The organism is Paenibacillus sp. FSL H8-0537, from assembly GCF_038051995.1.
Taxonomy (GTDB): domain Bacteria; phylum Bacillota; class Bacilli; order Paenibacillales; family Paenibacillaceae; genus Pristimantibacillus.
Genome location: NZ_CP150290.1, coordinates 297,501 through 412,843, shown reverse-complemented (window position 1 = coordinate 412,843; position 115,343 = coordinate 297,501). Strand labels below are relative to the sequence as shown.

Here is a 115,343-nt window from a genome sequence, read left to right as displayed (position 1 = left end):
CTAAAACCGAAGCTCCGCTTAAATGAGTGGTAAGCATGTCATGGGAATAAAACAGCAGTTGATCCCAGCGATCTCTGAGCAAGGCAACGAAGAGCAGCGGAACCACGGCGGCTCGAATACCATACGGAGCTTCCCCCATCATGGAAACCAAATATGACAGCCTTCCAATAGGTTGACTCTCAAGTCTTTGCCTCAATTCATCTCTGATTACCTCAAGCTTGCCTGTACAGCTCACACCAGTTTCCACATCAAATGCATAACCATTATTTTTCAGCACGCTCGCATAAATGAGATAGTTCGGCCCGTATCCTGTTATGCCTAGACTGGGCTCACTCGGCTGGCGGATAACACGATCAATGACATCAATTAGTGCCCGTCTCTGTATGCCAGAAATGCGATTTCGATTGAAGGCTTCATTTCGAATAACTGGCGTATCCTGATACGTATTCCTTAACCGTTCTGTTACCAGACCTTCAAGTCCTCGCAGATCTTTAATCATTCTTCGCTGCGCTCCCCAGCGCCAATCCAGCTCCTCAAATACAAAATAGCGCTCCACGAAAGCCTTAATTCTCACACTAGTCTCATGAAGCATGTAAATGAGCTCGTTTTTCACTCTCGAATCTTCTGCCAGAAATAAAGGATCTTGCAAAAGCTGCTCAATGATTTTATAGTGCAGCAGACTTGGACGAATACTTTCCGCAGTGAATTTCGGGAACGCTATACAATAAGGCGCAGCCAGTTCATTCATAACGGAATCGGGATTATCCATTTCTTCGGCATCCATATACAGGACCAGCCAAATTCGATCATCTGCTGTAAAGATGACGTTATTACCAGATTTAAGCTCTGTTATGTTTGTAAAGCGTACATCCGCATAACGAAGCATGTCCATGTCATCATTGTATTCATAGGGCATGACATACGATATAGGTAGGTGTCGCTCCAATAAGGAGAGACTTTCTCTTACATTTAGTGAAGTTGAGGCTATTCTACCTGCCACTACTGCATTCACATCAATTGAACTGCCATCATACAGCTCCCAGAGATCACGGATAGAATTATAACGAACAACCTTAGCCTTGAGCAGCTGATCGAGAGTGTACTGAGCCACTTCCAAAGTTACACCTAATGCAAAAGAAAGGAACGGCAATGTTGCGGGTTGCTTCTGATTAAGCCGGGTAACCGCCCAAAGTGTCAGCAGTTCAACCATTCGATGCTGCATAGGATGCTTATCATCGAGATAGGGTGCAATAGTATGATAGAGCTGAAGGCTAGGCTGGTCTCCATCCTCTGCCGTGGCAATATTGAAGAAATGAAACAGCTGATCCGCATAATAGTAGTCACTCTGCTGATGAACATGATCGAGCAGACTATAACGCTCGTTATCGGTTAAGAAGGAATACAGAGTTCGTTCATTTTGTCCAAAAATGTTCGACAGCTGTGGTAGCAGCAGCACCGCAACAGGGTGAAGGGGATACAAGGTTTGAATGATGCCGTGCTCCAGCTGATAGGACGTATATTCACCAAAAAGCGGATAACGCTGAAGCATCTCTAGCGGCTCCAATTCAACCGTTAGCCCCAAACACTGCGTATTGATTGGAGAAATGGCCTCCTGCGCTAATCGTAAAAAGGTAGATGCGTCCGTTTCCAAACTATAAAATCTGAATCGCTTCTCCACCTTTTCGAATTCTCCACGAACACTTTCCCTTGAATTTACTGCGTATTGTCGAATATGCTTATGCCCAACAACGAGCAAATGCATATTTTCAGCACGATCAACAAACTCGGCGAAATCCTGAAGATCCTGCATATTCAGAGTGGTGTCCGCTCCTCCAAGCGATTGTAGAAACCGACCAAATTCATCATACACAATAAACAAGCCTATTCTTTTCTTCGCAAGCTCCACATAAAGCCATTCAAGATTATCAACAAAATAGCTCTCATGTTCGACCGTCCAAGCCGTACCTGAAGTCACGGTAGGATAAAACGCGATAAAGTCCTTCGTCACATCCTCATGGCAGTTCATAATGGCAGAATGCCATTCCGTTTCCGTCCATTTATTCTCTGTCAAATGCCTCATGAAGACACGATAAGTATCAAGGTACTGGCTTTTCCAGCGTTCGACTGTACTCAAAATAGAGCTTGCCTCATTCGGCGTTGCAATTGCAACGCCTGCTAGATGAAGGGCGCGATATATCGCCTGATTTACGATTTTTCGTAAACTTCCAGTTCTTCCGTTAATGATAACCGGAATATAAATGTAATCCGAGCTGCCGAACTCACGCAACCGGGCGGCTAACTGGGTATCGATTCGTTCCGCTTGTGCAAGCAGCTGTGTCTGCCATTCCGGAGAGAACTGCTTCGACAGAAATTGGCATATAATTGTCGCAAGAAGTGATTTACCGGTGCCGTATGGCCCAATTAATAAGTGGGCATGCGCCGCGCTCTGTGTAACGCCCTCCAGAATACCTCGGAACACTTCACTATGGGAGGATGTCAGTACGTATCGTTGAAGCAGTTCCTGATTTAGCAAATCGAGCTGCAAGTTAATGCTTGAGCGGAATCCTTGCATTTAATAAGCCGCCTTCCATGCGTATGCTTTTCGCAAGAAAACATACGCGTCTTCTACCTCTATATTTAAACTATAAATCTGATTGGTCCGAACGAATTTTACGGGATAGGTGGAATCAGCATGGAGAAGCTCAAGAGCCTCCAAAATTTGGTTGGAGGATAGATGGAACAGCTTGCCCCACAACATCGGTTTTACTAATATTTCTTCCAAGGTCACGCTATTCACATCATATTTGCCACAATAATATAGCAGGTTAAAATAAAGAGCATGCAGATCGATGTGCTGTGAATCTGGGCTTCGTTTCACAAACTGTTCTTTCGTATCATAAAGAAGATTTAATCCAGAGAAAGGACTTGCTACGACCTCCTCTGGATCATCCTCGCTCTTTGCCTGCACCGTATACATTTGCTTTAGGCAATCCAAATCACGCTTCAGCGTATTGGCCGACACCTCTCGTTTATGATGCTGCTTGACCCATTCCTGCAACGCTGCAAGTAAATCATCATTGGCACTCGAACGATGACCATACTCATTAAAATACCAATACCAGGTAGTAGCTTGCTCTTTATTGGAAACCATTAGACAATGCAGGACGGCAGCTGTCAGAGGCAATCGAATGAAACGATCGTTGTCAAAAAGCAGTTGTCCAAACTGGGTCAATTGATGAATCGATTTGCCATCCTCATTTTTATCCTCAGCCATTACGGAAGTTGCTACCGCCCAGTATCTTAGCGACTTGACCATATTTTTGCCAAGCCCAATCTTCTCAAAACCAAATTCATCGTAAAAAAACTGCGGGTCTTCGTTCCGCCTTTTCATCGCTTTGGATAGCCAGTTCACCCGAAGGTAGAAGCTTTGATGATGACCGAATTTCATTGTGTAACTCCACCCTTTCCAGCGGGACTATTGCTGACTATTCCTTCCGAAGTATCTCAGCAATGCTCTCTTGACGCTTGGCGTCAAATAAGGGCTTTTCGCCCTGACAATCTCCGGCATATCCATCTTCATTAAAAAATCGCCTTTGCCGCCAAGCTTTTCCGCTCCTTCTTCGCTAATAATAATTTTTGAAGCATGATGGTCCGCCGTCTTTAGTGCTAGTCTTGCAGGTAAATTATTTCGAATATTGGTTGGAACGATATCTGCTTTAGGATTTTGGGTACAAATGAGCAGATGGATACCGGCCGCCCGCGCTTTAGCACCAAGCCGCATAATGGCGCTCTCTACTCGTCCGCTCAAGCTTTTCTCTCGCTCCATAAAATCGGCAAATTCATCGAAAACAACAACCAGCCTTGGCATCGGTATCCCCGTGAAATCGACATACTGATCGATACTTGATACGCTCTCACCCGCGAAGAGCCGATAACGCTGCTCCATCTCTTCAACCAGTTGTTCCAGCGCTGCTATCGCCTCTTCAATCTCTGTAATAACCAGCCTTGTATGGGTACGATTTTCATAAGTGAGGAACTCTACCTTTTTCGGATCAACAAATATGAACTGTACCTCTTCAGGATTGTACATACACATCATGGCCAATATAATGGCGTTAATTGTAACGCTTTTTCCACTGCCCGTTGTACCGCCAACCAATAAATGCGGCGTATTGGGGCTGGAGAAATCCATAACAATGAGTTCCCTTAGTTGACCGACACCGACAGGCGCAATCAGTTTTCCCTTAAGACGCTCAGGAGGGAATAGCTCCCTCGTCTGAGCCATGAAATTTTCAAAGTAGACAGTTTCGGGTGTTTCACGATTAATGTCAATATTGATTCTCCCGTTACGAAGATCAATAAGCGGTATTGAGGATAGCTGAAGCCACAAATAGATATCCTTCGTACGGCTCTCTACGCTGCTGTAGGACTTGTCTCCAGGTATTTCAAGGACAATGCGAATGACACTTACGCCTACAAAAGAGTCCACAATTTTGACATGAATGCCATTTTGATTAAAATTGTAGCGCAGCTTCTTCTGGTAGCTCTCTACCAAAGAGGCGATATCCTCTGATTGCTCTACCTCTACAGGCGGCACATCGAATAACGCAGCTTGCTCTGGATAGATAACAGCAGCCTCTACTGTTTCTACTGCCTCTTCCCTTCCAGCTGCAACGAACGACATGCTCGCACTTTGAAATTCCTCTAGCTGCTGCGCTGTCACGGCCTGATTGTCTTCTGTTTCTAGGCCTATCGCCATCCAAACCCCTTCTCCAGAAGTCTCTGACCCCGCCGCTGCTTCTACCTGTGCTTTTGCCTCTACCTCTGCTTTTGTTTCCACTTCTACCGCTGCTTCTACTTTCACTTCTACTTCCGCTAAGGTTCTCGCAGGCTCCTGATCATCTAATTCCTCATTCTGCTCAATACCAATCTTATCTGCGACGAACGCGGTCACTTCTTGCAGCGCTTCAAAGGATGGTATTGTCTCCTCCTGCATCGCACCCAAAGCTTTCAAAATATAAGTGCGATTATAAATATGGTTCATATATTCGTTTTGAAGCATCTCCGTCTGGTATCCATTCACATGATCTTCCATCATGCTAAGCTCAAGTAAATTAGAGGTATAGACGAATGTATCAATCGATCCTGCCAGCGAGACATCAATATCTTCGATGGGAATATCTTGCAAGTGCTTCAACAGTGAAGCATCTTGCCGATCATAGGTGTTATATTCCAGTAAATAGTAAATCAATTCTTTGCGCCATAGTTCAGCGCTAGCCGGGTGCTCATTAAATTGGAAGCGACTCTTGTACAAATGCAGACCCGCCTTAACCTGCTTTATCGCATCGTATCTTTCCGTTTCAAAAATAGTGTGCGAAATAAATTTCAGTTCCACCAGTTCAAAATGCAGATCAATTTTCTCCCTATTGCGGCGAATAGAAGTTCGTACAAGATCCGGTCTGCGAACAGAACCACTGAACCAAGGCAGCTCGTCACACAGCGAATAGATAACAAGCTCGCCCTCTTCGGCGGCCCTCGCTTCTGTTGACAAATAGATGGCCATTAGTTCATGGGCAAAGTGTCCCGGGCCAATGGCTCGAAGTACAATACCTCCTGATATTTCCTTGACTCGCTCAATTGCCTTCACGATCGTTTGTCGGTCGAGATTGTCATTCTTGAGCAGTAACGTGAATTTACGGTATAATCGGTCATAATACTCATGATCTGACAATTCGTTAGCCAGCTTCCGAATATATTTAGAGGAGGATACCAAGGTGCGAAACCCTTTATCTTTGCCTGCATTTGATTTGTACTTTATTATTTGCGCTTTGGAAGATACCTGCCGCAGCAGCGACTTATCCAAATAACGATCAATAATGAGTGACCAGTTAAATTGTTCATGCATATAGTTGATGAGTTCAGCATCTGACTGCCTGGTTAGTGAAATGACATTTCGCAGTAAATAATGTTCATCTTGCTCGAGAGCTTCACTGTTGTGTATCATATATTGCATCTGATAAAAATACTGCATCAGCTTAGGCAGCTTCTCACTAACTAGGCTTACCCGTTTAATGGCATCATCCTTTTTAAGCGGCTCCCGATAAATCGTATCAAACCAATTGTCGGAATCCTTTACCGACACTTTTTCCAAACGATATTGCACACTAGTCGACTGACCGAAGTAGTTAACCAATACACCAATATCTGCATCATGCAAAGACTCCGTTACAGCTTTCATCATGGCATTGATCGACTGCTCAGCAATGACCTGAACCTCGACCTTTGGAAAGCTATAATGCCTCTCAGCATATTGCTCTTCCTGGTTAATCCAGCTATTTAAATCCTCATAGATTGCTGCGCCTCTTGTCTCGCTATGAATGACAGCTCTCACCTTGCGGACATTTGTATGCTTGAAAATTTGATCGATTAAGCGTTTTACATAATCTGCATGTGAGCAGTATAGAAACACAATGTCCAAACAATCTCGTGCATATGGATAAACCTCAAGATAGGTTTTGACCGTAGAGAGAAACTCCTCGGCAAAGGTACCAACAAGCTGCTCCTCCCCACTACTTTTGCCGTTTAAAGCGAACGTTCCTTCTCCCATTCTTTCTTGCCGTTCAATTAGGTATTGATCCGGTCCTCCATTAACGGCAAAATAATGAGGGGAAAGGCGTGAAGTACGTTCCTGCAACTGTTGAAAATAGGCATCCATATCGCCCACTACGTTCAATGAGATCTGCTCGGAGGAAAGCCAATAGGATAATTCAGTTTTAATCAGTGAAATACGTTTGGAATAGCCCAGCAACCTAAGCGGATTCAGCAGGGTAAGAACACGTTCCTGAGCAAACCCGACTCTGTCGGTCACCTTACATTCGTAGCTGTCGTATGCACCCAGACAGCTTATATATTGATAAATATGAATAGAAATAAGAGGGAATTGATGTGCTTTTAACAGAAGAAGCGCTAACCGCTCTTCTATTTCATCAAGAGCTATGCTGCATAACCCATTTTTTAACGCCTGCATCAACTCAGCTTTATAAAATTCCACAAAACCACAGAAGGCATCTGCAGCCTGCATAATTTCTGTCTGCCCAAGCACGACATCTCCGCTTACTTTCTCTTTAACCGTATCGAGGATGTTTACTAGTCTGACATCATCACCATAATACTGCTGTACATATGGCACATAGCCATCATCCTGCATACGCTCAATCATGTCATTTAGCCTGCCACAAAACGCTTGTATGAGCTTAAACTTGCTTTTATCTACCTCTTTCCCATCCATATAGAAAACAAGTTGAAAAGCCACATCATTGCTGGACTTCTCGCTCGATACATTTAAGGAATGGACATCAAAAGAAATATAGCCTGTTAAACACTCAAGCTGAAGCAAATGGAACCTCAGTGCCTTCCCGTCCTGCTCACTGACAGCAGCATCGGTCACGCTAAGTACAAAATTCACATCCGGAAGTAAATCTTCGGAATGCTTTTCGAGGAGCAAAATGCTTTCTCTGAGCAGGGCATCACTTAGCTCTGTATATTCCGCTAGCTGCCTCTGGCGAATAATAGTACGCTCCAAGTCCTTGCGCAGCTTTGGCTGCTCCTGTAATTCACCAGCGAATTCATCCATGAACTCCTGAACTTTGTCGGGATCGGGATTGTCGTCAATAGCTTCCAGCGTTTCGGATAGCAAATCATTGCGTTCCTCTGACCATTCCCCTTTTGCCTCAATAAGCTCTTTAAAATCATTTACTCGCTCATTCAACTTTTTCTTGCCTGTTTTGAAATGCAGTGCAGCGGCCACCTCTTCATATTCATACTGAAACAAATCGAGGGATTGGTTTTGAATAAATGCCAGCGCCTGCTGTCTAAATACTTCCGGCTGCACTTTATGCCAAAGCTCATGTTCACCCTGCTCACCGGTCGTTTTTTCTATAAATTCATCAAGATTTTCAATGAATTCATCCTTCTGAGACGACCTTCCTTCCTTTTCCAGCCTGGATAATTGATAGTTGCGCTTGAGCCTAACAAATCCATCACTCTGCTTAATCTGGAGCTTGCCATCCCGGAACAATAGCAGTTGATTCAGATTACTCTGAACTTTGTCTACCATAGATACTTGCGTATCCTCTATAATGGCTGAAAGAAATGCCAACACGTTGCGCAGCTGCGGCTCAGATATTCGGCTGTACATAACCATAAAGGTCTTAAGGGTTTCCAGCTCTTCTCCATAATACCTATACGACTCTGCAAGCAGCCTATACAGCACCTCCAGTCCTTCCGTGCTAAGGAGACGAGCCTCGTCGATTGTAAAAATATTTTCCAGACTTTGCGCTTCTGCTGACCTTTCATTCATAAAAATCAGCAGTGCGTCGCCAGATGCGTTATTATTGCGCAGCCACGTACTCGTCTCATGCTCCTTGCACTGATAGCGGTCAAACCCTTCTACGCTCGTCAGTGTTCTTAAAATAGGCCGGTAGTATGTACCAAGCTTGTCCTCCGCCTCTTGAAATGCACCCAGTACATCGTGCCAGGCTGCATCGTCTATACCGGAAATTCTAGTAAACAGCTTATCGCTATTCGCCTTTTTCTGTTCGTTAAAATAGCTGAGAACTAATGCCACGACCCACCTGCCTAGCAGCTGTCTCGCGGAACTATGCATAATAAAACTCCTTTTCGCACGAATTATATGGGTTTTGAATCATTGCGGTAGCATCAGAAAACTCAATCAGCAGCCCATTGTGCCGTAGCTTCTCGCGAAGCGCTTTCTCGTTGTCCTGGAAATAACGAATATTTAATCGGGACTTCTCATATTGCCCAGAAGACTTCGCTTGGTTTTCCCCGATAACAATTCCATAATCGCCGTACAAGGTTTCAAGGAAATCATGATATTCCATTTTCTCGCCCGGCTTCACCTTTGTAAAAACGAGCATTTGTAGAAAGGAATCCGATATCGTATATCGGTAATTCATAGCCGAGCCGCGGCGATAGGTAGCAAGCCCACCGTCCCTTGACAGGACGCGGGTAATTTGAAGCTGCTTAAGTTGAGCGGCCACTACTTCGCGGACACTGCTTTTCAGCTTTCCGAGTACATCATCCGCATTGCTGCATTTGAGCAGAACTCTTCTAATAGCTTCCTTGCGACTACGCATTTTACTAAGCCCCATTAGCTCAAAAAACTTCTCCGGCTCCTCTTTCCAAAGCGGCAGCTGCTCCTCAATATTTTCAGGAGAACCGAATACCTCCTGAGCCTTCCGTCCAAATTCATCTTCAAACTTCGCTTTAAGGAAGCTCTCATGCTGCTCAAAGCTGATAGCAGCAAGCTGAGAAATTTGTTTATTTTTCCCATCCAAACAATCAAAGAAGTAGGTCATCGAAGTAGGCGCAAGAATCGACCGTTCATGCATATAGCGCGCCAATTGAAAGCAGGTAAGCGACGTAAGCAGATAGAACATTTCATGAATATCAAGATCAAGCAGCAGAAGACTCTCAAGCTCATTTCCAAAATGCTCGAATAATTGCTCATTTTCCAGCTGAGCTGCTATTGGCAATATAGGCACATTTTCGTCTTGTGAGTTAGAACGCAGCTTACAGCTATAATCCTGATAAGATTCCGACTCTTCAAAAACGGTCGTGATTTTATCAACCACTTTAGCAATAATCTTATTTTTGGTCAGTAGTTGTCGAAAGCGATTTTCTATGAATTGCCGTCTGTCTTTGTGCTTATCTGTACCATGGGCAAGCATAAGAAAATAAAGCTCGCCGCCGCGGGCAAAAAAATTACGTTCGAAAGCAAGATTTGCCCCTTTTTTACGCAGCTCCACATATAAGAGGGATTCATGAAGTGGATAAAGCGATCTTGCAAACCAGGATCGGTCTGCCTCTTTGCCTTCTGTGTCATATAGAACCACTTCTAAATTACGCAAAAACTGCTTCAGAACGACAACATCGTTTTCCTGAACCGCTTGCACCAGCTTCTCTTTTTTATTCTCTGCCAGAACCAATATAGTAGAACCCTTGCCCTCTTTGACGCCTTCAAAAATAAACTCTCTGAGACTTACCGACTTCCTGCGATAATAAATATCGTCATTAAAGGAATAATTCGCACCAAATAACACATTCAGAAACTCCAGCACATACTCAGGACCCCGCTGCCCGTCCTTGAAACGATGTCCCCAAATATCCGATGATAGCTGTGAAGTAAAATCTTCCCGCTTAGTTGTTGCTTCAACTGTAGCCATATCGCAGTGCCTCCACGTCAAATATTAATTTCGTAACGCTTGTATACGCCCTTGCCTATATCCATTGCAAACACCTGCAAAAGGAAATCATCCAACGCACTGCGATTGATTAAGTCATTCCTGAATGTGCTGAGCAATATGTCCACTTCCTGCTTGAGCGTGACGTAAAGTCCACCATCCGCAAGCCGAAGCAGATATTCAAACACCGGCAGCTTCACTTCCAAACTTGGACCATGATTCACGGTTATATATAGCTTTGAAGGCTTATAGTCGATATCTGAGCGTAATTCATCGACTTTCAATACAACCTGGCTCGTTGAGAAGGCCTCATGAATCAGCAAATTTTCATTTACGGCGAACAATTGGGTTTCCGATCGATCAATCAGCTTTTTAGAAAAGGCATGGTTTAATCCATGAATGAATGCCTTGCGTATCGAAGAACGCTTTGAAAGATCATTAAGGCTGTCTATAAAAGTGAAAAAATGCATATAAGGAACCAGTTTTTGACGCGTACCCCGTTCACCCTCATCAGATTCAAAGAAATATTTGCGTCTGAAGCCCGGCATTAGCTCTACGATTTTACTAGAATCCCTATTCCTATCTTGACTACGATACATTTCAATCTGCTTGCGATAATAGCCGAACAATAGATCAATCTCTTCACCAAATAAATCGGCATGCTTATCTACAATCTGTTTCTCGCCACTTATATCTCCATTCAGCAGATAGTCGTCAATCGAGGAAACAGACAGCTGCCCAGGGTCCAATTTACGAAAATATTGCACGGCACCCTGCTCAATAGAGCTACCATCTGGCATTTCCGTTCCATAGAAATTATTGTAGTAGGCTCGCTTAGCATGCTCTTCGATTGCTTTATAGTCCGCATGCACCACTTGCTCACAGGTCAGACCGCCGGTCAGTGTGTAGCTAATATGAATCAATATTTCGCGCATCGTCACATGAATGCCGAGACAGTCCAATAATCGATACTGCTCGACAAGTTTTTCTCTTATGCTCTCTTGAGACATTCTGCGATGATTTAAATAAATGACACAGTTAGCGGTTTTTCCGCATGTTCCGCAGTCTACCCAGTTTTCCTCTTGATTCCATTCCTCCATAATAAGACCTGCATATATAGAGGAAGTAACATCCTGCAGATTTACGAGATGAAGCTGCCCATCATTCTTTTTGTGATCCATGAATCGATCATTCACCAGCACCGATAAGGACTTTAGGGACCCACTCTGGGAAAGAAATTTCGTTAATTTCCCCTCATTAGCAGCAATCAAATAATACATATTTCCTGCATGATGGTCTTCAACCTGTTTCTGAAGATGTATCAGCCTATCGTAAATAACCGTCTCCGTAAGCTCGGACAAGTCCTTCACAATAATTAGTGTCCCTTGACTAAAAGGAACTTCTACAATTCCACTTTCTGGCCACTGATTCAGCGGCTTTCCAGTTAATGACTCATATACACTTCTGCATAGTCTTGTCTTTCCATCACCCGCATTACCCGTCATAATGACGCTGCGCGGAGACCCATTAAATATCGATAGCAAAAATTGCTCAATCTTGGTTTGAATGGATAGCCGATACGGATCGGTACTATTTGTATATTCGTCGTATATTTTGGCATGATTTGGCGACAACACGTTAAATTGGTCCAAGTACTGAACAAATGAATTCATCATATCCTCCCGATCAGTTACTCAAGTCCTAAATCTATGAATCAATAGTCATCGTTTCCATATTTTCTATCATACAAAATTTAACCTATAAGTTCAATTGAACCATAAGGGTAATTTTTCATTTTCGACAATAAAATTGGACTTTTTGGTTGTAGTTATACTGAATTTAACTAATTCTTTCATTCCAAGTAAAAAAGAACAGCCCGCAAGGGAAACCCCTGCAGGCTGTTCTTTTCATTTTCTAATCCTATACATCTTATTACTCTACCCTAAACCTGTTTAAACTCAATCCACTCCATCTGCAAGCCTGGCTTAATAAATTCCAGCTTCAGTTCATAGAAGCCTGCTTCGAGTTCGACTTTCACAAGCTTCTGTCTGATCCATTTCCCTTCGGTTCCATTCGTTTGAATGGTCGTCATCAGTTGATCGTTCAGCGTTACATTACATGCACTTTGCGCTAATTCCGTCTCTGGAGACATAATGCTGACAATGATCCGGTATTGCCCAGCTTGATCCACCTGCATAAAGGATGAACCCGCTACAGCAGGCTTCACCTGTGCATTTTGGGAAAGCACTTGTATTTGCTCTGAGGAAGCAGCCGCTGCAAGCGAAGCATTCGCCTTAAACGCTTCAACCGTCTCTACGATTTCATGTTTTCTCGAAAATACAGGCGCGTTCATAATGAACGTGCAAATATTCATAGCAGAGCGCTGCAATTCGCCGCGGGTCAACGTGCCATTTTCAAGCGATTCAATCGTATTGTCATCCCAGCCATTGATTTCCGCACCGTAGTTCGGTACCACCATGTAAAGGTCGTTTTGCGCACGAACCATCCAGTTCGTCAGTTTGCGATCTGCAGGACCGCCACCCACGGCATCGTTCATGATCGCCCACCAGTCCGTCATCACAATGCCTGTAAAGCCCCATTCGCCGCGAAGAAGCGTCGTATTCAGGTCATAGTTGGAAGCGGCCCAATGTCCGTTGATCGGATTGTAGGAGGTCATAATCGAATTCGCACCGCCCTGCTTCACGGCGATTTCAAAGCCTTTCAAATAAATTTCCCGAAGAGCGCGTTCGGAGACGACCGCATCGACCTTGCTGCGGTGCTTTTCCTGATTGTTGCAGGCAAAATGCTTCAGCGTAGCGTTAGAGCCGCCCTTCATAATCCCTTTCGTACATGCTGACGCAAATACACCCGAAATGAATGGATCTTCTGAAAAATATTCAAAGTTCCGTCCATTAAGCGGACTGCGGCGAATATTTAGGCCAGGTCCAAGAAGCGTATCAATGTTGTTTCTTAGCAGCTCCTGACCTTCCATTACATACAGCTCTTCCACTAGCTCCGTATTCCACGTTGCCGCAAGCAAGGTGCCGATTGCAACCTGAGTCGCCTTCTGACCACTGTCCATCCGAATGCCCGACGGGCCGTCTGCTGTACAAGCAACAGGGATGCCATAATTGAACAGCTGGTCGCTGACTCCGCCGAAAGCCGATGCTGTCCCCGATGTAACGAGCGGGCTGCTCATGCCCTCGCCTCTGACGATTGCCGCCAAATCCTGATCGTTAAGCTGCGCGATGAAGCTTTCCATACCGATTTCACCCTCAAAAACATCTCTTAACGTATGTCCCTGATTGCCCGTCTGCACTAGCGTTGCAGGAAGATTGTTCTCGATCCGTTCCGCCATAGAAACCTTCCGCTGCGGCACCTCTACAGAGATTAGCTCATACGAGCCATCTGTCTTCCGGGCACCCGGCTTCATTCTCGTAAAGCTTTCTGTTGGCGCCATCGCTTCTTGCAGTTGCTCCACAACTTGAAGAGTGTCCACAACATAGCCATTCTGACCTTCGACAGCCACTTCCGCTACCTTTTTCACACTCGTTCCCACATAAAAACGATAAGTGCCCGCCTCCAGCACATAAGCGGAAGGATGCCCCGTCACACCAGCGTCATCATAGGAAGCCATAGCAGAAACAGGGAAGCTAACCGTAAGGCGCTGCGATTCGCCTGGCTGAAGCAATTTTGTTTTGCCGAATGCGGCCAGCGCTTTAGCCGGTTGACCCAGCTTGCCTTGCGGCGCTTCGTAGTACACCTGCACCACTTCTTTACCAGCGAAGGCGGTTCCCGTATTCGTTACGTTGACGTCGATTTCAATGTAATGATCTCCCGCTTTGGTTGTCAGCTCGGCATCCTCCGACTTGATGTCGAACGAGGTATAAGAGATGCCATAGCCAAACTCAAACTGAACTTTATCCGGGCAAAACGTCTCAAAATAACGATATCCCACATAGATATCTTCCTCATAAACATTTTTAAATTCATTCCCGTAATTGCGAGTCGACGGATAATCGTTAATAGAATAAGCGATCGTATCCGTCAATTTGCCGCTTGGCGTCACGTCTCCAGCCAGCACATCGGCAATTGCATTGCCGCCTTCCATGCCACCCTGCCAGGAGTAGATGACACTTGCAATGGGATGCACGTAGCTTTCATCGTTCAGCCAGCTCATGTCTATAATGTTCGATACATTAAGCACGACAACGGTTTGTTCAAAATAAGCCGTCACCAGCTTCAGCATCGCTTTTTCTTCCACTGTCAATTGGTAGCTTCCGGACTCATCAGCATTGTCCTGATCTTCTCCCGCTGTACGTCCAATCACCACGACAGCCTTGTTCGACTTACTTCTTGCCTCCGAAACCAGCTCATCCGCTAAAGGCATTTCCTTCTGATGCCATGGCTCAGCCGCCCAGCCACCTCCGCCGTTATCGAATGGATTTTCTTCAATCCATTTCTCATAAACAGCCGCCAGCGCTTCATTGACGGCAGCATTCTTGCTGCCACGAAGCCCATCCAGCAGATTTGTTGTATAAGCAACATGAACGCTGCCGCCCGAACCGGTACCGCTGCGATAATAGTTCACCTGGGTTCTGCCAAAAATAGCAACGTTGTCGCCATCCTTAAACGGAAGCACCTGTCCTTCATTTTTCAATAATACGGCACCCTCTGCGGCTACCGTCCGGCTGAATTCTGCAAAACCCTCTAATGGAACTCCAATGCTTTGTGTACTCAATTGATTCCCTCCTGTTTCTCGTATCCCTACCATTTGCTTGTTGCTGGCTCTATAGAAAAACACCTTTTCTATTATGAAGTTTCCCGTTTTTCACGAACCTTTGTATGATTTCTATTAAGCCTTTTAAAAGAATAAAAGCTACCCTACTACTATACAAGTACCGCTTCTATAAATGCAAAATATACCAGTCTATACCATGCAGGACATACTACAAAAAGACGTTCCTCCCTCATATAAAGGAAGAAACGTCTTTCTCTACTGCTAGCGCTTCACTTCATGCCCTTGATCATCAATGAACCATCGGTGCTCCTGTGCCGCTTCTTCGACTTCCATGAAGGCCCAGTGTCTTGTGCCAACATCCTCAAAGGTCGGAGTATTCACACCATAAAGCGGTCCCCGTTCAAACAGGCGGTTAAGCACCTTGACGGCTTCAGCCCGTGTCAGCTTCTGATTCGGCTTAAACGTATGATCATCATAACCGCTCATTATGCCACTGGAACGGATGAAGGCAATTGCCTCATAAGCCCAATGCTCGGAGGATAGGTCCTTATAGGTTTGTCCTATTGTTGAAACTTCGGCTTCAACGCCCTTGCTCGTCAGCCAGCGGTATGCGATGGCCGCCATTTCAGCGCGAGTGATACCATCCTCAGGGCCAAAGCGTCCGTCTGGATAACCTTCCATCAACCCAGCTTCGGACGCGACTCCCATTTCCTCATATGCCCAATGCTTCACAGAAACGTCTTTGTAAGAGAATACTACTCCCCCGTTCGGGAGGCTCTCCAAATTTCTGACCAGCATAGCCGCCATCTGCGCACGGGTAACCGGCTTGTCTGGGCCAAATGTTCCGTCAGGGAAGCCTTTAATATATGGCTTGTGGAGGTTCGCCCCTTCACCGTCCTGCTGCTGGGCAGCAAAATATTCCTTCCAGCCTTCCATGTAAACCATCGTAAATGTACTGAATTTATTGACGTCGAATTGCACGCCCTGCTCCCCGCCCTTATAGGCAGCAATCTCGCCACGAATCAGCTCTTTGGTTCCATCGCTGTGCTCTACGAAAATAACCAGGTTGTCCAGAATGTTTTGACGGGCCGCGGCATCTTCAGGCAAAGCGCCTTTAAGCGGCATCATCAACGTTACAGACCGGCTCTGCATATTGGTTTCAATGGTCATCGGACTGCCCAATACCTTAATCGTCTGGTCTCCTGCAATTTGGCGCACAAGCTCTTCTTTTTTCGCTTGGTCCTCTACGACTTTACGTTCATTTTCAGTCCGAAGCGGAATGAAGCGGAAATAAAGATCCTCGTCGAATCCAACCAATGATGCGTGCGGAATCAACACACGAACACCGTCAAGCTGGAATTCCAATGCAATGCCGCCGTCTGCAAGCGGTTTGACTGCATTTTTCGGAACTCTGATGTCCGTCTGGGCCACTTTCCCCTCTTCGTCTGGTATAATGATTCGCGCTATTGGATTCGACTTGCCCTTGAGCTGCTCTACCGTTGCCAGAACTCTATCCTGTGCCAAGACAACATTATCCCTGACCTTGCCGTCCGAACTGGTCGTACGCTCAATCGGCGTTCTAGTAAGTAATTCGCCTTCGCCCGCCGAAACCTCAGCGAATACCTCTTCTTTGACAGTGCCAGAGTTGGTACCCGTCCCCGACGAGGAATGTGAGGTCGGCGTCGGGGTTGCACCCGTATCCGGTGTCGGCGTCGGGGTTGCGCCTATATCCGGTGTCGACGTCGGCGTTGCGCCCGTATCCGGTGTCGGCGTCGGGGTTGCGCCTGTATCCGGTGTCGGCGTCGCCGATTGCACTTGCTTGATATCACTTGCCGTCAATTCAATTAGGCTAAAGCGTATTACCTTATTGCCAGCATCTATCTCATAAAGTCCAATATATTTATTAGTTACAGCATCTACACCCGGGATGTCACCCATCTGATAGGGATCGATTACTCCCGCTCCCATCGGAACGGAATCGCCATAATTAGGCGTTGCAATCGGGCTTGACGAAACCGAGACCACCAAACGATTATCTGGCTGTGAAAAAGCATATGGAAGGCTTGTCGTCCCTACCTGAAAGCCTTCCGTGGCTGCTGGGATAGGACTAAACGGCGATACAGGCACCGGAATCACTGGCGGAGTTGTATAACTCCACTGGAAATGCGGATAACGCTCGTTAAACGCTGGGGAGATCGCCCATATTTGATCAAAATCCCATTCCTCAAACTTCGATTTATCCTTCATGTCAGGTGTAGACCGATATTCGCTTATATCGAGCAAGGTTTTAAGATCCGTTTGGCCCGTCACTCTATCGGAGTATACCGATTCGACAACCGACGCATTGCTGCCGTTATTGCCGCCAAAGCTGTATGCGTCGGTATACATATAATCTTTGTCCAATATTGCACCCGTCGAATAGGCGAAACGAAACGTATTGGAGCCTAGATCGCTCCCGATGAATCCACCTACGTACTGAACACCTTCAACTCTTGCACGCGAGTAAACATTCTCATATAGGGAGTTGTCGGATTGACCGACAAAGCCGCCAATATATAAGCCGGAGCCGATGACTTGCTGGATCGGAGATGCATAAGTCTGCTTAACGGCCGCTCCCACAAGGTAGCCCGCCAATCCACCAAGAATCGTTCTCCCTTCCACTTCTCCTGAAGCATAGGATTTCTCAATATCGATTCTATTGCCCTCACCAATCAAGCCGCCAAGCTTGCTGCCATAGTAGCTTTCGGCTGAGGAAACTCTGCCCGTAGCGTACGATCGAACAATGGCTACCCGCTCATTCTCACCGCTGGTCACGTTGCCCGCTCTCCCGATCAAGCCGCCTCCTGCGCTTCCGCTAAAATCAATGATTGTCACTTCGGCGCTGGAATAAGAGTCGGAGACTAACGATTGGCCTTCAATGGCGCCTATTAGGCCGCCCAAGGCACTTTTACCAGTCACACTGCCGGATGAAGACGCATGAATGACTTGCGTTTGCTTGGCCATCCCAACCAAAGCCCCTGCCATCTCAGGCGGATTTAATTCATCCATTGCCGTAATAACGGCATTGGCCAGGTGCACGTTCTGGAGCGTCGCTCCTTCTGTATATGCGAACAAGCCAACACCCTTGCCGGCATAAGCCTGTATGTTCAGGCCGCTAATCGTTTTGCCGTTGCCATCGAATACTCCAGTAAACGGCTCAGTAGGCACATCGTAAGTCATATATGATCCGATTGGTGTCCAACTTGTCCCTGCTCCACCATCCGTAAGATCAATATCGTCCGTAAGAACAAAGTGACCATCCAACACGTAACGAATAGCATTTAATTCATCCGAGCCCGAAATTTGGTATGGATCGGCAACTGTTCCAGATCCGCCTGCGAACAGCTGGACATCATCTTTTTCAAGCTTAATGAGGCTGAACTTTACGATATTGCCGGCAGCATCAACCTCGTACAATGCGAGGTGGCTAACTGCTGCAGAGCTATCGATAGTAATATCGCTGCCAACTGTATAAGGATCTATCACGCTTGCCCCGTTGCCGACTGGAGCAGGGGCCCCCGCATCTGGAGTCGGCACACTGCCAGTCAGCATCTGTACCACAAGACGGTTGGCGATGCCAGCAGAAGCTCCACTAATACGTGTTGTTCCTTTTACTGTACCCGGTTCGACGGTAACAGCTCCTTCAATTTCCGGTGCCAGCTTGTCACCAAAGTAGGGGAATCCACCATTAACAGCAGAGTCAATCAGCCATATGCCTTTAAAGTTCCAGTCTCCCGGGTAGGTATCGGCATTTTGAATTTTGTTGGTGCATAGCGGCGTACCCAGCTCATCTCCCGGTTTGACAACCGAACATTGCGCACCTGAATGGTAAAACACATTGGAAACCGTTGCATTTGCATAGCTCGGCGCAAACTCTTTCACAATACTTTCATCGACTAGCAAGGTTCCGGCAAAATAGGCATTCTTAAAGGCTACCGTTCCTTCCATTTTATAAACAAAGCCCGCCATCTCATAGCCGGTGACCGTTGCACGGGAGAACACATCGGTAAAGGTCGAGTCTTGCGCTTTGCCAACAAAGCCCCCTATCGCCGTCCCGCCCTTCACGACGGATGAGCCCGGGATTCCCTGGATAACGGATGGTCCAGCATAAGACTCAGACACCGTGGCATTTTTCAGGACACCTGCCAGTCCGCCAGCATTTTCGGTCAGCGTTATGTTCATGTGGCCCGAGCTCACAGTGTAACCCTTAACCGAACTGGTCGAATAGGATGTTTCAACGATGATATTCTCACCATAGCCAATTAATCCGCCTGTCTGCAAGGTGCCTTCAACATCCCCCGTTGCCCAGCTGCCAATGAATTCGACTTGATCGCTTGCCGTGCCTTTTACACTGCCGATTAAGCCACCCCTGTTCTGGTATTTGTTATTAGCAAAAAGAGAAAGCTGGCCTGCTCCATTTCTTGGAAGCTGCACCTTTACCGATGCAGAGGAATGAATCACCGCCGTTTTGGCACCCGCTGCGGCCAATGATCCGATCAGACCGCCAGTGTTGTCTCTCCGGCTGACAATTGTTCCGGAGGCCGAAACATTTTCAATGATCGAGTTTTGGGCCGTACCCGCAAGCGCGCCAGCCGTAGCACCATTGGTTGTATCGCCATTGGTTTCATCACTTATATTGACAGCGGCCATATTCAGATTCCGAATGGTTGCGGAGCTGATGTAACCGAACAAGGAATTGTCCAATTTGTTCGACTTAATTGTAAGCCCCGAAACCGTGAAGTCTCCTCCGTCAAACGTTCCAGTAAAAGGCTTATTATCCGTTGTGCTGCCGATGGGACTCCAGCCCTCACCCTGATTGTACGGCGCAGCATCCAGATCAATATTGGACGTAAGAACAAAATGCTTGTCCCGATAGTCCCTTACCCTATCCAATTGCTCCGCGGTTGACAGTCGGTACGGATCATCCGCCGTACCCTCACCGCCGTCGAACAACCTAACATCCTCGTTGCCGAGAGTCAGCGAATCATTGGATTCGGCTGAGACTCCCAGCGGGGGAAGTCCCGAAAAAATCAATAGAACGATCAGAATGGAATGTAAATAACGACGAAGCATAATGTGGTTTTCCTCCCAAATGTTATCTCTGCCACATGTCGCTCAACACCTCGACATTTTGCGGCATTTTTCGCCATTATACCTCCTCTTCTGTGACAAAATTGTTGCAAGTGCAACGGCTGATCCTCCCTCTGGAGGCAAGATAGGCTCAGCAAAGGGTTCATGCTCAAGCAGCCTTAGTCCAGCCTCCATTAAATAGCGCTGATAAATGTAGCGGTAGCTTTCACACCATTCCCCGCCAAATTCCGCGAGAAAGGGACATTCACATCTTCCATGTTCCGAATTTTTTTCCTACTCCACGTCTGTGAGACGTCCCGGGCTAAGAGCGCTATCTTCCTCTCCATCTATCTGCTTCTTTAATCACGTACGCCTTTGGCAGTAAGGACTTCTACATGTTGTGCAGTCTCATCCAACCTACGCTAGCCTTATATGAAGTTCGTGTTCCTCAGACCAGAAACTTGCCATCGGCTTCCTTCAGATTTCACCTCACGATGGACACCATTGCCTTAAGCTATGGCTGCTACTGCCTTCACCATTCGGGACTTGAACCCTAGAGATAGCACCCACGCTGGGCGCACACAAATAGAGGGGGCCGAATTCGGCCCCCTCTATACCTAAATTAGATCAGATTTTTGCATAAGTTTTTGAATAACGGTTGCAACCTCGCCCCTGGTTATGTACTCCTGCGGCGCAAGCTTATCAACGCTTCGTCCAGATACAATGCCAGCTTGAAGGATGTCCGCAACACTGCTTTGCGCCCACGCGGATACCTCCTGTGCGTCTCCAAACATACGAAGAGTAGCATCTGTTGGCTGAACAGACAGTTTAGCCTTCAGTCCTGTAAGCTTCATCGCTTTGGAGAGAATAACCATCGCCTGTTCCCTCGTGATCTTATCCGTCGGTCGGAAAGTGCCGTCTACAAAACCGTCAATCAACTGATACGTATAAGCCGTATTGATTGCGCTGCTAAACCAATCTGACGTCTTCACATCAGAGAATGGTGCGGCCCCGTTTTCCAGTTTTAGTCCCAATCCGCGTACCAGGATAGCTGCAAACTCAGCTCGTGTTATATCTCGATCTGGATTAAACAGACCGCCGCCCGTACCATCAATGATCATCCGCGATCCCATGTCGTTAACAGCAGCTTTCGACCAGTGACTCGCAACATCAAGGAATTCAAGCGGATGCCAGACGACGGAGTAAGTGCTGTTGGTTAAGCTGTTAATATGAGCATAATATTTGCCGTCGATTTCGACGATCTTGGTTGGTACGTGGCGAACCGTTCCATCCGGCTCGACAACGACGCCCGTAGTAATTTGGTTCGTGTCGATTCCGGCCGGGATGGCGATGGTTCGCTCAACATAAGCATCGAATCTAGATACTTCGATTGTCTTTGTTCCGTATGTAGCTCTGATCGTGAATTCAACCGGCGGAACGACAAGCGTGAATTTCCCTTTCGCTGCCGCATCCTCCACAACTTTCATCGAATCGTTCGTTGGTGCGGCGATTTCAACTTGAACCTTGATGTCCTTTAGCGGCACCGACTTCCCGAATTGCTCCGCTATCATGTTAATATTCATTTGTTGCGCAGGAAGCTTATAAGTCGCATGATTCGTTCTGATTTCCAAAATAGCTTTTTGATTATCCATGGTTTGAACCATTTGACCGTTTAATTCGCCAATGACCACGTCAGACTGTGTGTTGACCGGAATCGTAATGACTGCACCCTGGCCTTCCGCAGCCAGCTTGTCTTCCAGCTTCTTCTGGTCAATTGTGATCGTGAGAACGGTTTGATCGTTAAGCTTACTTGTTGCGGCGATTCCCGCATTTTCCTGTTTGCCGTTCACCAACACGATGACCACATCTCCGCTTGAGTTGCTGGAGGCAGGCGCTGATCCCGTGTTATTGGCCGATTGTGCTTTCACCTTGAGGGTGAACGTTTTGGTCTCCGTTTCGCTTCCCTTCGTAATCGTGGCGGTCAGCGTTACTTCTTTGTCTCCTTCGGCGTAGGATGGACGGGTCACTTTGCCGTCATCGGCCACAACGCTCGTATTGTCGGATGACCATATAATTGTCGTGCCGCTTGCTCCTGTTCCAGGCAGCGTCACGTCTTGCGTGACATTCGTAGCGCTGTCGCCACTTCCGAAACTGACCTCCAGAGCAGCCTTGTCATCGCTAACAGCTCCCGCGTCGGTCTGCGAATTGACTTTCACCTTGAGGGTGAACGTTTTGGTTTCCGTTTCGCTTCCCTTCGTAATCGTGGCAGTCAGCGTTACTTCCTTGTCTCCTTCAGTGTAGGATGGACGGGTCACTTTGCCGTCATCGGCCACGACGCTCGTATCGTCGGATGACCATATGATCGTCGTGCCGCTTGCTCCTGTTCCAGGCAGCGTCACGTCTTGCGTGACATTCGTAGCGCTGTCACCACTTCCGAAACTGACCTCCAGAGCAGCCTTGTCATCGCTGACAGCTCCCGCATCGCTCTGCGGATTGGCCTTCACCTTGAGGGTGAACGTTTTGGTTTCCGTTTCGCTTCCCTTTGTAATCGTGGCAGTCAGCGTTACTTCCTTGTCTCCTTCGGCGTAGGATGGACGGGTCACTTTGCCGTCATCGGCCACAACGCTCGTATCGTCGGATGACCACGTGATCGTCGTGCCGCTTGCTCCTGTTCCAGGCAGCGTCACGTCTTGCGTGACATTCGTAGCACTGTCGCCACTTCCAAAGCTGACCTCCAGAGCAGCCTTGTCATCACTGACAGCTCCCGCATCGCTCTGCGGATTGGCCTTCACCTTGAGAGTAAAGGTTTTGGTTTCCGTTACACTGCCCTTCGTAATCGTCGCGGTCAGCGTTACTTCCTTGTCTCCTTCGGTGTAGGATGGACGGGTCACTTTGCCGTCATCGGCCACAACGCTCGTATCGTCGGATGACCACGTGATCGTCGTGCCGCTTGCTCCTGTTCCAGGCAGCGTCACGTCTTGCGTGACATTCGTAGCGCTGTCGCCACTTCCAAAGCTGACCTCCAGAGCAGCCTTGTCATCACTGACAGCTCCTGCGTCGGTCTGAGTAGCAACGGTGACCGTAATCGTCGCCGTTCCGTTTTTGCTGCTGTCCGCCGTCGATGTTGCCGTGATTGTATAAGCTCCCGTTACTGCTGCTGCATCAACAGTAACATTACCCGCAGTATCTACCGTCACTTTGCCGCTGGCATCGCTGCTCGTCCATGTCACTGTCGTCGCTGCACCGCCCACCACATCTACCGTGGCCGTGAGCTGCTGACTCTTGCCTTGCTCTACGCTTGCGCTGCTTGGACTAACGTTCACGCTGTTCACCGCCGGTGCCGGAACAGATTGCAGAATGGTTCCACTGGCCCCCACAGCCGTAAAAGTACCGTTGGCATAGATGACTCCCAACAAATTATTTGTAGTACTGCTCGTACTCGTTTGCGTAGTCCAGTTCACTCTGTCGGCAGAGGTCACAATCTTTCCGCTGGCTCCTACAGCCACATAAATGTCATTTCCGTAAGCTGCGCTATTTAGGCCATTTGCGGTGCTACTTGCTTGGCTCGTCCAGGTTACTCCGTCGGAAGAGGTCATAACCGTACCGCTGGCTCCTACAGTCACAAACATGCCATTTACGTAGGAAATGCCGTTTAAATTAGCGTAAATGTTTCTTGCTTGGCTCGTCCAGGTTACTCCGTCGGCAGAGGTCACAACCGTGCCGCTGGCTCCCACAGCCACATAAACGTTATTTCCGTAGGCTACGCTATTTAGGCCACTTGTGGTGCTGCTTGTTTGGCTCGTCCAGGTTACTCCGTCAGCGGAGGTAATAACCTTTCCGCTAGCTCCCACAGCTACGTACTTATCATTTCCGTAGGTGATACTAAGCAGATTTTGCGTCAGTCCACTCAGCGTCCGTTTCGTCCAGCTTACCCCGTCGTCGGAGGTTACAATCGTTCCACTGTTCCCAACGGCCACATACTTGCCGTTCCCATAGATAACACTAAACAGATTTTGACTAATGCCGCTCAGCGTCTGCTTCGTCCAGCTTACTCCGTCGTCGGAGGTTACAACCGTTCCACTGTTCCCAACGACCACATATTTCCCGCCTCCATATGTTACGTAATTTAAAATATTGGTCGTTAACGCTGAGCTTCCCCGGCTTGTCCACGTAACAGGAACAGCGGTAACCGTAATCGTCGCGGTTCCGGCCTTACTGTTGTCTACCGTCGATGTTGCCTTGATCGTGTAACTTCCAGGCACGGCTGCCGCAGCAACAGTCACCTTGCCCGTGGTGTCTACCGCTACTTTGCCGCTGACATCGCTGCTGATCCATGTCACTGTCGTCGCTGCACCGTTTACCGCACCTACCGTTGCCGTGAGCTGTTGGCTTTTGCCTTGCTGCACGCTTGTGTTGATTGGGCTGACGCTTACACTGTTTATTGCTGGCGCTCCCGGCGCGGCAATCACCGTAATCGTCGCGGTTCCGATTTGCCCGTCATCCTCTGTCGATGTTGCCGTAATCGTGTGGTAGCCTAGCGGGGCATCTGCGGGAACGATTACCTCCCCTGTAGTGTCTACCGCCACCTTTCCACTAGCATCGCTGCTGGTCCACGTCACTGTTGACGCAGCGCCACCCGACGTATCCACCACTGACGTGAGCTGCTGGCTTCCTCCTTGTACTAGTCTTACGCTACGCGGGTTGACGTCGATGTTGCTTACTTCCGGTAATATTGGCATTGCAGCGGATTGCAAAACCCTTCCTGAATCCCCTACCGCCACATACGTCCCATTGTTGTAAACGATACCGTTAAGATTGACCAAATCCTGGTTCGTCGATTTCGTCCAATTCATTGCATCGCTGGAGGTTACAATCTCTCCAGCATTCCCTACTGCCACAAACCTATGATTTCTATAGATGATAGCATTTAGCTGAGCGGAAGTGCCGCTCGCCGGGCTCGTCCAATTCACGCCATCATTGGAGACAATCAGCGTTCCACCAAACCCTACCGCCACAAACTGGTGACCTCCATAGGCAATACCCTTTAGCTGTTGCGTAGTGCTGCTTGCCAGGCTCGTCCAGTTCACGCCATCGCTTGAAGTAACAACCATCCCCGTGTTTCCAACCGCCACGTACTTCCCTTTCCCATAAATGACGCTGTTTAGACTTTGCGTAGTGTTACTCGCCCGCTGTGTCCAGCTCGTTCCGTCACTGGATGTTACGATCCTTCCAGTGGCCCCTACTGCAACAAACAAACCATTTCCATAGGTGACACTATATAATCGAAAGTTAGTGCCGCTCGATCGGCTCGACCAAGCGATCCCGTCTGTGGAAGTAAAATTCGTTCCATCTGGACCCACTGCTACGAATATACCTTTTCCATAGGTAACCCCATTTAAATCTTGTGTCATACTGCTCTTTGTTCGGTTTGCCCAAGCGATTCCGTCGTCGGAGGTTGCAATCGTTCCATCTGGACCAACCGCCACATAGGTTCCGTTACCGTAAGCGATGCTATTTAACTTATTACTCGTAGGCAACGGGCTCCGGATCGTCCAGTTCTCTCCGTCAGCATAGGTTAAAATCGTTCCGCCAGTCCCTACTACCACATAGGTTCCATTACCGCCGGCGACTCCCATTAAACTTCCTGAGTTGAGGCCGCTCGTTTGATTTTCCCAAGTTACTCCGTCAGTAGAAATTTTAATCACTCCAGAGTTCGCTGTTGCCACAAACTTCCCGTTCCCGTAAGTGACGCTAAGCAAATTTTCCGAAGTGCCGCTCGTCCGCTGTGTCCAGGTTACGCCGTCTTCGGAGGTTACAACCTTCCCTTCTGAACCTACTACCACATAGATACCGTTGCCGTAGGCGACACCCAGCAAATTGGGAGATAAGTTACTCGTTTGATCTGTCCAGTTCGTTCCATCACTGGAAGTAAAGATTTTTCCATTCCCACCCGCTACTACAAAAATACCGTTGCCATAGGTGATCCTATATAAAACGGAATTTGTAATTACGGGGCTAACTGGGTTCAACGTCCAGTCCATGCCATCGCTCGAGGTCACGACCTTCCCAAACCACCCTACCGCCACATACTTCCCATTCCCATAAGCAACGCTGGCAAGCTCGCTTGAATCGTTGTTCGTTGCGTTCGTCCAGTTTACTCCATCGCTGGAGATGATAATTTTCCCGCCTTCGCCTACCGCCACAAATTGGCCGTTTTCATAGCTAATACCTTTTAGCTTACTCGTAATACCGCTCGTTTGAGTTGTCCAACTCGCACCATCGGCAGAGGTCATAACGGTTCCATTATCTCCAACAGCTACATATTTCCCATCCCCATAGGTCACGTCATATAAATGCACACCCGTGGGCAGAGGCCCCCGGACCGTCCACTCGTCAAGCGGATTCGCAGCATTCGCAATCTGAGGAAAATGACCCACCACTATCAATACTGCCATGACGATTGATATCCAACGTTTAATCATTGTTGTCTTCCACTCCCTTTTTCTTCATTATTTGTGTGCCTGCCAGTCCGCCAGTATTTTCGACCAACGTTATGTTCATATAACCCAAACTCACTGAAGGTAAATAACGACCAATCATAATGTGGTTTTCCTCCCAAATGTAATCTCTGCCGCATGTCACTCAACACCTCGACATCTTGTGGCATTTTTCGCCATTATACCTCCTCTTCTGTGACAAAATTGTTGCAAGCGTAGCGGCTGATCCTTCCCCCGGCAGCAAGATTCATAAAATAAGGATGTGTTTATTTTTTTGAGTAAAGTTCCAAATAAACGATTCGAGTTTATAGATTAAAAATGTGAAAAACGTTACAGAAAAAGCGGGAGCTCCATGATATGGACTCCCGCTTTTTCTCCATTACCTATCATTGCAATTCATCTCCACGATAGAATCTCATAGAGTCTTAATAGCCACTCATCTGTAGCTTAGCTTATCAATTAGTTCGAAAGCAATAACTTATCGATTAGGCGAGTGATAATTGCCACAGACTCCGCACGGGTTGCGTTATCGTTTGGTTTAAAGCTGTTTTCGCCCTTGCCAGTCACCATTCCTGCTGCTGTAAATGCACCTATAGCATCGGCTGCCCAACTGCTTCGTGCTACATCACTAAAGCGAGCTTCGGAAGGGATGTAGTTTGTTAATCGGGAAAGAATAACAACGATTTCTGCTCGTGTAATCTCTTGATCAGGATGGAATCCCCCTCCGCTGTAGCCTTGTATCATGTCAAGCGCATGTAAGGTGCTTATGGCATCCAACGCCCAGTGTCCTTCAACATCATTAAACGTTGCTGCACTGGTCGATTTCAAACTGAATGCCTTCATGACCATCATCGAAAATTCTGCACGAGTCACACTTTGCTCTGGTTTGAATGTACCATCGGTATAGCCCGATACAAATCCCATTCGTGCTGCTCGTTCGATCGCTGCTGTACTCCACAGCGTCGATGGAACATCCGAAAAGCTGACATTCGGAGCTTGCTGCTCACTATCAACCATAGATTGAATGATATCTATATTCACTTTATCGTTAGCAACCGGTTGAGTCACTGTTGGTTGTGTTGGCTCACTTGGGCTAGTCGGTTCAGTTGGTGTCGGTGCTGGTGTCGGTGCTGGTGTCGGTGCTGAACCCACATTCCCATTTCCTCCATTGCCACCGCTTGATCGTACCGTGACTTGAAGGGAAAGCGTTTTACCGCCATAGGAAACCGTGATCTCAGCTAACCCAGCCTGTAGAGCTGTAACTACTCCTGCTGCATTAACAGTAGCTGCTTCCATGTTGCTTGAGGTATAGATGGCGCTTGACGTAACATCCTTTTCACTTTCATCCGCATAGCTTGCCTTCACGCTCAAACCTTGCGTTGCTCCTGCTACAAGCGTTACGCTTGTTGGGGTAGCTGTAATCGAATCTAGATTCGCCGTCCACTTCGCATACAGCGTCATAGCTCTGCCTGACATCGTATCGCTTGCAAAGCTCCACGGTTCGGCTAACTCCGCCTCGGTATACCAGCCACCAAAGGCGTACCCTTCCCTTGTTGAAACTGGCTCTGTTAGCAGCTCTCCATAACTCACGTTAGCTGCACTCACCGCGCTTCCTCCATTCGATTCATACGTCACCGTGTAGCTATTGAGCGTCCACTTCGCATACAACGTCATAGCTCTGCCTGGCATCGGATCGCTTGTAAAGCTCCACCGTTCGGTCAATTCCGCCTCGGTATACCAGCCACCAAAGGTGTATCCTTCCCTGGTTGAGACTGGCTCTGTTAGCAGCTCGCCATCACTCACATTAGCTGCGCTCACCGCGCTTCCTCCATTGGATTCATACGTCACCGTGTAGCTATTGAGCGTCCACTTCGCATACAGCGTCATAGCTCTGCCTGGCATCGGATCGCTTGTAAAGCTCCACCGTTCGGTCAATTCCGCCTCGGTATACCAGCCACCAAAGGTGTATCCTTCCCTGGTTGAGACTGGCTCTGTTAGCAGCTCGCCATCACTCACATTAGCTGCGCTCACCGCGCTTCCTCCATTGGATTCATACGTCACCGTGTAGCTATTGAGCGTCCACTTCGCATACAGCGTCATAGCTCTGCCTGGCATCGGATCGCTTGTAAAGCTCCACCGTTCGGTCAATTCCGCCTCGGTATACCAGCCACCAAAGGTGTATCCTTCCCTGGTTGAGACTGGCTCTGTTAGCAGCTCGCCATCACTCACATTAGCTGCGCTCACCGCGCTTCCTCCATTGGATTCATACGTCACCGTGTAGCTATTGAGCGTCCACTTCGCATACAGCGTCAAGGTGTTCTTCACTTTATTTTCTGCAAAATCCCATGCTGTGTCGAATGTTGCTTCCTTATACCATCCGTCAAACGTATACCCCTCTTTGCTCAATACCTCACTTGGTTTAACAGCGTTGGAGTCGTAATCCACGGTTTGATCACTTATGATCTCCTCGGTGTTTGTTACGAATGACACTTTATTCTTGCCCCATTTGGCATAGATGGTTAACGGCGCTGTGACGAACCCACTCCACGTTGAAGTGTGATCTTCATTCCTAGACCATCCATTAAAAGTATTCCCAACAATGGAGGATGATTGATCAGAAAAAGCATTAACTCCCACAGACAGAGCACCATTAAATCGAACACTCGTCAACTGATTTTCAGAAAATGCATAATCACCTATCGAGGTGACACTACTCGGGATCTCTACGCTCGCCAACTGATTACCATAAAATACACCAGCACCTATCGAGGTAACGCTACTCGGGATCGCTACACTCGTCAACTGATTAGTAGAAAATGCAGCAGCACCTATCGTTGTGACGCTACTCGGGATCGCTACACTCGTCAACTGATTATTATAAAATGCATTAGCACCTATCGAGATGACGCTACTCGGGATCTCTACACTCGTCAACTGATTAGCAGCAAATGCATAATCACCTATCGAGGTGACGCTGCTCGGGATCGCTACACTCGTCAACTGATTTTCAGAAAATGCATCAGCACCTATCGTTGTGACGCTAATCGGGATCTCTACACTCGTCAACTGATTATCAGAAAATGCCCAAGGACCTATCGTTGTAACGCTACTCGGGATCTCTACACTCGTCAACTGCTTATCATAAAATGCAGAATCACCTATCTCTACAACCGTTGCTCCACCAATCGTTGCAGGGATCACCACAGCTCGCGATGCTCCACTATATGAGCTAATCTGAACACCTCCAGCAACAGAAGCCACTATAAAATCACTCTCACTATTAGTCGCTACCGCTACATAACTATTTCCTATACTTACCTGACACACAAGCACGAACAGTGTCATTACCCTAACAATCGTCTTCTTCACCTATTCATCCACTCCTATTTAATCGCTATTACGATTCACCATCTTGATCACACGAGCGTACATCTCCGACAAGTCAATAACTTCAATTACTCCATTTCCTTCATTCTTTGTGCGCCTGCCAGTCCGCCAGTATTTTCGACCAGCGTTATGTTCATATAACCCAAACTCACTGAAGGTAAATAACGACCAATCATAATGTGGTTTTCCTCCCAAATGTGATCACTGCCGCATGTCACTCAACACCTCGACATCTTGTGGCATTTTTCGCCATTATAACTCCTCTTCTGTGACAAAACTGTTGCAAGCGTAGCGGCTGATCCTTCTTCCGGCAGCAAGAGCTAACCTTGCGCAATAAAATACAAAGTCCGTTTAGAATACAGCCTCTACCTTCTTTATCATTTCAAAAAAAAGAGAACAGACACGGATAATCCGTTCCTGTTCCCCATTTCAATAGGTTAAAATCTTCTTCTCACAACTTTCCGCTTATCATTCCAACAGCCTTCTATAGCTCGATTTAAATTCTTCTCCAGGCTCCGTGCCCAGCTCCCGTTCCAGCATATTCACGTAGCTTTGATAATACGCAATAGCCCCTGCCCTTCCGCCTATGCGCTCCTGCTGCTTAAACGCGGCAAAGCGAATGGGCTCGGAAAAGGGTTCATGCTCAAGCAGAGCTTCGGCTACCCTTAAGCTTCTCACAGGCTCACCGCCGCTCCGTTCCAAGTACTTAAGCAGCCTTAGTCCAACCTCCAATAAATAGCGCTGATACCTGTGGCGGTAGCTTTCACACCATTCCCCGCCAAATTCCGCGAGAAAGGGGCGTTCACAGCCTGTTACCCAATTCTCAATCTGCTTTGCATTGCGGTCAGATATGGCGGATCCTTGAAGCATGAAGCGTTCTAGCTGGAAAGCCTCGGCCAAAAGCTCCGTATCCTCGCAGTTCAGACGATAACCATTTCTGACCGAAATCAGGCTCATGGAGGATCCGTTATCCCGCAGCGTTTTATTAATTCTGCTGACTGTACTGCGCAGGTTCACGTCTCCCTTCTCCACGTTTTTCTCCTTCCAAAGCGTGTCAATCAACGTCCATTTGCTAATTTCCTTTCCCTCACCCTGAAGCAGCATATACGCAAACATCTCCGCGCACTTAGCTGTCGTCCATCGCACAGGCACCGTACTGCTTTCAAGACGCAACGCAAAGGGCCCGAAAAATGAAACCGCCGCCCGCCGTTCCTTCCCTTTGCTCAAACGTGCGTCATTTCCGGCGGCGAACCTCCTGCGAACCCGCTCTATCGTACGGGTCAAGTCCTCCTCCATAACGGGCTTAAGCAAATAATCCAGCGCGCTTACTTTGAATGCATCGAGGGCATAATTCGTATATGCTGTAACAAATACGATTTCCATTTCACCTACTTCATCAGCCAATTGCTCTGCCAGCGACAAACCGCTCATTTCCGGCATTTCAATATCCAGAAACAGTACTTCGGGCTTTAGCCCGCGAATTCTCTCCAGTGCCTCGCACGGATCGGTGAAGCATCCAATCACTTCCACTCCTATGCCCTCCAGAAGTCTTGCAATATGCTCGCCAGTCAGCAGCTCATCCTCTACAATAACTGCCCTCATATCTGTTGACCTCCTTCCCCAATAGCTACCCTTCCTTCAGGAAGCAGAATGGTCACCTTAGCTCCGAAGCCTTCTCGGCTTTCAATCCGCAAACCCCGGCCATATTCATTCAACAGACGCTTGTGCACATTGGCTAGACCGACTCCCTTGCCGACCTGCCCTGTATGTCGAAAATCCTCCAGCTCGTCGAGCATGAATCCAAGCCCATTGTCGATAATAGCAATTTGCAAGTCAGAGCCCTGCATTCCAGCTTCTAGCCGTACAACGCCGCCTTGAGCTCGCTTCATCAAACCGTGGCGGATGGCATTTTCAACAAGCGGCTGTAGGGTGAGCGCTGGCAGTATAAAGTCCAGCAGTCCTTCGTCAATTTCCAGCTCCACACTGAGCCGATCTCCGAAACGCGCTTGTTCCAGCTCAGCATAAGACTTCACTAGGGAGATTTCTCTCCTTAGGGTGACCCTGGCTTGTCTAGGGTCCAGATCAAAGCTCAGCCTAAGGTAATTGCTGAACTGCCCCAGAAGGCGTCCGGCCCGCTCTGCATCCTTATAGCACAACGAAATAATAATACTAAGTGCATTATAAATAAAATGCGGCTTGATCTGCGATTGCAGAAACATCGATTCCATTTGGATAGCCTCTTTCACAGCCTCTCTCAGTTGCAGAAGCGTATTGACCCTCGCATACAGCTCCCGGGCATCAAACGGCTTTACAAGGAAATCATTCGCTCCTGCATCCAAACCCGTGGCAATATCCGCAGGAGAATGGCGCACGGTAAGCAGAAGCACGGGAAGACTGTAGATCGGATAAACCTCACGGATACGACGACAGGTTTCATAACCGGACAGTCCTGGCATCATAACATCGAGCAGCACAATCGCAATATCTCTATGCTGCTGCAGCAGCCTCAAAGCAGACTCTCCGTCATAAGCCGTCACCGTGTGGTAGCGATCTGGCGGAAAACATTCTTGAAGCACCTTAATATTGGAGGCTTCATCGTCAACCAGCAACAGAGTAATCTTATTTTTATGTTCTTCCTCCCAGGCGAGAGTCGTTCCCGCAGCTACAGGAGCTATTGGCAAAATACCTTGACCCTCCGGCAATTCCACATCCGGAACAAACTTCGCCAGCCCGCGCCCTTGGTCAGCGCTTGCAGCGGGAAGCACCAGCTCGAATACAGTGCCGCGCTGCAGTCTGGATTCCACCAATAACAAGTCTCCTCCCATCCGTACGGCAAGCCGTTTAGAGATTTGCAGCCCCATCCCGGATGGCCGATTATCCATCTGTACGCTATCTCCCATGCCGCTCTCACTGTGGAACAGCCTCTCCTGCAGATCGGCATCCATTCCTGCGCCTGTATCCGAAATGGTAATAGCTATCGCCTCGCCGCGCGCCTCTGCTCGCAGCTCGACCATGCCCTCATCCGTAAACTTGAGCGCATTGCCAACCAGATTGACCAGAATTTGTGTAAAGCGATTTTCATCCGCAAACAAATAAAATTCGCCCGAAGGGACACGGTTAATTAGGCGAACCTCCTCTTCCTTTTTCATATGCTGAAGGACATCAATGGTAGCTTGAATCGTTCCGTTCATGTCGAATACGCTATTTTTCAGTACTAATCGCCCTTCCCGGAGATGCTGGAAGTCAATAATGTCATTCACAAGCGTCGACAACCGGGCAGATAGCGACATAATATAGGATAAATTTTCCTTTTGTTGCCTCGATATATGGCTATCTTCTTGATCCCTGACAACTCGGGCCAGATTCATAATGCCATGCAGCGGCGTCTTGAATTCGTGGGAGGTTCGAATGAGAAATTCATCCTTAAGCTTATCGGTCTCAACCAGCTTTCGGCTCATTACCTCCAATTCATCATAGGCCCTTGTATACTGCTCAGCAAAGATAAGCGCAATCATCCCCAGAAACAAAAGCTGCATCACAATATGACTCAACAGCGTGAAAATTTGGGAATACAAATATAGGGTCATGCTAATCATCATAACAAGAAGAGACAGCACGCTCACGAGCAGCTGCCAGGCCATTCGAGCATTGGAATTTCCAAAGCGCTTCAGCAAGATGGCCCGCAGCAGCAGCACTTGTATCCCTACCAGCTCGAACAGCGTCATAACGGTCATCGTCTTATCCAGCAGCGGCATATCGGCAAACGGGCTGATAGCTGAATATACGATCCAACCGCCCGCTGCCAGCCTGATGCACCATAATGGCATAAAGGCTGGCTCCGTCCTTCGGATAAAGACGCACAGGCAGTACATACCTCCCAGAATAACAACAAATTTAATTCTCAAAATCAGCAGATAAGGGATAGAAGGCATGAGCTGCATAAGTACCCGTTCACTAGTAGAGATCGCAACAAAGGAAAAACCGAGGCAGAACAAGGCGAAAAATAGAAACCGAATATCCTGACGCCGCTTTAAATAAATGCCCAAATAATAAAGTGATGAAATCAGCAAAAAAGCCGCGTTGACGACATCGACAAGAGTCATTTGCAGGGCCAATGATCGAATGTCCTCGGAGGTTCCCAAATATATACTTTGAATGATGCCACCGCGAAAATAATCCCAGTTGGCAGCCTGAATAGTCAGGTAAAATGAATCTCCCTCTGGCAAGAAATAGGCCGAAATCGGTATATTATGCCCCCTGTAGCTCTCGTCCCATTGTGCGGATACCTCTCCGCTGCGGCCCAATTCCGTATCGTCCACAAATAGGACGCTGGAGCTTCTAATAAATGTCGTTTTAATACCGTACCGTTTAATTTCGGGATTAATTTTGACAAGCAGTCGATAGGTGCCCACGCCTTTGTCCTGCATATAGGCAGAAGTCTGCGAATCGCTCCAACCGGCAGGCACATGCCAATAATGCTCCGGGCGCAAGCCGGATATGTCGGACGGATCGAGCAAACGATTAGGATAAAACCCCCATTCACCATCCAGCCTTACCGTCCCCATCTTACGAAAATCCCAATTGGACAGATCGATGGTTCCATCAATTGCTTGTGGAGGTGCTTGACGTTTCCCATATCCTTCCCATACGACAGCCGAAATGGCTGCCAACAGCAAACCGATGATTATCGCGATTATAGCCGTTCGCACTTTTGGTTTCGCCCATTGCCTTCCTATTCCCGCCATACTAGAAACTCTCCATTCACGTTGGGATAACCGCAGGCAGGCTCTCCAGTCAACGGCCCTAAGGGCTGTCCCTGTCGTACTTGCCTTATCGCATCATCCATCGTAACATAGCCACTTTCAAAAATCCCTAAAAACCGACAAACGCTCCATTTACAGCTATTAAAAAAAGGCGGAAGTTCGCTAGTGCAAACTTCCGCCTTTTTCCGCCTTTCAATCGTTAAAGCTCATCTCTATTACTCATTTATAATTTGCAATAAAATCAACCGCTTTACGAATATCCGCCTCCGGCTGCGTACCTACCTCACGCTCAATCGTCAAATAACCGTTATACCCAATATCCTGCAGCGCCTGAAAATAGCGATTAAAATCGACTCCGCCCTCTCCAAGCGGAACCTCGCGAAAATACAAGCCAGAGGAAACCATTTCGGCGATTTTCTCATGATCCATAGGTGCGTATCCAACTGCCCCATATACGTCTCTTGGATCAACCGCCTTAAGGCGAATGCCATCCTTCACATGGGTATGGACGATATAATCCTTCAATAGATGTACACCCTGCACCGGATCATCGCCCGTGACCATAACCATATTTGCCGGGTCAAAATTAACCGATACGCCATTCGTCGATAACGTGTCGAGAAAAGCTTTTAAATCTGCGGCTGTTTCGGGGCCCGTCTCAATGGCGAAGTAGGCTCCGACGCTTTTCGCATATTGGCCAAGCTCCTCGCAAGCCGTATGCATCGTATGAAATGCTACAGAGGACGTATCGTGTGGAACAATGCCGATATGCGTCGTTACAATTGTCGTGCCGAGATCCAGTGCCAGATCGACGATACGCTTTGACTTTTCCACTTTCCAGCGATTATCCGCCTCGACTCCGAAGCCATGACCGCCTAAATCGCCAACCAACGCTGATATTTCCAGTCCGAGCGATTCTATGTAGCTTCTTAGCTCCTTGCGGGCAGCAATCGATAAATTCTCCGGGTCCATTTCCCCCTTCACCGCATAAATCTGTACGCCTTCCGCTCCGACTTCCTTCGCTTTCACCAGCCCCTCGCGTACGCCTAGCCCAAAGCTGTCGACAATTACGCCTATTTTATTCGTTAATTTCATCGATTTATTGACCTCCTGTTGAACTGGTCTGTTGATCCCGCTCCAAAATCCCCTTTGCCATCGCCTTATAAACCAGCTTCAGCGTCTTGATCTCAAAAGGCTTAAACGTTAGCTGGAATGCTCCCTGCTCACAGGGCAGCTGCCCTAATTCATCCTCAAGCAGATTTACGACAGTCGCCTTCATTTCCCCCTCTAGCCACTGAATTCGCACCGTCTCTCTTCCACCTGATGACTCATAAAACCGCAGTATGGTGCCAGTCCCATCCTCGGAAGCTTTAATCGTATCCAAAATGACATGCTCACTTTCAAAGCTCAGCCATGTATGCCGTACGGGAAGTGCAGGAACCGCTGGATGCTCTACCTGCACGGGGTGTAAACCTGTATTCGACTTGCCCGCAACCGTCATGACGGGATGATTCAATTCCATTGCATGCCGAACAACCTTGGCTCCCCGCCAATCCTCCTGATGAGGCAAGACCGAATAAGTGAACTCATGCTCGCCTTGATCTGCATATTCGTCCGGCCATTTCGGCGCGCGCAGCAGCGATAAGCGAATGGTTTGGTCCTTAATGTCGTATCCATACTTGCAGTCGTTCAGCACACTCAAGCCGCCGTTGCCCTCAGAAATATCGGCCCAGCGATGCCCGCACACTTCAAATTGCGCCTGCTCCCAGCTCGTATTGTTATGCGTCGGCCGTTCCAATGCACCGAAAGGAATTTCATACGTGGCTTTTGCAGCAATTAGATCAACCGGGAACGCCACCTTGAGCAATTTATGGCTCTCTGCCCAGCTTACCTTCGTCTGAAAATCAACACGGCGCTGATGGCGATACAAAATCATATCCTGGCTAATTTCCGAATCATTCAGCCTCCAGCGGAAGCGAAGCACATCCTTGGTGCTCCCTCGCAGCACGACTTCTTTCGAGATCAGCTGCACAGAACCGGCACGCTGCGATTCAAAGCGCGGATCAATATCCCATGCATCCCAATAGGTCGGTTTATCATGAAAAAATTGCAGCTCATTCGCCTTATCGCCTGGCTTCAGCCACTCGCGCTGCGCAGACTTGTCATACCAGCGGGTAATCTCTCCCACGTCATTAAATGCAAGCGTGTAATAATCCGTCTCCCAAACGTCAGGAAAAGCTTCATCCGCTTGCCTATCCTCAACGCCATCCGTATGCTTTGACGCACGCAGCCATATCGTCGTATAGCCGAAGGCCGGGATAGACGGAACGTATACGGATACCGTCTGGACGTCCCCACTCCGCAAGACATCGCAAGCCAGCTGCTCCCCGTTTACATCAACAACGGATAGGCCGTTCATTTCAGCGCTGCATGTCAAGCTGACAACCTCTCCGCGTTCCCAGCCCAAGCTGTTGAACACGACGTAAGGCAGACCTTCCCCAACTGGCGCTGCATGGTTCGCAATGGCCTCAAGCGAGCGGGTGAGCGCAGCCGTCCCGATCTCCACCACCTTTGCATATTCCTCAGTAGACGTCACATACGCTTCTGGAATAGACGTTCCCGGGATAATATCATGGAATTGATTCAGCAAAATCAGCTTCCAGCCTTCATCGAGAGCCTCAGTCACTGTGCTCGCCAGCCCAGCGAACTGCCCCCACAGCTCCGCTTCGCGGTACAGCACTTCCGCCTTGCGGTTGCTTCGCTTATTTCTGGCATGTGTCGTGTAGGTGCCGCGATGAAGCTCCAAATATAAATCGCCATGCCACTTAGGCAGCGATTGCCCGCTTTTTCCGATTCCTTCAAAAAAAGCCCCGGCCGTGCTGAACTTGCTTACAGGCTGTCCGACCATAAAGGAGGACCGCTCGGCAAACTCGACCATTTCGTTCGTCACGCCGCCGCCACCGTCCCCATGCCCGTAAAGCAGCATTTGCTGGGGATGCAAATCCTTCTGTTTGTATGATTTCCAGTGTTCATCGACATCCTTGGGACGGGTATGCTCATTTACCCCATGGTTCAAATAGGCAATGACGGAGGTGCCATCGATGCCCACCCAATCAAACAGATCGTAAGGGAACGCATTAGTGTCATTCCAATTGAGCTTCGTCGTCATAAAATACGGGATATCCGCCAGCTTCAGCATTTGCGGCAGCGACGCGCAGTAGCCAAACGTATCAGGAAGCCACTCGATGTTGGAGCGTTTGCCGAACTCCTCCTTATAGAAGCTTTGGCCGTACAAAATCTGCCGCACCAGCGACTCGCCGCTCGGAATGTTCAAATCCGGCTCGACCCACATGCCGCCGACCAGCTCCCAGCGCCCTTCGGCAATTCGCGCCTTAATCCGCTCATACAATTCCGGATAATGCTCCTTCACAAAGACATAAAGCTGCGGCTGGCTCTGCGAATAGATAAAGTCAGGATATTCATCCATTAGTGTACATACCGTCGAAAATGTGCGGCTGGACTTACGGACCGTTTCGCGGACAGGCCACAGCCAAGCAATGTCGATATGCGATTGTCCGACCAAATGCATAAAGCCACTGCGGCCGCCCTCCGAATCTTCCTCCTGCACCTTCTGGGCAAGCGATTGCTCCAGACCGTTCACCCACTCCGCCTCATTCCAACGCTTCGGCTCGTTATACATAAGGTCCATAATGCTATGAATCGCTCCCATAAGGCGATTTCGCTTCATATCGTTCCCCGGCAGCGCGTTCAACGACTCCGCCAGCACCGTTACGCTGTACATCAAGCTTTGCAGCGGCTGATTCACTCGAACAAGTGCCGAGCGGATGCCCGCGATTGGCGGCTGAATGACCGCCTGGCGGTTCAGCGGATCATGCGGCTCGGGAATCGGATCATACAATTCGATTTCCAGCAGCGGCTCGTTCCCTACTCGCTCCACCGGAAGCGGCACATACCAGTGATTCCGGTCGAGTCCGTGATACGGAGCCCCGTTCACCTTCAACAGCCCTTCCCCGCCCGCTTCGAAAATGAGACCAACCGCGTCTTGATGCCAAGCCTGCGGTATAGCTGCTTTTTTCGTTAAAAAATAGGTGGTGCCATGCGTACTGTGAAGAGGATTCACATTTTGCACACCGACATTTTGCTCATCAAGCACGTATTCGCCGGGACGGATATATTTCGCCTTTTGCATATGCCACTGCGGGAGCTCTACCTTCTCCAGCCACTGCCGCTCAGCGATATCCTGTATGAACCGCTGAATTCGAATCATGCTTGATCCTCCTCACGCTTAACGTGCAAGCTGCATGCCAGCCAATCCTTCGAGCTGCTGCCGACCATTAAGCGGAATTCGCCCGGTTCTACAACCGGCTCCAGCCCCGCATTAATTAGCGCAAGATGCTCTTGATTTACAGGGAAAGTGACCAGCTTCGTCTCCCCCGGCTGCAAATGGATTTTGCGGAAGCCCTTAAGCGAGGTTTCAGCGCGGGTAACCGATGCTGATACGTCCGTTATATACATCTGCACAACCTCATCTCCAGCCACACCGCCGATGTTCGTCACTTCGATTTGCACCTCGGCTTCTCCGCCCAGAGCCATTACTTCTGGCACAACCCGTATGTTATCGTAGCCAAATTGGGTATAGCTGAGTCCAAACCCGAATGGATATTGCGGTTCCAGATCCGTCTCCAAATACCGCTTGCCGCGCGTTCTCTTGGCATGATAATAAACAGGCAGCTGTCCGACATGCTTCGGAATGGAAACCGTAAGTCGCCCAGAAGGATTAACGTCGCCGAACAAAATGTCCGCAATTGCATTGCCGCCCTCCTGTCCCGGATACCACGCCTCCAAAATCGCATGGGCATGCTCTTCAATCCAAGGCTCAGCAATCGGCCGTCCGTTGATATAGACGATGATGACCGGCTTTCCAAGCTTATAGATTTCCTGCACCAGTTCGAGCTGCACACCCGTGAGATTAAGCGTCGAACGGTCGATGCCTTCGCCGCACTCCATATCGTTCCAGGCATTATCCGTAACGACGGACGCCCCCGTCCGCAAATCAATCGTGCCTTCACCGAAATCGCGGGCGCTGGAGCCGCCGATGACCATAACGATGGCATCCGCTTGCTCCGCGCAGGCGAAAGCGTGGCCGAAGCCGTCTTTAGCGTCCCCTTTAATCCGGCAGCCAGGCGCATACAGCACCTGATCATCCGCCTCCGCATTCGCGCCGAGCTTGCGGCGGATACCGTCCAGCACGGTGACGATTTGCCCCTTCGGCTGCGGCGAGGTGTAATCGCCGAGCTGATTGTAGACGTGATTCGCATTCGGACCGATAACAGCTATTTTGGTGCCTGCTTTGCTGAGCGGAAGCGTGGCCATTTCATTTTTGAGCAAAATAATGCCCTCCCCAGCCACCCGTCTCGCCAGCTCCACATGCTCCTCGCACCCGATGACCCGCTGCGCAAAATCAGGATCAACATAAGGCCGTTCGAATAAGCCGAGTCTAAATTTCATGTCAAGCACCCGTCCTGTCGCTATATTCAGCTCATCCTCAGTCATCAGTCCCTGCGCAAGCGCGCCCCTTAAATGCTTACCATACATATAGCCGGACATCTCCATATCGACGCCTGCTTTCAGGCTTTGCGCCACTGCCTGCTCCCCGTTCTCCGCCGTATTGTGGCCGCTGACCAGCATTTGAATCGCGCCAAAATCGGTAATGACAAAACCGTCAAATCCCCATTCCTTGCGAAGCAGGTCATTCAGCAAATAGGAATTTGAGGTGCAGGGCACACCGTCAATTTCGTTGTACGCCGTCATAACGGAGCAGGCGCCTGCTTCGACCGCCTTTTTGAACGGCAGCAAATCAATTTCATGAAGCTCGCGCAGCCCCATGTGGACAGGAGCTGCATTGCGCCCACCCTCCGAGCTGCCATAAGCGGCAAAATGCTTAAGCGTCGCCACAATCGTTTTGTCTGTATCCAGCCGTTCCCCTTGCAGCCCCTTGATCGCCTGAACCGCCAGCTCGCCGATCAAATACGGATCTTCCGCGAAGCATTCCTCCGTCCGTCCCCATCGCGGATCGCGCACCACATCAAGGACAGGCGAATACGTCGCAGCTCCGCCTTGGCTTCGAGTCTCAGCCGCAATGGCCTCGCACATTTCCCGGTACAAATCGATGTTCCATGTACTTCCGACTGTAAGCGGAACGGGAAATACCGTTGCGCCAATTGCCATATGCCCATGCGAGCACTCCTCTCCGAACAAAATCGGAATGCCTAGACGGGAGTTTTCGATGACATACCGCTGAATTTCATTCGTAGCGACTGCTCCTTGTCTTGGCGTAAGTCCCGTCTCCAGCGTCACCTCTGTCCAAGGATCAGCGCGAAGAACGCCGTATAATGAACCTACTCCGCCCCGCGCAACCTCTTCTTTGAACTGTTCCGTCACCTGCACGGTGCCATCCGTTTCCTTAAGATAGGTTTTCCACCCCATAGGCTGGATCAGCTGGCCGATTTTCTCCTCTATTGTCATTCGTTCGAGCAGATCCTGAACCCGTTCTTGAATCGGAAGCGAAGCGTCTTTATAGTCCATATGCACATTCTCCTTCTGGGTTGATTTAACGTTTGAATGGGTTGATGCTCAATTTTTCATGGGCTCTCTAAACAAATATTATTGTTATTTTCGTTAGGTTAATATATAATAACGTTATGATAAAGCCAGTCTATAACTTTTTCCAACAAACGTCAACGCTGTTATTTAGCGTGGCTTTAGCGTAACGTTTGTTAGTCCTAGTACCTAAGGAGAGCATTATGCCACGTAAAGTATCGATCCAAACGATCGCCGATCAACTCGGCCTATCCAAATATGCGGTATCCCGCGCACTTAGCGGAAAATCCGGTGTCAGCCAGGCAACGCGCGAGCGGGTTTTAGAGTTTGCCAAGACACTCGGCTACGGGCTTCCTTCCCAGAAAGCGCCTTCACCTGCTCCCGATGCCGCTTCTTCCTTTGTCCTGATTTGCATGAACCCCTCCAACCGAGTCGATCCTTTTTATTGGCAGAGGGTGCTCGAAGGAATCATTTCCGGCTGCAGCGAGCGGGGATGGCCTCATGTTATCGTCTCCCAGCCAGTCTCTTTTCCAGCCGTGTCCGATTTATCTCCGCAGGAAATCATCGCGCCGCATTTGGACTGGAACAGCTGCCTTGGGCTCATCGTCATGGGCGCATACCCTTATGCCGCCCTTCAGCTTATGGCCCGCACTGGCAAGCCACTCGTGCTGCTCGATCATAATGAGCCTTTGCTTGATTTTGATTCGGTCAATCATGCAAATATTGAAGCGGGAATTCTCATTGCCCATTATTTGCTAGTTGCTCAGAAATGCAGAAGCCTTATTTTTCTCGGTGATGATGGCCGGTCCGCCAGCTTTGCCGAAAGAAGAATCGGCGTAAGAACCGCACTGGAGCGCTACGGCGGCTCAGAAGCGAAGCTGCAGGAATGGGAGCTGGCCTATGAAGACAAGGATTGGCTCACCGCTACTGCGGAACGGTTTGCCCAGCTGGCACCTGAGCAGCGCCCTGATGCATGGATCTGTGCCAATGACGACATCGCCATGCAATGGATGCAGCAGCTGCAGAGAATGGGGGTAGCGGTCCCCGAGCAGACGCGCGTGTCGGGTATCGACAACGTGGAGGCAGCCGCCCATACGTCCCCTCGACTCACTACCGTGAACCTAAGTAAGGAAGCACTCGGCAGCCGTGCAATCGAAGCGCTATGGCGCCGCATTGAACGTCCGGGAACGCCGATGGAGCGGCTGCATCTCAGCGCCACCTTAATTCCGCGAGACTCCGCTTAAGCCTCCTATTCCGCATAAGCTTGAGCAGCGGACTTTCCCCTATAAAAAGACAAACGGCGATCGTTTTTTGTGCATTCACAATGAACTACCGCCGTTTATTATTGTGAAGCTGCCCTCTTCACTCCTACCATTTATTCATAACGCTTGTTCGTACCTATCATTAGCTGCTATTACCTGTTCATATCGCCTTGCGGTAATCGCTTGGCGCTACACCTACTACATTTTTGAACGCCCGATTAAAGGAGTTGTAGTTGGTATAGCCCACTTCCTCGCTAATTTCCTGAATCGCCCTGTCCGTCTCCAGCATAAGCTGCTTCGCCCGCTCTATACGGTGGCTGATGAGCAAATCGACGAACTTCTCGCCAACCTCATCCTTGAACAGCTTGCTCAAATATTTCGGATTAATATCAAACAGATCGCTTAAATAATTCAGTGAAAGCTCCGGATTATTATAGTTTTCCTCCACATATTTACGGATTTCCAAAATATGCGTCCGATGCTTCTTGCTGCAGCGCATCGCCTGCATCTGCTCAGCCAGCTCCCGAAATGTCTCCCAGCAGAGCAGCCGAAGATCGTCTAGCACTTCCCAGTCCTCCAGCCCGCGAAGGAGACGGCCAAACGAGGTCGACCACAAATCTTGGTATTCACGCGGCAGCTCGGCAAACTCCCGATTATAGTGCTGAAACAGCAGCTGCACCGTGTTCATCATTTCCTGACGGGACAATACGGAGGCGGTGATCTGGTCAAACAAGCGTTCGAAGTGCTTTTCCCACGTTTCATCGGACAGCCGCATCGCTTGCACGAACAGGGAAATCGTCTTGAGGAACTCATATACATCATTTTTAGAATCCGGCACTTCCCCATACGAAACCACTCGGTTCATACCCAATACTGCTTTATAATCCAAAGCATGGGAGGCTTCCTTGAGCGAAGCTCTCAGACCTCGCACATCACTCGCCACTCCACCCGTCCCAATCGTAACGGTGAAGTTCAAATATTGCCCCACCTTCTCCAAATAGCCAGAGAGCACCTTGCGCTCTACCTGTTCAGACAACGCCGTTTCGGAAAGCCAGATAATCGCATGCAGCCGGCGCTCGGAAATCCACTCCGCCCATACGTCTGCCCCCTCCTGCTGGGCACTTTCTTGCAGCACAGTAGAAAGGACGAACTTGAGCAGCGTCTGGTCATGCTGATGATAGTCCGCGGCAAACTGCGGATAACGGTCAATTTCCACAACCATGACCATCCAACTGCAATCCAGCTCTGGAAGCTTAAACTTCGTCATTTCAGCCTGCAGCTCGCTGCCCGTGAACAGACGCGACCCTTCAAGCAGCTCCTGAAAAAAATATTTCTTTTGCAAAATCAGATTCTCTTCGTATTTTTCTTGATATTGCTTCGTTTGATCAATCATTCGCTCCAGCGTGTTTTGAATAAACCTGAACTCATTTTCTTTCGTAGAGCTCGTTCCCGGTTGTTTCTGCGAGGCGACTGTCTGAATTAACGTCACAATTTGCTGAATAGGCTTGTAGTTTCTCCGAGTGACGTAAATAACCCAAATGACACCGATTAGAACCACTGCGATCGCAAAAGCAAACCATATATTATAAAATTGCAGCGCAAATTTAACGACTTTCCCATTATTAATGCCCGTCTCTACCTTCCAGCCGCTGTAGCTGGACGTAAACGTCGAGAAAACTTCGCCGGAAGCAGGCTTAGTCCCCGCGCTTTCAGGCATACGTTCATCCCACAAGCTTCCCCCAGAGCTGCTGATCACATTGACGAAGGTATATTCGGGATCATACATCTGCATAATGGACTTCCGCAGCGTCTGCAAATCCACATTGACGACCACAAGGCCCGTTCCGCCCTCCAGGCCGCGAACAAGCGTCACGACCTGCTGCGCCGATTGTGAAGGAAGAGCTTTGAAATTTCTGAAATCCACCCATTTACGCGTCGGGCTGCTGCGGCTTTCTTCTATAAAAGAGGCATCTGGAAACTCCTCAATCGGAACTGCCTTTCCGTTGCTGAATACGATATTGTCCTTGTAGCGGACCAAATAGATGGAATCGATTAACGGGAAATTGATTTTCAGCTCATCGATAACATCAAGAACCTGAATGCCGGCGTATACATCATTGCTGCCAGCAGCCGTATAATAATTTTTCAAATCCGGATTCGTCAAAATTTCCCGCAGCACTTTAAAATCGATCGAGCGCAGCGAATTGTCCAAATACTGCATGACCTGGGATGCCAGAAATTCATTGGCCTTCAAAGCTTCCTTGCGATTTTGCTCATTGAACAGCTGGAAGAAAATAATAAACAATATCGTCGTTACGATAAAAAAAACAGGCAAATACGACAGCAGCAAACGTCTAAACCAATTGTTGTTCATCTCCGAGGTCCCCCCTCACTTTTTATACACGTGACAACAACCTTCAAAATATTCATTTATTATATAGGATGAGGCGAGGCCGTCATAGGAGAAGACCGCTCCGAGTCATGTCTGACAACAAGGAGCAGCCCCCGAGAATAAACGTTTATGCTGTTTTATTTTTTCTCAATCGCGCGCTGGTAGATCGCCAAATAATTGCTCAGGCCCAGTCCATCGAAGCCTTTGACATAGCTGTCCCAATCTTTCTCAATGCTCTTGTTGCCCAGAATGAATTGCGCCATATTGGTCTGTACGTAGTCTTTAACTGCCGTTGTCAGCTGAGCAGCTGCTTCGGTATCCTCTGGACGAATGAAGACGTTGGAAGGATACACCTCCTTCGGCGCATAAGGAGCGTACACCTTCGTCGCTTGCGCCAGACGAGTGCCGTAGCCCTCAGACACTAGAGGGTCCTGCCCTTCCACAAACAAGTTGCGGAACGTATTGGACAAATCATGTGCGCCAATTTGCGACCAGCTTTCGTTAACGACGACGTTCGGATCACGCTCAGGCAGGTTATAGTAGCTGTATTTGGCAGGCTCGCCATTAATATTTTTCTCATCAGCGCCAGCCATTTGCCAGCCCTTGCCCTCAGTCGGGCCATATTCCGCATAAAGCGCGCCTTCTTCGCTGAACATGTAATCGATTATTTCAATCGATGCGATTTGCTGCGCTTCCGAAGCTTTATTCGTAATCGCAAACTCGAATTCGCCTACGCTTTGCGTAGCGCCTGTCGTTTGCACACCATCCGGCCCTTTGAGCGGAGGCACAATATCCCAGTGCTGATGGCGTGTAATCGCCTTATCGTACGTATTGACCAGATAGCTTACGAGCGCGGTCGTAATGGAGCCGACGACCTCGTCGCCTTCCCTGTTGCCGAGCTGTCCAACCGCTTGGTCATTCTGTGTAAAAGCAGCCGGGTCGATCAAGCCTTCTGAATACAGCTTGTGCATATATTCCAGACCCTTCTTCCAGCCCTCTTGGTTAGCGGCAAAATCAACCTTGCCATTATTGACGATTAAATATTTGTCGTTGTCGTTATAGATGAAGCTATTCATCAAATAAGCATCAATATTCCCGTTCCACACATACTTGTTTGGAGCACCTGTAAGCGGAATTTCATCGGCTTTGCCATTGCCGTTAGGGTCTTTTTCTTTAAAAGCTTTAAGAACGGTGTACAGCTCATCGGTCGTGGTCGGCATTTCTAGCCCAACCTTGTCGAGCCAATCGGTATTCATCCAATATTTTTGTGCATACGTACAGTGATAGCATTCATTAAAAATCGGCAGGGCGTAAATTTTACCATCCGGAGCGGTAATTGCCTCTTTGAAATACGGTTTTTCTTCCATAATCTTTGTCAGATTCGGAGCATGCTGGGCAATCAAATCGTTCAGCCCAAGGAAGATCCCTTGGCTCCCGTACGTTTGAAGGTCTGAGGTTGTAAACTTGCCATGGAGGAACACCTCGGGATAATCACCACTCGCCAGCAGCAGCTGCCTGCGATCCTGGAGCGCATCTGTTGGAGCGAGATCCCATTTCAGCTTCACATCAAACTTGTTTTCAATGAATTTTGTGAACTCATTGTCTTCCATAGGTGCCTTGCCCTGTGGAGCAAAAAAAGTCATCGTTACAGGCCCTGTGTTCTCCCCACTGCCACCGCTGCTGCTTTGTGTATTATTGCTAGGCGCAGAGCTGCAAGCCGACAGTACGGCAACCGTAGTAAAAACAAGCACCAACATTGAAATCCAAGATTTTTTCATACCAGACTCCTCCTTTTTAATGAACACCACTTAATTGCCTGTTGCTGCACTATATTGAACCCTGTCCCGGAAGTCCGCCAGACCTTCGCCCCCTTCCACAAAAGCTTCCGGATAGTAGTTATGGCAAATGCCCTACCCTTTCAAGGAACCAACCATAACCCCTTTGACGAAATGCCGTTGAACGAATGGGTACATGATTAAAATAGGTATGCTCGCTACAACGATCAATGCGTATTTAAGCACCTGCTCGAACCCTTGATCGCGAAGCTGCTGGCTCGTATTGGCGAGCATCGCTGGATCGGCCGCGTTCAGAATGAGCAAATTGCGCAGCACATATTGCAGCGGGAATAAATTTTCAGAGCGTAAATAAATGAGCGCATCAAAGTAAGCATTCCAATGGCCTACCGCATACATGAGCGTCATAACTGCCAAAATCGGCTTCGATAAGGGCAGCACAACGCTGACCAAATAACGAATGTCCTTGCAGCCATCGACCTCAGCGGCCTCCCGCAATTCATCCGGAATGGACGATTGAAAAAAGGTTCTGGCGACGATGACTTGAAATACCGCCAGCGCCCCCGGCAGCCACATCGCCCAACGGGTATCGAGCAGGTGAAGATCCTTCATCAGCAAGTAAGTCGGAATCAGGCCGCCATCGAAAAACATCGTAATCATCATGAAAATAATGATGGCGCCGCGGCCATAAAACGTTCGGCGGGATAACGGATACGCCAGCATCACCGTCAGGATGACATTGATCGCCGTTCCTACTACCGTGTAGATGATCGTATTATAAAAACCCATCATCAGCTGCGTGCTTTTAAAAATCGAAATATACGCCTTAATGTTGAAATCAACCGGCAGCAGCCATATTTGCCCGGATGTGACCGCCCGAGAGGAGCTGAAGGAGGAGCTGACGATATAGAGCAGCGGGTAAGCGACGACAATCAGCACCAATACAAGAAATAAATAATTAATCCCCATAAACACACGGTCGCCGAGTGGGTCTTTAATTCGATTCCGATTATACATAGATGGCCTCCTCCTCCTTTACCATAAGCTGTTTTTACTGACTTTTCGGGAAACCGCATTGACCAAAACAAGCAAAATCAGGTTGATGATTGAGTTAAACAATCCGACCGCCGAGGAAAAGCTGAAATTCGCTCCAATCAATCCGACCTTGTACACATAAGTGGAAATGACTTCTGAGGCACTCGTATTCAGCGGATTTTGCATCAAATATATTTTTTCAAAGCCAACGCCCATTATGCTGCCAAGATTTAAAATCAGCAGAATGACGGTGACGGGAATGAGGCTTGGAATGTCGATATGCCATATTTTTTTGAGTCGGGAGGCCCCATCCATTCGGGCTGCTTCATAGAGCGAGGGGTCAACTCCAGCAAGGGCAGCAATATAAATAATGGAGGAATAGCCCATCCCCTGCCATACACCCGACCATACATAAATCGATTTAAAATATTCCGGTATGCCCATAAAGTTGGTCATGGTCATGCCAAGGAAGGTAAACAGCCGATCTACGATGCCAACATGAGGCGACAGCATTAAGATAATAATAGATACCATAACGACCGTTGAGATAAAATGCGGGGCGTAGGTGACCATCTGCACCGTCTTTTTGAAATAGCCCGTTCGCAGCTCATTGAGCGCCAAAGCAAGCAGAATCGGAATTGGAAAACCTGCAATCAGCGTGTAAAGGCTGATCCCAATCGTATTTTTGAGCAGCAGCCAGAAGTTTGGAGAGTTGAAGAAGGTTTCAAAATGTTTAAGCCCTACCCATGGACTTCCCCAAATACCCTGAACGACGCTGTAGTTTTTGAAGGCAATTTGTACACCAGCCATTGGCATGTACTTGAAGATCAATAAATAAAGCACCGGAGGAAGTACCAATAAATAAAGCTGCCAATGCCTTTTGAGGCTTTTAAGGAAGGGGTGCTCTATTTTGCGCTCGCTCTGGTTCATGTTTTTATGGGGCTTCATTCGTGCCGGTATCGTTCCCGAGTTCTGACTCATCTGCATCATTCCCTCTATATTTTAATGTAATAATACCTAACACAAAATTTATTATACCGCGTGATTTTTCATTAAAACTTCTTTCATGCGCCTAATGTGTAAACTTTTCTATCAGGTAGCGCTTTCTTGCATTGATCGTACCTTGATTCGAGTCGTTTAAGCAATTTGCAATTTTCTCACACCTCTCCATATTCCAGAAACCCTTGTCAAATCAGGGGAAAATGCTGCTTTCCTCTCTTTTTTCGCCAGTGGCTAGCGGAGACATAAGGTAGAAGCAGGGGATGAACACGAGATAAGCAGAGTACAAAAAAATCCCGAGGGACACTGATTCTCCCCCGAGATTTCGAATCACGCTTATTAGGATGTAAACAATCGGAACGTTTGTGTGATAGGAGCCTGCTCCGTGATGGACGCTTGCGTCAGGTTAACAGCCACTCCAGCTTCCGCCTTGGCAAACGTAACACCCTCTTGATCATCCACTCCAACAAGCTCAATTCGTTCCACATGGCCTGAGTATGGAATGACGAGCTGCTGATCGACCGCCTCATCTTCATTTGCGTATAGGCGGAAGGCATACGTTACATTGTCCTTGCTGGTAAATGCCCAATCTCCTGTAAAATAAGGACCGCAAATTCGCGTTCCATAGATGCCCTCGCCATGTACATTCAGCCAGGCACCAAGCTCCTTGATGCTCTTAACCGCACCTGCCGGCAGGCGACCATCTGGCTGTGGCCCTACGTTCAGCGCCAAATTCCCTCCCTTGGCTACTACCTCGAGTAGAATATGGGCCAGCTGCCTGGCTGTCTTATATTTATCATCGAAGGCATAAGCAAAGGAATTGCCAATCGTGATGCAGCTCTCCCATGGAATATTCATCGGCTGCTCTGGAATCGTCTGCTCCGGCGTTACAATGTTCTCATAAGGCCCGCCGACCGTACGATCGGCAGCCAGAAGCCATGGCTGCGTCTTGCGCGCCCGCTCCACAACCTCGCCCAGACGGATATCCTGCCCCTTCCGGCCTTCCCGCACCCAGCCTGCATCGAGCCAAAGACACTCAATTCGGCCGTATTTCGTCAGCAGCTCCATAATCTGCTCATGCGTAAACGCTACGAATTTCTCCCACAGCCAAGGATACTGCTCTGGATCATAAGAAGGCCCGCGCCACATATGATGTCCGCGCTCCATGCCCGGCGCCCAGTAATAAGGCGTATGCCAGTCCGCTTTGGAAAAATAAGCCGAGATGCCCAGCCCCCTAGCGCGGAAGGCATCAAACAGCGTACGGCAAATATCGGCGTATTTATGCTTATGAAACGGCGTGTCCGCTCCCGTAATGCGATAATCCGTCGTATGTGTGTCCCACATGCAGAAGCCGTCATGATGCTTCGTCGTGAACAAAAAATATTTAAAGCCGTTGTCTGCGGCCAAATCTGCCCACACCTCCGGCTGAAAGCGAATCGGGTTGAACGTCTTATTCAAGTCGCAATATTCGCGCTTGAAGTGCTCCATGTCGTCGGTCCAATCCACATCGTGGCGGGACCAGTCCCCATCGTCATCGCTCAGCGCCCAGGATTCCACCAGCCCAAGCTGTGAATAGGGCCCCCAGTGCATCATTAGGCCAAGCTTCTGGTCCTTGAACCATTCCAATCGCTCATTCAGCAGCGGCTCCTCGGGCCTGATCCATTCTTCCTCTTTGCTGAAATGATGGACACCAGCTTCAACAACAACCGCTTCCTGCTCCAGCAAAATATCCTTAGGCTCGCTCATCGCCGTCATCTCCTAAAATTGTATTTCCCGTCCTTGACGTGCCGACTCGTAGATTGCACAAAGGATCTTCATGACTTCAACGCCGTCCTCTACCGGGCTCAGCGTCTCCTTGCGCCCCAATGCACTGTCGATAAAATGGTTGATTTCATTGCTGAAGGAGCCCATGAAATCAAAGGACTTAGAATCGACCTGCGGCGTCATATTTAGAATCGTATCGAATTTTTCGCCGATTATTGAAATTTCCGGCTCCAGCTCGGCGCCGCCCTTGTCTCCGAAAAGCTTGACGGAGATTTCGTCCTGCTTGGCATGCAGTGTGAAGCTGACATCTACCAGCAAGCTTGCACCATTTTCAAACCGAATCATCGCATTGGCCATGTCCTCTACCGTATTCTCCTTCGCATCGTAGTCAGCGGCTTTATAAAACGACAGATGGCGGATGTTGGAACGGTTGCCTAAGCGATTGGAAAGGTTGGCGGATACCGACTTGACCTTGGGCTTGCCCATCAAATACCAGCAAATATCAATAATATGCACACCCAGATCAATGACGGGGCCGCCACCGGAACGCTCGATATCCGAGAACCAGCCGCCAGGGTTGCCAAGTCGTCTTAAACAGGACGCTTTCGCATAGTAGATTTCGCCGAGCTCGCCCTCTTCGATGAATTTTTTCAGAATTTGGGCATTGTCGCTATATCGCCGCACAAACCCTACTTGCAGGAGCTTTCCACTACGATGCACCGCCTTCTCCACGTCGAGCGCTTCCTCGACGGTTTGGCAGAGCGGCTTTTCGCATAGAACGTTTTTACCAGCATCCAAGGCGGCAATGCTAATTTCGGCATGCGAATTATTCCACGTACAAATGCTGACCGAGTGGATTTCAGGCAGCGCCAGCAGTTCTTTATAATCGGTGAACACTTTAGAAGCCTTATATTTTTTCGCCATTTCCTGCGCCCGGCCTTCGTTCAAGTCACAGATGGCGTAGATTTCAACTTCCGAATTGCTGGCATACGCCTGCAAATGGCAATCTGATATAGAGCCTGCGCCGATGACGGCGATTTTTAATTTGGACATTTTACTACCCTCCATGATCTGCTTTTTGGCCTGTTCATTTGCTACTGGGCTTGATGCTTACGCCTCTTGCCAGAAACGGCGTACGTTGTCCATTGCTATTTTGGAGGCCGTTCTGCAATCCTCCATGCCTTCAAACTCAACGGAAATATACCCGTCATAGCCAGACTGCTTCAACACGCGGAACACTTCGTACATGTCGATGTCTCCATGCCCCACAATTGCACCCCGCAAATAATTGCCGTGCGCCGTCTGAAACCAGCCCGCTCCCGGGTTGCGATAGGAGGGTCTAAGGTAAAAATCCTTGGCATGAACCATCGAGGCATAAGGAATATTATTTTTCACAGCGCTGACAGGATCTTCATCTACACAGAGGAAATTGCCGATGTCCAGCGTCGTTTGGAAGTTATCTCGCGCTGTTTCATGCAATAATCGTTGGATTCGCTCACTGGATTGTACATAATACCCATGATTCTCTACGCTTGTTGTAATGCCGAAGCCTGCTGCATAATCAGCAATGGTGCGGCATGCCTCTGCAAGAATCGGCAGATCTGCCTCAAACTGGGCGATCGTTCCCTCATGCGCGGGGCGGAAGGCGACGTCATGGCGCATTTTGGTGACACCAAGTACTCTAGCTACATCGACATGCTTCTTGACGGCTTGAATTTCGTTCTCCAACGCTTCGGGGCCGTCATTTGCAACAAAATTAGCTCCGATGGCATAATTGGAAATGTCGATGCCCACTTCCTTGGCAGTCTGTACAATTTGATCAACCAACTCTGGATTGTCGATTAGGCTATAGCCAATAGGAACGATTTCCACATGTTCCCCGCCTTGCTCGGCGATAAAACGAATCGCATCCGGTACGGTCATTTCTTTTTTGTTCAAAGCTTGCTGAAGACTATATGTGCTGAGTCCTACCTTCATTTCTTCCCTCATCCTCTCCCGCATGTTTGTATCCTCACACCAACGTATACCCTTTTCCCGGGTATTACACAATTCGCAATAATCGTCTACTATTCTATTTTCCAGTCTAGCCGCCCAAATCCGGGGTATCTACAATTGATTGCTCAAATAGACGCCCAGCCCAGATAAAGTCGGACACCATCTCGATTCTTGTACGGTGAGACGGATTTTCCTCGCGGTTACCGGCTCGAAGCAGCAAATGCGCTTATAGCCCACTATCGTCCCTTCATATAAAGGCTTCCAGCCATCCCCCTCAAAATATTCCAGCTGGAAACGTTCGATTCGTTGCCCCGTCTTAATATGTTCCTGGAGCACGATTCGGTCAAAGCGCTGTTCTTCCTGCAAATCCAGCTCGACCCAGGCCTGCTCCGTTCCTTCGCGAGGACACCAGAACGTAGCCAAATCATCATTTAACAGCTGTGACACTGCGTGAGCGGCCCCAGCAGCATCCATCGTTTCCGACGCTTGTATTTCCACTTGAGGTTGTGCCGCTAAATTATGAGTAAAGGTGCTTCGCAAGGCGTCGCCCAGCTGCTGTAAGCGCTCTATATCATTTTCGTGAACGAGCCCGCGCTTATCCGGCGGAAGATTCAGCAGAAAAGTGGCATTGCCGCCAACCGAGCCATTATAAATGCTGAGCAGCTCTTCCAGCGATTTTACCTGATCATCCTCCGCTTCATGATAAAACCAGCCCGGACGGATCGATGTATTCACTTCGGCTGGGTACCAGATTAATTCGTCGTACTGTTTAACGATCTCTCTGCTGCCTAGATCACTTTCCTGCGAGTTAATTCTAGTTGTAAACTCACGATCATCCGCCTGTTGGGATTGCTCTTGGATTTTTTCATTATCCTGCAAATGGGCTGGCACGACGCTCCACTCTGAAGCTCTTGTATGTCCCGCTTCATTGCCGCACCAGCGCACATCGGGGCCGCAAACGGAAATAACGGCATTGGGCTGCAGCTCGCGGATGACCGCATAATACCCGTCCCAATCATAAACCTGCCGTTTGCCATTAGGCCCTTCCCCGCAAGCCCCGTCAAACCACACGCAAAAAATATCTCCATAATTCGTCAACAGCTCTCTAAGCTGATTTTTGAAAAATTCATTATAACGCTCCGAGTCCCCATAGGAGGCTTCATGGCGATCCCATGGCGACAAATACACACCGAACTGGATTCCACCTTTTCGGCATGCCTCGGCTACTTCCCGCACCAAATCGCCGGAGCCATTTTCCCAAGGACTTGCTGCTACCGTATGATCCGTATAATCACTAGGCCACAGGCAGAAACCGTCGTGATGCTTGCAGGTCAAAATTAGCCCCCTCATCCCAGCCGATTTGCACGCCTCTACCCATTGATCAGCACTTAGCTCCGTCGGGTTAAAAACAGCGGGGTCTTCATTGCCTAAGCCCCATTCCTGATCTGTAAAGGTGTTTACCGTAAAATGAATAAAGGCATAAAACTCCAGTGACTGCCATTTAAGTTGACGTTCTGATGGCGACACGCTTGCCGCCGATTTTACCCATTGCGCTTGGATCATTGGGACCGCCTTCCTTCCTCGGCTCTATTCAGTTTAAATACCGCTTTATTGGTACCTACAACAAGACCGCCGTCGTTCTTGAGCTCCCGCGACGCAAGCTGATACATCAGGTCAATTGTAACCCGATTGCTATAGTTTATCTGCTCCAAAATGGATGCAATAATCAGTGCCCATTCCTCTTCAGAGCCGTCCAGCACCTTCAATGCGAACGCCACTCTTTCCTTGTGAAGCGCAAACCCATAAATGCCTTTGGCTCCGCCCTTCGCCACGATATTGCTATCCTTTAATAGATTCGAGCATATGAACCAGGGAGCCGAAACCATATTATGATTTTCGTTCATCAGTCTTCCTATTTGTGAGGCCGCCTCTCGCACGCGATGATCCTCCAGCAAATCCGGGCAAGCAAGCTTTAGAAACATATTCGCTATTTGCCGCAGTGGCAATGCAAATACCGGAAAACCGCAGCCGTCCGTGCCCAACTGGATCTCTCCCGCTTTCGCCCCCGAAAATTCAGCAATTGTCCGTAAAATCTCTTTCTGCGCCGGGTGCTCAGGGTCCGCATAGCCCTCTAATGGATATCCCTTTGCTTGGCATAACGCCAGCACGCCTAAGTGCTTGCCTGAACAATTATGATACAGACGACGCGGCGGCTGACTGCCCTGCAGGAGTGCATCCCGCGCCTGCATGCTTAAAGGATAAGACTCGGAGCAAACCAGACACCGCTCCTCTACGCCTATTTTGGCAAGCATTGATTTCAGCGCTTCTACTTGATAAGACTCAGCGCGTTGCGAGGCTGTCATCAGTGTTTGTTCCTGATCCGTTAGGTTGTAAGTTTCAGGAACGCCATGCACAAAAGCTGGAATCGCCTGAAACGGCTTGGCCGCAGAGCGCATATAGGACACCCATTCCGGATCACCTACGCTATAGATGACTTCACCTTTATCATCGATTCCGCAAATATGACCGTGATGAATATTTTCAAGCGTTCCGCCTCTATATTCCTCTACCAAATGTGGTGCCATAACCTGCATAACCGAATCACCTCTTGTTATAGAATTAGGGGATTAACAATTTTAAAGTTCATTTGCCGCGTTAATTAAGTACTGCTTTGCCCTTGCTACTAAATTGAAGTCAACGGGTGAATGAAAACTGCCCTCGTGGCGCACTCCTGAGCCAAAATGCAGCTCCGTAATACCCGTATGCAGGACGAAGGAATGGATTTGATCTATGCTCAACCCAGCCCCGGCCATTACTGCAACGTTTCGTTTTTCTCCTCGTTTGTACAGCTCCTTTAATTCGTCTTTTGCCTCCAAGGCGGTACACTTTCCACCCGATGTGAGTACCCGTTCAATCTGAGAGAACGCGCTTATGGCGTCTAACGTTCGGGTCAGGCTAGCACTCTCATCAATCGCTCGGTGAAAAGTAACGCCTAACCCTTGAGTCTCAGCCAAGCACTCCTGCAGCATCGAGAGGTCCGCTTCGCGCTTATCCGTCAAAGCACCTATAACGATTCCCGAGGCTCCCAACCTACGGGCCGTATGAATATCTTTTTTCATTGCCTTCCTATCATCCTCGTTGTAGCAGAATGAGCGGCTATGAGGCCGAATCATGACATACACTGGAATTGAAACGCTGGAAACCACCTGCTCGATGATTCCAAAGCTAGGTGTGAGCCCGCCTTCTGACATAGCGCAAACCAGCTCGATGCGATCCGCGCCGCCCGCTTCTGCTGCTCTCGCGTCGGCCGCATTCACTGCGATTACCTCTAATAAGGGCTGCTTACTGGTCATAAAAAACACCGCCTTTGCTTTCCTGCTGTCACCCGTATACGTGACGTAAAATTCATCGCCCGACGAAACGTTACGTCACTGAACTTATCGTGCTTTCCTGCGCACCACGCTGCCAGCATGATTCAATTCTATTGTTATTTTTGTTATGTAATATCTAAACATCGTTATGTACCATCAGTCTAATAGGTTAGGCAGTATACGTCAATTAGAAGTCATTAATGGTTTGCGGTACCGGAGTGAATTTCATGGGAAGGCTTTTTTCTTGTTCCTCTTTTTTATATGTATGGGTAAATACAAATAGTGCGCACCCAAAAGGATGCGCACTCGAATTTCATTTTTCATGTTGAACTAGGCTTAAACAGTCTTTATTTATTTTTTCAGATCGGCAATTTCCTGCTCCGTTAGCCCAGTGGCTTTAGATATCGTTGCTAGGTCCAGATTTAGGCTTAACATATTCTCCGCCACTTCTCTTATACCTGTCTTCATGCCTTCCTGTAGGCCTGCCTCCTTACCCGCCTTTATACCTTCCTTCATACCTTCCTTCTTACCTTCCTCCATGCCTGCCTTCATACCCGCTTTCATACCTGCTTGCATCGCGCTATCCATCATGGATGCTTCATCATGCAGATACTTCTGCCTAGCATCGTACAATCGTCTGGCGTCTGAATCTTGGCTCAAATATTGCAGTGTATCCATCGCCTTCTCTAAGCTCGGCTCATTCATTCTCAGTACCTCCCATTGTGATGTATTGGCCCCTTTTAAAAACAGCAGCCAGTTGATCAACCCACCCTCTGATGGAACAATACGTTCATCCAGCTTAGGCAGCTCCAAGAAATGAACCTCAATATCATCATTTAAGGATATTCCTGTCCGATCCTCACGCAGATGAAACACATTGTGATATTGATCGTTCTTCAAGAACGAATAGTTTAAAATGTTGATCGTCACGCATTTCTTAAGCTCCAGATATTTGTCACCCTCACTAAGTTGGCTCGCATATCGTTTGCTCCAATAAAACAGCGTTCGTTTCTCTATGTCGTACTTATTGAAAAGCTGCATCTCAATATCAATCAGCTTGCCTTCCGCAGTCTTGGCATAAACATCAAAAATAGACTGTTTATCAAGTGGATCGTCTTTATCCGTATAGGGATTCATAAGAATAATCTCAGTCAGCGGAGGTTCTCCGGCTTCAATGAAAATACTGTTCAAAAACGCTAACAACACATCTTTATTGTTTTCGCTTCCAAATATCCGTTTGAATACAAAATCCACGCGCGGGTCCAACAAATCCATCGGCATCAGCTCCATTCGTTATTATTATATCATTTTTCCGTTTATTTGAACCTCGTAAAGATGTGTAGAGTTACTCTCACACCGAGTTAAAAAATAATGTTCAAATGAAAAAGGCACCCTCTAGGGCGCCTTCACTGATTCTAATTATGAAGTGTAGAGGTGGTCGATAACGGCCGCTTGCCCAAAAAGCTCCCAATGGCAGCAGCTGTCATCCAGCTTATCCCCCATTGGCTGAAAATAATAAAACTCCACAACCTCCAAGAGGCTGTAGAGTTTCTATTGGTGGAGGCAAACAATAAAAAGGCCACGGTGCCTACCGTTATTTTATGTTTACTTCCTTGTCACGGTACCCAAACATCCCTTTTGTAAAAGGTTACGCTGTAAGCTGCCGTGTCGCTGTATCGTCCATCTTTGCTTATTACTTTAAAATATACATTATCGTAGTCGACAAGAATCGTATCTGTTCCTGACGTATTCGTAGAAGAAGCAACCAAATTGCCAGCACTGTCATAGGCGTATAAATCGTAATCATAGCCGGAAGGAGAACCCAGCAAGACAGATTTGCCATGCCCTCTGAATGTAAAGTAATCTACATCTGTTGGGGATGATAAATAGGACCAAGCACTTCCTCCCCAGTATGCCAGACCATAAGGAGTGACCACCGTTTGCGTTGGAATTTTATATGCTGTACTTAAAGTGTCATTCGACTCATAATTATCCGCCCAGGCGGCACCTGCAATTGAGCCTGATAACAGTGTTAACATAATAGCAGAATACAATGTTTTCTTCATTTCATTCTCCCTCCATTTCTTTTGATAGATTAGTACGGCTACGAGACTTCAAGCTTTCTCACCTTTCATAGAAACGCCTACTCCTAAAAGGCCACCATCTACCTCCTATCAAAATATGGAATTAACTTGATTATAATGTAAACAGATACATATTGTCCACTTTTTCATTTTCACTTGGCGGCCATAAATTGACAACGGGCATTCGAGATGATAAGTTGGCGTAATACCCATTTTTATGGGTCATATTATAAGGGGTGTTTGATATGTTTTTACCTGTGCACGAAAGATTCATCCATCAAGCAAAGGAAAAACTCAGCCAGGATCAACGAGTTCGCGGCCTCCTTGCAGGCGGCTCCATGATGACGAATACGATGGATGAGTATAGCGATCTAGACTTAATCATCGTTTATAACTCAGCCTACCAGGATCAAATCATGAATCAACGGATTACCATTGCTGAAGGCTTGGGCAAGCTGCTTTCTGGATTCACAGGTGAACATATCGGCGAGCCTCGTGTGGTGATTTGCTTATACGGACCAGAACCACTGCATGTCGATCTTAAATTCGTTACATTGGAAGAGCTTGAAATACGAATCGAAAACCCTCTTATTTTATGGGAAAGGGCTCAGGAAATCAGCAGCATTTATGAAAAAACTTCTCCCTCCCATCCTTACCCAGATGCCCAATGGATAGAGGACCGTTTCTGGGTCTGGGTCCATTACGGCGCAACGAAGCTGGGAAGAGGAGAATGGTTTGAATTCATTGACCATCTAACCTTTATTCGCGGTGCTGTCTTAGGCCCGTTGGTATTAATAAAGAATGGCCAGCTGCCTAGAGGCGTTAGAAAACTGGAACAGTACGCCATTAGTGAAATAGAAGAGCTAAAAAATACAGTTCCTTCGCATCATTTCGAGAGCTGCTACCATGCATTAAAAAGCACAATTGATTTATATAAAAGCTTGCGTCAACAATCGGATACACTCGTTTTAAAGGATGAAGCGGAGCAGGTTTCTATTGCATACCTCGATAAGGTGTATGCTTCTTCGGATCATTAGAAAGCAAAAAGAGCACCTGACACGGTGCTCTTTGCTCTTTTTCCGGATAATCGGTTACAACTTCTTTGCGAATTGATTGAGCTGCTCCGACATGCGATGAACCTCTTCGATAAAATCCAAAACCTGTCGGGATGATACGGCCTGCTGATCAACAACGGATGTCATACCTTCGATAGATGCACGCATGCCGCTTATTGCCTCTTCAAATGTTTTCAGAGTATGCTGAATCGCGTTTGTAGAGGTAAGCGTCTCATTGGACAATTTCCGTATTTCACTGGCTACAATGCCAAAGCCTTTGCCTCGATCCCCTGCATGGGTTGCCTCAATCGCCGCATTAATGCCTAATAAGTTCGTCTGATCCGCTACTTTTCTGACAATCGACACCACTTTCCCCGCCTCATCTACCTGTTCTACCGTCCGATTGGCGAGTGAAAGAAGCTGCTGGGCAGACGCTGCCAGAGTAGCGGAGCTATCGGCGACTTGTGAGAGTTGATTGTTGGCCTGCGATAGTGAAAACGAAATTTGATCGGCAATTGCTACTAATTCGCTCTGTTTTCGAAGCTGAATGGCTATTCCGCCGATTACATTGCCATTGATGTCATGAAGCGGTGTTGCCGTCCCAATAAATTCAAAACCATAAAAGGTAGCAGGAACTTCTGCCCTTAGCGCTACATTATTCCGAATCGCATGCATTAACGGTTCCTCGTGATGCAACGGTTGACCAACTTGTATGTGCAAATCAATATTTTCGCCAGCCCAATAAGCAATAAATTTTTCTGTATCACAAATCGCGATTGATAATTCGGCAGGAACTGCCGCTTTAAAGATTGGAATCCATGCAATCATACTTTCAAGAGATTCTAAGCTGTTCATTATGGAGTTTCCCCAATCCGTGTCTGTATATTGAAGCTTCAGTATTTTAAATATAACGCAGAAATCGAAAATACGCCATTTATTCATAGGCAATGGACAGCGGCAGCAAAAGCACATCTTTCTATGTGGGGAAATATCCCAAATTATATGATATAATCGCCATAGTTAATGAATTACATATAACTAGGAGGATTCTACTATAATGAGAAAGTTTGCTTTACGTATTCAATTGCTAGCTCTGATTGCCATTTTGACAACCTTTTTTCCGCATAACGTATCTGCTGCTGACTTTACAGAGCTCCCCGAGCCACGATGGACCATAACGGTTCCAGATCACACATCAACCACTGTTTTAGATAGAAATTATTACTTTCTAGGCAAAAAATATTTTCCTATCGTAGCTGATCATAACGCTTCCCGTACTGGATATATGTTTCAGTATTATCACCCCGGCGGAAAAAACAAACCTACTTACAAGATGATGGCTTTTGACGATACGACGGGAAAGCAAAAATGGACACGCAACTCGCCTTACACGTACAATGTATTCGATATGGATCGTAGCGGGAACTTATACTATGTAGAGCAGGTAAAGATCGAAAAGAAAAACTTCAGTAAGCTAGTCGCGCTTGATTCAAACAATAAGCAGCGATGGTCGAAAACCCTTGCTTATCGTTTTAATTGGTACGTGCTTGATGATGGACGCATTGCTACTATTGATACGATTCAAGATAAGAGCCATTTAGTTCTTTATTCAACGGAAGGCAAACAGCTTCTTAATCGAGAATATGATGGTGTTATACGCCACATCCAAGGAAATTATGTCGGCTCCGCTAACTATGTAGGGGCTGCAACGATTTTAGATATCTATTCTATTTCGGCTAACAAAAAAATCACGACTGCCAAATACCCGCAGGATTATTTTAGCTATATACATGCTGACTTCGATGTTCTCAGTGGTGGCACTCTACTTGTTCCGGTATTAGATGCAAAGACCGGAATCGAAACTCTATACGGCTATTCACCTGACGGTAAAAAGAAATGGAGCCGCATTATGCCGACACCTGAGTCTGATCGTAAAGATAGATTGTTCATGTCCCTAGGCAATCACTATCTGGTTCAGGATAAAAACACGCTTACCGTCTACGATACAAATAATAAGCTTATCGCAACGAGAACCTTCGTTGACTTACCTGACCAATACACGCTGCAACTGCTAGGAAACCAAAGTATCGCCTTCGGTGGTGTCGTGTCCAAAGGCTCTTGGTTTGATTTTGAAAAACCATCAAAAGCAGTCATCTACGTAGTCGATTCTCGCACGCTCAAAACGCAAAACTCATTAATACTGGAGCAAGCTCGGTTTGCCGAGAGAAATATTCGATTCTTGAATGCAAATACCTTTTATCTGGATATGGGTACGAGTCTTGCAAAGTATGAGCTGAAGTAAGAATATGAATATCGCTTTGTAGCTGCGCACTATTAATAAACAAACAAAAACCATTAACTCATTACTGGTTAATGGTTAATGGTTTTTTTATCTTATTCTATTAAAAATCCATCCAAAAAAATTGAGAGACAGCAAGCACAAGCGCAACAACATTGGCAACAATAAACAACCACTTTTTGGCTCTGCGGCTTACGGGCTCTAGTCCTGTAAATAATGTCCAAGCTATAATTCCATTAAACACAACCATAATAATAAGAGCCAGCCACCAATTAGCCGCCATTACGACTTCTTCCTCTCCAACCAGAATGAATATTCCAAGGATTCCTCTATAAAATCACTTTAATTCCCTCTTTTCTGTCAAGCTCTAGAATGGCATATATTATCACCCTTATAAAAAACAAACAGTGACTCTCCACGGAAGAGAGTCACTGTTCGTTTTTTATCTTACCCATCAAGCAGGGTCATCTGTTCTTGCATATAGCGGGTACCGTGAACGACATGTTTAGGGCTAACATCTTCAATACGAAGCAGGTACTGAGCCGTTAGCTCAACATCCACAGCTTTTCTTTGCGGAATGGTGGAATCCCCATCTAATGCAAGATTGACCATTTGCTTTAGCAAAGATAGCTTCATTCCAGTTGCTCGAAAACATGTCATCAGCCTTATCCAATCTAAATGCTCTTGCTCAAACAGACGATTCCCATGCTTGTCTCGCTTAATGTAAGGGAGTAATCCTTCCTTCTCATAATAACGAATGGTATGTGCCGGGCAACACCCAAATTTCGAGAGTATTTTTTATATTGAACATCTAAACAAATCCGCAGTTATATTTGGTACTTATTCTAGGGCAAAATGTAGATGAAAAGCAAAAATCCACAACCTTAAGCGGTTGTGGATTTACATAGCAGAGACAGGAAGCATTTATTTTTTCATTTATTTGTTACCTTCAACCAGCAAATCAACGATGATATCCAACTGATGTTCGACTGAGATCGGATCACTGAGAAGAAATGTATTGAAATCAATATTGTAGATCTTTCCTGCTTTCCCTGCTGGAGAGTTTTTAATGAGCTTCTCCACTTTCTTCAACTCTTCCTCTGCTCCTTCATTTACAGCTAGAAATAACCGATTGCCTATGAAATCGGGAATGACCTCGGTAGATATTTCCCATGTTTCTCCATTAATAACATCCGTCTTTATTTTTTCGGTTGGCTTCAAGCCCAGGTACCTGTAAAGAATGTTGCCTCCCATATTGGTATCACCGTAAATAAAAACAGCATTAGGACGCACATTCAAAATCGAGAAGGTTTCATCAGCCCCAATAAACGGGCTAACCTTCTCCTTGTAATCGGCTAATTTTGCCGCAAATGCCTCATTCCATTGCTTGGCTTCCTCTTGCTTGCCAAGAATATCGCCAAACATTGCAACATCCTTTATCGGATCGTTGTGCTGCTCTACGACAATGGTTGGGGCGATCTGGCTCAATGCTTCGTACCCGCCATCTACTGCCTCAGCGAATGGTACCGTTGTAACAATCAGATCAGGCGCAAGCGAGAGAATCTTCTCCGGATCTGGCGGAATACCTATATCTTCAATACCGGAAGTATCGCTTATCAGCGGGTTACTCAGAATGTAGGTGGTTGCACCTACTGGCTTTACCCCAATTGCCATTAGCTCACCCAAATGAAAGAGGCTGACCACCCGCTGAGGATTCACAGGAATTTCCGTTTTGCCTTTCAAATGCTCGTAAATACGCGTTTCTGCAGCTGTGCTTTCTGTAGCGACACCTGCTGACGCAGGCTGGGAGGCCACTGCCCCTGTATTGCTGCTTGTCTGACATGCATTCAGCAGCAAAGCTGTGCATAATAGCAGCATGGCTCCGAACGCTGGTCTTGAAAATCTAAACATGGATGTTTCCCCTTCCCCATTGCATTGATAACAAATCTCATTCTCATTATGGGAAACAAGCTTCGGGGATACAATAGACGATTTTAATAGACGTAATGGATTATTCTGAACCGCCTGCCGATTGTTCTCTCTAAATTGAAGAGGTGAGCAGCCCGTGTGCTTTTTAAATAAGCGGCTAAAATAATAGACATCCGCATAGCCAACGCTGCTGGCTATTTCCTGAATACGCGCCTCCGATTTGAGCAGAAGCTGCTTCGATTTGTGAATGCGTACATGAATCAGGTATTCAATCGGACCGGTTCCTATCTGGTTTTTGAACAAGCGAGATAAGTAGCTCGCACTGCAGCTGTAGATCCCGGCTAATTCCTCGGCTGTAATCGAATTCCTGTAATGCTCTTGAATGTAATGAATCGCTTCGGTTACCAAGTTCGGCCTGCTGTTTTCCGTTTTTAACGTGCGGATTTGCCGCATAACCTCATATACAAACGGCAGAAAGACAGACTGCGCCTGAAGCTTTTCCATTGGGGTGGCTTGCTGCCACAGGTGATTCATCGTTTTACACTTCTCCTGCAATGGCAGCAACGCATAAGGCGTGAATGCATAAGACATATGGAAGCTCTCCCGATCCTCCGGCAATTCACAATCAGCTTTGTACAGAATCAAATAGCATTCAAAATCGTTTTCTAGCGGCATAATACCCAGCTCCGCTTCCTTTCCTCCGTGCAGAATGTGGTGGGATTGGGCTCGATAGACCGCTCCCGACAGGCTCACTCTTGCCTCTCCACGAGTAGTAACTACAAAAAAACTGCTATGCGCCACATAGCGCTCAGGGACATTTCCATGCTCCACACCATATTGTCGAATATCCAGCAGTCTAACAGCGGCTCGGCTCCACCGTTCGATGTGGGCTTCCCAATCCATATGTTTCTCCCCCTTTCACTGTTTGGGTAAATTCAGCCACACCCTCAGCATTGCCCACTTGCCCAATTTCTTTATCTTGAGAGCTTATATTTATTATATTGAAAAAATCATGCTCACCTACTTTTGATGTCACCCTAGCAAACGCCCTGACTATTTGATTAGCCTATCTAATGTCGAAAAATGGGTACTCTCACTTACACTTGTGTCCGCTTGCCAGAATATGATTGTTTAGAAAAGGAGCAAAAGTGTAGCGCATGCTTTAAAGGAGATGTGGTTTAATGACACCGCGATTAAGTTCAACGACATATTCCAGAAATTTGCGAAGGTTTTCCAGTCACGCAAGCTACTTTATAAAAAAACTAGGCTGTAGACAGAACGAACAACTGTATTTCACTTTAGTCCATGACGATAAAAACAAAAATAAAAGATACAGTACTTCATTAATTCACCCAGCGATGACACTGCATAAACCTCTAAGTCTACTTGAAAGACGCACCTCTCAATTCACACTCTTTACCAAGAGAAATAAACGTATACACGTTCTCAGTCAAAATAAAAAAGGTTATGCCGTATTTATGGAGATCAATTACCGTGAAACAAGGACTAGTGATTTCAAAAAAATCAGAGCACAGTTCATCGATGTAGATCTGAACAAGATTTCCATGCATTTAGACACAAAAGAACAAGTTAAGCAGATGATTGAATCGATTCACTCCGACCCTGAAGAACAGCTTCAATCGATTACAGTTAAAAGAAATAAAAAAGGCCAATACCATCTGTTAGCTCTGCGATCAAAACAGAGAGTAACGAAATTGAAGAAGGCGTTTATAAAAAAATTCAAGCTTCAAATTAAGGATACGATGATCATCGAAACTAAAAACGGATATCACATCTATTGGGTTGTTCAAGGCGCATCCGTAAGCAAATTCGTTCCCATTCAAAAAGCATTAGCCCAAAAATTCAGCTCTGATCCTCTGATAACCAATTTATCAAGAGTCATGCGTATACCTGGCTTTTACCATATGAAAAATCCTAGAAGCCCTTTTATCGTAAAGGTTAGACAACTGGGCAGGAAAAAACCTTTTTCCCAAGAGGAAATTATTCAGTCTCTAGCATTAAAACCTTTTAATTAACTTATATAAATTGAGCTTAGAAAAGCTGTTAGTATGTCTAAAATAGTAAAAACCCCGACCTTTGGCGGTCGGGGATTGTTTGGATACGTTTGCGGGAGCACCCTGTACTAAACGGCCCTATTCGCAACAATCTCGTCTATTTCACATTTCAGCAACAGGTATCTATGGGCACTTCTCATGATCGGGACTTTTGTTAAGTTGTATTTATCCACGAAGATCTTCATTTGGTCTTTGGAGAGACCCATTAATCCTCCTGCCTCCGTTACGGTTAATACAACTAGATTGCTCGTTGCATTAAACGTCTTTTTTACTTTTAGATTCCAGTCTTCAAATCCATTCATATTGAGTTTCCTCTCTCATTCCTAGTCGATCGTAATACTTCATTATAGCATGATTTCAGCCAAATGCTGATTCTATTCCGTATATCCAATCCAACACAAAACCCAGACCTTATGCGGACTGGGTTTTCATGCTGGAGCGTGCTACCTAAAAACGATTGTATGTCCTCTGTATTTTTCACAACGACTTGCGAATAACCAAGTTCATTTTATAGGCGGCTGCCGTATATCAAAGACAAAACCCGTCATCAAATGTGACGAAATAAAATTATTCAACGTCATAACAACAAACTGATTGAAAAAGAATATGCCGGCATGGATAAAGCACAAATTCAAAAAGGCGGTCATGTCTTTATCATAAAAAGCGATATTGATAATTTTCCCGTTGAGGTACGGAAGTTATAAAGCTCAGGAATCCTAACAGCACCAAAACCAATTATTATCTGAACCTTTCTACATCTTACAACAAATTCCTCCAATGTATACTAAAATAAAAGGACAGCTAAGATTTCTCTTAACTGCCCTTCTATTCAATACAACCAGGTTGTTACTGAAAATCCACCAACTAAGTATATTGTGTTCGTTCTTAATACGGGTGTAGTCACGATTTTGATGTCACCTTAGTTGCTTCACCATAGCTTTCGTTTCATTACTCTAATCTTATTAACCTATCACCTGAGCCAATTCGAATATATTCCCCCACGGATCGGTGAAAAATGCGAGGCGGCGATGGATGGCCTCCAAGTTAAAGGGCTCCCCGATGAGGGCGACCCCTTTTGAATCCAAATATGCAATCGCTTCATCCACGTCGTTCACGCTCATGCAGAGATGATGGTAACCAGCCTTATACATACTGCTGTTAATATCATGATAAATGGGAGCGTCATTTACCTCTCCGTCTCCAATAATCTCAAAATAAAAGGAGTCGTCATGAGGCGGAGCGACATAAGCAAGCTGCAGGTCTCCAAACGGCCATTCTTGAATAACACGGAAGCCCAGCTTCTCCACGTACCAGCTCTTTGCAGCCTCGTAGTCTGGCACACGGATGGCGATATGATGACCTTTCATTGATGCAATAGGGGTGGCAGCGGAATCCTGCCGAAGGTTAGAGTCAGGCATGATTTTTCCTCCTTGGATGTAATAGGGCTAGAGTTCGTCTGGTTGACATATATAAATGTACCAGATGAATGCACGCTATACTTTGTTCGGAGGTCCAAATCCGTTGTTCATTCGGCTCAGGGTTCAGATTATCAGAGCTTTGGCGGTTGTTTGAGTGCGGAAGGCGGGATTCCGAATCTCAGCTTAAACACTTTGGAGAAGTGTGAGACGTTCTCAAAACCCGTTGAGAAGCAAATTTCAGTTACGGATAAGGATGAATGGATTAGCATTTCTTGTGCTTTATCCAATCGGCGATTTCGTATCCACTGGAGCGGAGAAGTATTATAGATCGCTTTAAAATCACGTTTAAAGGAGGATAGGCTTCGGCCAGATAAGTAGGCGAGATCATGCAAGGTTACGGGATTTGTGATATTCGCATCAACGACGTCCTTGATGCTTTTTCGTTCTTGGCGCTTAATATGGGCAAGCTCAGATAGGAAAATATCATTTCTATCAGCTATGCCAAATAATAATTCTAATAACTTCACCTTAACCAACCCATCTCTAATTCGTTCCGGTTCATTAAAATACGGCTTCAATGATTCCAGATAGCTGAAAAGTCTATCATCAATCGCATGTACAGATACCTGAGCCGGTACCCTAGCTGCTGAAGTAGGAGTATAATCTGCTAGTTTCATAAACTCGTTAATTATTTCGTCTTTTAAGAAGAACATCATATAATTGAGTACATAATCGAAGTTCGGTTCCCCGCTTTTTTCATATTGAAACGCAATGGATTTATGAATCAGTACCATTTCATGCTTGTTTACCGTATACACCTCGGTTCCAAACCGTACGGTATACATCCCTTCAATTACGATTAAGAGCATATGGTCTTCTAGAAACAACGTGCCAGTGGCGCCCTCTGTACGTGTGCAAGACTCTATCGCAGACAGTCCATTCATTCTCAATATTTTTTGTTGATGGGTTGGTGTTTGAATTAGGATTCGGGGTATTTTTGTCAACTTACTCAAGGGTACAGCCAATGGACATGACTCCTTAGGAAGTATTATGAAAAAATGACATGCTGCTAGACAGCATGGTTAGAAGCGTTTATCTTACCATGCAAATTCTTTTTGATAAAGCCTATGCATCAATTCCCAAAATAGAGTTTTACCAAGAAGAACAAACCCTTATTACGAAGAATTGGTTATGCAGCCAGTACAAGATTAAAGTATCTCCTTTTGGAAATAGCTTTTGGGATGGATTTCATAATCATGCCCAGATACCAAAACATCCTTTGTAAAAACTTCTTGCATTGGAGATGTGAAAATTGAGCCTGCCATGGCTTTTCAATTCGGAATTCCAATATTATTAGTTAGAGAGCGGGGAACTGACGTCAATAATGGCGTTTCGGCTGGTTGTGCAAAACCACAATTCGCCGCCGCGTGTTAAGCAGAATTTTAGATAGGTGGAATCATTTAGACATTTATATATCCCCCTGATGCTAATTCTTATTACTAATGCTCTTCAACGCATGCCTGCAAAAATCCTTCATCAGCTAATAAACAATTAAGTTCCCCATCGACCTTCAGATTCCAAATTATTGATGCAATTGTTGGCAAGTACAGTAAATAAGACGCCTTCAGTTTCGTTAAAATTGTAAAAGAGACGTTTCAAAAGTCATGAACATGACTTTGAAACGCCCCTGCTTAGAATGATGGTCTGCATACGTCTTTATCTTCGACCGATTCGTTAATCAACTCTGGAGATTCTTTTTCCGTCTTTTAAGGCTCAATTCCCCACACTAGGTTGCCGCCTTTATAGAGGGTCACCTTGTTCGAGTCCTGATAGGATGTTTTGGTTGAATCGTAGGAATAATCATTCGTTTCGTCAAAGTTGGTCCAGTCCGTTTTGTACATGCGGAGCTGGATATCCCCGGATTGTCCACCTGCCTGGATCGCACCGGCTCCGGAAGTAAAGCTGAGCTCTACATACGTATCGGTGAACGTGCGCAGAATGTTAGTACCGCCAACCTGAGCCCAGTCAATGGCCGAGTCCATAGCTGCGGTGCCTTCCTTCGAGAAGTAATAACGGATTTTCAGATCACTCAGATCTACAGCCGTGTTGCCGATGTTTTTGATATTGAAATACGGCTTGATCTGGCTGTCTGTCGCATTGGTATCTCCCGCACGATATTGCAAGACCAGATCACTGGATGGAACAACCACGCTTTGCGGAGTTGCGGAAGCAGCGGCAGAATTAGCACCTTCCCCCGCAGCGTTCACAGCACTCACAACATAGTGATAGGTCGTGCCGTTGGTCAGACCTGTATTCGTGTAAGATGTGCCGCTCACATTGGCAGCAACCGTAGTGAATGGTCCGGCCGCACTCAGCGCGCGTTTCACGTTATAACTGGTCGCCCCTGCGGAAGCCGTCCAGGACAAGCTGATCTGTGCATCGCCTGCGGTGGCCGTCAATGCAGTAGGTGCAGCAGGAGCGGTGGCTCCAGCTACCGGCACAGCACTTTTTACAGCCGAATTCGCGCTTTCACCTACGGCATTTACGGCGCTGACCACATAATAGTAGGTTGTTCCGTTGGTCAAGCCTGTATTGACATACGATGTGCCGCTCACATTGGCGGCAACGGTTGTGAATGGTCCGGCCGCGCTCAACGCCCGCTTCACGTTATAGCTCGTCGCTCCTGCGGAAGCCGTCCAGCTCAGTGACACCTGTGCATTGCCTGCTGTCGCAGTCAGTGCTGCCGGAGCCGCTGGAGCGGTAGGTTCGCCGACATTGGTAGCCGGAAGAACAGGGAATGCGTTTTGCACCAGCATGACGAATTGATTATGGAACCAGTGACCGGATACTGGAGCGTTAGGAAGCGCGCCCGTCAATACCCCATCACTAGTTATAAACGTTGGGTCACACATCCGGTCGAATCCTTTGCCTTCATTGTTCGGAATTTCCGAACTGGAGCCGTCAGATTCACCTGGTGGCTTGACCCACACATAGGCATCCAAATGGGCAGGCCCTGGTGCCGCTTTAGGTGCTTCACCTATACCTGCTCCACTGTTGTTGCACCAGTTCCCCCGGTGATTCCGGCGATCGACACGCCCAGAATTTACGTAGGTGTTAATATCACTGCCTATAGCCGCTGTCGGACGGTTCACCCCTCCCCAACCATTGCGGCTGGTATCAATCAGGAAGCCTACGCTGGTCGGCCAGCCTGCCTGTACAAACCCGCTATACAAGGCAGCCGTAAAATCGGTTTCATCAAAATACGGATTCCACTCATAATACTTGGACGACCTGATCGGTTGTCCTCCGATGTTCAGATCCGGGTTGGACAGATTCGGTTCATTCAACGGTGTGCTGTTCGCCGTGTTGGTAATGAAGCCGTCTACGCTATTCAGACCAGCCACTGTCCCTTGGACAACGCTCGTATACAGCGAGATTGTAGCTGTCCGGTTGTTATCCCATCCGAGCCAGCCGGAGTGACCGATATCCAGATAGTTGTACACATTCGGAATGGCATGCAGCTTGTCCAATGCATATTTCACGCCAGCTTCGTAGATGCCTGTCGAACTGGCTTGAGCACAGGCCGGTGTATTGAGATTGGTGACCAGGTTAGGCAAACTGTCCGGTTCAATAATGGCAATGATGCGAATGTCCTGATACTTGGGTTTCGCAAAAATACCTGCGATGACATCAATATAGTCCGTTTTGTACGTCTGCAATGCGGCCAGCGTCAGTGGTAATTCACCGTTGGACGCCAGCGCACGGCAGTCCCGGCCCGGAAGATTATAAATGACGAATGAAGCGGTAATCGGAGTACCCGCTTTCTTTTGAGCAAGAGCAGCATCCAGATGCTCCTCGATGCTTTTGCGTCCGGCATTGTTCGCCCCGCCATTAATGGCGTCAATTCGGTCAATCCAGACTGCAGTTGGATAAGATTTGACCGTTTCCATCTTTGCCTTTAGCGACGCATCACTAGTAAGCCCGATGGATGTATCGACAAGGGTGGAATAATCCGGGTTCAGGTACCCCGTAGCTCCGACAAACGGATTATTCTGATGCGCTTCCGCAGCCTGGATCGTCCCCGGGGCCATACCATGGAAAATCCCCCCGACAAGCATCGCGATTACAAGTATTTGCTTAATACCTTCACGGAGAGCCTTACCGCCAATAAATTTGGTTTTCAATTTCGTCATCATGGATCCACCTTTCCTTTGGTTAGATTTATTAAACATTCGTATTTGATCCTCTGTGTCGGCATGATGTGTATGCACCCTAGAGAACGTACGGATGAACTGTGAATTTTCACCTCCGTCTAAAATGATTGCGCTTGCAACAAGGCGAACAGATAGCCTTTAAAGCTGCAAACAGAGAAACAGAAATGGGTGACTGAATATGCAAATCAGTTTCCTTGGTGAGGGGGTACCGCTTGTGGGTAAATGCAGGTGATCATCGGTGTAAAAGCTTCAGGACATGTAACCGGATTCCAAACAGGGAAGCGCTTACTTTTTGAGGTTTTAAAAAAGGCTTACCCTCGATATAGACTTCACATCGCATGTTCACCTCCTTATGAATCGATTATACTTTATGGATATATTGCTGTAAATTGAATTAATTAAAAATTTTTATAATTAATCCCAAAAATCGGGCAGGAATTCAGAAAGTTCCTCCTCATGCCACTCTCAGCCGATTCTCCCTCTTTATCCCGGTTGTAAACACCTTATGAAATCTATAAACGAAGATATACTCTAATCTATTTCCTGTACCATTTTAAAAAAATCAGTATTTTATTACATTTTGTTATGATTATTATATATTTCGGTTTAATATAATGCGGATGAACTTATGATCGGTGTTAGTCAAGATAGTTGTCACGAATATATAAATATAAGATAGCTATGCTTGAGCCTTTTGCTCAGCTTGAATAGCGCTCGCTTTTTCCGAATTGAGCCCAACTTCTTCATCCAGGCCGCAATCGCGCGTTGCCCCTGACCAGCGACCAGGATTCAGAGAATAACACAATTGAAGGAGGTGTTTATAAAAAATTCAGCTCTGATCCCCTTAACCAATTTATCAAGAATCATGCGTATACCTGGCTTTTACCATATGAAAAATCCTAGAAGCCCCTTTATCGTAAAGGTTAGACAACTGGGTAGGAAAAAACCCCGACCTTTTGCGGTCGGGGTTTACATAGTGAATGTTTGGGGATTTGAAGCCTATCCGAAGACCACACCACGCTTGCTTCTACGGGTGTACTCATTGTTTGGATTTCGTTTGCGGGAGCACCCTGTACTAAACGGCCCTATTCGCAACAATCTCGTCTATTTCACATTTCAGCAACAGGTATCTATGGGCACTTCTCATGATCGGGACTTTTGTTAAGTTGTATTTATCCACGAAGATCTTCATTTGGTCTTTGGAGAGACCCATTAATCCTCCTGCCTCCGTTACGGTTAATACAACTAGGTTGCTCGTTGCATTAAACGTCTTTTTCACTTTTAGATTCCAGTCTTCAAATCTGTTCATATTGAGTTTCCTCTCTCGTTCCTAATCGATCGGAATACTTCATTATAGCATGATTTCAGACAAATACTGATTCCATTCCCAAAATCCTTTCCAACACAAAACCCAGCCCTCATGCGGACTGGGTTTTCATAGTGGAGGCGAGGGAGTCGAACCCCTGTCCGAAGATCACGCCACACAGGCATCTACGGGTGTAGTCACAGTTTTGATGTCACACTTTTATCAGTACCCAACAAGAACAGGATTAGACCAAGCAGGTATTGTCTCAAAACAATAGATCAAGTTACCCTGCATGATTTCCGCCTTTGCATGTGTTTCAAAACAAATGATCCAGATAATGTCGTTTCAATAGCGAAGCTTTTACCACTTTTTATGAGAGATCGAATTCTTTTCACAGCTTCCCTTCCAGCAGACAGGTCAGCTACGCGGGTCCTCTGGCTTCAACTCTCTTGCAATCTGATCAGGATCAACCAGTTCACCAAGCCACTCTCTCATTTGCATGCTGAGTGTACTTTTCCCTGCTCCATTGGTACCAGCAAACATAGTCATGACTGGCTTAGTTTCACTCATGATACTCAAACTCCTGGCGTTCCCCAGTAGCATCGAAAATAATTTCGAATTTCTTACCTTCAGCATCTTCACGAACACGTTTGTTATTCTTTATATAATAAATAGAGGCACCCAACTCTTTAGCTTGCTTCCGTGCATGTTGATTCGCTTTTTTTAAAATTTCTTGGAGCTGTTCTCGATTTTCAATCATTCCCAGTCCCCCAATCTAAATTTGTGTTTATTATATCATAAACTGAAAAGCCACCAACCAGAACACTGGTTGGTGGCTTTCACTCTAATGGAGGCGAGGGGAGTCGAACCCCTGTCCGAAGATCACGCCACACAGGCATCTACGGGTGTAGTCACGAATTTGATGTCACCCAGGAGGACGCCTCGTAACCAGCTTCTTCCAAGGTCAGCCTGATTGTCTTCTTCAGCTCACCCCAGGCGGAGATGAGACAGCGTATCCCACTACTTGTTAGCCCCTAGTCTAGTCACATGGGCGATGCTAGGTAGGAGCACGCTCACAGTTTCTTAGGCTGCGAAAGCGTAGTTTGTTTGTTGTTTGCCATTTAATAGGCTTTAGCGTTGATAAAGTGGACGCGTCCCCACTACCCGCAACCCGCGCTCGTCCTATCCCCGTCGAATCCAAGAACGCCCCCGAGTTGGCATAAATGACGTATCACTGCCGGCTCCGAAAGAAGCTCAACCTGATCATCATTTAGCTTAAGATATTGCTTTGCTACTTGCTTAGTATAACACGATTCAAGGAATAATCCCTAAAATGTTATTGGAACTGCTAGTAAAATTCAACACGCTTTCCTTGAAAATCTACAGACGCTCTGACTTGCGCTTACTCGCACAATCTCGCGCTTAACGTATAATCTTCTGCTTCTCGCGCAGCACCCGCTGAATATCACGCTGGGCATCGCGTTTTGCCGCGGAATCGCGTTTGTCGAACTGCTTCTTACCTTTACCTAACCCAATCAGAAGCTTCGCATAGCCATTGCGCACATAAATTTTGAGCGGCACAATGGAGTAGCCTTCCTGCTTGGATTGACCGAGCAGCTTGTGAATCTGAACTTTATGAAGCAGCAGCTTGCGGGCACGCGTCGGATCCGTTGGATTGTGGCGATTCCCCTGCTCGAAAGGACTGATATGCAAATTGTGGATAAAAATTTCGCCGTTACGTATCGTCGCAAATGCGTCGCTTATATTGGCTCGTCCGTTGCGGAGCGATTTAATTTCAGTCCCCATTAGCACCATTCCCGCTTCATACGTGTCTTCGATGAAATAATCATGGGAAGCTTTTTTATTTTGTGCAAGCTGCTTACCGTCGTTTTTCTTGCCCATTCTTATCACCTCGACATCATAATTAGCTCCAGAAATTTGAAAAAGCCGCTAGATATATATTGTAGCAATTTTTGAAAATGAAAGCAAGAAAGCAACGGCCATATTGTAAAATATGGTTTGATCGTCAAAACCATAAAAAGCCGCTCCGACCTTACGGTCGAAAGCGGCTAAATTTCGCAGTTGATTAAACTACTACAGTTTTACTACGTTTTCAGCTTGTGGTCCGCGGTTGCCTTGAACAACGTTAAATTCTACGCGTTGTCCTTCTTCCAGCGTTTTGAAGCCTTCGCCAGTGATTGCGCTGAAATGTACGAATACATCGTTGCCGCCTTCAACTTCGATGAAGCCAAAGCCTTTCTCAGCGTTAAACCATTTAACTGTACCTTGTTGCATTTGTAAAACCTCCAAAATAAAATTAATATGCGCCTGTTTCGTTTTGAGAAACAAAAAATTCACACATTGAAAAAGGTCCATGACTGTAATGACACCCTTTTCAATATGTGAATTCAGGTCCATATCATCAATTGCTTTGAGTGTACTATACCCATATTCAAAAAGCAAGCGACAAGCTTAAATAATTTTTAAAGCTTGGCCCGCTGTACCAGCGCTGCCGAGCCTCTGTATGAGGGGCAGCGCCGATGCAAGGGACTTTACAACTATTTTGTTTTATTTACGTTTTTTTCTAACAAAAGCAGCCGTAGAATTGCCGCCTCCGCTTTTCTTCTTGCGCTTCCTCTTAGCCGCGTCTCCGCTTGCTCCAGCAGCGTCTGGCGAAGCCTGCCCACTAGGATTCGCGCCGCTTGGCGCTGAGCCTGGCTGCGCCGCCTGGCGCCGCTTGCCGCCTTCAAAGCCACGGCTAGCTCCGTCGCTTCGCTCGCCGCCATCGATGCGACGGCTGCCTCCTCTAATCGGCAGCCCCCACATATCCGTGCGCGGCGCGCCTTCGCCGCCGCGCCCTTCGCCTCGATCCTGCGGCTCCGCCCGCACGATCCGCTGCGTCTGCTCCGCCGGCGCAAAGCTGCCGCCAGCGTCGCCCTTGCGCCCGCGGCGCGGCGCGTTCCCGCCGCCGCTTGCGCCTGGCGCAGCTCCGCGCCCAGCGCCCTTGCGCTGGCGCTTCGCGCCTTGGCCGGCTCCGCCGGCCTGAGCAGCTGAGTTCCACCACAGCTGCTCCTCACCAGCGCCGCCATCCTGGCGCTGGCTCTCTCCTGCCGGACGGCTTAGCGCGTCCGACAACCCCGGTGCGGCGCCTTCAACATCGCGCCGCTGCCACGGGTTCTGCCCATTTCCGGCTTGAGCACTGCTTTGCTGGCCGCCATCTCTCGCTCTGCCGCTGTTCGCTGCTCTTCCACTTTTTCCTGCTCTGCCTTGCCCTTCATTCCCCGCTCTAGCGCCTCTCACTCCGTTGCCTGCTCCAGAACCTTGCGCTCCATTGCCCGCTTTGGCGCTTTTGCCGCCCTTGCCTTTAAAGCCACCGTAGCCGCCATTTGCGCCTTTGCCGCCAGCAGCGGTACTATCGCCCTTCGCACTAGTGCCGGTGCCCGCACCGCCACCGCTGCTGCGTCCGCCTTTGTTAAAGCCGCCGCTGCGCCCGCGCCCGCCGCGCGAAGCGCCGAACCCGGCATCAGCGATGCCTTTAAAACCGCCGCGAGGCTTCATATCAACCATTTCAAAATCAATTGTATGGTCATTCATATTCACATTGCCAATGCGGATTTTCACCTCATCGCCAATTCGGTATACCTTGGAGGTACGTTCGCCGATGAGCACCATATGCTGCTCTTGGAAGTGGTAATAATCATCCGTCAGATCGCTCAGACGAATAAGCCCCTCCACTGTATTATCCAGCTCGACAAACATCCCAAAGCTCGTGACACTGCTGATGATGCCATCAAATTCCTCGCCAATTTTATCCAGCATGAATTCGCATTTTTTCATCTGCTCGGTGTCACGCTCAGCATCAGCAGCTACCCGCTCGCGCTCAGACGAATGCTGCGCAATATCCGGCATGCGGGCAGTCAGCGCCTCATTGCGCTTCTCGCTGAGCGCTCCGCCGCCTTCCAGCACCTCACGAATGACGCGGTGGATCACCAAATCCGGATACCGGCGAATAGGCGAAGTGAAATGCGAATAAAATTCCGCCGCCAGCCCGAAATGTCCCAAGCTTTGCGCATCATATTTTGCCTGCTTCATCGAGCGAAGCATCACAGTGGAAATAACCGTTTCTTCCTTCGCGCCTTTAATTTCCTCCAGCAGCATTTGCAGTGCACGCGGATGAACCGAGTTGCCTTTGCCCTTCACAACATAACCGAAGTTCGCGGCAAACTGCATGAAATGCATCAGCTTCTCCTGATCCGGGTCTTCATGAATCCGGTATAGGAAAGGAACACGCAGCCAGTGGAAATGCTCGGCTACCGTTTCGTTCGCCACAAGCATAAATTCCTCAATGATCTGCTCTGCGACGGAACGATCCCTCTTCACAATATCGACAGCCTTGCCCTGCTCATCAACGATAACCTTCGATTCCTGAAAATCAAAATCAATCGCGCCCCGCTTCATCCGCTGCTTGCGAAGCTTCATCGCCAGCTGCTCCATGAGCGTGAACATATCCAGCAAATCGGCGTAGCGCTCCTTCAGCTCGGTCTGCGGCTCCTCTTCGGTTGCAGTGAGCAGCTTGCGCACATTCGTGTACGTCATGCGCTCCTTCGTACGAATAACACTCGTAAACACATCATGGCGCACGCGCTTAAGTGTTTTGGCATCGAATTCCATCTCGCAGGAAAGCGTCAGCCGATCCACCTGTGGATTGAGCGAGCAAATGCCGTTCGACAAGCGATGCGGCAGCATTGGAATAACCCGGTCCACCAAATAAACGCTGCAGCCTCTGCGGAAAGCTTCCTGATCCAGCTCGGAGTTTTCACGCACATAATAGCCCACGTCCGCGATATGGACACCCAACAAATAATTGCCGTTATCCAGCACCTTTACATGTACGGCATCATCGAGATCCTTGGCATCCTCGCCATCAATCGTCACGATGACCTCATCCCTCAGGTCACGACGTCCCTGTTGAATAATTTCTTCCTCCGTTATGGAATTCGGCGCTGCTTCCGCCTCTGCATCCACCTCTTCCGGGAAGCCTTCCGGCAGCTGATGCTTGCGGATAATCGACAAAATATCAATGCCCGGATCATCCTTATGCCCGAGAATCTCAATAATTTCCCCTTGCGCCGCTGAACGGCCTTCCGGATAGGTTACAATGCGCACGACAACCTTTTGTCCGGATACGGCGCCTTTAAATTCATTTTTGGCGATGAAAATGTCGCGGTTAATCCGTTTGTCATCCGGCACAACAAAGGCGTACACTTCATGACTTTCAAAAGTGCCGACCACCTGTGTAACCGCTCTCTGCACAATGCGGACAACCTCGCCCTCCAGACGGCCTCCCGCTTGGCTCTTGGACGTCACACGCGCAAGAACAATGTCGCCGTTCATCGCGCTGAGCTGATCATTGGCATGAATGTAAATGTCAGGATGCTCTTTGTCGTCAGGCAGCAAGAAAGCAAAGCCTTTCGCATGGACCTGCAATTTTCCGCGCAGCAAATTCATCCGTTCCGGAACGCCGTAACGGTCATTGCTCGTGCGTAGGATTTTACCGCTATCCTCCAGTTGAGTTAGCAGCTGCAAAAAAGCTTTAAAATCAACAGCCTCCATCACGCCGAAATGCTGCTCCAGCTCCTGATAAGTCATCGGTTTATAAGCGGTCTCCCGCATAAAATCAAGCAATTCCTGCTCTTGTATCATTAGTTTCCTCGTCACCTCATATACCGGAGGCCATTCTATCAGCACTTGCAACCGGTTGATAGATTATTATATATCATTTAGTATACACGAAATTACCCAATCGCATCCGCGAAACAACAAAAAAAGTGGAGGAAACTCCCCCACTTTTTGCATGCAAGACAGAATATTACTGTTGTACGACGTAAGCAACAACGAGCGACAGGACGAAAAATCCAACAGCCAGTGCAATCGTCAAACGCTGCAGGAACAAGTCCAAACCACGCGCTTTCTGTTTGCCGAACAAATGCTCAGCGCCACCACTGATGGCTCCGGACAATCCCGCGCTTTTACCTTTTTGCAGCAATACGACAGCAATTAGGCCAACCGAAAAAATAACCAGTAGTATTTTCAAAGCTATATCCATTCAATCCACCTCCAGCATAGGAGCTCCATTAAAACATATAAAATGATTGTATCACAGCGATTTGCTGAAAACAATACTTTGCTGTTTAACCCTTACATTTCCTGTTAACGGCTACCCTTTTGCTGGCTGCGGATTTTGCATAAGCCTTTGCATAAAATGAAAGCTCAGCTCTGCGCTTTTCAGCGAAGTTTCCGTAAACTGCTGCTGCTCGATAATGATATATTTTACTCCCGATTGCTTAACCACCTCATACAGCTCGGAGTAGCCCACATCCCCTCTCCCAAGCTCCGTATCCTTGCGCCCCACCTGAAAATCTTTAAAATGGACAAGCGGCAGCCGATCTGAATAATACCTCACGTATTCAGCAGGATCATAACCCGCCATATAAATCCAGCCTAAATCCAGCTCTGCTTCCATAAGGTCTTCGGGCACAAGCTCCAGCAGGTGGACATATAGCGGCTTGCCTTCAACCTTTTTCCAATCCGCATCGTGGTTATGCAGGCATAGCTTAATGCCCTGCTGCTTCGTTTGCCAAGCGCATCGCTCCAAAATTTCTGCCAAATATTTTATATCGTCCATTTTCGGCACTTCTGGCACAGGAACCCATGGCACGACCATATATTTCAGCCCCAGCTCATTCGCATATTCTACCTGCTTCTCGAAGTCTGAAGGGATTTTTTTCGAATTTTCAAAATTAAGCGGAACATGGGCGGACGGCGCCACAAGCCCCAGTGAATCCAAACGTTCTTTCAGTCTTCTTGCCGGTGCGTGAAAATAGCCCCCGAATTCGACAGCCTTATAGCCGATCTCAGCTACCTTGTCCAGCGATCCCAATAGATCGCTTTCTGTAATATCCCGCAATGAGTACATTTGCAGGCTCAGCACTTGTTTATCCATAAAATAACACCTCCTTTTCTGCTCAAATCCAGCAACCATTTATAAAACAGGCTCGTCATTAGAGGTAACCAAGGTGAAACGGCTGTCGCCGTTCTCTGGCGGCACAGCGCGTTTCAGTCCGGGAAATATAGAGAAAGGATGGCGAAATCATTTCCTTTCCTATATTTCAAAAAACGTGCATGGATTCGCACACTACTTATGCAGAGGGGGATACCGCTATGTTTATTATCATTTGTTTAGCCGGGATTATCCTAACCATGATTGTTCTCAAAAAAGCGGGCGCCTTATACATTTACTCCAAAGGTGTCTTCATTTCCGTCATCCTTACGCTCATAGCTGCAATAGGTCTTTCACAAAATTATTTGTACAGTCTGATTCCCTCATATGAGGACGGTATTGCGGTTTCTAATTTTATTGCTTATTGGATTATAGGGGATAATGGCTGGTCGGTTCGGCTGTTTCAGCAGTATTCGGAAGGTTCGTTAATGCTTGCTATTGGCTTGCTGGTTGTCTACATTGTTGTGCATCGTGTGGAGTTGGCTGTTGGACGCAAAACGGCGCGATAGAAGGCTGCTGAAAAGGATCTGCGCTGCGTAAAAGGGTTGTGGTTCGATCGCTGTTGCCCTTGGAAATCCCTGAACAATAACTGCTTTAGCGGTAGATTTCCAAAGACACCAGCATATGCTTACGAAGCTGCTTTCCTACGGAAAGCTTTAGACGAACGCTGCGCTTCTCCACCCCAACCCTTTTACTCCGCTTGCCTTTTCAGCAGCCTTTCACCCTTTTACATACCAAAAACCCCTGCTCCACATTATTTGTGGGCAGGGGTTTTTTAAGTGCAATAAAGCTTATTCGCATTGATACTTGCTCACCTTGAAAAGGTCAGAATCAGAGTACTGGCTAATCATAATGAGCAAGTAGTCATTGGTTTGGGCTTATTTGAAGTTTTTAAGGTTGTAGAATGCGGATTTACCAGCGTATTGAGCTGTAGCACCCAGTTGGTCTTCGATGCGAAGCAATTGGTTGTACTTCGCTACGCGGTCCGTACGGGATGGAGCACCTGTTTTGATTTGACCAGCGTTTGTTGCAACTGCGATGTCAGCGATTGTGCTGTCTTCGCTTTCGCCGGAACGGTGGGAAATAACCGCCGTGTAACCAGCGCGTTTCGCCATTTCAATTGCGTCGAAAGTTTCAGTAAGGGAACCGATTTGGTTAACTTTAACCAAGATCGAGTTGCCCACGCCTTTTTCAATACCATCGGACAGACGCTCTGTGTTTGTAACGAACAGATCGTCACCAACAAGTTGAACTTTACCGCCCAATTTTTCAGTAAGCAATTTCCAGCCATCCCAATCGTCCTCGGAGCAACCGTCTTCGATTGTGATGATTGGGTATTTATCAACCCATGAAGCAAGCAGGTCAACGAATTCAGCAGGCGTGAAGGATTTGCCTTCGCCTTCCAGGTGGTATTTGCCATCTTTGAAGAATTCAGTCGAAGCTACGTCCATACCAAGGAATACATCAACGCCTGGCTTGTAGCCTGCGCTCTCGATAGCGGAGATAATTGTAGTGATTGCTTCTTCGTTCGAACCAAGGTTAGGAGCAAAGCCGCCTTCGTCGCCTACAGCTGTGTTCAGGCCTTTGTTTTTCAGAACCGATTTCAGGCTGTGGAAAATCTCAGCGCCGATACGAAGAGCTTCTTTGAACGTTGGAGCGCCAACTGGCAGAACCATGAACTCTTGTACGTCGATGTTGTTGTCCGCGTGCTCGCCGCCATTGATGATGTTCATCATTGGAACTGGCAGAACTTTAGCGTTGAATCCGCCCAGGTAAGTGTACAGGGATACGTTCAGTGCATCAGCAGCAGCGCGAGCTACAGCCATCGATACAGCAAGAATCGCATTAGCGCCCAGCTTAGCTTTGTTCGGCGTACCGTCAAGCTCGATCATTTTGCGGTCGATAGCTACTTGATCAAGAGCGTCCAGACCAATGATTTCAGGAGCGATAATCGTGTTAACGTTATCTACTGCTTTTTCTACGCCTTTACCAAGGTAACGGCCTTTGTCGCCATCACGAAGCTCAACAGCTTCGTATGCGCCAGTGGATGCGCCGGATGGAACGATAGCGCGGCCTTGGCCACCGGATTCTAGGGATACTTCTACTTCTACTGTTGGATTACCGCGGGAATCCAATACTTCGCGTGCATATACGTCAACGATAATAGACATGTTTGAACACTCCTCTTAGTTTGATGATTGTTGTTACTTCTGAATCAGGGAAATGCCCGTCATCTCTGCCGGCTTGGAAAGCTGCATCAGATCAAGCACCGTAGGTGCAAGGTCTGCCAAAATTCCGCCTTCACGCAGCGTTGCTCCAGCAACCGTCACAATGCAAGGCACTGGGTTGGTTGTGTGCGCCGTGAACGGACGTCCGTTTGCATCAAATACCATATCGGCATTACCATGGTCAGCTGTAATAATACATACGCCGCCTTTAGCAAGCACCGCCTCAACGACTTGACCCAAGCATGCATCCGTTGCTTCTACCGCTTTGATTGTCGGCTCCAGCATGCCGGAGTGACCCACCATATCCGGATTGGCAAAATTCAAGATAATTGCATCATGCTTGTCTGCTTCAATCTCGCTGACCGCAGCTGCTGCCACCTCATAAGCGCTCATTTCCGGCTGAAGATCATACGTTGCAACTTTAGGCGAATTGATCAGAACGCGAGTCTCGCCCGGAAGTTCATGATCACGACCACCGCTAAAGAAGAACGTAACATGCGGGTACTTCTCAGTTTCCGCAATGCGAAGCTGCTTCTTGCCGTTTTGCACAAGCACTTCACCAAGCGTATTATCGAGATTTTTCGGCGAATAGGCCACAAAACCGTCAATCGTTTCGCTGAATAGCGTCAAGCATACGAAATACAAATTTTTCGGAGCATGCTCCCCACGTTCAAAACCGCGGAAATCTGCGTTCGTAAACACTTGTCCCAGTTGAATCGCACGGTCTGGACGGAAGTTGAAGAAAATAACCGCATCCTCCGACTCGACGAGACCTACCGGTTTGCCATCCTCACCTACGATAACCGTTGGCATAACAAACTCATCATAAACGGATTTCTCGTACGATTCAACTATCGCCTTAAGAGGGTCCGTATATTGTGGACCTTCGCCATACACCATAGCGCGGTATGACTTCTCTACCCGCTCCCAGCGTTTGTCGCGATCCATCGCATAATAACGTCCTTGTACCGTAGCAATTTTGCCTACGCCTACCTCTTCGATCTTCGCGATTAACTGCTCCATGTAGCCTTTTGCGCTATCCGGGGCAACGTCGCGGCCATCAAGGAATGCATGGATATAGACCTCTTCCAGGCCTTCCTTTTTTGCCAGGTCAAGCAGAGCAAACAAATGCGCAATGTGGCTGTGTACGCCGCCATCAGACAGCAGGCCGTATAAGTGAAGCTTCTTGCTATTTGCTTTTGCATGGCGCACAGCGCCAAGCAGTGTTTCATTGTCGAAAAACTCGCCGTCGCGGATCGACTTGCTGATGCGAGTCAAATCCTGATAGACGATGCGGCCTGCTCCGATGTTCAAGTGTCCAACCTCGGAGTTGCCCATTTGTCCATCTGGCAAGCCTACCGCTTCACCGCTCGCTGTCAGCTGCGTATGAGGGTAAGTCGACCAGTAACGGTCGTAGTTCGGCTTTTTCGCTTGGGCAACTGCATTGCCTGTAACGTCATCGCGCAGACCAAAGCCATCAAGAATAATTAATGCAACTGGAGCAGCCATCTTACTTGGCCCCCTCGATCAGTGCGATATAGGAAGCAGGCTCAAGGCTAGCTCCGCCTACAAGCGCGCCGTCGATATCTTGCTGACCCATATATTCAGCAACATTGTTAGGTTTAACACTGCCGCCGTATTGGATACGAACCGCTGCTGCTGTAGCATCGTCATAAAGACCTGCAATTACGCTGCGGATATAACCGATAACGTCCTGTGCATCTTCAGAAGTCGAGGATTTGCCTGTGCCAATCGCCCAGATTGGCTCATATGCAACGACTACTTCAGCTGCTTGAGCTGCGGACAAGCCTTGGAATGCCGCTACCGTTTGCACGTTGCACACATTTTTGGTTTCGCCAGCTTCACGCTCTTCAAGCTTCTCGCCTACACATACGATAGGAGTCAGATCATGCTTGAATGCTGCATGTACTTTTTTGCCAACGATTTCGTCTGTCTCAGCAAAATAAGCACGACGCTCGGAGTGGCCGATAATAACATATTTTACGCCCAGGTCTTTCAGCATTACGCCGCTGATTTCACCTGTGAATGCGCCATTGTCTTCGAAATGAAGATTTTGTGCGCCAATCGCGATAGTCGTTCCTTTAGCTGCTTCAACAAGGGAAGGAAGTGCTGTGAATGGCGCGCAGATAACGCTCTCTACGCCATCAACCTCTGCTTTGCCTTTCACATCTGCGAAGAAGGAAGCTGCTTCAGAAACGGTTTTGAACATTTTCCAGTTGCCTGCAATAATTGGTTTTCTGCTCATATATATACCCTCCTGTACTGTATGGGTTGCTTATTTATCGTTAAGTGCTTCAACGCCCGGCAATACTTTGCCTTCCATGAATTCCAGGGAAGCGCCGCCGCCAGTGGAAATGTGGTCCATTTTGTCAGCAAGACCGAATTTCTCAGCCGCTGCAGCTGAATCGCCGCCACCGATAACGGTGTAGCCAGCTGTTTCTGCACATGCTTTCGCTACCGCTTGTGTACCATGGGAGAAAGGCTCGATTTCGAATACGCCCATAGGTCCGTTCCAAACAACTAGCTTGGAGTTTTTGATCGCTTCAGCGTAGATTTCACGCGTCTTAGGACCGATGTCAATGCCTTCCCACTCAGCTGGAATGCCGTCAACTTCAACGATTTGCGTGTTGGCGTTTTTGCTGAAATCATCAGCGACAACGATATCAACTGGAATGAGGAAGTTTTTGCCGAGCTTTTTAGCTTTCTCGATGAACTCAAGCGCCAGATCAAGCTTCGAGTTATCAACCAGCGATTTGCCGATTTCATGGCCTTGTGCTTTGAAGAACGTGTAGGACAAGCCGCCACCGATAATGATGTTGTCAGCAATTTCAATCATTTTGTTGATAACGTCAATTTTATCCTTAACCTTCGAACCGCCTACGATAGCTGTGAAAGGACGCTCAGGGTTGTTCAGCGCTTTGCCAAGAACATCAAGCTCTCTCTCCATCAATAGACCGGAAACAGCCGGCAGGTGGTGCGCAATGCCTTCAGTCGAAGCGTGAGCACGGTGTGCAGCGCCGAAAGCGTCATTTACGTAAAGATCAGCAAGCTCAGCGAAAGCTTTCGCCAGCTCAGCATCATTTTTCTCTTCGCCCGCATGGAAACGAACGTTTTCAAGCAGCAATACATCGCCAGCATTCAAAGCCGCGATTTGCGCTTTAACATTTTCACCGATCGACTCATCTGCTTTTACTACCGGTTTGCCAAGCAGCTCAGACAGACGCGCTGCCGATGCAGTGTGGCGAAGCTCTTCTACAACTTCACCGTTCGGGCGGCCCAAGTGGCTTGCCAAAATAACTTTCGCGCCTTTTTCGATCAAGAAGTTAATCGTAGGAAGCGTCTCACGGATACGCTTGTCATCGGTAATTTTACCATCTTCGAGCGGTACATTGAAATCGACGCGTACGAATACCCGTTTGCCTGCTACTTCTACGTCACGAACACTTTTTTTAGCCATGAATGTAACCTCCTGATATTAGCGTGCAAAGCTTGTCATCATCTATATTCAAACAAAAAGAAGCGTTCCCTCTTTATCAAAAGAAGGAACGCTCCCTCTTGGCTCGCGGCCAGAAGGCTCGCAAACCTGAAGCCGCGCTTCGTCGTGAAGACAAAATCGCGCCCCTGTTAAGGTTTCGCTTGAATCGCATACGATGCCCCGGGAGCGCCGCGGATTAAGCGTATCCCGCAGCCGGTGCAAGACCGGCCTGGGACGTAAAGCGTTCCATGTAATTGTGGGGGATATTTCCCTTGTTCTTACAGACCTTTGCTTGCGATATAAGCAGCGAGATCAACTACGCGGTTCGAGTAGCCCCACTCGTTGTCGTACCAAGAAATAACTTTTACCATGTTGCCTTCAACAACCATAGTCGACAAGCCGTCGATTGTGGAGGAAGCAGGGTCATGGTTGTAGTCGCTGGAAACAAGCGGAAGCTCGTTGTAGTTCAAGATGCCTTTAAGTGCGCCTTCGGAAGCTTCTTTCAGAGCAGCATTAACTTCTTCAACTGTTACGTTAACTTTCAGCTCAGCTACCAGGTCAGTTACGGAAACGTTAGGTGTAGGAACACGCATAGCCATACCGTTCAATTTGCCTTTCAGCTCAGGAAGTACAAGCGATACTGCTTTAGCAGCGCCAGTGGATGAAGGAATGATGTTCTCAGCAGCTGCACGAGCACGACGAAGGTCTTTGTGCGGTACATCCAGAACGGATTGGTCATTTGTGTACGAGTGGATCGTTGTCATCATGCCTTTAACGATGCCGAATTTATCGTTCAATACTTTTGCAAACGGAGCAAGACAGTTCGTTGTGCAAGAAGCGTTGGAGATGATTGTGTGTGCAGCTGCATCGTATTTATCTTCGTTAACGCCGATAACGACAGTGATATCTTCGTTAGTAGCAGGAGCGGAGATGATAACTTTTTTAGCGCCGCCTTTAAGGTGAAGCTCAGCTTTTTCTTTAGCTGTGAAAATACCAGTGGATTCAACAACGATTTCAGCGCCTACAGAAGCCCAAGCCAGGTTTTCAGGGTTGCGCTCAGCGAAAACTTTGATTTCGCGGCCGTTAACTACAATCGCGCCTTCTTTAGCTTCAACTGTAGCATCAAGAGTACCGTGAGTTGTATCATATTTCAAAAGGTGAGCCAGTGTAGCTGTGTCTGTCAAATCGTTTACTGCTACGATTTCTACATCAGCGTTGTTCAGAGCTGCGCGGAATACGTTACGACCAATACGACCAAATCCGTTAATACCTACTTTAACCATTGTTGTTTCCTCCTAGAGTGTTTTGGGATAAAAAATATATTTCAAGACATTTCGCATGCCGGGTGCCATTGTCTCGCACGGCGCGAAGCATCAAGATCACTTGCCAAGGTGAAACGGCTGTCGCCTTTCCTTTGGTGGCGCGGCGCGTTTCAGTCCGAGAAATATAAGCGGAGTATAAGCGTGAAACTTATACTTTCTTACTATTTCAAGCAAAAACGACTTCTTCGTCCTTCTAGGACGAGCGAAGAGCTTTGTCGGAGAAATATAAGTCCTATTTATAAGCTGCAACTTATAAATTCTTATATTTTTATGGTGCTGAGCCTTCAATAATTGCAATTATTTCTAATGCGGCAGCCTCATCAGTAACTAAAACATCATTGTGTCCAAAGCGCATAACTGCTGCGATCGCTTCGCCTTTGCTTTTGCCTCCGGCTACCCCGATAACAACTTCAGTCTTAACAATATCCTCGAGCCGTAGTCCTACCGTCGGCATCTTGTGAACCACTTGCCCGCTCCGATCAAAATAAAAACCGTATGCTTCCGCAAGTGCCCCCTCCGCTTCAATACCCTGCATCGTCGCCTCATCAAGCTTCCTGCGCCGAGCCATCACCATAGCGTCTCCGATGCCGTGCACGACAATACGCGCCCTGCGGATCACTTCTATAATGTCCTGGATATTCGGTTCCTGCATAATGGGAGCATAAGCTTCCTCTCCAAGATGATCAGGAACGTGAAGCAACCGATAATTGGCACCTGTCCGCTTCGCCATGGTGGAAGCAATCGTATTCGCCTGATAATCGACGCTTTCGCCAAGTCCGCCTCTTGCAGGCACGAACCAATTGGTTTTAAGCGGCGCCACGGCCGAAAGCTGATTTGCCACCTGAGCAGTCGTCGTACCGCCTGTAACGGCAATAACGTCGCCTTGCTCCATCGCTTTGCGCAGTACCTGTCCTCCTGCTCTGCCGAGTTCCCGCTTCGTCTGTGCGGATACATCAGAATCGCCGGCCACAACGACAACCTGGCTCAGCCCAAAATAACTTCTGATCTTCTCCTCAAGCTCCGACAAGCCGAAAATCGTCTGCACAAAAGGCTCAAACTGTTCCAGCAGTTCTTTGCCGGGTTCACTGATCCTCATGCCAGAGGCATGAATTTCAAGCAAGCCCTGTGACTTTAGAAAGTCCGTTTCTGCTCGCAGCACCCTCTCCGTCATACCGAGCGTTGTCGCAAGCGTTCTGCGGCCGATTAGATCAGAGAGCATAACCTGGTGCAGTATCCTATAGCGCTTCCTCATCACGTCGAGCAAATCTGGCAGAAGCTGCTGCTGCAATTCAATCATCTGGCGCATCTTCTAATTATTCACTCCACCCGTACTAAGTTAAGCGAAACCGATACTCACGCATAGCGGTGGACACGAAACGTCCCATGCTTTCGTTTTAAGTCCCACCTCTATTTTACCGAACTTGATCTAACATTTCAAGTCAACAATTTCATATGAAACCGTTTACCGACACGATTTTAGCAAATTTATTTTTAATAGCTGGCTTGATTTCTATTCACATTTAACATATACTAAATCTTGCTGTTACTTTTATACATGCGCCCGTGGTCCAATGGATATGACGTAGGCCTCCGGAGCCTGAGATCTAGGTTCGATTCCTAGCGGGCGCGTTCTGATTAACCGATAACAATTTGCAGCGAGCAATAGGCGTTTATGAAGCCTAGTATGTGGCCACCCTGATGAAAGGGTGGTTTTTTTATATCGTTTTTTAGCTATGAAACGGCATGCGCCCGAGAAAAATCTGATTTGTCTGACTATCTTTGACTTTTAACGTTTCATCCGCTATTATGATGTTACGGCAATATCAATCTTGTTATTTTTCGGAGGAGGTTTACAGGATATGAATTTCGTTCCTATGGTTATTGAGCAAACTAATCGCGGAGAGCGCTCCTATGACATCTATTCCCGGTTATTGAAGGATCGTATTATCTTCTTGGGCTCGGGCGTCAATGACGTTGTAGCCAACTCCATCATCGCACAGATGCTGTTTCTGACAGCAGATGACCCTGAGAAAGACATCTCCCTTTACATTAACAGCCCTGGCGGTTCGATTACCTCGGGTATGGCTATCTATGATACGATGCAATACATCAAGCCTGACGTATCCACCATTTGTGTAGGTATGGCAGCATCGATGGGCGCGTTCCTGCTTGCAGCAGGCGCCAAAGGCAAGCGTTACGCGCTTCCGAACAGCGAGGTTATGATTCACCAGCCGCTGGGCGGCGCTGAAGGCCAAGCGAGCGACATCGAAATCCGTGCTCGCCGCATTATCAAAATGCGCGACCATCTTAACGGAATCCTGTCCGAGCGCACAGGCCAACCGCTTGAGCGCGTTGAGAAGGATACCGATCGCGACTATTTCATGAGCGCCCAAGAAGCTTGCGCGTATGGTCTGGTTGATAAGGTTATTGAGAAAATCTAAATCATCCATCATTCATATGGGTGTATAACAAAACAAACCCGGTTCAGGCGAACCGGGTTTGTTTTGTTATGGACTCTTTTTCAATATGGCTTATATTTCAAAAAAACCGCCCTGGATCATCCTGATCCAAAAGGCGGCATGGCCAAAAGATATGGTTATGAGCAGACGAGTCCCTGCTGCATAAGGCTTCTTATTGGTTCTCGAGCTCTTCCTTGCTTACCAATGCAGCTAAAGCGTTTACAGCCTGTTCTGCGTCCGAACCTTCCGCACTTATGAAAACTTCAGTGCCCGAACTGATTGCCAAGCTCATAATTCCCATAATCGATTTGGCATTCACTTTCTTGTCGTCTTTCTCGACGAATACTTCTGATGAAAATTTATTAGCTTCTTGTACGAATAATGCTGCAGGTCTTGCATGAAGACCTGTTTTTAGTCGAACGACAACCGGAAGCCTTGTCATGGAAAGCATACCCCCTATATCTTATTCAATCCTTAATTATGCCGATAATTTTAAACTCATTGTATCATTATACCATCGGAAACATGAAGTTAAAAGTTTAGCCGTTGCGTATTTTTTCAGCAAGTTCGTCAATTTTGCGAAGCCTGTGGTTTACGCCTGACTTGCTCACTGACCCTTTGAGCAGTTCTCCAACTTCCTTCAAGTTCAGATCGGGATGCTGCAGGCGAATTTCAGCGACTTCCTTGAGCTTATCCGGCAAATTTTCAAGGCCTAGCTCGCGGTCCAGCAGTTTAATATTATCAATCTGCCGCACGGACGCGCCGATGGTCTTGTTCAGGTTCGCTGTCTCGCAATTGACGATTCGATTGACGGAATTGCGCATGTCGCGCATAATTCGCACATCCTCGAATTTAAACAGCGCCTGATGAGCGCCAATAATGTTCAGCAGCTCAATAATTTTCTCGCCTTCCTTAATGTAAAAAATAAAGCCTTTCTTCCGCTCGATGCAGCGGGCATTCAGCTCGAACTTATTGGCCAGCTCCACTAATGAGCCGCAATACTCCTCATACATTGAAGAGATTTCCAAATGGTACGAGGAACCCTCAGGGTTATTCACTGAACCTCCAGCAAGGAAAGCACCACGCAAATATGAACGTTTGCAGCAAGACTTCTTAATCATCGTCTTATCAATTCCGGAGTTGAACACGAAACCCTCAGATACGATATGAAGCTTGCTTAATATAGATTGTACCATTGTTGGAATACGTACGATATACACATTGTTCTTTTTCAGCCGCATTTTTTTCCGAACCAACAGCTCGGTGTGTACCTCAAAGTGCCTTTTGACCAGAGAATAAATACGACGGGCTATTGCAGCATTTTCTGTTGAGATGTCCAAAATGACTTTGCGGCTGGATAAGCTGACAGAACCATTCATCCGAATGAGCGCGGAAAGCTCTGCAAGCTCACAGCAGGAATCCGCTTCAATAAGCGTAAGTTCCTTTTTTGTTTGTGCCGCAAACGACATGGTTTGTCACCTCTTTCTAATCATCCAGTTTTCCACTAGCTTATAAATATGATGGCTTAGACGCTCGGCATCATGCCTTAGAAACGTCTGGAATAAAACAAAACGATCCTCAATAACCTCGCAGCCCTTGCTGCGAATAGCTTCCAAATCAATAGCGACGGGCTTCGCGCCCATCTCTGCGTATTTGGCTTCCACTTGCGGTGAAATTTCACCATTGTTCACAATGACATAATCGAATAATTGCAGGCCGATATGGGCCTCAATCGCATTCATATGATCCGATACCGTATAATTGTCCGTCTCACCCGGCTGCGTCATCACATTGCATACAAACAGCTTGACGGCGCAAGATTCCGTAATCGCTTGAGCAAGCATCGGAACAATCAAATTCGGCATAATACTCGTGTACAAGCTTCCCGGCCCAATTAAGATAGCATCTGCTTGCTCAATCGCTTTGACCGCTTCCGGCAGCGCGTGCGCATTCTCCGTATCAATGAATACACGTTTAATCGCTTGGCCCGCCTTTGGAATCATCGACTCGCCAATGACGATCGAGCCATCGGCCATTTCCGCCTTAAGCACAATGGCCTGGGCTGCGGCGGGCAAAACCCGTCCGCGTACCGCCAGTACCCTGCTCAGCTCGCGTACGCCCGTCACAAAATCGCCTGTGATGTCAGCCATAGCAGCCAGCATTAAATTGCCGAGGCTATGCCCCGCTAGTCCTGTACCTGAATTAAATCGGTATTGCAGCACCTCTGCGAGCAGCGGCTCGGTGTCGGCAAGTGCCATCAGCACATTGCGAACATCGCCTGGAGGCGGAATTTGCAGCTCATTGCGAAGCACGCCAGAGCTGCCCCCATCATCAGCAACCGTGACGATGGCTGTAATATCCATAGGCTTTTCCTTAAGCCCGCGCAGCATAACGGATAATCCTGTGCCTCCGCCAATGACCACGATCTTGGGAGGAGCTCCTATTTTGTGCCTGTTCTGCATACGTTCCCTCCGTTAATGCTTGTCGCGGTCGGAATCGCGATGGCTGACGCGTACCCGTTCCGTATCACTGCTTCCCAGCACACGGCCCAAGTATTCCGAAATCGCCACCGAGCGATGTTTTCCTCCGGTGCAGCCAATGCCGATAACGACCTGGCTCTTCCCTTCCTTATGATAAAGCGGAAGAAGGAACTGGAGCATGTCAACCAGCTTAGCCAGAAACGCCTGCGTTTCCGGCCATTTCATCACATATTCATAAACCTCTGGCGTCTGGCCGGTATTTGGGCGCAGATGCTCAATATAATGAGGATTAGGCAAAAAACGCACATCATAAATTAAATCCGCATCAATCGGAATACCATATTTAAAGCCGAAAGAAATGACATTGACTGATAAGCTATTTTGCTCCAGGTTCGTAAACTTGGAAATAATTCGCTCTTTCAACTGTGCGGGCTTGATGCTGCTCGTATCAATAACCAGCGAAGCAGACCCCTTCAGGTCCTCCAGCATTCTGCGTTCCAGCTTGATGCCGTCCAGCGGCAAGCCGTCGGGCACAAGCGGGTGACGGCGACGGCTTTCCTTATAACGTTGAACAAGCACGCCATCCGTCGCATCCAGGAACAGTATCTCACAGCTTATGGTAGAATGGTCTTTAATATAACTTAAGGACTCCGCCAAAGCTGTAAAAAACTCCCTGCCGCGCAAGTCAATAACCAATGCGACCTTGCCGATCTTCCCGTTTGATTGCTCAATTAGCTCAGCAAACTTTGGGATAAGCACCGGGGGCAAATTATCGACGCAGAAGAAGCCAAGATCCTCCAGACTTTGTACAGCAATCGTTTTGCCTGCACCTGACATCCCTGTAATAATAACAAGCTTCGCTAGTGCTGCTGCCGTCTCCATCTTCTTCTCCTCCTTACAAGCGGGGAAAATGTCCCTGTTATCCTATGTTTATCGCTACGAGCGCAAAATCAATCCAGCCGCGCCAACGACACCTGCATTGTTGCCGAGCGTAGCAGGGATGATTTTCACGCCATCCTGCGCTTCTTTCTGTGTATACTTCTCGAATACTTCGCGAATTTGATCGAATAGAAAATCGCCGGCTTTGGATACGCCGCCGCCAATAATGAAGCATTGCGGATTCAGCACGACTGCCATGAGCGCCATCGAGCGTCCCAAATAATACGCAGCACGGCTTACAATGCGTATAGCCACTTCATCTCCAGCTTTCGCTGCATCGATAACGTCCTTCGCCATAATATCTGTCACTTGAGCAAGCGTCGTACGGTCGCCGCGCTCAACGGCATCCTTCGCCATACGGATAATGCCCGTTGCGGAAGATACCGTTTCCAGGCAGCCCATTTTGCCGCAGCCGCACTGAATCGCTTCGAGATCCGGCACAATCGCAATATGTCCAAGCTCGCCAGCCATACCCGCAAAACCTTCAACGATTTTGCCGCCGATAATAATACCGCCACCTACGCCTGTACCAAGCGTATAGCATACGCAGTGATCGATGCCCTTGCCCGCGCCAGCCCAAGCTTCGCCCAGCGCCGCCACGTTTGCATCATTATTTACCAGCACTTTAGTTGCAAGCTTGGCTTCCAAATAATCTTTCAAATTTACGTCGCGAATCTTCAAATTCGGCGCGAACTTAATATAGCCCGTCGGAATGTCCAAGAAACCGGCTATTCCAACGCCTACGCCGCCAACCTGCTCCCATTCATAGGAAGATTCAGCGACGATGGCACGTGCATAAGCAGCAATATTTTCAAGGATAGCATCCGTACCTTTATTCGTTTCTGTGGGACCTTCATACGTATGAAGCAAATCCCCGTTCTCGTTGCACAATCCGACCTTAATTGCCGTTCCGCCAACATCGATTCCAACGTAAATCTTTTGAGACATTTGCAGTCCACCTCATTAATATGTTAATCTTCTCTGTCCACTATAAGCGAAGCTCCTCCCTCTGGTCAAGGCGGGAAGCTCCTTGCTGCCGCTGGATTTGCACGTTGAGTTCACCCCGTATATCCATTAGACTAGGGTCAAGGTGAAACGCGCCACGCCGCCCTTTGGCGGCGGGCTTTCGTTTCGCGATGAAATATAGAGAAAGGATGGGAACATCACATACTTTCCTATATTTCAAGCTAAAACAGCACGATCTCGTCCATCAGAAGGAGAAGTCCGTTTCACATCGGAACCGAAGCAGCCTATACAAGCCTAGCTGGCCGCTTATTATAGATCCATAAATCCACATCCGCTAGAAGGAGGTATTCGTCCTTGCCCTTTCACAACCAGCAAATATTGCCTGCTCCACGAAAAACGAAGGATTTGGAAAAGCTGATGACTTCTGACTTCTCCTATATTGTGCTGCTGGAGACGCATATCAGCCAATTGCAGAGCATTTTCGAGCTGGCGAATGCCCATGGCAAAAAAATTCTGCTCCACGCCGATTTAATCGGCGGTCTCAAAAATGACGAATACGCCGCCGAATATTTGTGCCAGATGATTCGCCCGGCCGGGCTTATTTCTACGCGCGGCGCCGTTATTAGTACAGCAAAGAAAAACGGCCTCATTGCGATACAGCGCTTGTTCCTGCTGGACACGCACGCACTGGAGAAAAGCTATGTGCTGCTGGAGCGCACGAAGCCTGACTATATTGAAGTGCTGCCAGGCGTCATGCCTCATATCATTCGTGAAGTTTTTGAACGGACGGGCATCCCGATTTTTGCCGGCGGACTGATCCGTACTGTAGCAGATGTAGAAAATGCGACTGCCGCTGGCGCTTCAGCAGTGACCACCTCGCGCAGCGAGCTGTGGACGCACTTCGCTTCTACGAACAAATAGTTTTATTCAGCAGCTCAATACTGCTCGGCTCCATTCTGCGCTACCAACATATGCTAAGGCATCGTTCTCCTGCTCTGGAGTGCGGCCTGGACAAACGGGCACACAACAAATAAAATAACCCTCTGCCTTATTTATCTGGCAAAGGGTTATTTGCTCTATTTTAATCTAAGCTTACAGAGATTGGCTCCAGTCATGCGTCATGCTGCCTTCAAGGAAACGTTCGCAGTCAAGCGCCGCCATACAGCCGCTGCCGGCAGCGGTAATCGCTTGGCGATATTTGCTGTCCTGCACGTCGCCACAAGCGAAAATACCCGGAACGTTCGTCTCGGAAGTGCCTGGCTTCACTTTAATGTAACCATGCTCATCCGTATCGATTTGTCCATTAAGGAAGGCCGTGTTTGGCGTGTGGCCAATCGCGATAAAAATACCGTGCGTCTCAATGACTTCTTCACTGCCTGTTTCATTGTTGCGTACTTTAAGACCAGTAACGCCCATTGGCCCAGCTACAACCTCAACTGGCGTGCGGTTTAGGCTCCAGTCGATTTTTTCATTTTCGCGTGCGCGGTCCTGCATGATCTTGGAAGCGCGCAGCTCATCGCGGCGATTTACAAGCTCTACATTCGTCGCAAAGCGAGTCAGGAAGCTAGCTTCCTCCATAGCGGAGTCTCCGCCGCCAACCACGATTATTTTCTTGCCGCGGAAGAAAAATCCGTCGCAAGTGGCGCAGGTGCTGACACCGCGGCCTACGTTTTCTTTTTCCCCAGGAATGCCTAGGTATTTGGCGGAAGCGCCAGTAGAAATGATAAGCGACTCGCCTACGTATTCGCCTTTGCCTTCTACTTGCAGCTTGAACGGTCTCGCCGAAGTATCCACGCTGTTTACCCAGCCTGTAATAAACTCTGCGCCGAAACGCTCCGCTTGCTTGCGCATATTAGCCATCAAGTCTGGACCCATAATACCTTCTGGGAAGCCCGGAAAGTTCTCTACCTCCGTCGTCGTCGTCAATTGACCACCCGGCTCCGGTCCTTCAATAACTAGCGGCTTCATGTTTGCACGAGCCAAATAAATCGCAGCCGTCAGTCCCGCAGGACCCGTACCGATAATAATCGCTTTATACATCCTGTAACCCTCCTTAAATTTTGCCCTATCCCTATTATATTTTACAGACACGCCTGCTCGCTATTCCAGCGGCTCATCTGGCGCAAATACCGAATTGATCGAACGCATTTTTTCCTTTATGCCGCACACTTGATCGATTCGCTTCGCATTTTTGCTGACCGTTGCAATGGAAGTGCCATAACGAACGGATACCTCATGATACGAAATCGTGCGCCGATGCATCTTCGCCGTCAAATATTCCAGCGCTGCGGCCCAGCCTTCCACCTTGCTGAGCTTCGGAACGTCCGGATATACACGGCTTAGAAACTCGACCCACAGCGTCATCAGATCATGCTGTTGGATTAGATCATAACGCTTGTTCATTCGCGAAAGCGCAGCCTCGACAACTTCCTGCCACTTGGCTTCCCATACGGGCAGCCGTGAAGGAACACGATTCGGTTCGATGACCGTTTCCTTGCCCTCCAATATGGCCTGCAGCGGCTCCTGAACATCAATCGTACGCAGAACGAAAATCGCAATCCGCTTCAAATAGTCATCTTCGCCCGGTTCGATCAGAAACGCCTTAAGCGCATCCTTTACTTCATTGTCAGCAATCATGCCGAGCGCCTGGATGACCTGCAGCTTCGTGTTGCGATCACCGTGGCGCAGCGCCCAGAAGAAGGAGGAGCGGACAAGCGGGTCACGCTTCAAATGGTCGGGCAGTCCATCCGAGGAGTTTTCCCAAAGCTTGAACTGCTCCTCAAACGGCAAATGATAATGGTAGCTGACCGCTGATTTGTGCTGCCCTTGCTTCACCAGCTCCAGCTGTTCCATATAATAGCGAGGAATATTCGATTTTGGATCTAGCTTTGCTGTCTGCCGCCAAAGCCGCTCGGCTTCATGGAACCGCCCAATATTGCAGGCCGCTACAGCCGCATAATGATACAGGCAAGGGTCCTGATTCAGATCAGGGTCCTTCAGCAAGCGAAGGAAGTGGCGGTAAGCCGCCTCGTGCTCGCCAAGAATCCCCATCGTCGTAGCCAGCTTAAATACATGCTCCTCATGAAAAGGCGCCGTCTTGCGCAGCAGCTCTACTAGTGGAGCCAAACTTTTCTCGTCCTCTGCATGCTGATAAAAGATCGCCAAATTGCACAAGGCATGCAGGTTGCCCGCATCAATATCCAGCGCCTCATGTATCGTTTCCATCGCCTTATCAAACAGGCCCATATAATAATAAGCGAGCGCCAAATTATTGCGTGCTGCCAGAAACTCCGGCTGCGCCGCAATAATGTCCTCCAGTAGTCGAACCGCCTCGGTAAACTTGCCTTCCTCCAGCAGCGTGCGTGCCTGATCATGCTCGAACAAGCCTTCACGCGCCTTAATACTCGTTACCCGCGTTGGACGCTCCAGCTCATAATCGAGCAATTCCATCATTTCTTCCGCCTCATCGAGGTACTGCCCATCCGCATCCTCTTCGAGATAATGCACCAGTGCCCCTTCAGCGGCTTCATATTGTTCCATGTTGGCATAGTTGTTCGCCATATAGAAATGGCATTCCGTCATCGTAGGATCAAGCTCATCGACGATCCAATGCAAAATTTTATTGGATTCCTGATAGTTGCCCATTTCCGATAAAATGCCTGCCATATTACAATGGTTAACCGGATTTTCCGGCTCATATTCCACAGCACGGCGAAAATATTTGAGTGCCTTGTCATAGTGGTATCGGTCCAACGAGCGGACAGCCCGTTCGAAAAAGAATGTGGCATCCCACTGAACAGGTATGATTTTCGTCTTTGGGTCAGCTGTGGCAGCGCGTTTCTTTCCCTTCATTGGCAAGGCACCTCCCGGAAACTTCATTTTCTACGATTATAACATAGGAACGGTCAACTCGCGCACTCAAACTAAAGGAAACGCTCCGCCGCGGCCGCTATTGCCCGCGCTCCCTTGGGGCAACAGGCAAAAAAGCTATGAAAATAGCGGACGTTTTAATAACCGCCCGCGATTTCATATAAGTATTTATGCTGTTTTTGGTAAGGAGTCCATGAGGTGAAACGGCTGTCGCCGTCCTCTGGCGCCGCAGCGCGTTTCATTCCGAGAAATATAGAGAGAGGATGAGAAAATCATATCCTTTCCTATATTTCAAAAAAGTTCTCGCTACACGCCTGCATTTTTGAACAGGGTGCTGATCGAACCGCCTTCAATAATGATGCGTGTTGCTTCCGCAAGCAGTGGAGCAACCGACAGCACAGTGAAACGGTCCGGACGATTGTCAGGCAGGAGAATAGAGTCGGTTACGACTACTTCTCTAATACTTGGAATATCCAAACGCTCAATAGCATTTCCGGAAAACAGAGGGTGAGTAGCGCACACGTACACATCTTCCGCGCCACGTTCCTTCAAGCTTTCGACTACATTGACAATCGTTGTGCCGGTATCAATCAGATCCTCGATAATAATCGGTGTCTGACCTTCAACATCACCAATAACATGGGTAATCGATGACTCATTGTGTGCCGGACGCTTCTTGATCATAATCGCGAACGAAGTGTCCAAGTAGTTGGCAAGCTTCTCGGCAGTTGAAGCGCGTCCTGCATCTGGCGATACGACAACTGGGTTTTTAATATTTTTCGATTTCAAATAATCGCTGAGCAGATCAAGAGCTGTCATATGATCGACCGGAATATTAAAGAAGCCCTGAATCGCTGGTGCATGCAAGTCAATCGTAACGACGCGGGTCGCCCCAACTGTCGTCAATACGTCTGCAACCATTTTTGCGGTAATCGGTTCCCGCGGCGAGGATTTACGCTCCTGACGGGCATAACCGTAATACGGCATAATGATGTTAATGGTTTTCGCCGAAGCCCGTTTCGCCGCATCAATCATTACGAGCAGCTCTACGAAATATTCGTTGATCGGATGCGAAAACGATTGAACCAGAAATACGTCGCAGTTCCGGATGGTTTCTTCATAGTGGACATAAATTTCGCCACTCTTGAATCTAGACATCTTAATGGCGCCGAGCGTCAATCCTAAATCCGAAGCAATCTTCTGAGCTAGTTCCGGATTAGACGATCCCGAGAAAATACGCAACTTGTCGCTTAACATAATACCCTCCTGAGCGTTTAAACCAGATAAGTTTTACCTGACTAGGCTTTCAATGCGCAACGCCTGCTTGCCCTAGCTTGTGCTCTGGGCACAGCCCGTTTGCGCTTGGTCAATACCATTATACATCGAATTGCTAATAATTCAAAAATCAATACTGACTAATTTTCGACGATCAAAGGTCGCGAGCTGCGAAAAACCGACTTCTTTCAACATCAGACGCGCTTGATCAAGGTATTGTGCCAGTCTTTCTGGCTGATGCGCGTCCGAGCCGACCGTAATGGGAATGCCCAGCTTATGCGCATATTCCAGCATTCTGCGGCTCGGAAACATTTCCTCCGCTGGCGTCCGCAAGCCCGATGCGTTCAATTCAATCGCAACGCCATGCCGCTTGACAGCTTCGAGCGCTGCATTTTCCAAATGCGTCACATCTTCCTCCGGCTTAAAGCCGAAACGCTTGATTACATCGATATGCCCAATAAAATCATAAAGCCCTGTGGCCGCCGCCTTCTGCACTGCATCATAATACTGCTCATACACCACCAGCCGGTTTTTGCCTTCCCAGCCATGCGTCTGCCGAAAATCAGTAATATCCCACTCGCCTAGAAAATGCACCGAGCCAATTACGTAATCGAACGGATATGCTTTAAGAATATCCTCGATCTGCCGCTCGTAACCTTCGATATAATCCCCTTCTAGCCCAACACGTATATCGATTTGATGTCTGTACTTCTCCTTAAGCGTCAAACATTCCTCGACATAACGCGGCAGCTCTTCCATCGGCATAGCCATCTCTGGATAATACGCTGCCGGATCGACATGGATTAGGGGCAGATGGTCGGACAGGCCGAGCTGATCAAGCCCCAGTTCAATGCCCTTCTGAACATATTCCTCCAGCGTGCCCACTGCATGCCCGCAGCGAACATGATGCGTGTGGTAATCGATTAGCATAAGACAGCCCCGCCTTCCCCTTTTACTGATATGAATGAAAACCGCAAAACGCGGCAACCCGCCTGGCTAGGCTTTGGACTGCTCGCGTTTCATTGCATTATTGCTGGCTGGTTTCCCGTGGCGCTGCACAAGCTCCTGCATCACATCATCGAGTGGCAGGCCTCGCTGTCTAAGCAGCACCAGCAAGTGAAAAATCAAATCGCTCGCTTCAGAGCGCAGCTCGTCGTTATCCTGATTTTTCGCCGCGATAATCGCTTCGGTTGCTTCCTCGCCAACTTTTTTAAGAATTTTATCGATGCCTTTATCGAATAAATATGTCGTATACGCACCTTCTGGACGCTCCGCATGACGCTCGGCAATGACGGTTTCCAGACTTCCCAAAATGGCAAAGCGATCGCCACCTTGGTGGGCTGCGCCTGCAGCTGCCCCAGTTAACGCAGAATCTACGCTGGAATTGGCCTCATTTGCTTGATCCGCCAGCTCGATATCATTGAAAAAGCAGCTATAGCTTCCTGTATGGCAAGCAGGACCGACTTGATGAACACGTACCAACAGCGTGTCGCCGTCGCAGTCATAGGATAAAGACTCAATGCGCTGCGTGTGGCCGCTCGTTGCGCCCTTGTTCCACAGCTCGCTGCGCGAGCGGCTCCAGAACCAGGTCGAACCCGTTTCCACCGACAGCTTGAGCGAATCCTCGTTCATATAAGCGAGCATCAGCACTTCCTTGCTCTGCGCATCCTGAACGATCGCTGGCACAAGGCCGTCTTCGCTCCACTTAATCTGCTTTAACCAGTCTGTCATCTGACCTCCACGCCCTTCTGCCGCAAATCATCCTTCACTTCGCGAATCGTCATTTCTTTGTAGTGAAAAATCGTCGCCGCCAGCGCAGCGTCCGCCTTGCCTTGATCGAAAACATCACTGAAATGCTCAATGCGGCCGGCTCCGCCCGAAGCAATAACCGGAATGCCCAGCTTGCCGGATACAGCAGAGGTCAGCGGCAGATCAAAGCCGTCCTTCGTGCCGTCTGCATCCATGCTCGTCAGCAAAATCTCGCCGGCGCCCAGCTTCTCAACCTCGCTCGCCCACTCCAGCGCTCTAATGCCTGTCGCCTGACGGCCGCCGTGCGTATAGACTTCCCACTCGCCCCATGCAGCGTTAAATTTCGCGTCAATCGCGACAACGATGCATTGGGAGCCGAATTTGCGCGAGCCATCGCGCACGAGCGTAGGATTTTTGACTGCAGCCGTATTAATGCCGATCTTGTCCGCACCTGCGCGCAACAGCCGCTTCATGTCATCCACATGCGAGATGCCGCCACCAACAGTGAACGGAATCGTAATTTCGCCCGCCGTGCGTTTGACGACCTCGATCATCGTAGCCCGGCCTTCAACAGAGGCGGAAATATCGAGAAATACGAGTTCATCCGCGCCTTCGCGGTCATAGGTAGAAGCTAACTCCACCGGATCGCCAGCATCGCGCAGGTTAACGAAATTTACGCCTTTAACGACACGGCCGTCTTTGACATCGAGGCATGGAATAATACGTTTTGCCAGCATTTTGCACGCTCCTTTATATTAGACTCATCTAGTGCTGCGCCTGCTACATACAGCCTGTAGATATTCATTTTTTGTGAAAAATAACGTTTTTCGATCGATACATACATGGTGCTGGAAAGTGACCTCCAAGTGAGGGAGCCAGCGACTAGGCTAGGCCTTTCCGCTGCCAGTCAATGCGAGGAAGTTTCCAAGCAGCTGCATGCCCAACTCGCCGCTTTTTTCCGGGTGGAACTGCATGCCGTATACTTGCTCACGCCCAACGATAGCCGTTACCTGCTGATAATAATCGGTCGTAGCCAGCAGATCGCTGCCCTGCTCTGGCTTTGCATGAAAGGAGTGGACGAAATACACATGGCCCTCTTCCAGTCCTGCGAATAGCGGGCTTTGCTCCTGCTCAAAGCTTAGCTTGTTCCAGCCCATATGCGGGATTTTGTAGTCGCCTTGGAAGCGGATGACCTTGCCTGGCAGAAGACCGAGGCCCTCGTTGTCGCCGTATTCCTCGCTCGCGGTGAACAACAGCTGCATGCCGAGGCAAATGCCAAGCAGCGGCTTGCCAGAGGCGGCATATTGCTTCACAACCTCACCCAGCTTCGTCTCGCGCAAATTGCCCATCGCATCACCGAAAGCGCCGACACCTGGCAAAATCGCGCCATCCGCTGCTAAAATTTCCTGCGGATCATCCGTTACAACCGTTTCATAGCCCAGACGCTCAACCGCTTTGCTGACGCTGTGAAGGTTGCCCATGCCGTAATCGATGATCGCAATCATGCTACAGCACTCCTTTCGTCGAAGGCACTCCTTGTACGCGAGGATCAATGCTCGTCGCTTCATCCAGCGCTCGGCCAAGCGCCTTGAATACCGCTTCAATCATATGATGCGTATTCTGGCCGTAATGTACGATGACATGCAGCGTAATGCGCGCTTCCAGCGCCAGCTTCCATAGAAACTCTTGTACCAGCTCCACAGAGAAGCTGCCTGTCTGGCTTGAAGGATACTCCGCACGGTATTCGAAATGCGGGCGGTTGCTCACATCGATAATAACCTGGGCCAGCGCCTCATCCATCGGTACGAATACGCTCGCGTAGCGCTTGATTCCGCGCTTGTCGCCGAGTGCTTCACGCAGCGCTTGCCCGAGGCAAATGCCGATATCCTCCACCGTATGGTGGTCGTCGATTTCAATATCACCTTTCGCATCGACCGTCAGGTCGAACTGTCCGTGCTTCGTGAACAAATCCAGCATATGGTTCAGGAAAGGCACATCCGTCTCAAGGTTGGTCGTCCCGCTGCCGTCTACCGAAAACGCCAGCTTGATGTCTGTTTCATTTGTTTTGCGAGCTACTTCCGATACGCGTCCTGTCAATTCCGCCATTACCGATTCCTTCTTTCTTCTTGTAAAATAAATGCTCGTTTTGTTTTATATTGGCTCACCTTAGTCCTGCTCGTTAACGCCCTTCGCGCTCCAAACGAATTTGGATCGCCCGTGCATGGGCTTCAAGCCCTTCCTGCCGGGCCAGCGTCATAATTTTGTCGCCATTGGCGAGCAGTGCTTCCTTGCTATAGTAGATCAAGCTTGATTTTTTTAGAAAATCATCCACATTGACCGGCGAGGAAAATCTCGCTGTCCCGTTCGTTGGGATGATGTGGTTCGGTCCGGCAAAATAATCGCCAACCGGCTCCGAGCTGTAAGGGCCGAGGAAGATTGCCCCGGCATTTTCGATCAAGCCGAGCAGACTCATTGGATCGACTGTCAGCACCTCCAGATGCTCAGGCGCCAGCTTATTCACGACGTCGATGCCCGCTTTCAGTGAATCGACCATCAGCACGGCGCCGTAGCTGTCGATAGAGGCACGCGCAATTGCTTGGCGCGGCAGCGTCGCCAGCTGGCGCTCCACCTCAGCAGCTACCGCGTTTGCGAGCTGCTCCGACGGCGTTACGAGGATGGACGATGCCATCTCGTCATGCTCCGCCTGAGACAGCAGGTCAGCGGCAATATAAGCCGGATCAGCAGATTCGTCGGCAAGCACGACGATTTCGCTCGGGCCGGCGATGCTGTCGATATCGACAGCGCCAAATACTTCGCGCTTAGCCAGCGCGATATAAATATTGCCCGGCCCGCAAATTTTATCAACGGGCGCAATCGTTTCCGTACCATGGGCGAGTGCGGCAATCGCCTGCGCTCCGCCTACGCGGTACATCTCCTTGACCCCTGATTCCGCAGCGGCCACGAGAATACCTGGATCAATGCCGTCCCGTCCGCCAGTCGACGGCGGCGTGACCATTACGATTTCCGGCACGCCAGCCACCTGGGCCGGAATAACATTCATGAGCACGGACGACGGATACGCCGCCTTGCCTCCGGGCACATAGACGCCGACCCGCTTCAGCGGGCGCAATATTTGCCCGAGCAGCGTCCCGTCCGGCTGCAGATCCATCCACGAGTTGCGCTTCTGCTTCTCGTGGAAAGACCTGATGTTGACAGCGGCCTCGCGGATCGCTGTCAGAAAAGCGGCGTCCACCTGCTCATACGCCGCATCAATTTCCGCCTGCGTCACGCGAAGCTCCGCCGCCGTCAGCTCAGCCCTGTCCAGCTTTGCCGTATAACGCAGCAAAGCGGCATCTCCTTCTTTGCGGACGTCTGCAATAATCGTCCGCACCACTTCATTTTGCTCCGGCGATCCGTATTCCACCTCGCGCTTCAAACCGAACTGCTCTGCTCGCATAATTCTCACAATCGCCAACCCCTTTCCTTTAAAGCTCTGCACCATCTGCTTTGTGGCTCTGTTTCATCTACTTCTATAGCTTGTGCTTCCGCAATCCTAAAGCTTCGCACCAAGCGTTTCCTGCAATCTATCACAGAGGCTTTGAATCGCCTCGTTTTTCATCCGATAGCTGACGCGGTTCGCAATCAAGCGGCTCGTAATGCCGAAGATGGACTCCATCTCGACCAAGCCGTTTTCACGCAGTGTCTGCCCTGTCTCTACCATATCGACAATGCGGTCAGCCAGGCCAATAAGTGGCGCAAGCTCAATCGAGCCGTTCAGCTTAATCACCTCTACCTGCTGACCCAACTCGCGAAAATATTGCGAAGCCACATTCGGATATTTCGTCGCTACCCGCGGATTTATAACCGGCTTCCAGTCTGGCAGCCCGATTACCGACATCCGGCACTTGGCTATGCCAAGATCCAGCAGCTCGTAAACATCTTTATTTTCCTCCATCAGCACATCCTTGCCGACGATTCCAATATCTGCGACGCCATATTCCACATAAGTAGGCACATCTACAGGCTTTGCCATTATAAACTCCATGCCTGCTTCCGGCAGCTCAATGATCAGCCTGCGCGTATCGTCAAAATCACTTGGAATCGGCAGTCCCGCTTCGCGAAACAGCTTTGATGCCTGCTTGTAAATCCGGCCTTTTGGCATAGCCACCTTCAAAATCTCTCTGCCTGCTCCGCTCACTTGCCATCCCCTCCAAGCATTCCATTCAATCCTTCGGTAAACAGTAAAAACTCCACATATTCTACGCCTTTGAAAATAAACCGTCCAGACGTGTTCTTCGAAAGCTCCGCTGCTTCTTCTTTCCCGATACGCTCTGTCACAACTGCCGCTCCTTGGCTTCTGAGCTGCTGCGCGATTGCCAGCGCCGCTTTGCGCTCCGTCTCATCGTAGCCAATCAGCACGCGCTCTGCCTTAGCAGGCTCATCTTCATTGCCGAGCACTTCCAGTATCCGCGTCGTCTTCAGCGCAAAGCCTGTTGCTGGAGCCGGACGGCCGAATTGAGCAAGCAAATTGTCGTATCTTCCGCCGCTCACTACAGGGAATCCAAGATCCGCCGCATAACCTTCAAAGGTCATGCCTGTATAATAAGAGAAATCGCCGATCATCGTCAGATCGATCAGCACATGCTCGCTTAGTCCGTAAGCGTCGAGCACGTCCCACATCTCGCATAAATGCTGGATAGACGCCTGTGCCGTCTCATCTGCGCTTAATTCAAGCGCCTGCTTGCATACCTCCTGGCCGCCGCGCAGCCTTAAAATCCCTTCCAGCTCGCGCTTTACAGGCTCCTCCAGCGACAGCTGGCGCAGCTGCTCCCGATAGCCGACGTAATCGCGTCCCAGCAGGCACGCTTTAAGCTGCTCCTGCTCTTCCTTGCGTCCAGACAGCGATTCCTCGAACAGTCCGTTCAGGAAGCCGACATGACCGATAGCAATCTTGAAACGTTTTACGCCAGCTGCCTTCAAGGAAGCAATAGCGAGCGCCACAACCTCCGCATCCGCATCAGCCGAAGCATCGCCAACAAGCTCAACGCCCGTCTGGAAAAACTCGGCTTCCCGGCCCGCTTCCTCTTCAATTGCACGGTACACATTCGCATGGTACGACAGTCGCAGCGGGAATGGGGACTCCTTTAATAGCGAGGATACTACACGCGCAATAGGTGCTGTCATATCCGAACGCAGTACAAGCGTTGTTCCACGGTTGTTGAGCAGCTTAAACAGCTTTTGGTCAGAGGTAGAGCTTGCTACCCCTACGGTGTCGTAATATTCCATAGTTGGCGTAATGATCTGCTCATAGCCCCAGCCCTGCATACAGGCAAGAGCCGCATGCTCAATTCGGCGCAGCTTTGCAACAGCCTCCGGAAGATAATCTTTAACACCAATCGGTTTCTCAAATACTTTTGGTTTAGACATCTATTTTCACCCACAATTTACTTTAGTATGTTAACGCGTTGCCATATTAGCGATCTGCCAAAATAAAGTACCTAGACGTTATGGTAACATGAAGCTTCTGCTCCGTCAAGATTAGAGCTTTCCCGAAAATTACGATTTATAATGAAGATGCCAAGGTTGAGGAAAGCCGCTACTAATACAATAGGTGCTTCCATGAACATGAATAAAGCTGATGCTCGATAGACCATCAGCTTTATTCATGTTAGAATTAGCAGATTTAGCTGTGATCCTCTGGGCGGCTCCCTTTTCCAATTTCCCGAATTGGGTTCCCGCCAACGAAAGCATGGGCTGGAACATCCTTGTACACGACTGAGCCAGCGGCTACCACCGCATGATCACCAATCGTAACACCCGGCAAAATCGTCGTGTTTGCACCAATCATTACGTTTGCCCCTATTTTTACATCGCCAAGCCGGTATTCGCGAATTAAATACTCATGCGTAAGAATCGTCGTGTTGTATCCGATAATCGTATTATCCCCAACCTCAATCCGTTCCGGGAAAAAAACATCCACCATCACCATCAGCGCGAAAGCGGTATGCTGACCAACCTTCATGCCAAGCACACGGCGATAGATCATATTTTTGACCGGCAAAATCGGACAATAACGGGCCAGCTGAATGAATATGAAATTACGAACCGCCTTGAAGCTGCTGACCGTGCGATAGACCTGCCAGAGCGCATTAGGACCCTCTACCGGATAACGTTCGACATTACGCAATTTATCTCCGCTCCAATCCTGCGAAAGCGTACAGCTCCCGCATATCATCAATGACATACTGAGCGCCAGAATCTCTAAGCAGCTGTGCCCCCTTCATCGACCAGGCTACACCAACGGACAAAGCACCAGCCGCCTCAGCGGATAAAATATCGACGGAGCTGTCGCCCAGCATCAATGTCGTCGCCGGATCTGCACCAAGCGCAGCAATCGCCATGCTGACAGGCTCTGGATGCGGCTTCGGATGTGTGACATCATCAATGGTCACAACCGTGTCGATATAGTCGCTCAAGCCAACATATTTCAAGCCGCGCTCTGTCGTCAGACGCATTTTCGTCGTTACAATGCCGATCTGAATGCCCTGTTCATGCAAATTTTTTATAACCTCTACCACATAGTCGAAAGGCTTCACGTATTCATCGTGCAGACGAAGGTTTACTTCGCGATAAGCCGCTACCAGATGCGTTACATCCTCAAGTCCAGAAAACTGCTGCATTTGCATCGTTAAAGGCTGTCCCATGCTTGGAATAATATGCTCTCTGTTGAAATCCGCCGGAACGACACCTTTCAGCGCATCCAGAAACGAGCGGATAATCAGTTCATTCGTATCAATAATAGTACCATCCAAATCAAACAGCATCGTTTTTATGTTACCTAGCACATCTGTCTCCTCCTAAATCCACTTTAATGCTTCTCTATAAGCCTTTCAAAAAGCTTTACAAAAACATAACGGCTATTGCCTTCGAGAAGGCAATAGCTCGTCTCATCTGAATTTAACTTTTACCTTTATGCTTTTGGAGCATCATCCGTTGCAATAGCCGCATGCTCCACCTTCGTGGAGACGATAGGATCGGAATAATGCTCTTTGGCAGCTCCTGTTTTGCGGCGAATCACGATAAAAGCGATGGCTCCAACAATAAGCAGCAGCGCAAGCAGCTGTGAAATCCTCAGGTTGCCATAAGACGGGTCCAAATAGCCCGGCTGGAACAAAATCGTCATCGGCGACCAAAGAGCGTCCACAAGGTTTACCAGCCACGCTGGGCCATGGAAGGCCAAGCTGTCCGTACGCACCATCTCAATGTAGAAGCGTCCGAGGGAATACCAGATGAAATAGCTGGCTAGCAATTCACCCGCACGCAGGAAGCGTTGACGACGCAATACGCAAAGCAGAATGATACCTACAAGACTCCACAGCGATTCGTACAAAAAGGCCGGGTGATGGAAGACGCCATTCACATTCATTTGATTCACAATAAAGGAAGGCAGGTGAAGCGTATCACGCAGGAAGCTTTCCTCTACGGGACCGCCATATGCCTCCTGGTTCATGAAATTGCCCCAACGGCCAATCATTTGACCGGCAAGCAAGCCTGGCACGCACACATCGGCGAGTCTCAAGAAACTGTAGCCCTTATAACGGAAATAGAAGAATCCGCATAGGAAGGCACCGATCAACGCACCGTAAATGGCTATGCCACCCTCCCAAATTTTAAACACATCGAGCGGGTTCTCCTTATAATCTTCCCATTTGAAGGCAACATAATATATGCGAGCACAGATAACAGCGGATGGAACGCCAAGCAGCAGCATATCCATAAAGAAATCCGGCTTAATGCCAAAGCGTTTGCCCTCTTGTATCGCCAGCAGCAAGCCTACCAGGGCAGCTGTGCCGAGAATAATGCCATACCAACGAACAGTTAGGGGACCCAGCGAAAAAGCAATCGGGTCAATTAGCGATGTAAGCATCTTTTATTAGCTCCTTCATATCAATCGTAATCATCCGCATCTTCGGCAATAGTTTCGGTCAGCTTATTAGTGAACTGCAGCGCAGCGTTATAGCCCATCCGCTTCAGCCTGAAGTTCATAGCCGCAACCTCAATAATAACCGCAAGGTTACGCCCTGGTCTTACAGGAACAGTTACAAGTGGAACATCTGTATCAATGATACGCGTCTTCTCTTCATCTAGACCCAGACGGTCATATTGTTTGTCCTGCTGCCAATTCTCAAGTCTGATGACTAATGCAATCCGCTTCTGTGTACGTACGGCACCCGCGCCGAACAGCGTCATGACATTAATAATGCCTAAGCCGCGAATTTCCAGTAAATGACGGATTAATTCCGGAGCTGTCCCGTGCAGCTGGCTGTCAGACGTTTGTCTGATTTCAACTGCATCATCGGCAACAAGCCGATGTCCGCGCTTTACAAGCTCAAGCGCCGTCTCGCTCTTACCGATGCCGCTGCCGCCCGTTATGAGCATGCCCACCCCGTAGATATCTACCAGAACACCATGAATAGTCGCGGTAGGCGCAAGCTTTTTCTCTAGAAAATCTGTAATCCGGCTGGTCAAAATTGTAGTTGCCACATGACTGCCAAGCACGGGAATTTTCGTTTTATTCGAATAAGCTATCAGCTCATCGGGCGGTTCCAGTCCGCGGGTCAAAATAATACAAGGCGTGTCTGAATGGCACAGACGCTCCATCCGCAGTCTACGCTCCTCTGACGTCAACGTGCTGAGGAACGTAATTTCCGTTTTTCCTAACAGCTGAACTCGCTCACTCGGAAAATAATCAAAATATCCGGCCATTTCAAGCCCAGGACGATAGAGGTCATCAACCGTAATAGCACGCTTTAAGCCTTCTTCACCCGATATGATTTCCAACGAAAAATGCTGCACTAATTCTGATACTTTCACTTTTTTAGGCATAGCATGGCCTCCTTATATCACAACAGCGTATGTAAGCTAATTACCAATGACTTCATCGTATAGGAAAAAAGCGCCGAAAGCAACGTCTTCCCGCTTTCTGACGCTCAAATGAATGATACTCTTCGCCAATTTATCCTCAGTGGAATAACAAAAAGCTGTTGGACGAATCCAACAGCTCTTTTATGAAATCTATAATGGCTTTAGCAATTAGTTTTCGAAAATGTTAAGCTCGGACTCTGTATCGAACAGGTGAACTTTGTTCATGTCCAAAGCAAGTTTAACGGTCAGGCCATCACGCAGAGCGGAACGTCCGTCTACACGTGCGATAACTGTGTCTGTGCCAATACCGTTCAGGTACAGGTACATTTCGTGACCCAGGTTCTCTGCAACTTCGATCGTAGCGCTAACGATCGTGTTAGGCGAAGCTTCCATAAACACAGGCTCTTCATGAAGATCCTCTGGACGAATACCCAAGATTACATCTTTGCCAATGTAGCCTCTGGAACGAAGTGTAGCCGCTTTACCCTCAGGTACAACTACATCTACGCCAGTAGCTTTGAAACGAACAGTACCGCCTTGCTCCGTAACTGCCCCTCTAATGAAGTTCATGGAAGGAGCACCGATGAAGCCAGCAACGAAAATGTTAACGGGGTGGTTATAAAGAACTTCCGGAGAAGCTGTTTGTTGAATAAAGCCATCTTTCATAACAACAATACGATCACCCATCGTCATTGCTTCGATTTGGTCATGCGTTACATAGATTGTTGTTGTTTCAAGACGTTTAGTCAGCTTGGAAATTTCAGCACGCATTTGACCACGAAGCTTCGCATCCAAGTTGGAAAGCGGCTCATCCATCAAGAATACTTGCGGCTCACGAACGATCGCACGACCAAGAGCGACACGTTGACGCTGACCACCGGAAAGAGCTTTCGGTTTACGGTCAAGCAAATGCTCGATATCTAGAATTTTAGCAGCTTCACGAACACGTTTGTCGATGTCTGCTTTTTTGAATTTACGAAGTTTCAAACCAAAAGCCATGTTTTGGTATACGTTCATATGCGGGTAAAGAGCGTAAGATTGGAATACCATCGCGATATCACGATCTTTAGGAGCTACGTCATTGACAAGACGCTCACCAATAAACAATTTACCTTCGGAAATTTCTTCAAGACCTGCGATCATACGAAGAGTTGTCGATTTACCACAGCCGGATGGACCTACAAGCACTAGAAATTCTTTGTCCTTGATATCTAAGTTAACGTCAGTTACCGATGCTTTATCAGTTCCCGGATATTTTTTGTAAATGCCTTCTAAACGTACGCCTGCCATGTGAATTTCCCCCTAAAAGAAATTTTCTTATAAACCTATCTTATCCCACATGCCCTCAGATGACTATGCACAAACTTTACAAAAAAACTAATGTCTTTTCGTAACTTTGTACAATAGCAATATAATTTTGACTAAGACGGCGTCACGAAATTGTCGAACATCAAGCCCCGTCTCCTGTTTTAGCTTGTCCAGACGATATAATAACGTATTGCGGTGGATATAAAGCTTCTTCGCGGTTTCGCTTACATTACAGTCTAATGAGAAGAATGTTTCCAGTGTTGCAAGCATTTCTGCCTCTACGAAAAGCTCTGTACGCTTTAGTGATTGCTCCAAATATCGGGCCCGTTGGCTCTCTGGTATGCTATTCAGCAGACGCTCCAGCTGCAAATTCCACGGAAAATGAATATTGCTGCCAACATGGAATTTTCGTCCCAAATTTATCGTTTCGCGCAGCGCAGCCGTCGTTTCTACAATGCCTTTCGCCGGTCTGATCGGATGCGAGACCGCCAGATGGCATTCACCGATCCACTCACTGGCAAGCATCTCATGCAGCCCCAGACAGATGGAAGCCAAGTTATCCTCCACCGATTCTTCATCGTCGTCATCATACAACTCCGAATCCGCTTCCTTAAGCAGCGATACCGGACCCCAAATGAGCCATTCCTGCTCCCGCAGCGGTATTAATAAAATTTCCTCGGCGAGAAAGGAACGCAGCAGCTTCTCCAACTCCACATACGCCGCTTGCTTGGTATTCGAATATTCCGTTACTAATAAAAAAGGAATCATATCGGCAAACAGTTTGCCGCCCGCGGTCAAGTGATCCGGCATCGATTGCCCCGGCTCGCCTGATTCGAACTGCTCCTGAATCCACTCGCCAATACTGCGGGCTGTTTTCTCGCTTTCCGTCAGCTTGCCGGCCGCCTTATCATGCATTGGCATCGTTTCATTCCAGCGCAGCATAAAGCTCAATAAATCCAGCGTACTCGCCTCAAAGCGGCTGCCCTCTATTTCTAAAACCTCTATTTCATGCTCCACTGCTCGGACGGCCACCCACATTTTATCCTCGCGCTGGACACGTTGTCCTTCCAAGGCGGAGCCGCGTCCTGGCTCCCCTGCCTGCAGGTAGTGATTTTTATCTGCTATATCATTCCATTCGGACATTTGCATTTTAAATAGACGAACTGGACAGTCCAAAATGCGCTCCAGCGGTTTCAACCATTCTGTCGTGCTCATTTTCTGCTATCTCCTATCGCAAGCCTCACGAATGAACGCTTTTTCTCGTCATTGTAACATATTGGGGCAGGTATTTCAGCCCATGACCAACAAAAGAATGATCGACAGCATGGAGAACAACGCAGCAATTAAATATAGAAAGGATACGGTTTGCACCTGGTTCAATCCCCACTTCATCAGCGCATGATGGGTATGCAGCTTGTCCGCATGATGCAGTCCTTTGCCACGGACGAGCCGCCGCAGCATGACGATGGAAGTATCCATAATAGGCAAGCCCAGCGCCAGCAGCGGCACAAGCACTGTAATGAAGGTTGCTTTCTTAAATGCACCGTCCACGGCCACAACAGCGAGCGTATAACCAAGAAACGTAGCTCCTGCATCCCCCATAAAAATTCTGGCCGGATAAAAATTAAACACGAGAAAGCCCAGGCACGCCCCTCCTACAATAGCAGCTAAAATCGCCGTTTCAGCCTGCCCTTTGACCAAGGCAGTAATGAACAGCGTGACCGCCGATAAAACACATACTCCAGATGCCAATCCATCCACCCCATCCATGAAATTAATCATGTTGATAAGTGCGAATATCCAGATCGACGTCCCGAGCCAAGCTACCCAATGCGGGAGAAAAAAGAACAGGCCCGAAGCAGGGTTCGTCACCCCTGTTATTTGAATATGGAACCAGAGCGGGAGCGTGGACACCGCGCCATAAACAAGCACTCTAGGCCAGACAGGAAAATCTCTTCCCTCCGCTTTGGCTTTATCATCTAATAATCCAACGGTGACAAGCACCGCGCCACCAGCTGCAATCGTCCAGCTTAACGATGTCATCCCCTGAAAAGCAATAATCGTAACGGTGCATGCCACATAGATCGCTATCCCTCCAAGCAAGGGAATCGGCTGCCGATGAATTTTTCGCGCATTCGGCCGATCCATAATACCGTATTGCAAAGCGAACCTTCTCACAATGGGAACCATTACACTCACAATAGCCAAACTTATAAAAGCCGCCAACCCATACATCATCATAGACGGACCCCTTTGCATCGCTAATCAGCTTGTTTCCGCCTATTGTTCCCTAATGAGCTAAAAATCATGAACACTTTCCATAAATGTCATTGACGCCGAAAAGATTGGAATGTTAAGATTAAACAAAGTTAACTTATCGGAATAAATATACATACAATAAGGAGCGATTATCATGTCAACGATTGTCATCATTTCGGGCAGCCCGAATCCTGGTTCCCGTTTAACCGGCATTACTCAATATATCGAGCAGCAGCTCATTAGCCAAAATATAACACTCAGCCATATTACTGTCGCTTCTTTGCCAGCGGAAGATCTAATTAACGCCCGTTTCGACAGCCCTGCCATTGTGGAAGCAACAGCATTAGTAGAAGGCGCTGGGGCCGTTATTATTGCAAGTCCAGTCTACAAAGCCTCTTTCACTGGTGTTCTTAAAACATTCCTCGATCTATTGCCCCAAAAAGGTTTAGAAGGAAAAATTATTACGCCCTTTTTCATTGGAGGCTCTCTGGCCCATCTGTTGTCTATTGATTACTCCCTGAAGCCTGTACTTGCTTCCATGGGTGCCAAGCATTTTTCCAGCGGCGTTTATGCGGTAGATTCTCAAATTGCTCGTGTACAATTGGATGGTGGGGCAGCTGGATTCGAGCTAAATGACGAATTAAAGCTTCGTCTCGACGCTTCATTAACTGAACTGCTAGCCGAATTAAAGCTTCGCTCCTAATAAAAAAGCATACAAAAAAGCTCGGTATTAGTGATTACACCAATACCGAGCTTTTAAATTTACATATAAACAAAAAAATTCGCAGATTATTTTCTGCAAATTGGCTTTTTAAAAAATGGTGAGTCATGTAGGATTCGAACCTACGACACCCTGATTAAAAGTCAGGTGCTCTACCAGCTGAGCTAATGACTCTCGATGTAAAAGAAATGGTGGAGGGCGATGGATTCGAACCACCGAACCCGAAGGAACAGATTTACAGTCTGCCGCGTTTAGCCACTTCGCTAGCCCTCCATAAAAATGGTGGCTCGGGACGGAATCGAACCGCCGACACGAGGATTTTCAGTCCTCTGCTCTACCGACTGAGCTACCGAGCCGTATAACGAAAAGAAAATGGCGGAGCTGACGAGATTCGAACTCGCGGTCTCCTGCGTGACAGGCAGGCATGTTAGGCCTCTACACCACAGCTCCATAAATTATTGCTTAAAATTGGTTGCGGGGGCAGGATTTGAACCTGCGGCCTTCGGGTTATGAGCCCGACGAGCTACCGGGCTGCTCCACCCCGCGTCATTGTAAAACATATATGGTGGAGGCTGAGGGGATCGAACCCCCGACCCTCTGCTTGTAAGGCAGATGCTCTCCCAGCTGAGCTAAGCCTCCGAAAATATGGTAGCGGCGAAGGGGATCGAACCCCCGACCTCACGGGTATGAACCGTACGCTCTAGCCAGCTGAGCTACACCGCCACATTTTCCCGATTACTTACATTGCAGACCTCGGGATGTACTGCAATATCAACGTGAATTGCACGTTGAAAACTGGATGCGAAAGCCAAATATTGAAACATTTAGCGTGTTGTTTAGGATAAGCCCTCGACCGATTAGTATTCGTCAGCTGCACGCATTGCTGCGCTTCCACCCCGAACCTATCAACCTCGTCGTCTTCAAGGGGTCTTACTAAATTGGGAAATCTCATCTTGAGGGGGGCTTCGCGCTTAGATGCTTTCAGCGCTTATCCCGTCCGTACTTGGCTACCCAGCGGTGCTCCTGGCGGAACAACTGGTACACCAGCGGTACGTCCATCCCGGTCCTCTCGTACTAAGGACAGCTCCTCTCAAATTTCCTGCGCCCGCGACAGATAGGGACCGAACTGTCTCACGACGTTCTGAACCCAGCTCGCGTACCGCTTTAATGGGCGAACAGCCCAACCCTTGGGACCTACTTCAGCCCCAGGATGCGATGAGCCGACATCGAGGTGCCAAACCTCCCCGTCGATGTGGACTCTTGGGGGAGATAAGCCTGTTATCCCCAGGGTAGCTTTTATCCGTTGAGCGATGGCCCTTCCATTCGGTACCACCGGATCACTAAGCCCGACTTTCGTCCCTGCTCGACTTGTAGGTCTCGCAGTCAAGCTCCCTTATGCCTTTGCACTCTCCGAATGATTTCCAACCATTCTGAGGGAACCTTTGGGCGCCTCCGTTACATTTTAGGAGGCGACCGCCCCAGTCAAACTGTCCACCTGACACGGTCCCCGAACCAGTTTCATGGTCCTAGGTTAGAACTCCGATACGATCAGGGTGGTATCCCAACGTCGCCTTCACACAAGCTGGCGCTCATGCTTCAATGGCTCCCACCTATCCTGTACAGATCGTACCAAAGTTCAATATCAAGTTACAGTAAAGCTCCATGGGGTCTTTCCGTCTTGTCGCGGGTAACCTGCATCTTCACAGGTATTAAAATTTCACCGGATCTCTCGTTGAGACAGCGCCCAAGTCGTTACGCCATTCGTGCGGGTCAGAATTTACCTGACAAGGAATTTCGCTACCTTAGGACCGTTATAGTTACGGCCGCCGTTTACTGGGGCTTCGGTTCACAGCTTCGGATTGCTCCTAACCGCTCCCCTTAACCTTCCAGCACCGGGCAGGCGTCAGCCCGTATA

The 115,343-nt window shown here is 48.2% G+C and carries 80 protein-coding genes, 8 tRNA genes, 1 rRNA gene and 1 other RNA gene (2 of these 90 cut by a window edge); 9 read left to right on the top strand and 81 right to left on the bottom strand.

The genetic code is table 11. The features are described 5' to 3' along the window. The 15 genes from MHB80_RS01730 to MHB80_RS01660 all read right to left on the bottom strand — a co-directional run. Positions 1-2,572, bottom strand: the 5' portion of a protein-coding gene (locus tag MHB80_RS01730) for a hypothetical protein (protein ID WP_341280549.1). Its footprint begins 767 nt before the window's first position; the window shows 2,572 of its 3,339 coding nt (coding positions 1-2,572); it begins with the start codon at positions 2,570-2,572; the stop codon falls past the left edge of the window. Next, a complete protein-coding gene (locus tag MHB80_RS01725; protein ID WP_341280548.1) occupies positions 2,573-3,448 on the bottom strand; it encodes a DUF4007 family protein in 876 nt (291 codons plus the stop codon). Positions 3,449-3,475: 27 nt separating this feature from the next. Next, positions 3,476-8,665 (bottom strand): FtsK/SpoIIIE domain-containing protein, encoded by a 5,190-nt coding sequence (locus MHB80_RS01720; RefSeq protein WP_341280547.1) that lies wholly within the window; start codon positions 8,663-8,665, stop codon positions 3,476-3,478. Further along, positions 8,658-10,244: a hypothetical protein gene (locus tag MHB80_RS01715; protein ID WP_341280546.1), complete on the bottom strand. Its 1,587-nt coding sequence runs from the start codon at positions 10,242-10,244 to the stop codon at positions 8,658-8,660. The genes MHB80_RS01720 and MHB80_RS01715 overlap by 8 nt, the downstream gene beginning before the upstream one ends. Before the next feature lie 17 nt (positions 10,245-10,261). After that, positions 10,262-11,938 carry a hypothetical protein gene (locus MHB80_RS01710; protein WP_341280545.1) on the bottom strand — a complete coding sequence of 559 codons (1,677 nt, stop codon included), beginning with the start codon at positions 11,936-11,938 and terminating at the stop codon, positions 10,262-10,264. Between the two features lie 266 nt (positions 11,939-12,204). Then, positions 12,205-15,003 carry a glycoside hydrolase family 3 C-terminal domain-containing protein gene (locus MHB80_RS01705; RefSeq protein ID WP_341280544.1) on the bottom strand — a complete coding sequence of 933 codons (2,799 nt, stop codon included), beginning with the start codon at positions 15,001-15,003 and terminating at the stop codon, positions 12,205-12,207. A gap of 261 nt (positions 15,004-15,264) precedes the next feature. Continuing rightward, entirely contained in the window at positions 15,265-20,115 is a 4,851-nt protein-coding gene (locus MHB80_RS01700; protein WP_341280543.1) for an S-layer homology domain-containing protein, read from the bottom strand. Positions 20,116-20,729: 614 nt separating this feature from the next. Continuing rightward, complete coding sequence (locus MHB80_RS01695) at positions 20,730-26,594, bottom strand: immunoglobulin-like domain-containing protein (RefSeq protein ID WP_341280542.1); 5,865 nt, start codon at positions 26,592-26,594, stop codon at positions 20,730-20,732. Further along, on the bottom strand, positions 26,587-26,712 hold the full coding sequence (locus MHB80_RS01690) for a hypothetical protein (RefSeq protein ID WP_341280541.1): 126 nt from the start codon (positions 26,710-26,712) through the stop codon (positions 26,587-26,589). The genes MHB80_RS01695 and MHB80_RS01690 overlap by 8 nt, the downstream gene beginning before the upstream one ends. Positions 26,713-27,068: 356 nt before the next feature. After that, positions 27,069-29,978 (bottom strand): InlB B-repeat-containing protein, encoded by a 2,910-nt coding sequence (locus MHB80_RS01685; RefSeq protein WP_341280540.1) that lies wholly within the window; start codon positions 29,976-29,978, stop codon positions 27,069-27,071. 486 nt (positions 29,979-30,464) lie between these two features. After that, the gene (locus tag MHB80_RS01680) at positions 30,465-31,598 is read right to left on the bottom strand and encodes a response regulator (protein WP_341280539.1); all 1,134 of its coding nucleotides are present in this window, start codon (positions 31,596-31,598) and stop codon (positions 30,465-30,467) included. Further along, positions 31,595-34,741 (bottom strand): ATP-binding protein, encoded by a 3,147-nt coding sequence (locus MHB80_RS01675; RefSeq protein WP_341280538.1) that lies wholly within the window; start codon positions 34,739-34,741, stop codon positions 31,595-31,597. The genes MHB80_RS01680 and MHB80_RS01675 overlap by 4 nt, the downstream gene beginning before the upstream one ends. A 237-nt stretch (positions 34,742-34,978) precedes the next feature. Further along, positions 34,979-35,854, bottom strand: coding sequence for a sugar phosphate isomerase/epimerase family protein (locus tag MHB80_RS01670; protein WP_341280537.1), 876 nt, complete (start codon positions 35,852-35,854; stop codon positions 34,979-34,981). A 4-nt stretch (positions 35,855-35,858) separates the two neighbouring features. Further along, positions 35,859-39,047 carry an alpha-mannosidase gene (locus MHB80_RS01665; RefSeq protein ID WP_341280536.1) on the bottom strand — a complete coding sequence of 1,063 codons (3,189 nt, stop codon included), beginning with the start codon at positions 39,045-39,047 and terminating at the stop codon, positions 35,859-35,861. Then, a complete protein-coding gene (locus tag MHB80_RS01660) occupies positions 39,044-41,365 on the bottom strand; it encodes a glycoside hydrolase family 3 N-terminal domain-containing protein (protein WP_341280535.1) in 2,322 nt (773 codons plus the stop codon). Before MHB80_RS01660 ends, MHB80_RS01665 begins: the two co-directional genes overlap by 4 nt. A gap of 218 nt (positions 41,366-41,583) precedes the next feature. Between MHB80_RS01660 and MHB80_RS01655 the strand changes: the two genes are divergently transcribed. Beyond that, positions 41,584-42,624, top strand: a complete 1,041-nt coding sequence (locus tag MHB80_RS01655) for a LacI family DNA-binding transcriptional regulator (RefSeq protein ID WP_341280534.1) — start codon at positions 41,584-41,586, stop codon at positions 42,622-42,624. A gap of 178 nt (positions 42,625-42,802) precedes the next feature. Here the strand turns inward: MHB80_RS01655 and MHB80_RS01650 are convergent, their stop codons facing one another. The 12 genes from MHB80_RS01650 to MHB80_RS01595 all read right to left on the bottom strand — a co-directional run bounded on the left by MHB80_RS01650 (position 42,803) and on the right by MHB80_RS01595 (position 58,057). Further along, a complete protein-coding gene (locus tag MHB80_RS01650) occupies positions 42,803-45,016 on the bottom strand; it encodes a helix-turn-helix domain-containing protein (RefSeq protein ID WP_341280533.1) in 2,214 nt (737 codons plus the stop codon). 155 nt (positions 45,017-45,171) lie between these two features. Then, a complete protein-coding gene (locus tag MHB80_RS01645) occupies positions 45,172-46,812 on the bottom strand; it encodes an ABC transporter substrate-binding protein (protein ID WP_341280532.1) in 1,641 nt (546 codons plus the stop codon). 132 nt (positions 46,813-46,944) lie between these two features. Continuing rightward, positions 46,945-47,844 (bottom strand): carbohydrate ABC transporter permease, encoded by a 900-nt coding sequence (locus MHB80_RS01640; protein WP_341280531.1) that lies wholly within the window; start codon positions 47,842-47,844, stop codon positions 46,945-46,947. A gap of 18 nt (positions 47,845-47,862) precedes the next feature. After that, complete coding sequence (locus tag MHB80_RS01635; protein WP_341282828.1) at positions 47,863-48,792, bottom strand: ABC transporter permease subunit; 930 nt, start codon at positions 48,790-48,792, stop codon at positions 47,863-47,865. A gap of 408 nt (positions 48,793-49,200) precedes the next feature. Then, positions 49,201-50,607 (bottom strand): alpha-L-fucosidase, encoded by a 1,407-nt coding sequence (locus MHB80_RS01630; protein WP_341280530.1) that lies wholly within the window; start codon positions 50,605-50,607, stop codon positions 49,201-49,203. 12 nt (positions 50,608-50,619) lie between these two features. Further along, positions 50,620-51,678, bottom strand: coding sequence for a Gfo/Idh/MocA family oxidoreductase (locus MHB80_RS01625; protein ID WP_341280529.1), 1,059 nt, complete (start codon positions 51,676-51,678; stop codon positions 50,620-50,622). Between the two features lie 57 nt (positions 51,679-51,735). Next, positions 51,736-52,602, bottom strand: a complete 867-nt coding sequence (locus tag MHB80_RS01620) for a sugar phosphate isomerase/epimerase (RefSeq protein ID WP_341280528.1) — start codon at positions 52,600-52,602, stop codon at positions 51,736-51,738. A gap of 129 nt (positions 52,603-52,731) precedes the next feature. After that, complete coding sequence (locus tag MHB80_RS01615; RefSeq protein ID WP_341280527.1) at positions 52,732-54,183, bottom strand: alpha-L-fucosidase; 1,452 nt, start codon at positions 54,181-54,183, stop codon at positions 52,732-52,734. Further along, entirely contained in the window at positions 54,180-55,214 is a 1,035-nt protein-coding gene (locus tag MHB80_RS01610; protein WP_341280526.1) for an asparaginase, read from the bottom strand. The genes MHB80_RS01615 and MHB80_RS01610 overlap by 4 nt, the downstream gene beginning before the upstream one ends. 42 nt (positions 55,215-55,256) lie before the next feature. Continuing rightward, complete coding sequence (locus MHB80_RS01605) at positions 55,257-55,973, bottom strand: copper homeostasis protein CutC (RefSeq protein WP_341280525.1); 717 nt, start codon at positions 55,971-55,973, stop codon at positions 55,257-55,259. A 369-nt stretch (positions 55,974-56,342) separates the two neighbouring features. Beyond that, positions 56,343-57,266, bottom strand: a complete 924-nt coding sequence (locus tag MHB80_RS01600; protein WP_341280524.1) for an Rpn family recombination-promoting nuclease/putative transposase — start codon at positions 57,264-57,266, stop codon at positions 56,343-56,345. A 341-nt stretch (positions 57,267-57,607) separates the two neighbouring features. Continuing rightward, positions 57,608-58,057 carry a hypothetical protein gene (locus tag MHB80_RS01595; RefSeq protein WP_341280523.1) on the bottom strand — a complete coding sequence of 150 codons (450 nt, stop codon included), beginning with the start codon at positions 58,055-58,057 and terminating at the stop codon, positions 57,608-57,610. 263 nt (positions 58,058-58,320) lie between these two features. On the opposite strand from MHB80_RS01595, the gene MHB80_RS01590 reads away from it, so the two are divergent. Continuing rightward, on the top strand, positions 58,321-59,112 hold the full coding sequence (locus MHB80_RS01590; protein WP_341280522.1) for a nucleotidyltransferase domain-containing protein: 792 nt from the start codon (positions 58,321-58,323) through the stop codon (positions 59,110-59,112). A 54-nt stretch (positions 59,113-59,166) separates the two neighbouring features. Here MHB80_RS01590 and MHB80_RS01585 read toward each other — a convergent pair whose 3' ends face one another. Further along, positions 59,167-59,985 (bottom strand): methyl-accepting chemotaxis protein, encoded by an 819-nt coding sequence (locus MHB80_RS01585; protein ID WP_341280521.1) that lies wholly within the window; start codon positions 59,983-59,985, stop codon positions 59,167-59,169. 202 nt (positions 59,986-60,187) lie between these two features. On the opposite strand from MHB80_RS01585, the gene MHB80_RS01580 reads away from it, so the two are divergent. Next, the gene (locus MHB80_RS01580) at positions 60,188-61,432 is read left to right on the top strand and encodes a hypothetical protein (protein WP_341280520.1); all 1,245 of its coding nucleotides are present in this window, start codon (positions 60,188-60,190) and stop codon (positions 61,430-61,432) included. Between the two features lie 100 nt (positions 61,433-61,532). On the opposite strand, the gene MHB80_RS01575 is transcribed toward MHB80_RS01580, so the two are convergent. The 3 genes from MHB80_RS01575 to MHB80_RS01565 form a co-directional block, all read right to left on the bottom strand. Continuing rightward, the gene (locus tag MHB80_RS01575) at positions 61,533-61,712 is read right to left on the bottom strand and encodes a hypothetical protein (protein ID WP_341280519.1); all 180 of its coding nucleotides are present in this window, start codon (positions 61,710-61,712) and stop codon (positions 61,533-61,535) included. A gap of 164 nt (positions 61,713-61,876) precedes the next feature. Further along, complete coding sequence (locus MHB80_RS01570) at positions 61,877-62,224, bottom strand: MerR family transcriptional regulator (protein ID WP_341282827.1); 348 nt, start codon at positions 62,222-62,224, stop codon at positions 61,877-61,879. Between the two features lie 141 nt (positions 62,225-62,365). Then, on the bottom strand, positions 62,366-64,261 hold the full coding sequence (locus tag MHB80_RS01565) for a helix-turn-helix domain-containing protein (protein ID WP_341280518.1): 1,896 nt from the start codon (positions 64,259-64,261) through the stop codon (positions 62,366-62,368). 278 nt (positions 64,262-64,539) lie between these two features. On the opposite strand from MHB80_RS01565, the gene MHB80_RS01560 reads away from it, so the two are divergent. Then, positions 64,540-65,394, top strand: a complete 855-nt coding sequence (locus MHB80_RS01560) for a DNA-primase RepB domain-containing protein (RefSeq protein ID WP_341280517.1) — start codon at positions 64,540-64,542, stop codon at positions 65,392-65,394. Between the two features lie 107 nt (positions 65,395-65,501). Here MHB80_RS01560 and MHB80_RS01555 read toward each other — a convergent pair whose 3' ends face one another. From MHB80_RS01555 to MHB80_RS01495, 13 genes are all read right to left on the bottom strand, one after another. Next, the gene (locus MHB80_RS01555) at positions 65,502-65,735 is read right to left on the bottom strand and encodes a DNA-binding protein (RefSeq protein ID WP_341280516.1); all 234 of its coding nucleotides are present in this window, start codon (positions 65,733-65,735) and stop codon (positions 65,502-65,504) included. Positions 65,736-66,395: 660 nt separating this feature from the next. Continuing rightward, the gene (locus MHB80_RS01550) at positions 66,396-66,851 is read right to left on the bottom strand and encodes a VOC family protein (RefSeq protein ID WP_341280515.1); all 456 of its coding nucleotides are present in this window, start codon (positions 66,849-66,851) and stop codon (positions 66,396-66,398) included. A gap of 131 nt (positions 66,852-66,982) precedes the next feature. Beyond that, on the bottom strand, positions 66,983-67,876 hold the full coding sequence (locus tag MHB80_RS01545) for a helix-turn-helix transcriptional regulator (protein WP_341280514.1): 894 nt from the start codon (positions 67,874-67,876) through the stop codon (positions 66,983-66,985). Between the two features lie 741 nt (positions 67,877-68,617). Next, positions 68,618-71,044, bottom strand: coding sequence for a glycoside hydrolase family 6 protein (locus tag MHB80_RS01540; protein ID WP_341282826.1), 2,427 nt, complete (start codon positions 71,042-71,044; stop codon positions 68,618-68,620). Positions 71,045-72,140: 1,096 nt separating this feature from the next. Then, positions 72,141-72,374 carry a hypothetical protein gene (locus MHB80_RS01535; RefSeq protein ID WP_046231846.1) on the bottom strand — a complete coding sequence of 78 codons (234 nt, stop codon included), beginning with the start codon at positions 72,372-72,374 and terminating at the stop codon, positions 72,141-72,143. A gap of 414 nt (positions 72,375-72,788) precedes the next feature. Then, positions 72,789-72,941 carry a hypothetical protein gene (locus tag MHB80_RS01530; RefSeq protein WP_341280513.1) on the bottom strand — a complete coding sequence of 51 codons (153 nt, stop codon included), beginning with the start codon at positions 72,939-72,941 and terminating at the stop codon, positions 72,789-72,791. Continuing rightward, the gene (locus MHB80_RS01525; protein WP_341280512.1) at positions 72,934-73,131 is read right to left on the bottom strand and encodes a hypothetical protein; all 198 of its coding nucleotides are present in this window, start codon (positions 73,129-73,131) and stop codon (positions 72,934-72,936) included. Before MHB80_RS01525 ends, MHB80_RS01530 begins: the two co-directional genes overlap by 8 nt. Positions 73,132-73,216: 85 nt before the next feature. Continuing rightward, positions 73,217-73,582, bottom strand: a transfer-messenger RNA (tmRNA) gene (ssrA, locus tag MHB80_RS01520). Positions 73,583-73,793: 211 nt separating this feature from the next. Next, on the bottom strand, positions 73,794-74,273 hold the full coding sequence (gene smpB, locus MHB80_RS01515; protein ID WP_341280511.1) for an SsrA-binding protein SmpB: 480 nt from the start codon (positions 74,271-74,273) through the stop codon (positions 73,794-73,796). A gap of 192 nt (positions 74,274-74,465) precedes the next feature. Further along, positions 74,466-74,666, bottom strand: coding sequence for a cold-shock protein (locus MHB80_RS01510; protein WP_028609190.1), 201 nt, complete (start codon positions 74,664-74,666; stop codon positions 74,466-74,468). 273 nt (positions 74,667-74,939) lie between these two features. After that, on the bottom strand, positions 74,940-78,074 hold the full coding sequence (rnr, locus tag MHB80_RS01505; protein ID WP_341280510.1) for a ribonuclease R: 3,135 nt from the start codon (positions 78,072-78,074) through the stop codon (positions 74,940-74,942). 166 nt (positions 78,075-78,240) lie between these two features. After that, positions 78,241-78,477: a preprotein translocase subunit SecG gene (gene secG / locus MHB80_RS01500; protein WP_046234099.1), complete on the bottom strand. Its 237-nt coding sequence runs from the start codon at positions 78,475-78,477 to the stop codon at positions 78,241-78,243. 111 nt (positions 78,478-78,588) lie between these two features. Further along, positions 78,589-79,374, bottom strand: coding sequence for a sugar phosphate isomerase/epimerase (locus MHB80_RS01495; RefSeq protein WP_341280509.1), 786 nt, complete (start codon positions 79,372-79,374; stop codon positions 78,589-78,591). Between the two features lie 218 nt (positions 79,375-79,592). Between MHB80_RS01495 and MHB80_RS01490 the strand changes: the two genes are divergently transcribed. Next, positions 79,593-79,940, top strand: a complete 348-nt coding sequence (locus tag MHB80_RS01490; RefSeq protein WP_341280508.1) for a hypothetical protein — start codon at positions 79,593-79,595, stop codon at positions 79,938-79,940. A 369-nt stretch (positions 79,941-80,309) separates the two neighbouring features. On the opposite strand, the gene eno is transcribed toward MHB80_RS01490, so the two are convergent. From eno to MHB80_RS01460, 6 genes are all read right to left on the bottom strand, one after another. Continuing rightward, positions 80,310-81,602 (bottom strand): phosphopyruvate hydratase, encoded by a 1,293-nt coding sequence (eno, locus tag MHB80_RS01485; protein ID WP_341280507.1) that lies wholly within the window; start codon positions 81,600-81,602, stop codon positions 80,310-80,312. 33 nt (positions 81,603-81,635) lie between these two features. Further along, positions 81,636-83,168 carry a 2,3-bisphosphoglycerate-independent phosphoglycerate mutase gene (gene gpmI, locus MHB80_RS01480; RefSeq protein ID WP_341280506.1) on the bottom strand — a complete coding sequence of 511 codons (1,533 nt, stop codon included), beginning with the start codon at positions 83,166-83,168 and terminating at the stop codon, positions 81,636-81,638. Position 83,169: 1 nt separating this feature from the next. Next, the gene (gene tpiA / locus MHB80_RS01475) at positions 83,170-83,925 is read right to left on the bottom strand and encodes a triose-phosphate isomerase (RefSeq protein WP_341280505.1); all 756 of its coding nucleotides are present in this window, start codon (positions 83,923-83,925) and stop codon (positions 83,170-83,172) included. 30 nt (positions 83,926-83,955) lie between these two features. After that, entirely contained in the window at positions 83,956-85,137 is a 1,182-nt protein-coding gene (locus MHB80_RS01470; protein WP_341280504.1) for a phosphoglycerate kinase, read from the bottom strand. 296 nt (positions 85,138-85,433) lie between these two features. Continuing rightward, the gene (gene gap / locus MHB80_RS01465) at positions 85,434-86,438 is read right to left on the bottom strand and encodes a type I glyceraldehyde-3-phosphate dehydrogenase (protein ID WP_341280503.1); all 1,005 of its coding nucleotides are present in this window, start codon (positions 86,436-86,438) and stop codon (positions 85,434-85,436) included. A gap of 307 nt (positions 86,439-86,745) precedes the next feature. Further along, on the bottom strand, positions 86,746-87,783 hold the full coding sequence (locus tag MHB80_RS01460) for a sugar-binding domain-containing protein (protein WP_056032491.1): 1,038 nt from the start codon (positions 87,781-87,783) through the stop codon (positions 86,746-86,748). A 251-nt stretch (positions 87,784-88,034) separates the two neighbouring features. Between MHB80_RS01460 and MHB80_RS01455 the strand changes: the two genes are divergently transcribed. Then, positions 88,035-88,106: transfer RNA gene (locus MHB80_RS01455), tRNA-Arg, on the top strand. 230 nt (positions 88,107-88,336) lie between these two features. Then, positions 88,337-88,918: an ATP-dependent Clp endopeptidase proteolytic subunit ClpP gene (gene clpP, locus MHB80_RS01450; protein ID WP_341280502.1), complete on the top strand. Its 582-nt coding sequence runs from the start codon at positions 88,337-88,339 to the stop codon at positions 88,916-88,918. Between the two features lie 190 nt (positions 88,919-89,108). Here the strand turns inward: clpP and MHB80_RS01445 are convergent, their stop codons facing one another. The 5 genes from MHB80_RS01445 to MHB80_RS01425 form a co-directional block, all read right to left on the bottom strand. Beyond that, the gene (locus MHB80_RS01445; protein ID WP_046234108.1) at positions 89,109-89,378 is read right to left on the bottom strand and encodes an HPr family phosphocarrier protein; all 270 of its coding nucleotides are present in this window, start codon (positions 89,376-89,378) and stop codon (positions 89,109-89,111) included. A gap of 97 nt (positions 89,379-89,475) precedes the next feature. Beyond that, positions 89,476-90,405, bottom strand: coding sequence for a DNA-binding protein WhiA (gene whiA / locus MHB80_RS01440; protein ID WP_341280501.1), 930 nt, complete (start codon positions 90,403-90,405; stop codon positions 89,476-89,478). Between the two features lie 6 nt (positions 90,406-90,411). Continuing rightward, positions 90,412-91,398, bottom strand: a complete 987-nt coding sequence (locus MHB80_RS01435) for a YvcK family protein (protein WP_341280500.1) — start codon at positions 91,396-91,398, stop codon at positions 90,412-90,414. Positions 91,399-91,410: 12 nt separating this feature from the next. Further along, positions 91,411-92,298 (bottom strand): RNase adapter RapZ, encoded by an 888-nt coding sequence (rapZ, locus tag MHB80_RS01430; RefSeq protein WP_341280499.1) that lies wholly within the window; start codon positions 92,296-92,298, stop codon positions 91,411-91,413. Between the two features lie 54 nt (positions 92,299-92,352). Further along, a complete protein-coding gene (locus tag MHB80_RS01425; protein WP_341280498.1) occupies positions 92,353-93,303 on the bottom strand; it encodes an ROK family glucokinase in 951 nt (316 codons plus the stop codon). Positions 93,304-93,675: 372 nt separating this feature from the next. Between MHB80_RS01425 and MHB80_RS01420 the strand changes: the two genes are divergently transcribed. Next, positions 93,676-94,242 carry a glycerol-3-phosphate responsive antiterminator gene (locus MHB80_RS01420; protein WP_341280497.1) on the top strand — a complete coding sequence of 189 codons (567 nt, stop codon included), beginning with the start codon at positions 93,676-93,678 and terminating at the stop codon, positions 94,240-94,242. Positions 94,243-94,413: 171 nt separating this feature from the next. Here MHB80_RS01420 and trxB read toward each other — a convergent pair whose 3' ends face one another. The 18 genes from trxB to MHB80_RS01330 all read right to left on the bottom strand — a co-directional run bounded on the left by trxB (position 94,414) and on the right by MHB80_RS01330 (position 112,689). Beyond that, a complete protein-coding gene (gene trxB, locus MHB80_RS01415; RefSeq protein ID WP_341280496.1) occupies positions 94,414-95,361 on the bottom strand; it encodes a thioredoxin-disulfide reductase in 948 nt (315 codons plus the stop codon). 60 nt (positions 95,362-95,421) lie between these two features. Continuing rightward, complete coding sequence (locus tag MHB80_RS01410) at positions 95,422-97,173, bottom strand: tetratricopeptide repeat protein (protein WP_341280495.1); 1,752 nt, start codon at positions 97,171-97,173, stop codon at positions 95,422-95,424. Between the two features lie 324 nt (positions 97,174-97,497). Beyond that, positions 97,498-98,448 carry a ribose-phosphate pyrophosphokinase gene (locus MHB80_RS01405; protein WP_338554036.1) on the bottom strand — a complete coding sequence of 317 codons (951 nt, stop codon included), beginning with the start codon at positions 98,446-98,448 and terminating at the stop codon, positions 97,498-97,500. 141 nt (positions 98,449-98,589) lie between these two features. After that, positions 98,590-99,396, bottom strand: a complete 807-nt coding sequence (gene hisJ, locus MHB80_RS01400) for a histidinol-phosphatase HisJ (RefSeq protein WP_341280494.1) — start codon at positions 99,394-99,396, stop codon at positions 98,590-98,592. Positions 99,397-99,462: 66 nt separating this feature from the next. Continuing rightward, positions 99,463-100,197, bottom strand: a complete 735-nt coding sequence (gene hisIE / locus MHB80_RS01395; RefSeq protein ID WP_341280493.1) for a bifunctional phosphoribosyl-AMP cyclohydrolase/phosphoribosyl-ATP diphosphatase HisIE — start codon at positions 100,195-100,197, stop codon at positions 99,463-99,465. Beyond that, positions 100,194-100,952, bottom strand: coding sequence for an imidazole glycerol phosphate synthase subunit HisF (hisF, locus tag MHB80_RS01390; protein ID WP_341280492.1), 759 nt, complete (start codon positions 100,950-100,952; stop codon positions 100,194-100,196). The genes hisIE and hisF overlap by 4 nt, the downstream gene beginning before the upstream one ends. A gap of 150 nt (positions 100,953-101,102) precedes the next feature. Next, on the bottom strand, positions 101,103-101,720 hold the full coding sequence (hisH, locus tag MHB80_RS01385; RefSeq protein ID WP_341280491.1) for an imidazole glycerol phosphate synthase subunit HisH: 618 nt from the start codon (positions 101,718-101,720) through the stop codon (positions 101,103-101,105). A gap of 1 nt (position 101,721) precedes the next feature. Further along, entirely contained in the window at positions 101,722-102,321 is a 600-nt protein-coding gene (hisB, locus tag MHB80_RS01380; RefSeq protein WP_341280490.1) for an imidazoleglycerol-phosphate dehydratase HisB, read from the bottom strand. Between the two features lie 73 nt (positions 102,322-102,394). Further along, positions 102,395-103,681: a histidinol dehydrogenase gene (gene hisD / locus MHB80_RS01375; protein WP_341280489.1), complete on the bottom strand. Its 1,287-nt coding sequence runs from the start codon at positions 103,679-103,681 to the stop codon at positions 102,395-102,397. Between the two features lie 87 nt (positions 103,682-103,768). Continuing rightward, the gene (hisG, locus tag MHB80_RS01370) at positions 103,769-104,377 is read right to left on the bottom strand and encodes an ATP phosphoribosyltransferase (RefSeq protein WP_341282825.1); all 609 of its coding nucleotides are present in this window, start codon (positions 104,375-104,377) and stop codon (positions 103,769-103,771) included. 32 nt (positions 104,378-104,409) lie between these two features. After that, positions 104,410-105,642, bottom strand: coding sequence for an ATP phosphoribosyltransferase regulatory subunit (locus MHB80_RS01365; RefSeq protein ID WP_341280488.1), 1,233 nt, complete (start codon positions 105,640-105,642; stop codon positions 104,410-104,412). 256 nt (positions 105,643-105,898) lie between these two features. Continuing rightward, positions 105,899-106,402, bottom strand: a complete 504-nt coding sequence (locus MHB80_RS01360) for an acyltransferase (protein ID WP_341280487.1) — start codon at positions 106,400-106,402, stop codon at positions 105,899-105,901. A gap of 1 nt (position 106,403) precedes the next feature. Further along, entirely contained in the window at positions 106,404-107,060 is a 657-nt protein-coding gene (gene ppaX / locus MHB80_RS01355) for a pyrophosphatase PpaX (RefSeq protein WP_341280486.1), read from the bottom strand. A 125-nt stretch (positions 107,061-107,185) separates the two neighbouring features. Further along, a complete protein-coding gene (lgt, locus tag MHB80_RS01350) occupies positions 107,186-108,142 on the bottom strand; it encodes a prolipoprotein diacylglyceryl transferase (protein WP_341280485.1) in 957 nt (318 codons plus the stop codon). A 20-nt stretch (positions 108,143-108,162) separates the two neighbouring features. Beyond that, a complete protein-coding gene (hprK, locus tag MHB80_RS01345; RefSeq protein WP_341280484.1) occupies positions 108,163-109,101 on the bottom strand; it encodes an HPr(Ser) kinase/phosphatase in 939 nt (312 codons plus the stop codon). Between the two features lie 207 nt (positions 109,102-109,308). Beyond that, entirely contained in the window at positions 109,309-110,430 is a 1,122-nt protein-coding gene (locus MHB80_RS01340) for an ABC transporter ATP-binding protein (RefSeq protein WP_341280483.1), read from the bottom strand. A gap of 87 nt (positions 110,431-110,517) precedes the next feature. Next, positions 110,518-111,663 carry a helix-turn-helix domain-containing protein gene (locus tag MHB80_RS01335; protein WP_341280482.1) on the bottom strand — a complete coding sequence of 382 codons (1,146 nt, stop codon included), beginning with the start codon at positions 111,661-111,663 and terminating at the stop codon, positions 110,518-110,520. 75 nt (positions 111,664-111,738) lie between these two features. Further along, the gene (locus MHB80_RS01330; RefSeq protein ID WP_341280481.1) at positions 111,739-112,689 is read right to left on the bottom strand and encodes an MraY family glycosyltransferase; all 951 of its coding nucleotides are present in this window, start codon (positions 112,687-112,689) and stop codon (positions 111,739-111,741) included. A 172-nt stretch (positions 112,690-112,861) separates the two neighbouring features. On the opposite strand from MHB80_RS01330, the gene ssuE reads away from it, so the two are divergent. Continuing rightward, positions 112,862-113,410, top strand: a complete 549-nt coding sequence (gene ssuE / locus MHB80_RS01325; protein ID WP_341280480.1) for an NADPH-dependent FMN reductase — start codon at positions 112,862-112,864, stop codon at positions 113,408-113,410. Between the two features lie 116 nt (positions 113,411-113,526). Here ssuE and MHB80_RS01320 read toward each other — a convergent pair. The 8 genes from MHB80_RS01320 to MHB80_RS01285 form a co-directional block, all read right to left on the bottom strand. Continuing rightward, a tRNA-Lys gene (locus MHB80_RS01320) sits at positions 113,527-113,602 on the bottom strand. A 15-nt stretch (positions 113,603-113,617) separates the two neighbouring features. Next, positions 113,618-113,701: transfer RNA gene (locus tag MHB80_RS01315), tRNA-Tyr, on the bottom strand. Between the two features lie 7 nt (positions 113,702-113,708). Continuing rightward, positions 113,709-113,784, bottom strand: a tRNA-Phe gene (locus MHB80_RS01310). A 17-nt stretch (positions 113,785-113,801) separates the two neighbouring features. Continuing rightward, a tRNA-Asp gene (locus tag MHB80_RS01305) sits at positions 113,802-113,878 on the bottom strand. A 19-nt stretch (positions 113,879-113,897) separates the two neighbouring features. After that, a tRNA-Met gene (locus tag MHB80_RS01300) sits at positions 113,898-113,974 on the bottom strand. Between the two features lie 17 nt (positions 113,975-113,991). Further along, positions 113,992-114,067 (bottom strand) — tRNA-Val (locus MHB80_RS01295). A 7-nt stretch (positions 114,068-114,074) separates the two neighbouring features. Next, positions 114,075-114,151: transfer RNA gene (locus MHB80_RS01290), tRNA-Met, on the bottom strand. A gap of 114 nt (positions 114,152-114,265) precedes the next feature. Next, positions 114,266-115,343: ribosomal RNA gene (locus tag MHB80_RS01285) — 23S ribosomal RNA — on the bottom strand (it continues 1,858 nt past the right edge of the window).

What these genes read in the sequence shown, in the direction of transcription:
- hisH (WP_341280491.1), bottom strand. Translation starts at nt 101,720, where the DNA reads ATGATTGCGATCATCGATTACGGCATGGGCAACCTTCACAGCGTCAGC.
- MHB80_RS01550 (WP_341280515.1), bottom strand. Translation starts at nt 66,851, where the DNA reads ATGCCTGACTCTAACCTTCGGCAGGATTCCGCTGCCACCCCTATTGCA.
- MHB80_RS01460 (WP_056032491.1), bottom strand. Translation starts at nt 87,783, where the DNA reads ATGCGCCAGATGATTGAATTGCAGCAGCAGCTTCTGCCAGATTTGCTC.
- MHB80_RS01715 (WP_341280546.1), bottom strand. Translation starts at nt 10,244, where the DNA reads ATGGCTACAGTTGAAGCAACAACTAAGCGGGAAGATTTTACTTCACAG.
- MHB80_RS01630 (WP_341280530.1), bottom strand. Translation starts at nt 50,607, where the DNA reads ATGAGCGAGCCTAAGGATATTTTGCTGGAGCAGGAAGCGGTTGTTGTT.
- hisB (WP_341280490.1), bottom strand. Translation starts at nt 102,321, where the DNA reads ATGGCGGAATTGACAGGACGCGTATCGGAAGTAGCTCGCAAAACAAAT.
- MHB80_RS01610 (WP_341280526.1), bottom strand. Translation starts at nt 55,214, where the DNA reads ATGCAGGTTATGGCACCACATTTGGTAGAGGAATATAGAGGCGGAACG.
- hisJ (WP_341280494.1), bottom strand. Translation starts at nt 99,396, where the DNA reads ATGCTAATCGATTACCACACGCATCATGTTCGCTGCGGGCATGCAGTG.
- rapZ (WP_341280499.1), bottom strand. Translation starts at nt 92,298, where the DNA reads ATGGAGACGGCAGCAGCACTAGCGAAGCTTGTTATTATTACAGGGATG.
- MHB80_RS01605 (WP_341280525.1), bottom strand. Translation starts at nt 55,973, where the DNA reads ATGACCAGTAAGCAGCCCTTATTAGAGGTAATCGCAGTGAATGCGGCC.
- lgt (WP_341280485.1), bottom strand. Translation starts at nt 108,142, where the DNA reads ATGCTTACATCGCTAATTGACCCGATTGCTTTTTCGCTGGGTCCCCTA.
- MHB80_RS01470 (WP_341280504.1), bottom strand. Translation starts at nt 85,137, where the DNA reads ATGGCTAAAAAAAGTGTTCGTGACGTAGAAGTAGCAGGCAAACGGGTA.
- MHB80_RS01410 (WP_341280495.1), bottom strand. Translation starts at nt 97,173, where the DNA reads ATGAAGGGAAAGAAACGCGCTGCCACAGCTGACCCAAAGACGAAAATC.
- MHB80_RS01580 (WP_341280520.1), top strand. Translation starts at nt 60,188, where the DNA reads ATGAGAAAGTTTGCTTTACGTATTCAATTGCTAGCTCTGATTGCCATT.
- MHB80_RS01595 (WP_341280523.1), bottom strand. Translation starts at nt 58,057, where the DNA reads ATGAAGAAAACATTGTATTCTGCTATTATGTTAACACTGTTATCAGGC.
- MHB80_RS01670 (WP_341280537.1), bottom strand. Translation starts at nt 35,854, where the DNA reads ATGAAATTAACGAATAAAATAGGCGTAATTGTCGACAGCTTTGGGCTA.
- hisIE (WP_341280493.1), bottom strand. Translation starts at nt 100,197, where the DNA reads ATGACAGACTGGTTAAAGCAGATTAAGTGGAGCGAAGACGGCCTTGTG.
- trxB (WP_341280496.1), bottom strand. Translation starts at nt 95,361, where the DNA reads ATGTATAAAGCGATTATTATCGGTACGGGTCCTGCGGGACTGACGGCT.
- MHB80_RS01445 (WP_046234108.1), bottom strand. Translation starts at nt 89,378, where the DNA reads ATGACAAGGCTTCCGGTTGTCGTTCGACTAAAAACAGGTCTTCATGCA.
- MHB80_RS01625 (WP_341280529.1), bottom strand. Translation starts at nt 51,678, where the DNA reads ATGTCCAAATTAAAAATCGCCGTCATCGGCGCAGGCTCTATATCAGAT.
- MHB80_RS01600 (WP_341280524.1), bottom strand. Translation starts at nt 57,266, where the DNA reads ATGGATTTGTTGGACCCGCGCGTGGATTTTGTATTCAAACGGATATTT.
- hisF (WP_341280492.1), bottom strand. Translation starts at nt 100,952, where the DNA reads ATGCTGGCAAAACGTATTATTCCATGCCTCGATGTCAAAGACGGCCGT.
- gap (WP_341280503.1), bottom strand. Translation starts at nt 86,438, where the DNA reads ATGGTTAAAGTAGGTATTAACGGATTTGGTCGTATTGGTCGTAACGTA.
- MHB80_RS01615 (WP_341280527.1), bottom strand. Translation starts at nt 54,183, where the DNA reads ATGATCCAAGCGCAATGGGTAAAATCGGCGGCAAGCGTGTCGCCATCA.
- tpiA (WP_341280505.1), bottom strand. Translation starts at nt 83,925, where the DNA reads ATGAGCAGAAAACCAATTATTGCAGGCAACTGGAAAATGTTCAAAACC.
- MHB80_RS01335 (WP_341280482.1), bottom strand. Translation starts at nt 111,663, where the DNA reads ATGAGCACGACAGAATGGTTGAAACCGCTGGAGCGCATTTTGGACTGT.
- MHB80_RS01560 (WP_341280517.1), top strand. Translation starts at nt 64,540, where the DNA reads ATGACACCGCGATTAAGTTCAACGACATATTCCAGAAATTTGCGAAGG.
- MHB80_RS01710 (WP_341280545.1), bottom strand. Translation starts at nt 11,938, where the DNA reads ATGATGAATTCATTTGTTCAGTACTTGGACCAATTTAACGTGTTGTCG.
- MHB80_RS01425 (WP_341280498.1), bottom strand. Translation starts at nt 93,303, where the DNA reads ATGTCTCAAAAGATTTACGTTGGAATCGATGTTGGCGGAACGGCAATT.
- MHB80_RS01620 (WP_341280528.1), bottom strand. Translation starts at nt 52,602, where the DNA reads ATGAAGGTAGGACTCAGCACATATAGTCTTCAGCAAGCTTTGAACAAA.
- MHB80_RS01590 (WP_341280522.1), top strand. Translation starts at nt 58,321, where the DNA reads ATGTTTTTACCTGTGCACGAAAGATTCATCCATCAAGCAAAGGAAAAA.
- MHB80_RS01555 (WP_341280516.1), bottom strand. Translation starts at nt 65,735, where the DNA reads ATGAATGGATTTGAAGACTGGAATCTAAAAGTAAAAAAGACGTTTAAT.
- MHB80_RS01365 (WP_341280488.1), bottom strand. Translation starts at nt 105,642, where the DNA reads ATGTCTAAACCAAAAGTATTTGAGAAACCGATTGGTGTTAAAGATTAT.
- hprK (WP_341280484.1), bottom strand. Translation starts at nt 109,101, where the DNA reads ATGCCTAAAAAAGTGAAAGTATCAGAATTAGTGCAGCATTTTTCGTTG.
- hisG (WP_341282825.1), bottom strand. Translation starts at nt 104,377, where the DNA reads ATGCCAAAAGGCCGGATTTACAAGCAGGCATCAAAGCTGTTTCGCGAA.
- MHB80_RS01700 (WP_341280543.1), bottom strand. Translation starts at nt 20,115, where the DNA reads ATGCTTCGTCGTTATTTACATTCCATTCTGATCGTTCTATTGATTTTT.
- MHB80_RS01525 (WP_341280512.1), bottom strand. Translation starts at nt 73,131, where the DNA reads ATGATTGAAAATCGAGAACAGCTCCAAGAAATTTTAAAAAAAGCGAAT.
- eno (WP_341280507.1), bottom strand. Translation starts at nt 81,602, where the DNA reads ATGTCTATTATCGTTGACGTATATGCACGCGAAGTATTGGATTCCCGC.
- MHB80_RS01680 (WP_341280539.1), bottom strand. Translation starts at nt 31,598, where the DNA reads ATGAGGGCAGTTATTGTAGAGGATGAGCTGCTGACTGGCGAGCATATT.
- MHB80_RS01565 (WP_341280518.1), bottom strand. Translation starts at nt 64,261, where the DNA reads ATGGATTGGGAAGCCCACATCGAACGGTGGAGCCGAGCCGCTGTTAGA.
- MHB80_RS01645 (WP_341280532.1), bottom strand. Translation starts at nt 46,812, where the DNA reads ATGAAAAAATCTTGGATTTCAATGTTGGTGCTTGTTTTTACTACGGTT.
- clpP (WP_341280502.1), top strand. Translation starts at nt 88,337, where the DNA reads ATGAATTTCGTTCCTATGGTTATTGAGCAAACTAATCGCGGAGAGCGC.
- MHB80_RS01660 (WP_341280535.1), bottom strand. Translation starts at nt 41,365, where the DNA reads ATGGACTATAAAGACGCTTCGCTTCCGATTCAAGAACGGGTTCAGGAT.
- MHB80_RS01540 (WP_341282826.1), bottom strand. Translation starts at nt 71,044, where the DNA reads ATGACGAAATTGAAAACCAAATTTATTGGCGGTAAGGCTCTCCGTGAA.
- rnr (WP_341280510.1), bottom strand. Translation starts at nt 78,074, where the DNA reads ATGATACAAGAGCAGGAATTGCTTGATTTTATGCGGGAGACCGCTTAT.
- MHB80_RS01635 (WP_341282828.1), bottom strand. Translation starts at nt 48,792, where the DNA reads ATGAACCAGAGCGAGCGCAAAATAGAGCACCCCTTCCTTAAAAGCCTC.
- MHB80_RS01665 (WP_341280536.1), bottom strand. Translation starts at nt 39,047, where the DNA reads ATGATTCGAATTCAGCGGTTCATACAGGATATCGCTGAGCGGCAGTGG.
- MHB80_RS01405 (WP_338554036.1), bottom strand. Translation starts at nt 98,448, where the DNA reads ATGTTAAGCGACAAGTTGCGTATTTTCTCGGGATCGTCTAATCCGGAA.
- MHB80_RS01640 (WP_341280531.1), bottom strand. Translation starts at nt 47,844, where the DNA reads ATGTATAATCGGAATCGAATTAAAGACCCACTCGGCGACCGTGTGTTT.
- smpB (WP_341280511.1), bottom strand. Translation starts at nt 74,273, where the DNA reads ATGGGCAAGAAAAACGACGGTAAGCAGCTTGCACAAAATAAAAAAGCT.
- MHB80_RS01575 (WP_341280519.1), bottom strand. Translation starts at nt 61,712, where the DNA reads ATGGCGGCTAATTGGTGGCTGGCTCTTATTATTATGGTTGTGTTTAAT.
- MHB80_RS01535 (WP_046231846.1), bottom strand. Translation starts at nt 72,374, where the DNA reads ATGAACAGATTTGAAGACTGGAATCTAAAAGTGAAAAAGACGTTTAAT.
- MHB80_RS01495 (WP_341280509.1), bottom strand. Translation starts at nt 79,374, where the DNA reads ATGGATAAACAAGTGCTGAGCCTGCAAATGTACTCATTGCGGGATATT.
- whiA (WP_341280501.1), bottom strand. Translation starts at nt 90,405, where the DNA reads ATGTCGTTTGCGGCACAAACAAAAAAGGAACTTACGCTTATTGAAGCG.
- MHB80_RS01435 (WP_341280500.1), bottom strand. Translation starts at nt 91,398, where the DNA reads ATGCAGAACAGGCACAAAATAGGAGCTCCTCCCAAGATCGTGGTCATT.
- MHB80_RS01720 (WP_341280547.1), bottom strand. Translation starts at nt 8,665, where the DNA reads ATGCATAGTTCCGCGAGACAGCTGCTAGGCAGGTGGGTCGTGGCATTA.
- MHB80_RS01695 (WP_341280542.1), bottom strand. Translation starts at nt 26,594, where the DNA reads ATGATTAAACGTTGGATATCAATCGTCATGGCAGTATTGATAGTGGTG.
- secG (WP_046234099.1), bottom strand. Translation starts at nt 78,477, where the DNA reads ATGGATATAGCTTTGAAAATACTACTGGTTATTTTTTCGGTTGGCCTA.
- MHB80_RS01510 (WP_028609190.1), bottom strand. Translation starts at nt 74,666, where the DNA reads ATGCAACAAGGTACAGTTAAATGGTTTAACGCTGAGAAAGGCTTTGGC.
- MHB80_RS01530 (WP_341280513.1), bottom strand. Translation starts at nt 72,941, where the DNA reads ATGAGTGAAACTAAGCCAGTCATGACTATGTTTGCTGGTACCAATGGA.
- MHB80_RS01490 (WP_341280508.1), top strand. Translation starts at nt 79,593, where the DNA reads ATGTTTATTATCATTTGTTTAGCCGGGATTATCCTAACCATGATTGTT.
- MHB80_RS01340 (WP_341280483.1), bottom strand. Translation starts at nt 110,430, where the DNA reads ATGGCAGGCGTACGTTTAGAAGGCATTTACAAAAAATATCCGGGAACT.
- MHB80_RS01675 (WP_341280538.1), bottom strand. Translation starts at nt 34,741, where the DNA reads ATGGCGGGAATAGGAAGGCAATGGGCGAAACCAAAAGTGCGAACGGCT.
- MHB80_RS01725 (WP_341280548.1), bottom strand. Translation starts at nt 3,448, where the DNA reads ATGAAATTCGGTCATCATCAAAGCTTCTACCTTCGGGTGAACTGGCTA.
- MHB80_RS01655 (WP_341280534.1), top strand. Translation starts at nt 41,584, where the DNA reads ATGCCACGTAAAGTATCGATCCAAACGATCGCCGATCAACTCGGCCTA.
- ssuE (WP_341280480.1), top strand. Translation starts at nt 112,862, where the DNA reads ATGTCAACGATTGTCATCATTTCGGGCAGCCCGAATCCTGGTTCCCGT.
- MHB80_RS01330 (WP_341280481.1), bottom strand. Translation starts at nt 112,689, where the DNA reads ATGATGATGTATGGGTTGGCGGCTTTTATAAGTTTGGCTATTGTGAGT.
- MHB80_RS01690 (WP_341280541.1), bottom strand. Translation starts at nt 26,712, where the DNA reads ATGATTGGTCGTTATTTACCTTCAGTGAGTTTGGGTTATATGAACATA.
- gpmI (WP_341280506.1), bottom strand. Translation starts at nt 83,168, where the DNA reads ATGGCTGCTCCAGTTGCATTAATTATTCTTGATGGCTTTGGTCTGCGC.
- MHB80_RS01650 (WP_341280533.1), bottom strand. Translation starts at nt 45,016, where the DNA reads ATGAACAACAATTGGTTTAGACGTTTGCTGCTGTCGTATTTGCCTGTT.
- MHB80_RS01585 (WP_341280521.1), bottom strand. Translation starts at nt 59,985, where the DNA reads ATGAACAGCTTAGAATCTCTTGAAAGTATGATTGCATGGATTCCAATC.